108 protein-coding genes (1 of these 108 running past the window's edge) are annotated in these 115,343 nt (G+C 27.3%); 14 read left to right on the forward strand and 94 right to left on the reverse strand.

The window, feature by feature from the left end; genetic code table 11:
- Positions 1-114: 114 nt before the first annotated feature.
- The 8 genes from adhE to ABDZ60_RS07535 form a co-directional block, all read right to left on the reverse strand.
- Positions 115-2,739 (reverse strand): bifunctional acetaldehyde-CoA/alcohol dehydrogenase, encoded by a 2,625-nt coding sequence (adhE, locus tag ABDZ60_RS07500; RefSeq protein WP_016206469.1) that lies wholly within the window; start codon positions 2,737-2,739, stop codon positions 115-117.
- A gap of 440 nt (positions 2,740-3,179) precedes the next feature.
- A complete protein-coding gene (locus tag ABDZ60_RS07505; protein ID WP_016206470.1) occupies positions 3,180-3,974 on the reverse strand; it encodes an ABC transporter ATP-binding protein in 795 nt (264 codons plus the stop codon).
- Positions 3,937-4,866 carry an ABC transporter permease gene (locus tag ABDZ60_RS07510; protein WP_016206471.1) on the reverse strand — a complete coding sequence of 310 codons (930 nt, stop codon included), beginning with the start codon at positions 4,864-4,866 and terminating at the stop codon, positions 3,937-3,939. Before ABDZ60_RS07510 ends, ABDZ60_RS07505 begins: the two co-directional genes overlap by 38 nt.
- Positions 4,866-5,873, reverse strand: coding sequence for an ABC transporter substrate-binding protein (locus tag ABDZ60_RS07515; RefSeq protein ID WP_016206472.1), 1,008 nt, complete (start codon positions 5,871-5,873; stop codon positions 4,866-4,868). Before ABDZ60_RS07515 ends, ABDZ60_RS07510 begins: the two co-directional genes overlap by 1 nt.
- Positions 5,874-6,145: 272 nt before the next feature.
- On the reverse strand, positions 6,146-6,559 hold the full coding sequence (locus ABDZ60_RS07520; RefSeq protein WP_016206473.1) for a HutP family protein: 414 nt from the start codon (positions 6,557-6,559) through the stop codon (positions 6,146-6,148).
- A 98-nt stretch (positions 6,560-6,657) separates the two neighbouring features.
- On the reverse strand, positions 6,658-7,110 hold the full coding sequence (locus ABDZ60_RS07525) for a MarR family winged helix-turn-helix transcriptional regulator (RefSeq protein ID WP_016206474.1): 453 nt from the start codon (positions 7,108-7,110) through the stop codon (positions 6,658-6,660).
- Positions 7,111-7,239: 129 nt separating this feature from the next.
- Positions 7,240-7,947, reverse strand: a complete 708-nt coding sequence (locus tag ABDZ60_RS07530) for an MgtC/SapB family protein (protein ID WP_343777263.1) — start codon at positions 7,945-7,947, stop codon at positions 7,240-7,242.
- 97 nt (positions 7,948-8,044) lie between these two features.
- Positions 8,045-8,449, reverse strand: a complete 405-nt coding sequence (locus tag ABDZ60_RS07535; RefSeq protein ID WP_343777265.1) for a hypothetical protein — start codon at positions 8,447-8,449, stop codon at positions 8,045-8,047.
- Positions 8,450-8,737: 288 nt separating this feature from the next.
- Between ABDZ60_RS07535 and ABDZ60_RS07540 the strand changes: the two genes are divergently transcribed.
- Together ABDZ60_RS07540 and ABDZ60_RS07545 are read left to right on the forward strand one after the other, a co-directional pair.
- Positions 8,738-9,058, forward strand: coding sequence for a YqfO family protein (locus ABDZ60_RS07540; RefSeq protein WP_016206477.1), 321 nt, complete (start codon positions 8,738-8,740; stop codon positions 9,056-9,058).
- A gap of 127 nt (positions 9,059-9,185) precedes the next feature.
- Positions 9,186-10,454: an FAD-dependent oxidoreductase gene (locus ABDZ60_RS07545; protein WP_343777267.1), complete on the forward strand. Its 1,269-nt coding sequence runs from the start codon at positions 9,186-9,188 to the stop codon at positions 10,452-10,454.
- Positions 10,455-10,525: 71 nt separating this feature from the next.
- Here the strand turns inward: ABDZ60_RS07545 and ABDZ60_RS07550 are convergent, their stop codons facing one another.
- The 13 genes from ABDZ60_RS07550 to ABDZ60_RS07610 all read right to left on the reverse strand — a co-directional run bounded on the left by ABDZ60_RS07550 (position 10,526) and on the right by ABDZ60_RS07610 (position 23,926).
- Positions 10,526-11,956 carry a BclA C-terminal domain-containing protein gene (locus tag ABDZ60_RS07550; protein WP_343777269.1) on the reverse strand — a complete coding sequence of 477 codons (1,431 nt, stop codon included), beginning with the start codon at positions 11,954-11,956 and terminating at the stop codon, positions 10,526-10,528.
- Between the two features lie 30 nt (positions 11,957-11,986).
- Positions 11,987-13,603 carry a DNRLRE domain-containing protein gene (locus ABDZ60_RS07555; protein WP_343777271.1) on the reverse strand — a complete coding sequence of 539 codons (1,617 nt, stop codon included), beginning with the start codon at positions 13,601-13,603 and terminating at the stop codon, positions 11,987-11,989.
- 172 nt (positions 13,604-13,775) lie between these two features.
- Positions 13,776-14,570, reverse strand: a complete 795-nt coding sequence (locus tag ABDZ60_RS07560; RefSeq protein WP_047001537.1) for an RnfABCDGE type electron transport complex subunit B — start codon at positions 14,568-14,570, stop codon at positions 13,776-13,778.
- A gap of 12 nt (positions 14,571-14,582) precedes the next feature.
- Positions 14,583-15,161 carry an electron transport complex subunit RsxA gene (gene rsxA, locus ABDZ60_RS07565; protein WP_016206483.1) on the reverse strand — a complete coding sequence of 193 codons (579 nt, stop codon included), beginning with the start codon at positions 15,159-15,161 and terminating at the stop codon, positions 14,583-14,585.
- 14 nt (positions 15,162-15,175) lie between these two features.
- Entirely contained in the window at positions 15,176-15,895 is a 720-nt protein-coding gene (locus ABDZ60_RS07570; protein ID WP_016206484.1) for an RnfABCDGE type electron transport complex subunit E, read from the reverse strand.
- Positions 15,896-15,912: 17 nt separating this feature from the next.
- On the reverse strand, positions 15,913-16,578 hold the full coding sequence (locus tag ABDZ60_RS07575; protein WP_016206485.1) for an RnfABCDGE type electron transport complex subunit G: 666 nt from the start codon (positions 16,576-16,578) through the stop codon (positions 15,913-15,915).
- 8 nt (positions 16,579-16,586) lie between these two features.
- Positions 16,587-17,477, reverse strand: coding sequence for an RnfABCDGE type electron transport complex subunit D (locus ABDZ60_RS07580; RefSeq protein ID WP_016206486.1), 891 nt, complete (start codon positions 17,475-17,477; stop codon positions 16,587-16,589).
- A gap of 30 nt (positions 17,478-17,507) precedes the next feature.
- Positions 17,508-18,431, reverse strand: a complete 924-nt coding sequence (locus ABDZ60_RS07585) for a 4Fe-4S dicluster domain-containing protein (RefSeq protein WP_343777276.1) — start codon at positions 18,429-18,431, stop codon at positions 17,508-17,510.
- Positions 18,432-18,678: 247 nt separating this feature from the next.
- The gene (locus ABDZ60_RS07590; protein WP_343777278.1) at positions 18,679-19,602 is read right to left on the reverse strand and encodes a tetratricopeptide repeat protein; all 924 of its coding nucleotides are present in this window, start codon (positions 19,600-19,602) and stop codon (positions 18,679-18,681) included.
- Positions 19,603-19,617: 15 nt separating this feature from the next.
- On the reverse strand, positions 19,618-19,950 hold the full coding sequence (locus ABDZ60_RS07595) for a hypothetical protein (RefSeq protein ID WP_343777280.1): 333 nt from the start codon (positions 19,948-19,950) through the stop codon (positions 19,618-19,620).
- An 18-nt stretch (positions 19,951-19,968) separates the two neighbouring features.
- Complete coding sequence (locus ABDZ60_RS07600; RefSeq protein WP_052953963.1) at positions 19,969-21,102, reverse strand: Rho termination factor N-terminal domain-containing protein; 1,134 nt, start codon at positions 21,100-21,102, stop codon at positions 19,969-19,971.
- Positions 21,103-21,381: 279 nt separating this feature from the next.
- Positions 21,382-23,625 (reverse strand): AAA family ATPase, encoded by a 2,244-nt coding sequence (locus ABDZ60_RS07605; protein WP_016206492.1) that lies wholly within the window; start codon positions 23,623-23,625, stop codon positions 21,382-21,384.
- Between the two features lies 1 nt (position 23,626).
- Positions 23,627-23,926, reverse strand: a complete 300-nt coding sequence (locus tag ABDZ60_RS07610) for an ATP-dependent Clp protease adaptor ClpS (RefSeq protein ID WP_047001540.1) — start codon at positions 23,924-23,926, stop codon at positions 23,627-23,629.
- A gap of 429 nt (positions 23,927-24,355) precedes the next feature.
- Here ABDZ60_RS07610 and ABDZ60_RS07615 point away from each other — a divergent pair, with 429 nt between their 5' ends.
- On the forward strand, positions 24,356-24,763 hold the full coding sequence (locus ABDZ60_RS07615; protein ID WP_016206494.1) for a hypothetical protein: 408 nt from the start codon (positions 24,356-24,358) through the stop codon (positions 24,761-24,763).
- A 109-nt stretch (positions 24,764-24,872) separates the two neighbouring features.
- Here ABDZ60_RS07615 and ABDZ60_RS07620 read toward each other — a convergent pair whose 3' ends face one another.
- The 15 genes from ABDZ60_RS07620 to ABDZ60_RS07690 form a co-directional block, all read right to left on the reverse strand.
- Positions 24,873-25,031: a hypothetical protein gene (locus ABDZ60_RS07620; RefSeq protein WP_156174330.1), complete on the reverse strand. Its 159-nt coding sequence runs from the start codon at positions 25,029-25,031 to the stop codon at positions 24,873-24,875.
- Between the two features lie 99 nt (positions 25,032-25,130).
- Positions 25,131-26,483 carry a PTS sugar transporter subunit IIC gene (locus ABDZ60_RS07625; RefSeq protein WP_047001541.1) on the reverse strand — a complete coding sequence of 451 codons (1,353 nt, stop codon included), beginning with the start codon at positions 26,481-26,483 and terminating at the stop codon, positions 25,131-25,133.
- A 409-nt stretch (positions 26,484-26,892) separates the two neighbouring features.
- On the reverse strand, positions 26,893-27,984 hold the full coding sequence (locus ABDZ60_RS07630; protein WP_047001542.1) for a DUF871 domain-containing protein: 1,092 nt from the start codon (positions 27,982-27,984) through the stop codon (positions 26,893-26,895).
- The gene (locus tag ABDZ60_RS07635) at positions 27,977-28,297 is read right to left on the reverse strand and encodes a PTS lactose/cellobiose transporter subunit IIA (protein ID WP_016206497.1); all 321 of its coding nucleotides are present in this window, start codon (positions 28,295-28,297) and stop codon (positions 27,977-27,979) included. The genes ABDZ60_RS07630 and ABDZ60_RS07635 overlap by 8 nt, the downstream gene beginning before the upstream one ends.
- Positions 28,298-28,323: 26 nt before the next feature.
- Positions 28,324-28,632, reverse strand: coding sequence for a PTS sugar transporter subunit IIB (locus tag ABDZ60_RS07640; protein ID WP_016206498.1), 309 nt, complete (start codon positions 28,630-28,632; stop codon positions 28,324-28,326).
- A 198-nt stretch (positions 28,633-28,830) separates the two neighbouring features.
- Complete coding sequence (locus ABDZ60_RS07645; protein ID WP_047001543.1) at positions 28,831-31,563, reverse strand: sigma-54-dependent transcriptional regulator; 2,733 nt, start codon at positions 31,561-31,563, stop codon at positions 28,831-28,833.
- A 402-nt stretch (positions 31,564-31,965) separates the two neighbouring features.
- Positions 31,966-34,401 (reverse strand): heavy metal translocating P-type ATPase, encoded by a 2,436-nt coding sequence (locus tag ABDZ60_RS07650; protein ID WP_047001544.1) that lies wholly within the window; start codon positions 34,399-34,401, stop codon positions 31,966-31,968.
- A 214-nt stretch (positions 34,402-34,615) separates the two neighbouring features.
- On the reverse strand, positions 34,616-35,407 hold the full coding sequence (locus ABDZ60_RS07655) for an ABC transporter permease (protein ID WP_016206500.1): 792 nt from the start codon (positions 35,405-35,407) through the stop codon (positions 34,616-34,618).
- Position 35,408: 1 nt separating this feature from the next.
- Entirely contained in the window at positions 35,409-36,227 is an 819-nt protein-coding gene (locus ABDZ60_RS07660) for an ABC transporter permease (protein ID WP_047001545.1), read from the reverse strand.
- 3 nt (positions 36,228-36,230) lie between these two features.
- Positions 36,231-37,232 (reverse strand): ABC transporter ATP-binding protein, encoded by a 1,002-nt coding sequence (locus tag ABDZ60_RS07665; protein ID WP_047001557.1) that lies wholly within the window; start codon positions 37,230-37,232, stop codon positions 36,231-36,233.
- A gap of 209 nt (positions 37,233-37,441) precedes the next feature.
- Positions 37,442-38,317, reverse strand: coding sequence for a hypothetical protein (locus tag ABDZ60_RS07670; protein ID WP_016206504.1), 876 nt, complete (start codon positions 38,315-38,317; stop codon positions 37,442-37,444).
- Positions 38,318-38,674: 357 nt separating this feature from the next.
- Positions 38,675-39,358 (reverse strand): response regulator, encoded by a 684-nt coding sequence (locus ABDZ60_RS07675; protein WP_047001546.1) that lies wholly within the window; start codon positions 39,356-39,358, stop codon positions 38,675-38,677.
- Positions 39,351-40,520: a sensor histidine kinase gene (locus ABDZ60_RS07680; protein ID WP_016206506.1), complete on the reverse strand. Its 1,170-nt coding sequence runs from the start codon at positions 40,518-40,520 to the stop codon at positions 39,351-39,353. The genes ABDZ60_RS07675 and ABDZ60_RS07680 overlap by 8 nt, the downstream gene beginning before the upstream one ends.
- Before the next feature lie 196 nt (positions 40,521-40,716).
- Entirely contained in the window at positions 40,717-41,523 is an 807-nt protein-coding gene (locus tag ABDZ60_RS07685) for a cation diffusion facilitator family transporter (protein WP_016206507.1), read from the reverse strand.
- 272 nt (positions 41,524-41,795) lie between these two features.
- On the reverse strand, positions 41,796-43,577 hold the full coding sequence (locus tag ABDZ60_RS07690) for a methyl-accepting chemotaxis protein (protein ID WP_047001547.1): 1,782 nt from the start codon (positions 43,575-43,577) through the stop codon (positions 41,796-41,798).
- A gap of 342 nt (positions 43,578-43,919) precedes the next feature.
- Between ABDZ60_RS07690 and ABDZ60_RS07695 the strand changes: the two genes are divergently transcribed.
- Positions 43,920-45,233 (forward strand): VanW family protein, encoded by a 1,314-nt coding sequence (locus ABDZ60_RS07695; RefSeq protein ID WP_047001548.1) that lies wholly within the window; start codon positions 43,920-43,922, stop codon positions 45,231-45,233.
- Positions 45,234-45,305: 72 nt separating this feature from the next.
- Here the strand turns inward: ABDZ60_RS07695 and ABDZ60_RS07700 are convergent, their stop codons facing one another.
- The 5 genes from ABDZ60_RS07700 to ABDZ60_RS07720 form a co-directional block, all read right to left on the reverse strand.
- Positions 45,306-46,517: a BaiN/RdsA family NAD(P)/FAD-dependent oxidoreductase gene (locus ABDZ60_RS07700; RefSeq protein WP_047001549.1), complete on the reverse strand. Its 1,212-nt coding sequence runs from the start codon at positions 46,515-46,517 to the stop codon at positions 45,306-45,308.
- Between the two features lie 170 nt (positions 46,518-46,687).
- Positions 46,688-48,337 (reverse strand): hypothetical protein, encoded by a 1,650-nt coding sequence (locus ABDZ60_RS07705; protein WP_343777295.1) that lies wholly within the window; start codon positions 48,335-48,337, stop codon positions 46,688-46,690.
- 4 nt (positions 48,338-48,341) lie between these two features.
- Positions 48,342-49,124, reverse strand: a complete 783-nt coding sequence (locus ABDZ60_RS07710; protein WP_343777297.1) for an ABC transporter ATP-binding protein — start codon at positions 49,122-49,124, stop codon at positions 48,342-48,344.
- A 69-nt stretch (positions 49,125-49,193) separates the two neighbouring features.
- Complete coding sequence (locus tag ABDZ60_RS07715) at positions 49,194-50,168, reverse strand: aromatic acid exporter family protein (RefSeq protein ID WP_343777299.1); 975 nt, start codon at positions 50,166-50,168, stop codon at positions 49,194-49,196.
- A gap of 19 nt (positions 50,169-50,187) precedes the next feature.
- Positions 50,188-51,060, reverse strand: a complete 873-nt coding sequence (locus ABDZ60_RS07720) for a radical SAM/SPASM domain-containing protein (RefSeq protein WP_016206517.1) — start codon at positions 51,058-51,060, stop codon at positions 50,188-50,190.
- A 160-nt stretch (positions 51,061-51,220) separates the two neighbouring features.
- Here ABDZ60_RS07720 and ABDZ60_RS07725 point away from each other — a divergent pair, with 160 nt between their 5' ends.
- A complete protein-coding gene (locus ABDZ60_RS07725) occupies positions 51,221-51,742 on the forward strand; it encodes a J domain-containing protein (RefSeq protein WP_047001551.1) in 522 nt (173 codons plus the stop codon).
- A 67-nt stretch (positions 51,743-51,809) separates the two neighbouring features.
- Here ABDZ60_RS07725 and ABDZ60_RS07730 read toward each other — a convergent pair whose 3' ends face one another.
- The 4 genes from ABDZ60_RS07730 to ABDZ60_RS07745 form a co-directional block, all read right to left on the reverse strand.
- Entirely contained in the window at positions 51,810-53,141 is a 1,332-nt protein-coding gene (locus tag ABDZ60_RS07730) for a methyl-accepting chemotaxis protein (RefSeq protein WP_343777302.1), read from the reverse strand.
- A gap of 253 nt (positions 53,142-53,394) precedes the next feature.
- Entirely contained in the window at positions 53,395-53,808 is a 414-nt protein-coding gene (locus ABDZ60_RS07735; RefSeq protein WP_016206520.1) for a hypothetical protein, read from the reverse strand.
- Between the two features lie 43 nt (positions 53,809-53,851).
- Complete coding sequence (locus tag ABDZ60_RS07740; RefSeq protein ID WP_343777304.1) at positions 53,852-54,535, reverse strand: putative ABC transporter permease; 684 nt, start codon at positions 54,533-54,535, stop codon at positions 53,852-53,854.
- A gap of 79 nt (positions 54,536-54,614) precedes the next feature.
- A complete protein-coding gene (locus ABDZ60_RS07745) occupies positions 54,615-54,953 on the reverse strand; it encodes a hypothetical protein (RefSeq protein ID WP_047001554.1) in 339 nt (112 codons plus the stop codon).
- 162 nt (positions 54,954-55,115) lie between these two features.
- Between ABDZ60_RS07745 and ABDZ60_RS07750 the strand changes: the two genes are divergently transcribed.
- Positions 55,116-55,538, forward strand: coding sequence for a hypothetical protein (locus ABDZ60_RS07750; protein WP_343777306.1), 423 nt, complete (start codon positions 55,116-55,118; stop codon positions 55,536-55,538).
- 61 nt (positions 55,539-55,599) lie between these two features.
- Here ABDZ60_RS07750 and ABDZ60_RS07755 read toward each other — a convergent pair whose 3' ends face one another.
- Positions 55,600-56,502: an aldo/keto reductase gene (locus ABDZ60_RS07755; RefSeq protein WP_343777308.1), complete on the reverse strand. Its 903-nt coding sequence runs from the start codon at positions 56,500-56,502 to the stop codon at positions 55,600-55,602.
- A gap of 285 nt (positions 56,503-56,787) precedes the next feature.
- Positions 56,788-58,209 carry a hypothetical protein gene (locus ABDZ60_RS07760; protein ID WP_343777310.1) on the reverse strand — a complete coding sequence of 474 codons (1,422 nt, stop codon included), beginning with the start codon at positions 58,207-58,209 and terminating at the stop codon, positions 56,788-56,790.
- A 198-nt stretch (positions 58,210-58,407) separates the two neighbouring features.
- Between ABDZ60_RS07760 and ABDZ60_RS07765 the strand changes: the two genes are divergently transcribed.
- The gene (locus ABDZ60_RS07765; RefSeq protein ID WP_016206527.1) at positions 58,408-59,622 is read left to right on the forward strand and encodes a dicarboxylate/amino acid:cation symporter; all 1,215 of its coding nucleotides are present in this window, start codon (positions 58,408-58,410) and stop codon (positions 59,620-59,622) included.
- 60 nt (positions 59,623-59,682) lie between these two features.
- Here ABDZ60_RS07765 and ABDZ60_RS07770 read toward each other — a convergent pair whose 3' ends face one another.
- The 5 genes from ABDZ60_RS07770 to ABDZ60_RS07790 all read right to left on the reverse strand — a co-directional run bounded on the left by ABDZ60_RS07770 (position 59,683) and on the right by ABDZ60_RS07790 (position 65,216).
- Complete coding sequence (locus ABDZ60_RS07770) at positions 59,683-60,588, reverse strand: ComEC/Rec2 family competence protein (protein ID WP_343777313.1); 906 nt, start codon at positions 60,586-60,588, stop codon at positions 59,683-59,685.
- A gap of 154 nt (positions 60,589-60,742) precedes the next feature.
- Positions 60,743-61,213, reverse strand: a complete 471-nt coding sequence (locus ABDZ60_RS07775) for a threonine/serine exporter family protein (protein WP_343777315.1) — start codon at positions 61,211-61,213, stop codon at positions 60,743-60,745.
- Positions 61,214-61,215: 2 nt separating this feature from the next.
- Positions 61,216-61,980: a threonine/serine exporter family protein gene (locus ABDZ60_RS07780; protein WP_016206530.1), complete on the reverse strand. Its 765-nt coding sequence runs from the start codon at positions 61,978-61,980 to the stop codon at positions 61,216-61,218.
- Positions 61,981-62,093: 113 nt separating this feature from the next.
- Positions 62,094-62,516 (reverse strand): hypothetical protein, encoded by a 423-nt coding sequence (locus ABDZ60_RS07785; RefSeq protein ID WP_016206531.1) that lies wholly within the window; start codon positions 62,514-62,516, stop codon positions 62,094-62,096.
- Between the two features lie 96 nt (positions 62,517-62,612).
- Positions 62,613-65,216 carry a 3'-5' exonuclease gene (locus tag ABDZ60_RS07790; RefSeq protein WP_343777318.1) on the reverse strand — a complete coding sequence of 868 codons (2,604 nt, stop codon included), beginning with the start codon at positions 65,214-65,216 and terminating at the stop codon, positions 62,613-62,615.
- Positions 65,217-65,771: 555 nt separating this feature from the next.
- Between ABDZ60_RS07790 and ABDZ60_RS07795 the strand changes: the two genes are divergently transcribed.
- Positions 65,772-66,665: a metallophosphoesterase gene (locus ABDZ60_RS07795; RefSeq protein WP_343777320.1), complete on the forward strand. Its 894-nt coding sequence runs from the start codon at positions 65,772-65,774 to the stop codon at positions 66,663-66,665.
- A gap of 136 nt (positions 66,666-66,801) precedes the next feature.
- Here the strand turns inward: ABDZ60_RS07795 and ABDZ60_RS07800 are convergent, their stop codons facing one another.
- Together ABDZ60_RS07800 and ABDZ60_RS07805 are read right to left on the reverse strand one after the other, a co-directional pair.
- The gene (locus ABDZ60_RS07800; RefSeq protein WP_343777322.1) at positions 66,802-68,580 is read right to left on the reverse strand and encodes a M3 family oligoendopeptidase; all 1,779 of its coding nucleotides are present in this window, start codon (positions 68,578-68,580) and stop codon (positions 66,802-66,804) included.
- Positions 68,581-68,660: 80 nt separating this feature from the next.
- Positions 68,661-69,344, reverse strand: coding sequence for a helix-turn-helix domain-containing protein (locus ABDZ60_RS07805; RefSeq protein ID WP_343777324.1), 684 nt, complete (start codon positions 69,342-69,344; stop codon positions 68,661-68,663).
- A gap of 120 nt (positions 69,345-69,464) precedes the next feature.
- Between ABDZ60_RS07805 and ABDZ60_RS07810 the strand changes: the two genes are divergently transcribed.
- Positions 69,465-71,198 carry a glycoside hydrolase family 13 protein gene (locus ABDZ60_RS07810; protein ID WP_343777326.1) on the forward strand — a complete coding sequence of 578 codons (1,734 nt, stop codon included), beginning with the start codon at positions 69,465-69,467 and terminating at the stop codon, positions 71,196-71,198.
- Between the two features lie 69 nt (positions 71,199-71,267).
- On the opposite strand, the gene ABDZ60_RS07815 is transcribed toward ABDZ60_RS07810, so the two are convergent.
- The 11 genes from ABDZ60_RS07815 to ABDZ60_RS07865 form a co-directional block, all read right to left on the reverse strand.
- The gene (locus tag ABDZ60_RS07815) at positions 71,268-71,612 is read right to left on the reverse strand and encodes an FMN-binding protein (RefSeq protein WP_343777329.1); all 345 of its coding nucleotides are present in this window, start codon (positions 71,610-71,612) and stop codon (positions 71,268-71,270) included.
- Positions 71,613-71,636: 24 nt separating this feature from the next.
- A complete protein-coding gene (locus ABDZ60_RS07820; RefSeq protein WP_343777331.1) occupies positions 71,637-73,058 on the reverse strand; it encodes a flavocytochrome c in 1,422 nt (473 codons plus the stop codon).
- A 107-nt stretch (positions 73,059-73,165) separates the two neighbouring features.
- Positions 73,166-73,864: a response regulator gene (locus tag ABDZ60_RS07825; protein WP_343777333.1), complete on the reverse strand. Its 699-nt coding sequence runs from the start codon at positions 73,862-73,864 to the stop codon at positions 73,166-73,168.
- Positions 73,865-73,866: 2 nt separating this feature from the next.
- Positions 73,867-75,405, reverse strand: coding sequence for an ATP-binding protein (locus ABDZ60_RS07830; RefSeq protein WP_047001567.1), 1,539 nt, complete (start codon positions 75,403-75,405; stop codon positions 73,867-73,869).
- A 198-nt stretch (positions 75,406-75,603) separates the two neighbouring features.
- The gene (locus tag ABDZ60_RS07835) at positions 75,604-76,182 is read right to left on the reverse strand and encodes a hypothetical protein (protein ID WP_016206540.1); all 579 of its coding nucleotides are present in this window, start codon (positions 76,180-76,182) and stop codon (positions 75,604-75,606) included.
- Between the two features lie 105 nt (positions 76,183-76,287).
- Positions 76,288-77,439, reverse strand: a complete 1,152-nt coding sequence (locus tag ABDZ60_RS07840) for an AlbA family DNA-binding domain-containing protein (RefSeq protein WP_343777336.1) — start codon at positions 77,437-77,439, stop codon at positions 76,288-76,290.
- Positions 77,440-77,542: 103 nt separating this feature from the next.
- Positions 77,543-78,100, reverse strand: a complete 558-nt coding sequence (locus tag ABDZ60_RS07845; protein ID WP_343777338.1) for a TlpA family protein disulfide reductase — start codon at positions 78,098-78,100, stop codon at positions 77,543-77,545.
- A 12-nt stretch (positions 78,101-78,112) separates the two neighbouring features.
- Complete coding sequence (locus ABDZ60_RS07850; RefSeq protein ID WP_343777340.1) at positions 78,113-78,802, reverse strand: cytochrome c biogenesis CcdA family protein; 690 nt, start codon at positions 78,800-78,802, stop codon at positions 78,113-78,115.
- Positions 78,803-79,060: 258 nt separating this feature from the next.
- Positions 79,061-79,210, reverse strand: a complete 150-nt coding sequence (locus tag ABDZ60_RS07855) for a hypothetical protein (protein WP_156174332.1) — start codon at positions 79,208-79,210, stop codon at positions 79,061-79,063.
- Positions 79,211-79,700: 490 nt separating this feature from the next.
- Positions 79,701-80,129: a DUF3783 domain-containing protein gene (locus ABDZ60_RS07860; protein ID WP_016206544.1), complete on the reverse strand. Its 429-nt coding sequence runs from the start codon at positions 80,127-80,129 to the stop codon at positions 79,701-79,703.
- Between the two features lie 108 nt (positions 80,130-80,237).
- A complete protein-coding gene (locus tag ABDZ60_RS07865; RefSeq protein ID WP_016206545.1) occupies positions 80,238-80,759 on the reverse strand; it encodes a putative ABC transporter permease in 522 nt (173 codons plus the stop codon).
- Between the two features lie 185 nt (positions 80,760-80,944).
- Between ABDZ60_RS07865 and ABDZ60_RS07870 the strand changes: the two genes are divergently transcribed.
- Positions 80,945-81,823, forward strand: a complete 879-nt coding sequence (locus ABDZ60_RS07870) for a cation diffusion facilitator family transporter (protein WP_343777344.1) — start codon at positions 80,945-80,947, stop codon at positions 81,821-81,823.
- A gap of 65 nt (positions 81,824-81,888) precedes the next feature.
- Here the strand turns inward: ABDZ60_RS07870 and ABDZ60_RS07875 are convergent, their stop codons facing one another.
- The 9 genes from ABDZ60_RS07875 to ABDZ60_RS07915 form a co-directional block, all read right to left on the reverse strand.
- Complete coding sequence (locus ABDZ60_RS07875; RefSeq protein WP_047001572.1) at positions 81,889-82,542, reverse strand: TIGR03943 family putative permease subunit; 654 nt, start codon at positions 82,540-82,542, stop codon at positions 81,889-81,891.
- 9 nt (positions 82,543-82,551) lie between these two features.
- On the reverse strand, positions 82,552-83,460 hold the full coding sequence (locus ABDZ60_RS07880) for a permease (RefSeq protein ID WP_016206548.1): 909 nt from the start codon (positions 83,458-83,460) through the stop codon (positions 82,552-82,554).
- Positions 83,457-84,086, reverse strand: coding sequence for a GTP-binding protein (locus tag ABDZ60_RS07885; protein WP_052953964.1), 630 nt, complete (start codon positions 84,084-84,086; stop codon positions 83,457-83,459). The genes ABDZ60_RS07880 and ABDZ60_RS07885 overlap by 4 nt, the downstream gene beginning before the upstream one ends.
- Positions 84,087-84,096: 10 nt before the next feature.
- Entirely contained in the window at positions 84,097-85,053 is a 957-nt protein-coding gene (locus tag ABDZ60_RS07890; RefSeq protein ID WP_016206550.1) for a CobW family GTP-binding protein, read from the reverse strand.
- A gap of 156 nt (positions 85,054-85,209) precedes the next feature.
- Positions 85,210-86,832, reverse strand: a complete 1,623-nt coding sequence (locus tag ABDZ60_RS07895; RefSeq protein ID WP_047001575.1) for a hypothetical protein — start codon at positions 86,830-86,832, stop codon at positions 85,210-85,212.
- 560 nt (positions 86,833-87,392) lie between these two features.
- The gene (gene deoC, locus ABDZ60_RS07900) at positions 87,393-88,067 is read right to left on the reverse strand and encodes a deoxyribose-phosphate aldolase (RefSeq protein WP_016206552.1); all 675 of its coding nucleotides are present in this window, start codon (positions 88,065-88,067) and stop codon (positions 87,393-87,395) included.
- 110 nt (positions 88,068-88,177) lie between these two features.
- Positions 88,178-89,224 carry a DNA polymerase IV gene (locus ABDZ60_RS07905; RefSeq protein ID WP_016206553.1) on the reverse strand — a complete coding sequence of 349 codons (1,047 nt, stop codon included), beginning with the start codon at positions 89,222-89,224 and terminating at the stop codon, positions 88,178-88,180.
- Positions 89,225-89,236: 12 nt separating this feature from the next.
- On the reverse strand, positions 89,237-90,187 hold the full coding sequence (locus tag ABDZ60_RS07910) for a DUF4003 family protein (protein ID WP_016206554.1): 951 nt from the start codon (positions 90,185-90,187) through the stop codon (positions 89,237-89,239).
- A gap of 199 nt (positions 90,188-90,386) precedes the next feature.
- Positions 90,387-91,145, reverse strand: a complete 759-nt coding sequence (locus ABDZ60_RS07915) for a hypothetical protein (protein ID WP_343777350.1) — start codon at positions 91,143-91,145, stop codon at positions 90,387-90,389.
- A gap of 152 nt (positions 91,146-91,297) precedes the next feature.
- On the opposite strand from ABDZ60_RS07915, the gene ABDZ60_RS07920 reads away from it, so the two are divergent.
- Positions 91,298-91,999 carry a hypothetical protein gene (locus tag ABDZ60_RS07920; protein ID WP_343777352.1) on the forward strand — a complete coding sequence of 234 codons (702 nt, stop codon included), beginning with the start codon at positions 91,298-91,300 and terminating at the stop codon, positions 91,997-91,999.
- 171 nt (positions 92,000-92,170) lie between these two features.
- Here ABDZ60_RS07920 and ABDZ60_RS07925 read toward each other — a convergent pair whose 3' ends face one another.
- Positions 92,171-92,446 (reverse strand): hypothetical protein, encoded by a 276-nt coding sequence (locus ABDZ60_RS07925; protein ID WP_016206557.1) that lies wholly within the window; start codon positions 92,444-92,446, stop codon positions 92,171-92,173.
- A gap of 199 nt (positions 92,447-92,645) precedes the next feature.
- On the opposite strand from ABDZ60_RS07925, the gene ABDZ60_RS07930 reads away from it, so the two are divergent.
- Both ABDZ60_RS07930 and ABDZ60_RS07935 read left to right on the forward strand, forming a co-directional pair.
- Positions 92,646-93,167 (forward strand): ferritin-like domain-containing protein, encoded by a 522-nt coding sequence (locus tag ABDZ60_RS07930; protein ID WP_343777354.1) that lies wholly within the window; start codon positions 92,646-92,648, stop codon positions 93,165-93,167.
- A gap of 106 nt (positions 93,168-93,273) precedes the next feature.
- Complete coding sequence (locus ABDZ60_RS07935; RefSeq protein WP_016206559.1) at positions 93,274-93,690, forward strand: hypothetical protein; 417 nt, start codon at positions 93,274-93,276, stop codon at positions 93,688-93,690.
- 121 nt (positions 93,691-93,811) lie between these two features.
- Here the strand turns inward: ABDZ60_RS07935 and thiI are convergent, their stop codons facing one another.
- The 6 genes from thiI to ABDZ60_RS07965 form a co-directional block, all read right to left on the reverse strand.
- Positions 93,812-94,966 (reverse strand): tRNA uracil 4-sulfurtransferase ThiI, encoded by a 1,155-nt coding sequence (thiI, locus tag ABDZ60_RS07940; RefSeq protein ID WP_016206560.1) that lies wholly within the window; start codon positions 94,964-94,966, stop codon positions 93,812-93,814.
- Positions 94,963-96,108 carry a cysteine desulfurase family protein gene (locus tag ABDZ60_RS07945; protein ID WP_016206561.1) on the reverse strand — a complete coding sequence of 382 codons (1,146 nt, stop codon included), beginning with the start codon at positions 96,106-96,108 and terminating at the stop codon, positions 94,963-94,965. Before ABDZ60_RS07945 ends, thiI begins: the two co-directional genes overlap by 4 nt.
- Before the next feature lie 602 nt (positions 96,109-96,710).
- Positions 96,711-97,148: an ACT domain-containing protein gene (locus ABDZ60_RS07950; protein WP_016206562.1), complete on the reverse strand. Its 438-nt coding sequence runs from the start codon at positions 97,146-97,148 to the stop codon at positions 96,711-96,713.
- Complete coding sequence (gene thrB, locus ABDZ60_RS07955) at positions 97,138-98,043, reverse strand: homoserine kinase (protein ID WP_343777359.1); 906 nt, start codon at positions 98,041-98,043, stop codon at positions 97,138-97,140. Before thrB ends, ABDZ60_RS07950 begins: the two co-directional genes overlap by 11 nt.
- Complete coding sequence (gene thrC, locus ABDZ60_RS07960; RefSeq protein ID WP_343777361.1) at positions 98,030-99,502, reverse strand: threonine synthase; 1,473 nt, start codon at positions 99,500-99,502, stop codon at positions 98,030-98,032. The genes thrB and thrC overlap by 14 nt, the downstream gene beginning before the upstream one ends.
- 168 nt (positions 99,503-99,670) lie before the next feature.
- The gene (locus ABDZ60_RS07965) at positions 99,671-102,220 is read right to left on the reverse strand and encodes a calcium-translocating P-type ATPase, PMCA-type (RefSeq protein WP_343777363.1); all 2,550 of its coding nucleotides are present in this window, start codon (positions 102,218-102,220) and stop codon (positions 99,671-99,673) included.
- A 358-nt stretch (positions 102,221-102,578) separates the two neighbouring features.
- Between ABDZ60_RS07965 and ABDZ60_RS07970 the strand changes: the two genes are divergently transcribed.
- Entirely contained in the window at positions 102,579-104,219 is a 1,641-nt protein-coding gene (locus ABDZ60_RS07970; RefSeq protein WP_047001588.1) for a putative manganese-dependent inorganic diphosphatase, read from the forward strand.
- 173 nt (positions 104,220-104,392) lie between these two features.
- On the opposite strand, the gene ABDZ60_RS07975 is transcribed toward ABDZ60_RS07970, so the two are convergent.
- The 13 genes in view from ABDZ60_RS07975 to ABDZ60_RS08035 are tightly spaced (at most 53 nt apart) and all read right to left on the reverse strand, a layout consistent with a single transcriptional unit that may run on beyond the window.
- The gene (locus tag ABDZ60_RS07975) at positions 104,393-105,166 is read right to left on the reverse strand and encodes a flagellar hook-basal body complex protein (protein WP_047001589.1); all 774 of its coding nucleotides are present in this window, start codon (positions 105,164-105,166) and stop codon (positions 104,393-104,395) included.
- Positions 105,167-105,181: 15 nt separating this feature from the next.
- Complete coding sequence (locus ABDZ60_RS07980; RefSeq protein ID WP_047001590.1) at positions 105,182-105,964, reverse strand: flagellar hook-basal body complex protein; 783 nt, start codon at positions 105,962-105,964, stop codon at positions 105,182-105,184.
- Complete coding sequence (locus ABDZ60_RS07985; protein WP_156174334.1) at positions 105,957-106,121, reverse strand: hypothetical protein; 165 nt, start codon at positions 106,119-106,121, stop codon at positions 105,957-105,959. Before ABDZ60_RS07985 ends, ABDZ60_RS07980 begins: the two co-directional genes overlap by 8 nt.
- 38 nt (positions 106,122-106,159) lie before the next feature.
- Entirely contained in the window at positions 106,160-106,648 is a 489-nt protein-coding gene (locus ABDZ60_RS07990; RefSeq protein WP_343777367.1) for a hypothetical protein, read from the reverse strand.
- 34 nt (positions 106,649-106,682) lie between these two features.
- Positions 106,683-107,408 carry a FliA/WhiG family RNA polymerase sigma factor gene (locus ABDZ60_RS07995; RefSeq protein WP_016206571.1) on the reverse strand — a complete coding sequence of 242 codons (726 nt, stop codon included), beginning with the start codon at positions 107,406-107,408 and terminating at the stop codon, positions 106,683-106,685.
- Positions 107,409-107,422: 14 nt separating this feature from the next.
- Entirely contained in the window at positions 107,423-108,064 is a 642-nt protein-coding gene (locus tag ABDZ60_RS08000; protein WP_343777370.1) for a flagellar brake protein, read from the reverse strand.
- 14 nt (positions 108,065-108,078) lie between these two features.
- Positions 108,079-108,942 carry a MinD/ParA family protein gene (locus tag ABDZ60_RS08005; protein WP_343777372.1) on the reverse strand — a complete coding sequence of 288 codons (864 nt, stop codon included), beginning with the start codon at positions 108,940-108,942 and terminating at the stop codon, positions 108,079-108,081.
- Entirely contained in the window at positions 108,936-110,084 is a 1,149-nt protein-coding gene (gene flhF, locus ABDZ60_RS08010; RefSeq protein WP_343777374.1) for a flagellar biosynthesis GTPase FlhF, read from the reverse strand. The genes ABDZ60_RS08005 and flhF overlap by 7 nt, the downstream gene beginning before the upstream one ends.
- Positions 110,084-112,108 carry a flagellar biosynthesis protein FlhA gene (gene flhA / locus ABDZ60_RS08015; RefSeq protein ID WP_047001630.1) on the reverse strand — a complete coding sequence of 675 codons (2,025 nt, stop codon included), beginning with the start codon at positions 112,106-112,108 and terminating at the stop codon, positions 110,084-110,086. The genes flhF and flhA overlap by 1 nt, the downstream gene beginning before the upstream one ends.
- A 53-nt stretch (positions 112,109-112,161) precedes the next feature.
- Positions 112,162-114,006 (reverse strand): fused FliR family export protein/FlhB family type III secretion system protein, encoded by a 1,845-nt coding sequence (locus tag ABDZ60_RS08020; RefSeq protein WP_343777376.1) that lies wholly within the window; start codon positions 114,004-114,006, stop codon positions 112,162-112,164.
- Positions 114,007-114,020: 14 nt separating this feature from the next.
- Positions 114,021-114,290: a flagellar biosynthesis protein FliQ gene (fliQ, locus tag ABDZ60_RS08025; RefSeq protein ID WP_343777378.1), complete on the reverse strand. Its 270-nt coding sequence runs from the start codon at positions 114,288-114,290 to the stop codon at positions 114,021-114,023.
- 9 nt (positions 114,291-114,299) lie between these two features.
- Positions 114,300-115,073 (reverse strand): flagellar type III secretion system pore protein FliP, encoded by a 774-nt coding sequence (fliP, locus tag ABDZ60_RS08030; protein ID WP_343777380.1) that lies wholly within the window; start codon positions 115,071-115,073, stop codon positions 114,300-114,302.
- A gap of 13 nt (positions 115,074-115,086) precedes the next feature.
- Positions 115,087-115,343, reverse strand: the 3' portion of a protein-coding gene (locus ABDZ60_RS08035; protein WP_047001597.1) for a flagellar biosynthetic protein FliO. The gene runs 112 nt beyond the window's last position; 257 of the gene's 369 nt are visible here — the last part of the coding sequence; its start codon lies beyond the right edge, outside the window — the gene reads right to left on this strand; its stop codon occupies positions 115,087-115,089.

Below are 115,343 nucleotides of genomic sequence, written 5' to 3' on the forward strand. Positions count from 1 at the left end.
TTATTCACAATTAATATATAGAAAAACCCTCTGTTTTTAAACAGGGGGTTTTTCAACAAACTGAAATAAAAAATAGAGAATACCTATCATATTCTCTATTTTTTATTTGAAATATTATTTTTTCTTAGTTTCTTTTTTAACTTCCTTTGGTTTTACTCCTTCATAAGCATTTATATACATTTGCTTAATTTCACTCATTAATGGATATCTAGGATTAGCTCCTGTACATTGATCATCAAATGCTTGCTCAACCATTTCATCTATTGTAGCATAGAAGCTTTCCTTTAACACGCCTGCGTCTGAAATTGATTTTGGCATTCCAACCTTATTCTTTAAATCATCTATAGCTTTTGTTAATAATTCAACTTTTTCAGCTTCTGTATTTCCACCTAATTGTAGATAATCTGCTATTCTAGCATATCTCCATGCTGCATTAGGATACTTGTATTGGGCAAATGCTGCTTGTTTAGTTGGAGCATCTGCTGCATTAAATTTAATTGATTCATTTATTAGTAATGCATTAGCCATACCATGTGGTAAGTGATGGAACGCACCTAACTTATGAGCCATTGAGTGACAAATTCCAAGGAAAGCATTTGCAAAAGCTAATCCTGCTATTGAAGCCGCATGCGCCATTTTTTCTCTTGCTTTTACATTTGTACTTCCTTCATTATAAGCAACTGGTAAATACTTAAATACTAATCTTATTGCTTCTAAAGCTAATCCATTAGTATATTCTGAGGCTAATACTGAAACATATGCTTCAATTGCATGAACTAAAACATCAATACCTGAAGCTGCTGTTAATCCTCTTGGCATACTCATCATAAGCTCTGCATCAACTATTGCCATATCTGGAGTTAATTCATAATCTGCAAGTGGATATTTAACACCTGTTTTTTCATCAGTTATAACAGCAAATGGTGTAACTTCTGATCCAGTACCTGCTGATGTTGGAATAGCAACCATCATTGCTTTTTCACCCATAGTAGGGAATTTGTAAACCCTCTTTCTTATATCCATAAATCTCATTGCTAAATCTTCAAATCTAACTTCTGGATGTTCATACATTACCCACATAATCTTAGCTGCATCCATAGGTGAGCCTCCACCTAAAGAAATTATAACATCTGGATTAAATGCAAGCATTGCTTCTGCACCTTTTTTAGCTGCTGATAAAGTAGGATCTGGTTCAACCTCTGAAAATATTCTAAAGTCTATTCCGTATCTTTCTAAAACATCTGTTATTCTAGCTGTGTATCCAAGTTCAGCTAACATTTTATCTGTAACTATAAATACTTTCTTTTTACCCATTTCATGCAGTTCTTGCAACGCAATTGGTAAACATCCATATTTAAAATAAGTTTTTTCTGGAACTCTAAACCAAAGCATATTTTCTCTCCTTTCAGCAACACTTTTTACATTTATTAAATGCTTAGGTCCTACATTTTCTGAAACTGAGTTTCCACCCCAAGATCCACAACCTAGTGTTAATGAAGGTGCTAGTCTAAAGTTAAATATATCTCCTATAGCTCCTTGTGAAGCAGGCATATTTATTAATGTTCTTGCAGTTTTCATTGCCGCCCCAAATCTAGCAATTCTTTCTGTTGACTTTATTTGATCCGTATAGAATACTGACGTATGTCCCATACCTCCTAATTCTATTAATCGGCATGCCTTTGTTAAAGCTTCATCAAATGTTTTTACTCTATACATAGCTAGTACTGGTGATAATTTTTCATGTGAAAATGGTTCTTCTAATTCTACTGATTCAACTTCTCCAACTAAAACTTTTGCATCTTCTGGAACCTTTACTCCAGCCATTTCAGCTATTTTGTATGCTGGCTGCCCAACCATATTAGCATTTAAGCCACCCTTTTCATTTAATATTATCTTTCTTACTTTATCTATTTCTTCACCCTTTAAGATGTATGCTCCTCTTGCAGATAATTCTTTTCTAACTTCATCATAAATTTCATCCATTACTAAGATGCTTTGCTCTGATGCACAAATAACTCCATTATCAAAAGTTTTTGAAAGAAGTATTGAGTTTACAGCCATCTTTATATGTGCAGTTTCATCTATAATAGCTGGAGTATTTCCTGCTCCAACTCCTAAAGCCGGTCTTCCTGATGAATAAGCTGACTTAACCATTGCAGGACCACCTGTAGCTAAGATAATATCTGATTCCCTCATAACATTTTGTGATAATTCAACTGATGGTTCATCTATCCAAGCTATTATTCCTTCCGGAGCTCCAGCTTTAACAGCCGCATTTAATACTATTCTTGCTGCCTCAATTGTAGCTTTTTTAGCTCTTGGATGTGGTGATATAATTATTGCATTTCTTGTTTTTAACGCTATTAATGTTTTAAATATTGCTGTTGATGTTGGATTAGTAGTCGGAACTATAGCTGCTACAACACCTATCGGCTCTGCAATTTTAGTTATTCCAAAAGTATGATCTTCTTCTATAACTCCACATGTTTTCATGTCCTTGTATTGATTATATATATATTCAGCAGCAAAGTGATTTTTTATTACTTTATCTTCTACTATTCCCATTCCACTTTCTTCAACTGCCATTCTTGCTAATTTAATTCTGTTATCATTTGCTGCCATAGCTGCTTGTCTGAAAATCTCATCTACCTGCTCTTGTGTATAGGTAGCAAATATTTTTTGCGCTTCTCTTAATTCTTTAATTCTTTGAGTTAATTCTTGTGCATTTGTTACAGCCATTTTTTATTCCTCCTAATATTTATAAGATAAATTTTCTTTTTCACATTTTTAATTTACTTTAATTTTGATTACAAATTTATTTTATTGCATTGTTTATTTTTTGTCAATGTTTTTTTGTTAAAAAATTATCAAATTTATTTTTTTAACCATTAAATCTAATTTTTAATAAAAATTGTATCATTAATTAGCGTTTTTCTATATTAATACAATTTATCCATATAATTTAATTTAATTACATTGTTATATATATAACAATGTAATTCCTTCAAAATCTTTTTTATATTAAAGTATTTATTTTTTTATTTTAATTCTAAAATTCACTAACTAAAGTATATATTTTTACTATTACTTTTCCTAAAAATTAATTTAAATATTCATACTTAAATTAACCAAAAAAAATAAAAGGTTATAAATTAAAATTACAACCTTTTATTTTTTTATTATGATAATAATGTTCTATCACTTAAATCGTCATTTATATTAGCCTCTTTGAACAACTCCATTAACTTTGAAGAGGTTAGCTTTTCTTTCTCCTTATCTTTAACATCTATTAATATTTCTCCTCTATGCATCATAATTAATCTATTCCCACTTTTTATTGCTTGTTTTAAATTATGAGTTACCATTAAAGTAGTTATTCCCGTTTCTTTTACCAACTTCTCAGTTATTTTCATTATCATTAAAGAGGTTTTTGGATCTAACGCTGCAGTATGTTCATCTAAAAGTAACAGCTTTGGTCCTGATAAGATAGCCATTAAAAGTGTTAAAGCTTGTCTTTGTCCTCCTGATAATAAATTCACTTTATTATATAGTTTATCTTCTAGACCTAAATCTAATTCTTTAAGAATACTTTTATAATATTCAATTCGCTTTTTATTTATTCCAAAAGATAATCCATAAGTTTTTCCTTTATTATCTGCTAATGATAAGTTTTCTAATATTGTCATATTTGGTGCTACACCAAGAGATGGATCTTGAAAAACTCTTCCAATTTGCTTTGATCTCTTATATTCATCTTTACTCGAAACATCTTCTTTATCTAATAATATAACGCCTTCATCACACTCTATATTTCCTGATATTATATTTAATAGCGTTGATTTACCTGCTCCATTCGATCCTATTATACTTATAAAATCTCCCTTCTTAACATCTAAAGAAAATTTTGAAAAAACTTTATTTTCATTTATTGTATTTTCATTGAAAACTTTGTAAAGCTCCTGAATCCTTAGCATCTAAATCACCACCTTTTCTATCTGAAATCTCTTCTATCGAATAGCTTCTATTCTTCTTTTTTAACTTTATAACTTTAGAATTTAAGCTTAAAGCTATAATAACTATTATTGCAGTCATAAGCTTTAAATAATTAGGATTCAACCCAAAGTTTAATACAAGAGCAATAGCTAATTTATATATTACAGAACCTAAAATAGATAAAGTTGTTGCTTTTATAAAATTAATTTTTTTAAATATCGAACTTCCTATTATAACAGCAGCTAATCCCATAACTACTATTCCAGTCCCCATGCTCACTTCTGCAAAACCTTGATATTGAGCAGTTAGTGCTCCTGATAATGCCACAAGTCCATTACTTATCATAAGTCCAAGGGTTTTTATAGAATTTTTATTTACTCCAAGTGAAGTCACTACTTGTTCGTTATCGCCTACCGCAACTAGTAAACTTCCTAATTTTGTTTTTAGAAACAGATCAAATACCACCTTTATTATTAAAAGAATAATGGTAATTATAAATATCTTAGATATGTCATTACTAAAAACACTCTTAGTATTAAATAATGGTATATTGGATTTCCCCATTATCATAAGATTTATAGAGTATAATCCTATCATAACTAATATTCCAGACATTAAATTAGTAATTTTTAATTTTACATTTAAAAGGGCTGTTATAAATCCAGCCATTGCTCCACCTATAGTTGCTATTAAAACAGCTATCCAAGGGTTGAAGTCTTTAACCAAAAGTGCCGCACAAATAGCTGCACCCAAAGGATAAGTTCCATCTACAGAAAGATCTGGGAAATCTAATATTTTATAAGTTATATAAACACCAATAGCAACTATTCCAAATAAAAAACCTTGTTCTAGTACATTTAAAGCTAAGTTCACTAATTAACCCCTCCAGTAACCTTATTAGATTTTTCATCTAAATCACTCGGTATTTCTATATTTAATTTTGTTGCTACATCGGTATTTATTGTTATATTCATATCACTTAAAGTTGTTATTTCAATTTCATTTGGTTTTTTACCTTCCAATATTTCAACTGCCTTATAAGCTGTTTCTTTACCAAGCTTAAAATAATCTATCCCTATTGAACACAGTCCACCCTTTGATACAACCGCTTCCTCCGCACCTAAAATAGGAATATTATTTTTAATAGCTATTTGTCCAACTAAATCATAAGCTGAAGCTACAGTATTATCAGTTGGAGTGTACAATGCATCTATATCTTTTATTGCTGATGTCAAATTTTGATTTATTTCATTAACATTTGTTATACCAATTTCTTTAACTTTCAAATTTACCTTTTCAGCTTCTTTCTTTAATGCTTCTACTTGAACCTCTGAATTTGCTTCTGATGTATTATAGATAACTCCTATAGTTTTCACATCAGGTTTAAGCTTAAGCAGTAATTCTAATTGCTTGTCTACAGGTACCATATCAGACACTCCTGTCAAATTAGTTCCTGAACTCCTCCAATCTTTAGCTATCTCTGCTGCAATTGGATCTGTGACAGCAGTAAATACAGTTGGAATGTCTTTAGTTGCATTATAAACCGCTTGAGCTGCTGGTGTAGCTATTGCTAAAATCAAATCTTTTTTATCTGCTACAAACTTTTGAGCTATTGTTTGAGAGGTAGCAGTATCTCCTTGTGCATTTTGATAATCTATTGATATATTTTTATTATCTTCATATCCCTTTTCTTTAAGCCCTTCTATAAATCCTTCTCTTGCAGAATCTAATGCGGGGTGTTGCACTAATTGATTAACTCCTATTCTTATCTTTGTTTCCTCATTTACTGAAGCTGAATCTTTTGTTTTTTCACAACCTAATAAATTGCTTACTGTAAGTAAGCTAATCAAAATTAATGATATTTTCTTTTTCCCTACCATTTTATCTATCCTCCTAATTTTTATAAAATCTCGATTCCTACAATTCTACCTTTTAATTTTCCATTTTCTAATTATCTACTTTATACAGTATAATATTATTAAATTATATTATTTTGAAGTAAAATAATATAATTATTTTATTAATATCGAGATTTTATTAATAATTTAATATTTATCATATGATATCACATTTGCATTTTTTTGTAAATAATATTTTATAAAAAAAGGCTAAGATGCTACTTTTATTAACATCTTAACCTTGCTTATTTTATTTATTCAGGTACAGCTCTATGCCCTATTCCAATTACAACTTCATCTAAATGCAAAAGTCCAACACTTAGAAATATACATATACTTAAGTGCTGCCCCTTTCTTGCAATTCCTACTTTTCCCCCAACATTTTGTCCACTCGCTTTACTCCATACCTGCATAAGTGCATCCCTAGTTGCACCTATGACTCCACCTTCATGTAGATGTTCTTCTCTAATTACTCCATTTCTTTTTGCAGCAACTAAAGCTCTTTCTAATATTTTAGAAGTTGAATCATTTATATTTCCACCTATATTTACAGCTGTAACAAGTATTCCTTTTTTCTTAAACTCTATTTTTAATTCATCTTCTTCTTCTCTTGATGAAATGGCCATTCTTGTTGCATATTTAGCAACCTCTAAACTATTGTTTACCATGATATCCTCCCATACTTCAATTATTACATACTAATAATAACACAAATATTATTTTACATATAGTACAATTAACTTACGAAGTTATCTAAGTAAGAATATCATTTTATATTTTCACACTTATCTTTAAAATAAATGTTTAGCTTTTCTAAAGAATTTATTAAAACTTCTTTTTCATCTTCTGAAAGTCCATCCATCATAGTTTTTACCATTTCATTATGAAATCTGTCATGCAATCTATGAGCAACCTTCCCCTTTTTGGTTAATTCAACTAAAACTACTCTTCTATCTTCTTCTATTCTCTTTCTATCTACGTAACCTTTTTTTATCAATCTATTTATTGATGTAGTTAATGTTCCAACCGTTATACCTAAATCTTGTGCAACTTCACTCATCATTCTTTGATCTTTTCTTCCTATTGTTTCAATAGTATGCATCTCTCTTACTGATAAATCTGAAAAATGTCCACTTCGTAAGGTTTTTTCCTCGATTTGTAGTATTTCGTTAAATATCTTTACAAGTAATTCATTTACTACATTTCTATGTCTTTCCATAATGATTATATCCCATCCTTTTCTATAGTTCATTACTTAAATAATAATCTAATATAAACTAAAATTCAATTGTATAATTAATATTTATATATAAAATATTTTGATTAGCAAAACTTTATTAAAATATCATTATATTATATCAATTGATATTATCTTTTTATTATTTTGCAATTCTATTAAAACCTTCTCAAGATTAATATATCCTGGTTTTATTATTGTATATACTGCATAAACTTCTTTAACTATACCTTCTTCTTTTTCTAATAAATATTCTACAAGTTTAATTTTTAGATTCTTGTTTTCTAAGTATTTTTGTATTTCTAATTTTAAGTTTTCTTCATTGCAATATCTTATACCTAGTTTTTGTATTATATTTTTTGATATGAACTTATTTTCTATCCTCTTTAAAAATACTAATATTATCACAATTATTATTGCTCCAAAAATACTAATATAATACTCCCCCATACCTATACTCAGTCCTAGACAAGAAACTATCCACAAGGTTGCAGCTGTAGTTAATCCTTTTATATTTCCTTTATTATGCATTATAGTACCAGCACCTATAAACCCAACACCTGTTATTACTTGCGATCCAAGTCTTCCATAATCAATCTTTATTACTTCACTCAAATTTTGATTTTTCTCTATAATTTCTATAGCCTTATTTCCAATGTCTATCTGTAATAAAGAAACTATTGTCGCTCCAAGGCAAACCAATATATGTGTTCTAAAACCTGCTGCTCTATTTTTGACCTCTCTTTCATAGCCTATTACTCCTCCAATAATAACTGCTAAAATCAATCTTACTATTATTTCTTTAATATCAAGTATCATATAAAACTTCCTTAAATTTCTATATATATTATTTATATAATTTAATTGCAAATTTTGATTATTAAAAATAAAGGAGCTTATTTTTAGCTCCTTACACCTAAATAATTGTAATTGATAATAATGTTATTAATATTCCTATAAAAATTGTTAGATAATAAAAATTGTAAACATTCTCACTATCATACACTCTAAGTTTCTCTACCTTATCTCTTGGATAGACTACCTCAATTTCATCTCCTCTTTCTAAGTTAATCTTATCACTTATATATGAAAGTGTTACTCTTACCTTTCTATCTCCTTCTTGTATTTCTAATATTGGATATAAACTTGCATTATAAATTGTGTTATATTCAGCTCCTGGCATTAAATAGGTATAACTCTCAAAACCTATCACCTTAGCTTTCTTGATTATCGATTTTCTATTTAACAACATAACTCTAATTAAATTAATAACAGTAACTAAAGTTAATATTATTCCAATAATCGTTAATATTACTCCCATTCAAACCCCTCATTTCAAATATTTTATATCTTCACTAATATAGTATGCCATATCTTTTTAAAAGATATATGATATGTTATTTTTCATATTTTTCTAATATTTTCTTTAATTATCTACTATTTTTTAATACAACTTTTATTATTTATAATAATTTATTAGTTTTTTTAGGCATTTTATGAGACTTTTTAAATTTAACTTTTATTCCTAATAGACATTTATCTCGTTTACTATTTCTAATTAATAAGTTATTATTTAATTATAGCTATTATTAGGGGGTCTACTAATTATATGAATTATACTAAAGTTAAGTTTGAAATATATGTTCCTTTTGATTATGTAAATAAATTAAGAGAAGCTATAAACAGAACAGGAGCTTTAACTATTGGAAATTATGATAATTGCATGTCAGTAAGTGAAGTTTCTGGTTATTTTAAACCTTTAAATGGCGCTAATCCTTTTCTTGGTAAAGAAAATAACTTATCTATTGAAAAAGAAGCTAAAATAGAGTTTAGATGCGATAAAGATTTAGCTTTTGAAGTTATTAATGTTATAAAAAATCTTCATCCATATGAAGAACCTATTTATAACATACTTCCAGTAATAAATTAGTATTAAAAATACAAAGAGCTACTGTAAAGTAGCTCTTTGTATTTTTTAATATTAACTATATTTATAGTACCCATTTTTATATAGTTAGAATAGTTTATTATAAATACTAATATTTGAGGTATAAACAATGAAGATTATTATAATAGGTGGTGGTTTTGCTGGTTGTCAAGCCGCTATACAGGCAAGAAAAATGGGGGCTGAAGTTGATATTTTAGAAAGAACCGATATGCTTTTAGGAGTTGGAAATGTAGGCGGAATAATGAGAAATAACGGAAGATTTACAGCTGCTGAAGAATTATCTTTTCTAGGTGCTGGTGAATTAATTGATATAATGGATTCTCTAGCTCTCCATACAAATATAGATTTTTCTGGTCATAAACATGCTAACTTAACTGATATAGGTAAAGCTGAACCTGAAATTAGAAGATATATCTTATCTTCAGGGATTAATATTCACTTTAAAAGTAGAGCCATCAATGTTACTTTAGATAATAAATATGTAAAAAAAATAAAATTAGCTGATAATTCATTTATAGAAGCAGATGCATTTATAGAAACTACAGGTTCAACAGGCCCTATGTTGAATTGTAATAGATATGGAAATGGTTGTTCTATGTGTGTTCTTAGGTGCCCAACCTTTGGTGGTAGAGAAAGTTTAAGTGCTAAAGCTGGTGTAGAAGATATTATCGGTGAAAGATCTAACGGTACTCCTGGAGCAATGAGCGGTTCATGTGAACTGCCACGTGAATCTTTATCTGAAGATATTCTAAACCTTTTAGATAAATATGGAGTTGCTATCTTACCTGTTCCTAAAGAAGATATAAATTTAGATAAGCTTAGTCAAAAAGTATGTCAGCAATATGCATTAAAAGATTTTGCTGAAAATGTTATTTTATTAGATACAGGACATATTAAACTTATGACTTCTTATTATCCTTTGGATAAGCTTAGAAAAATACCTGGTCTTGAAAATGCAAGATATATAGACCCTTTATCTGGAGGAATTTCTAATTCAATTAGATATCTATCATCTAGTCCTAGAGATAATACTATGAGGATATTAGGATTAAATAATATGTTTTGTGCTGGTGAGAAATCCGGATTTTTTGTAGGGCATACTGAAGCTATCGTAACAGGAGCATTAGCAGGATATAATGCTGTAAAATATACTTTAAATGAACCACTATTAATTTTACCTAGAGAGCTATCAATAGGTGATATAATTGCTTTTGCAAATGAAACTTTAAATATGGAAAATGGTAAAAGTCTTAGACATACATTTTCTGGTGGAGAATATTTTGAAAGGATGAAAAAATTAAATTTATATACAACAGATAAAAAATTAATCCTAAAAAGAGTTAATTCCTTATCATTATTAAATATATTTAATAAATAGTATAATAAAGAGATATATGGATATTGAAAATATAACCACATATCTCTTTGATTTTTGTTATATTATTAATCTTAATTACTTAATTTAATAATATTAAATTGTGCACCTACTGCTGGTGTTAATACTAAAGTCAATGCAACCGATGAGTTATTACGCAATGTTAATACATCTCCTGCCGTTAAAGTTAATATAACTGTTCCACTTATCTCTCCAGTAGCTATTAGTGCTAAAATATTAGTTGCTGGCCTTATTGTTCCATTTACTGCAATTGCAATTGCTGCACCTACTCCCGCTGTAATAAACATATTATAAGTTATTTTATATCTTCCAGAGGTGGGAATTGCTATATCTGTTGAACCTGCTGCATGAGTTATTCCTAATAAAGGTCCATTATTACTAAAAGGAACATTTGAACCACCTAAAATAGTAGCTGCTCCGAGTGTTGCTAAATTATATACATATCCATAAGTTGATATTCCTGAACCAGTTTCTCCAGTAGCTCCGGTTATTCCTGTTGCCCCAGTTACGCCTGTCACTCCAGTTACTCCCGTTGCTCCGGTTATTCCTGTTGTTCCTGTTACCCCGGTTGCTCCCGTTATTCCTGTTGCTCCTGTTGCTCCCGTTATTCCTGTTGCTCCCGTTAATCCTGTTACTCCCGTTGCTCCGGTTATTCCTGTTGCTCCCGTTAATCCTGTTACTCCCGTTGCTCCGGTTATTCCTGTTGCCCCAGTTACGCCTGTCACTCCAGCTCCTCCCGTTGCTCCGGTTATTCCTGTTGTTCCTGTTACCCCGGTTGCTCCCGTTATTCCTGTTGCTCCTGTTGCTCCCGTTACTCCCGTTGATCCGGTTGGTCCTGTCGCTCCTGTTAATCCTGTTACCCCAGTCAATCCTGTTGCCCCAGTTACACCTGTCACTCCCGTTGCTCCTGTTGCTCCCGTTACTCCCGTTGATCCGGTTGGTCCTGTCGCTCCTGTTAATCCTGTTACCCCAGTCAATCCTGTTGCTCCCGTTATTCCTGTTGCCCCAGTTACACCTGTCACTCCCGTTGCTCCTGTTACCCCGGTTGCTCCTGTTGTTCCTGTTGCTCCAGTACTACTTATATTATCTTTTACGATTACCATTGTAGCTTTTACTGGAACTATTGTAGAATAAAATGCTGTCCCATTACTCAAATTTATTAGTGACATTGTTACAGGTTCTGATATAACATCTATTATACCTATTCCTACAACCTCTCCTGTTTTAATTGGAGAATTACCTTCTAAAAGATCTCCCTGTGATGATGATAGTGCAAAAATTGCTCCATTAGTAGAACTTACTGATTGAGTTGCTACCCACCAATTAACAACATATCTTCCAACTTCATTAAATGTTATTGCACCTGTTGCACTATTGTAAGATATATTACCTGATGAATATACAACCGATTCAAATAATACATTTTCTCCATCTATCACACTTCCGGTAGATAATCTTTCTATTTGTAAAATAATATTACCCATCTTAACCTCCTCTGCATAATATTAGATATTTTATAAAGCTACCTCTGTAATTACTATATTTGCTTGTATTGGAGTATTTCCATACATAACAGTAGCGCCAGTATTATTAATTAATCTTACTGTTGATGGAATTGATGAAATAGTTATTAGTGCACTTCCATTTAACTGCCCAGTTACTATTGGAGATACACTTGGTATTACACCACCACCATTGACTTGTAAATCAAATCTAACAAAGGTAGATGGTTCTGCTCCATCTGTAGCAATCCACCAAGTCACATAGTAGTTTCCTGTAGCATTAATAGTAAATTCACCAGTAGCTGAATTATAGCTAATATTAGAGCTTTGATCATTAAAATTATTAAACAATACAGTTGCTCCATTTAAAATTGTGCTTGCACTTCTACCTAGAAGTTGTGCACTTATTCCTCTTAGCTGCATTGCAGCTCCGGTTGCACCTGTTGCTCCTTGTGGGCCTTGTAATCCTTGTGGGCCTTGTAGCCCTTGTGGACCTTGTAGTCCCTGTACTCCCTGCGGTCCTTGTACTCCTTGTACTCCTTGTACTCCTTGTAATCCTTGTACTCCTTGTGGTCCCTGTGGCCCTTGTGCACCTGTTGCTCCCGTTGCTCCTGTTACTCCTTGTATTCCCTGTGGACCTTGTACCCCAGTTGCTCCTGTTAGCCCTTGAATTCCTTGTGGCCCTTGAATTCCTGTTGCTCCTGTTGGTCCTTGAATTCCTTGTGGCCCTTGCGCTCCTGTTGGTCCTTGAATTCCTTGTGGGCCCTGTAAACCTTGCACCCCTTGAATTCCTTGTACTCCTTGAGGTCCTTGAATCCCTTGTACTCCTTGTGGTCCTTGTGGACCTATTGGACCTTGAATTCCTTGTGGCCCTTGCGCTCCTGTTGCTCCCGTTGGTCCTTGAATTCCTTGTGGCCCTTGCGCTCCTGTTGCTCCTGTTGGTCCTTGAATTCCTTGTAGCCCTTGCGCTCCTGTTGCTCCTGTTGGTCCTTGAATTCCTTGTAGCCCTTGCGCTCCTGTTGCTCCCATTGGTCCTTGAATTCCTTGTGGCCCTTGCGCTCCTGTTGCTCCCGTTGGTCCTTGTGGGCCTGTTGGTCCTGATATTGGTGTGTAGCTTATACTTAAATATGGCCAATTATTACTCCTACTTGATGCAAAATATACATTCCCTTGTGAACAACTTATTGCTATGGTCAAACCATAGTTTGGGAATATTCCATTAATCCATCCTACTACTAACTCTCTTATATTAATACTAATATAATTTTTAATATCACTATTTCTAATTGTTCTGTTTATTCCAGTATATACAACTCTAGGTGCTGTAGCAGCTGTAACTATATTCACATTATAGTCTTGTAAATTTCTATATATTTTTAAATTTATACTGTTACAATTTATAAAACATGCAGACGTAATAAATAGATTCAAATTACTATCAACGATATAAATTGGTTCGTTAAATTCGTTAAAATTAAATTTTATTAAAGTTCTAAATTCTCCTGATAAATTCATGCATTTATCGCGGTGGTATCCTACTGCTAAAAAAGGTAAAGCAGAAAAATTTCTGTTTTTTAATCCACTAAAAATAAAAGTATCATCTGAGGTATATATATTTCTATAAAGCAATTATAGCACCTCCTAATCATTTGCTTATTACATAATATTCATAAGTCATAATATGTTTACAAATTGTGATACTTTTTAATCTTTATAATTTTATACTTTCATAAATCTTCATTCTTAAACAAAAAATGTCTTATTGATGATAAAGTTTTATACATCAATAAGACATTTTTTATTAATTAATTGATAATTTTATTGCTCCTGTCGGACATTTTTTAGTACATATTTGGCAGTTTATACATTTAGCATAATCTACTTTAGCTAAGTTATTTACTACATGAACCGCATCCTTTGGACAGTTTCTTTCACACAGCTTACATCCTATGCAAGCCGCTGAACAATTTTCTTTAACATGTCTTCCTATCTCAATATTATTACATTCCACTCTTACTTTTTTTGAAATAGGAACTGATTCAATAAGTCCTTTTGGACAAATATTTATACAAGCTCCACAGTTCGTACATTTATCCACATTAACCTTAGCAATACCATTAACTATTTCTAAGGCATCAAATTCACAGACATTAACACAACTACCAAGTCCTAAGCAACCATATGAACAAGATTTAGAACCTCCTCCTATCATAAGAGAAGCTGTTAAACAATCAGTAACCCCTTCTAAATCGTATCTAACCTTGGCGGAGTCACAATTACCATTACACTTTACAAAAGCAGTCATTTTTTCAGTTAAATCTACCTTTATACCTAAAACCTCACCTATATCTTCTGCTGTTTTAACACCACCTACAGAGCACAAATTTGGTTTTGCGCCTTCCATTACAACGGCCTCTGCATAAGCATCACATCCGGCAAAACCACATCCCCCACAGTTTGCGCCTGGAAGACATTCTCTTAATTTTGGTATTTTAGGATCAACCTTTACTTCAAAGGCTTTTGATGCAAAACCTAATAATATTCCAAAAACTAATCCCAGAATTCCTAAGCTTAAAGTTGCATTTAAAATATTCATACTAAATCCTCCCTAGTGAATTAATCCTTGGAATCCTAAAAAGGCAATTGACATTAAAGCTGCTGTGAATAATGTAATTGGCAAGCCTTTTAGAACTACTGGTATATTTTCATTATTATCTACTCGCTCTCTTATAAATGCTAGCAATACTATAGATAACATATATCCTGACGCAGCTCCTACTCCATTAACTATTGATTCTATAAAACTATATCCTTCTTGTATATTTAATGTTGCTACTCCTAACACTGCACAGTTTGTTGTTATAAGTGGCAAGTATATCCCAAGTGCCTTATGAAGAGCTGGAGATAGTTTTTTCATAGCCATTTCAACAAACTGAACTAATGCAGCAATAACTAGTACATTGGCTATTGTCTTAAGATATTCAAGGTCTAAATTTACTAATATAATATTATATACAAGCCATGACATTATAGATGCTAATGCCATAACAAACATTACCGCAAGTCCCATACCTATAGCCGCATCTTTTTTCTTTGAAACCCCAAGGAATGAACATATTCCTAGGAATTTTGAAAGGACAAAGTTATTTACCAGCATTGCTGATATAAAAATTATAAACAATTCCATTAGTTGCACCCCTCTTAGCTTTTAGATTTATTTTTATCTACTATTTCTATTTTGCTTTCATCTCCACATGATCCTGTTCCACATCCTGAACAGCTTCCGCAACTATGCTCTAGAACTTTTACCTTTTCGCCTGTCTTATACGCTTTTCTAATATTATAAGCATTTAAAACTACCATAAGGCCACCTAATGTAAAAAATGCTCCAGGAGCTAATATCATTATTGATGCTGGCTTAAAGCTTTCAGGTAATATTTGCATTCCAAGTATTTGACCTGCTCCCAACATTTCCCTAAAAGTTCCAATTAACAATAATGCGATTGTAAAACCAAGTCCCATTCCAATGGCATCAAAAATAGAAGGTAATATTGAGTTTTTTGATGCATACGCCTCTGCTCTTCCTAATATTATACAATTAACAACTATTAAAGGTATAAAAATTCCAAGAGAAGCATATAGACTAGGTACATATCCTTGCATTAACATGTCAATTATTGTAACAAATGATGCTATAACTACTATATATGCTGGTATTCTAATTTTATCTGGTACTAATTTTCTTATTGCCGAAATCATCATATTTGAAAATATCAATACCACGGTTGATGCTAATCCCATACCTAATGCATTTTTTGCATTTGTTGTAACTGCAAGAGTTGGACACATAGCCAAAACTTGGACAAAAATCGGATTTTCTGTAATTATCCCATTTTTTAATCTTTCAATTAACTTATTCATTGCTTTCCTCCTAATTATTATTGATTTTCACTAGCTGATGTATCTGCATCTGTATTTTTTTGAGGAGCTGTTTCTTCACTACTAGCTGATGTGTTTGCATCTGTATTTTCTTGTGGCGCTATTTCTTCTCCCTTTATATTTTTTAAATAGAAGGTGATAGCTTCATTTACTGCTGTTACTGATGCTCTACTAGAAACTGTAGCTCCAGATATAGCCTCTACTTCATTATCTTTATTAGGAGTTATTTTAACTAATTCTAAGTAACCATTTGCAGGCTTATCCTTAAATCTTGAGGTAAATTTTTCTTCTGAAATTTTAGCTCCAAGTCCAGGTGTTTCACTATGTGAAAGTACCTTAATACCTGAAATCTTACCATCATTTGATATACCTATTACAAAATCCACGGGACCATGAAACCCCTTTGTAGTAACTTTAATAACATGTCCAACAACATTATTTTCATTTAAGGCTTCATATATTTCTTTTACATTGCCCTCAGTATCTAAGTTATTAATATCCTGAATGCTACTAGCTTGTGGTAATATGTAATTTAAATCTTCTTTACTTACTTTTGAATTTTCTATAATAGCTTCTTTAGTTAAATTGTTAGCAACTCCAAGTAATAATCCTGCAATCATTGTTATAATTAGAAGGATTCCTCCTAGCTTAAAATTTTCTTTCATAATTATACTTAAGCCTCCTTCTTAATTTTTATTTTTTTAGTTGTAAGATATTCTATAAGAGGAGTAAATAAATTAGTTATTATAATTGCATAATAAGGTCCTTCCGGATTGTATCCTTTTACAGAAATAATAGATGCACAAATACCGGCTATTAACCCAAATACATATTGTCCTATTTTGGTCATTGGAGTTGTTCCATAATCTGTAGTCATAAATATAGCCGCTACAAAAAATGCTCCAGGAAGTAATATATCTTTTTCAAAGTAATTATACATAAGCATTGCTGACATTATGAATACTATAGGTCCTCTTAAGCTTATTCTGCCTCTTAATACTAAATAAAGTCCACCAATACATAAAGCTAATATTGAAACTTCTCCTATGCTCCCATTTGCTTGTCCAACAATCTTACTTATTAGTGATACCGATTCTTGAGAAACTTCTGATGCTGCAGATGTTGCATCAGCTACTGGCTTAGCCATTACTCCTGCCCAAGATGCAATTAAAAATGCCTTTGATGATGCTGCTGGATTCATAAAGTTCTGGCCAAGTCCTCCAAAAAACTGTTTAACAACTATTGTTGCAAATATCGATGCTATAATTGGTATCCATAATGGAACGTACGTTGGCATAATAAAGGATATAATCATACCTAAAACTATGGGGCTTAAATCTGTAATAAATCGTCTTTTCCTTACAAATTTATTCCAGAGTCCTTCTGATATAATACTAGTTATAATGGTTGCAGCTATTATTTTTAAAGCATCTATTTTATAAAAATAGATTCCTGCACATATTGCTGGGATTAAAGCAATAATAAAGTCAATCATTATTTTATTAATTTTGTTACCATTTTTAATATGTGGTGCTGGTGATATTTTCAATTTTCTGTTTTCCACACTTTTCACTCCTATTCAGATTTTCTATTGCTATTTAAATGTTTTTGCAGTTTTTATACTTTGCGCAATCTCTATTTTAGATGGACATACAAAACTACATAAACCACATTCAATACACTTTTCTCCTCCAAACTTTATAAACTCATCTTTTTCTTTCATTTTATAAAGTTCTACTAGTTTTATAGGATTTAACCCTTCTGGACATGCTCTTAGACATTTTCCACACCTTATACAACTATAAGCTTCCTCTGATGGTGAATCTTTTTCTGTTAGAAATAATATTCCATTTGAATTCTCCTTTATAGGTAAATCTAAATCATATATAGGCGTTCCATTTATACTTCCCCCATCAATGACTTTTTTAAGCAAACTATAATTCCCTTTTAAGTTTTCAAATACTTCTCTATATGTAGTCCCATTTTTTATAGAAATAACTTTTCCACCATCTACAGCATTACCATGAATAGTTGTTAGTATTTCTACTTCCTTTTTATTCAAAGCCTGTCCAAGTGTTACGATTTCCATTAAATCGTAAATAGCAACGTCATTTTTTGATTCCCCATATGCCTTAGATATTAATTTATTTTTATATAAATCAGTTACATAGGAGACTCTTATAACATCGCCATATGTTTTTAACTCTTCTTGGATATATTTATCTTTTCCATCTACTACAAACTTAATTTCTGATTTTAGCTTAATTTTTTCTATTCCTTTTTTTAAATCTTCTTTTCTCTCTTTAATTATTACACCATATCCATTTAAATTAGGTTGAAAACTAAAAGCTTTTATTATTACTTTCTTACTACTTTTCTCAAAAATTGAAAATACTTTTTTTTCACTTTCTTCTAAACTCAAATTTTCTTTATCAATTGATAATTTTAATATTTTAGTATCTGGTATCGTAAATAATTTATTGTAAATATTTACATTATTAAAAAGATTACTTAACACTACACAAACCTCCAATTTTGTCAAGGTATTATATACCATATTATCCGTATATTTTAACAGTTACGATTTTATATTACCATAAATACAGCTATCTCACAACTTTTGTAATTTATTTAACAAAGGTTTTAATGAAAATTTTAAAACTTCTATATAATATACTAAAAACTCTTGATAAATTTATTAAGTTAACTATTAAATATACCTATTGATAGTTACTTTTTTAACATAAAAATAAGAAAGTAAACTACTATAGCTTACTTTCTAAATATTCATTATATTCTTGTAGACTTCTTACTGCTTCTAATTCTTTATCTTCAATCATATATTCAAAAAACATATCATTAAGTTCTATGCTATTTACTAAATCATTAAAAGATTTATTTAGTTCTCCTATATTAGCATAAAAACAACTTCTATTATAATATAAAAAACTTGAATCTTTATTATTTTCTATTCCTTTTGTAATTATTTCTATAGCTTTATTAAACTCATTATTTTCTCTATATAATATAGATAAGTTTAGATAACTATACGGATAATATGGGTTTTCATCTATAGATTTTTCATAATATCTTTTGGATTCTTCTTGATTTATGTTTTTAAGTAATACTCCCATATTAAATAAAATTCTAAAGTTATTTGAATCTATGTCTAAAGCTTTAGTCATATAATTTAATGCCTTTTGATATTCTCCAAGTTCCTCATAAATACACCCTAAATTAGCATTTGCCCATAAATCATCTGGAACAAGCTCTAATGTTTTATTGTAATAGTTTATAGCATTTTGCTTATCACTTATTTCATCATAAGCATTGGCTAAATAGAAATATGCTCTATTGTATTTATTATCTAACTCAATAGCCTTTTTATAATAATCTATAGCATCTTCTAGGAATCCGTCTTCATCATATAAAACACCTAAACCATAATATGCTCTTGCATCATTTTTCTCTAATTTTATAACCTCATTATATTTTTCTTCTGAAAGCTCCTTGTATCCTAATTTATCAAATAAAATAGCCATATCTAAAATAAGTTCTATATCTCTTTTACCTTCTAAAAAACTATACGCTTTTTTATAAAACTTTAAAGCTTTTACATATTCTTTTTTTGTTACAAAATCTCTGCCTATATTTATATAGTTTTCGAAAAGATATCTATTATCTTTCATTTTAAACCTCATTTATTAAACAAAATTTTTTATACCATTTATTATTACATTAAAGAAAAATACTTCTATAATTATTATAAAGATTATAACAATTATTATACTCATATTAAAAAATATGGACGCAGAAGCTAAAAAAATGTATATAGATCCTTCTAAAGTTACAATTTCTCCAAACCACTTCGAAAACACCTTTATATTATTTATTTTATCCATTCCAAAATCACTATTTAATACTGATAAACTTTCAACAATAAATTTCAGTAATAGTAAATCCTTTTTTATCGCTACAGTTATTCCAAGTATGAACTCCAAAGCTCCCCACAATAATATCAAATATTTAAAAATCATATTATAAACTCCCCTTTTTTATTTACCACAACATTTTTTATACTTTTTATTACTTCCACAAGGGCATATATCATTTCTTCCTATACTATTTTCCTTTTTGATTGTTTTCTTCTTATTTTCTATTTCTCTTTCAGAATGTCCTTTTAATGTCCACCTTTTAACATTCATTGCTAACTTTTTTAACTCTTCTTTAAGTATCTCTTTTTCTTCTTCACTTTCTATTTCATATGCTTCTAAGAAAATTTCAATTGCTTCAAACAATGGTGCTTCATTTTTTATAGCTATAGAAAAACTTTCTATCTCTTCTTTTAATATCTTTTTATCTATTACAAAAAGCTCATTCAATACCTTTTCTAATTTATTTCCTTCTTTATTTTCTTCTATATAATCTGGCTTAGATGCTTTAAACAATGTTTTTTTATCAAAGCTCATGAAATTCACATCTGAATTCTTATTTCTTTCTTCAATTATAAACATAGGATCTTCAACATCTATATGATAAATTATATCTTCTTCAACTTGATAATCAAAGCCTAATTCTTCTCCATCTAAAAGTAATTTTTTAATTTTATCAATACTAATATCATATTTATATACATCTATTATAAATTTACATAAGTCTTGTATAGTTAATACTCCATAAAAATATATAATTCCTGCTGAAATTTCTATAACTTCTGAATTTATTTTTGAATTTAATTTTAGCTTATTATTAAATTTATTTTTTATTATATCACATAACTCTTTAGGGATTACAGCATACAGTTTTCCTTCACTTACTGATGTGAACATTATTCCTCTATTTCTAAAATAATTAGCATTTATAATTTCCGATGAGAAAAATTGTTTTTTACCAGATAATTTTATAACTTCTTCTAAATACACATATGCGTCTAAGTCTAATAAGTCTAGGGCATAATCAATATTTTCTACAATTACACTAACTATCTTCTCAACTAATTGCGACTTTTTTAATGAAGTAATTCCTTTAATTGAATAATTATTTGCAATTTTTATAAGTTCGTCTTTTGTCATTTTATCTAAATGATATTCTAAAGAGTCATTATTATCTATATCCTTCCATATCTTTTCTTCTTTCTTTATATCTTTCTTTATTATGTCTTCTTGCTTTTTAGTTATATCTTTGTCCATTTGTTCCACCTCTTTATTTCATTTAAAAACATATACAATTATATATGTTTTTATTATTTGTGTACATAATATTTTAGATTAATAAAAAATAGCATATGTAAGTTTTCTTATTCCGGCGTTCTACTTCAAGTCAACTTAAACTTACATATTACCTTTTGTCAACTAAAGAAAAAATTACAAATAACTTTTAATGATAAACTTTTTATAATTTCCAACGAATAAAAATAGATGATATGAATTCTATTATTAAATAATCCATACCATCTTATTATATAAATACTATTTAGTTAAATTCTCTATTTCAAATTTATCATTTCTTACTTTTATCTCGCATTGACCTCCATTAGATAATTTTCCAAATAATAGTTCATCCACTAACAATGGCTTTATTTCAGAGTTTATTACTCTTAATATTTCTCTTGCTCCAAATTCTCTTGATAGACCTTTTTCACTTATAAATTCTACACACTCTTTACTGAATTTTAAATTTACATTTTTACTCTCAAGCTTTTCTTTAAATTTATTTAATTCCTTTTTAGTTATTTCTATAGCTATATCTTTATTTATTTGGTTAAATATAACTACTTTATCTAATCTATTCCTGAATTCTGGAGTAAATACTCTTTTTACTTCATCGCTTACCGCTTCCATCTTTATTGTATTTCTTCCAAAACCAACAAGATTTTTACCAATATCTCTTGCTCCCGCATTTGAAGTCATTATTATTATAGCATTCTTAAAATCAGCTTTTCTTCCTTTATTATCTGTAAGGGTTGCATAATCCATAACTTGAAGCAATACCCCTAATATATCCGGATGAGCCTTTTCTATTTCATCTAAAAGCAATATAGAGTTAGGTTTCCTTCTTATTGTATCTGTAAGAAGGCCCCCTTCTTCATATCCTACATACCCTGGTGGAGAACCTATAAGTTTTGAAGCTGCATGCTTTTCTCCATATTCACTCATATCAAATCTTACTAGCTCTATTCCTAAAGTTCTAGATAACACTTTAGCTATTTCTGTTTTTCCTACACCTGTTGGGCCAACAAAAAGCATTGATGCCACTGGCTTGTTATCGTCATTAAGTCCTGCTCTAGACATTTTTATACATCTTGTCACTTCCTTTATAGCTAAATCTTGACCAAAAATATTGCTCTTAAGCTCATCTTCTAATATTTTAAGTGATTCTATCTCAGTATTTTCAACTGTCTTTTTAGGAATATGGCATATTTTTGATATTATTTCCTCAATTATATTTTCGCTTACTACTCCATCTTTATAAATTTCTCTACTTATATTAATATAAGCTCCTGCTTCATCTATAATGTCAATTGCTTTATCTGGTAAAAATCTATCATTAATATATTTTGAGCTTAATTCTACTGCTGCTTTAATAGCTTCCTTAGTATATTTAACATCATGATATTCCTCAAAATTTTCTTTAATTCCTTCTAATATTTTTATTGTTTCTTCTATGCTTGTTTCTTTAACCTCTACAACTTGAAATCTTCTTATAAGTGCTTTATCTTTCTCAAAATATTTCTTGTAATCATCAAATGTAGTTGCTCCTATAAACCTTATCTTTCCTTCTAATAAATATCCTTTTATTAAATTTCCTCCATCTAATGAACTACCATTTAATGCACCTGCTCCAACTATATTATGAATTTCATCTATATATACAATTGGATTTTCATAAGTCTTTATTTCGTCTAGTATTTGTTTTATTCTTTCTTCAAAATCTCCTCTATATTTGGTTCCTGCAAGTATTGAGCCAATATCTAAAGAAAAGATTTGTGAATTTCTAAGCTTTTCAGGAACATTTCCTTCTTTTATTAGCTTTGCAAGCCCTAAAGTTATTGCAGTTTTTCCAACTCCTGGTTCACCTATATGAACAGGATTATTCTTAGTTCTTCTACAAAGAATTTGGATTGTTCTATCTAGTATATCTTGTCTGCCTATTAATGGATCATTTTCCCCAATAGTTATAGCTTCAGTTAAATTTGTGCAATAACTATTTAAAATACTCTTATTGGGTTTATTTTCTAATTTATTTGTAGTTTTTATTATTCTAATAGCATCTTTAGATACATTTTCTTCTTCATTTTTATTATGAGAAAGTTCAAATAATAACTCCTGCTTACTAATTCCTTGTTTTTCCAAGAAGTATATGGCATAACTATCTTTTAACGCATAAGTTGCTGCTATTACATGTTCTAATGTCACAACACTTTTTTCGCTAAATGCCGCTTGCTGAGTCGCAACTATTAGTATATTTCTTATTCCAAAACTTTCTTCCGGATCTCCATCCTCTTGTTTTTCTACATACTCATTTATATAATTCATTAAATCATTTTCTAACTCTTCAACATTTCCATTTAATTTATTAATTATTTCTTTAAAATTTTCTTCTTCTAAGGCACTTAATAATAAATGTTCTGGTGTTACATATTCATCTTTATTTTCTTTTGCTTTATTATATGCTCTAAGCAATATATTTCTGACTATCTTACTAATATCCATTTCATTCCTCCTCTACAGTAAGTTTAAATGGAAATCCTTCTCCCTTTGCAATAGCCATAGCCTTACTAGCTTTTGATATAGCTATATCATAAGGATATATACCTGCTATACCCTTGCCATTTTTATGAACCTCCATCATTATTTTATTAGCTTCTTCTATATTTTTATTAAAAATATCATTTAAAATAGCAACAACAAATTCCATAGTTGTAAAATCATCATTATGCATGAAAACTATAAACTTTTTAGGTCTTTTTATGTTGATATGTATTTTTTCTATTATGTTAGCATTAGTTTCCAATAATTATTCCTCCATGACATAAATTCATTAATAAAATACTAATAGATTTTAAAATTTATTTATATTATTATATATACTTCAATTAATCCCCTACATCACCTTGTCTTACTAAGTTAATAATTTCTTTAAATAAAGTAGTAATATTGAAATAATTCACTATTTTATTTATATATAAATTGCTTAAATGCTACTAAGTCCTGAAATAATTAAATTAATTATAAAGTACTTATTGCAACTTATATACTATTATATATAAATTATATTATTTGTAACCATAAAATATCAATAATAATAACTTAATAGCTTTTTATAAAATTATATTTTTAATTATTATTTCAACTTTTCTATTTTAAGATACCTTTATTAAATACAGAATATTTATTGCAACTTATATATTTAAAATCATATATTATAATGAGGTGATGAATATTGGAAGAACAAAAAACTTTAAATTTAGGAAATACGACATCTCACGTTAAAGAACCTACAGATCTTACCTTACAAGAAACAAATGAAATGCTTAAACAATTGCCTAAAATTTTAAATCAAATGAAAAATATTATCTTAAGTAATAATCATAATTTGGCTTCCTTACAAATTGAAGTTCAGATTATGAAATCTGAGCAAATGAAATTTAAAAATGATATTACTCAGGTATTAAACATTATATCTGAAAAATTTACAACAATTGATAAACTTCAAGAAGATTTATCCATATTAGATCAAGTATTAGGTAAGAAAATTACTGAGCTTGAAGATGAAATAGTATTGACACAGCAAATGGCTACAAAAAGTTTAAATGAAGTTCTTAAATTTAAGGAGCATTGGAAAATCTAATAGGACTGTAGTTTATGGTACAGTCCTATTAGATTTTATAAGTAATAAATAATTCTTACTTTAATAAAAGGATAAATGAAATTACATTTACCCTTAAATTTATATATTATTAGTTTAATCCTGTAAGCAAATATATAAATAATAAAATACTTATTATTGCACAAATATTAGTTATTGCTTTAGATTTTCTTTTTTTAACATCTTCATCATTTTTATTTTCTGTTGAATAACTAAATAAATGTGTAAATTTATAAAGGAAATTTTTCATACTATCAACTCCTAAAATTTGTGCAAAAAGGACAGTTTTTACACTATCCTTTTTACTTTTCATTTTATTTTATTATTATTTATAGGGCGTTATTATAATTTATAATGAGCTTGCTTGTTCACAAGCAATTTCAGCTTGTTCTGTTTCTAAATTTTTCTTATCTGCATAAGCCACGAATGGTAAGTAAATTAATACTGAAACTGCGATATTTATTAATGCTACTGCACCTGCTTGCCATTGGCCAGTTGCTAAAATAGCTGATATAACTGGAGGACAAGTCCATGGAACTACTGCTGATGCTGGTGCAACAAAATTCATTGCACTTAATGTATATGCAATTATTGCTGATACCATTGGAGCTAATATAAATGGTATAATATATATTGGATTTAACACTATTGGTAATCCAAATATAACTGGTTCATTGATATTAAAGAATGCTGGTCCAGTTGCAATATTTCTAATTGATTTATTTATAGCACTCTTTGATTTAAATATCATCGCTATCATTAAAGCTGCTGTTATTCCTGAACCTCCAAGATTAACATAAGAATCTAAGAATTGGCTGTTTATTATATTAATCCCTTGAGTGTTTCCTGCTGCTATAGCTGCCATATTTTCAGCTGTTAATGCAAGGAATATTGCATTTATAACTGGAGCTAATATATTTGATCCATGTAATCCAAAGAACCATAATACTTGTTGTATAAAAATTAGTAATAATAATACTGGTAAAGAATTTGCAAGACCCATTAATGGTTTTTGTATTAATGTGTAAACATGCATATAAACTTCTTTGTATCCTAAAGCTTCTAATATAGCAAATACTACTCCTACTAAAGTTAAAGTAATCATTGTTGGTAATAAAGCTGAAAATGATCTTGATACTGCTGGTGGTACTCCATCAGGCAATTTAATAACTAATTTCTTATTTTGAGCTAATTTAGCAAAAATTGTACCTGTAATTAAAGTAACTATTAAAATAGTAATTAATCCTGAAGGTCCAAGCCACTTTGTAAATAAACCTGGTTCCCATCCAAGTGTTCCTGCATCAAATCCTCCCCAAGTAACTGGAGCTTTGTAATCAAACATATTTGTTAAAATTAAGCTTGATGCTAAAGTAACTAATCCTGTTGCAAAACCATCGACATCATAGGATTTACCTAATGCATATCCTATTGATATTGCAGCGAATAACCCCATTAAGAACATTGATCCACCATAAACATTTAATGCAATTACATCTAACCAATGTAAAGGCATACCTGCTGCAAATAAATCTTTAACTGATTGAATTGGAAAATTGTGAATTAAAAGACCAAAAGAACCAATAATCATAAGTGGCATTATTGTAGCAAAACCATCACGTATAGCTACTAAGTGTCTTTGAGCACCTATTTTAGATGCTATTGGAACAATATAACGTTCCATCCAGTTCATGAATTTTTCCATTTAAAATCCCCCTTAAATTTTGATTTATATTTACTGATTTCCTCTTAAATATTTTTTTACTGATAATTTCATTGTAAAGAGTAATCAGTTAATAGACATTTTAAAATCCTTTACATAAAAGCTTTTTATATTTATGTCTTTTCTTACTTATATATATAAAGCAATTTGCATGCCAACTTTTTTAAATTTGTCTTTTTCTCTAAACCATTGATATATCTAGCTTTGAGCCTATTATCTTTTACACACTTATTTTTTAACCTCTGTGTAATTGTATTACACAAATTTGTATTAAATTTTATTTGTGTAATAATATGTTAATAATTTTATGTTTTTTTTATTTTAATTTCAGTATTTACAAAAAAAATTCTGGCATAAGCCAGAATTTTTTAAACACTAGATTAAATACTATCTATTCTTTTAGTTTAAATGAGAATTTACTCCATGGCTTTATATAATCTAATAAGAATAATTCATCTTTACTTATCCTTGCAACAACATTTGTTTTTCCTATATTCTTCATATCCTTTAAAGCTATTTGTAACTCTCCTGCATATCTAGTGTATAAATCCGTATCGATTAAAATGTCCCCTCTTTTTATATCTACCAAATTGTATGGTGGGAAGCTTTCTCCTTTATACTTAACTCTACTCTGAGTGCTTCTTGCCATATATTCTGAAGAATCACCCCTATTAAAATGGAATTCTTCTAAAACTATTTTTCTATCTAAATCCCTTATATCTTCTATCAATTCAACCGTAAACTCTAACATATTCTTATTTAATTCACTTAATGCTTTAAGTTCTTCTTCACATGCAAATGCATTTGCTATTATTACATCATCAATTAAACCTGTTGCAAATAAGTGCTTAGCTTGAACTTCTATTGGCAAATCTCTATGCATCTCTAATGTGCATAACCCTTCTGAAACTGGCCAAGGTCCATACTTTGCTGAAGGTGAATTAACAAAAGCCGCCGTTCTTATCCCTAATTCTTTAAACTGTTTACTTGAATTTATAAAATTATCATATGATAAACCTGTATATATATGTGGATAAAAATTATGACATCCATATAGATTATTTAAATTTGCCTTATATGAAAGTATATTATCTACATATTTCGTTCCATTACTTATATTCAATTCTATTTTTAGTCCGTATTCATTAAAAGTCATAACCGATTCTTCGTACCCACTAAACCCCATATCAAGTCTTATACCTGATAATCCAATTTCCTTAAATACTTTTAAATCAAATATTGATGCTTTAAGCTTATTAAATACATTTGGATCTATATCTGCTATAACTTCCATATCATATTCATTAGCCACACTTAATATTTCCTTAAATTCTTCTAATACAATATCAAGATCTTTATCACTTGCAGATATTAAACATGTAAAAATTCTTTTAAAATTATATTTTGCAGCAAGTCTTATATAATCCTTTATTTCATTAACAGAAGAATTATTAGGATATACAGAAATTCCTAGCTTATTCATTTTTACACTCCACCTTACTTAACTTTTCATGAAGATCTATAATTTCTTCTGCTAAATCCTTCACTACTATAGAAGTCATTAAATGATCTTGTGCATGTACTAATAATAATGATACTTCGCTCCTATCTCCTGCCGCTTCCTTCTGAATTAAGCTAGTTTGTGTAGCATGGGCATCACCTAAAGTTTCCTTTGACTTTTCTAGTAATTCTCTTGCTTCATCAATTTGTCCAATTTTAGCTAATTGCATAGCTTCCATTGCATAGCTTCTAGCCTCACCACTAAAGATTATTAGATTCATTATAATTTTTTCCATTGGCTCCACCCCTTTTACGTTTATTACTACTTGCTACTCATTAAAAGAGCTTGTTTTAAAACCTTCTCACCATTCATTGTTCCATAATCTACTGTATTGATTACCTCTACCGGAACCCCTAGCGGTTCAAATTTTGCTTTCATCTTACTTAATAAAAATCTAACTTGAGGTCCTAGTAATAATACATCTATTTCATTTTCGTGCTTTTTTAGTTCTGCCTCTCCAACAGCATTTATTGTACAATCAATACCTTTAGCTTTAGCTGCTGTTTGCATCTTACTAACTAATAAGGATGTTGACATTCCAGCTGAACAAACAAGTAATATTCTCTTCATTTAAATTACCTCCCTATATATAATTCCTTACACTATTTTATAAAGCAATTTTAATGCCAAATTTAATTTTATAAAATTATCATTTATTAACATAGTCAAAGGCCCTTATTTAGTCATTTTCAGTTATAAAACAATAAACTTTCAGTGTGTAAATGTTTATTACACACTTTATAAAAAGTGTCTATGAGTTTTTTGATTTTACACAGATGTTTTGTTGTTAATTACCATCTTTACTATGTGAGCCAATTCATTTTCTCCAATATTGATTTTATAATTTTCCTCTAAAATTTTTAAACATTGTTTAATAAGTATAAACTCTTTATTATTTGAATGTCTAAATTCATTTAACATAACAAAAGGAGTTTCTTTACCACCTTTCATTAATTTTTCTATTAAGAAACATGTGTGAATCATTATTCCTATTTTTACTTCATGTATCAATTTAATATTTAAATGTTCTTCTATATTAAGTAATACTTTTCTTATATTTCTTACAAGTTTATAAGAATCTATATTATCTATTTGTTTTTCCATACTTTCAATTATTTTATAATATTCTTCTTCTTGAGATATAAGTTTTTCTAAATCATCTATCCCATCCCCAGATAATATTTCTGCTGCTGATATAAAAGGTATATTTGGTACATAAGTATTCATTACTCCAACTATTGCAAGTATATTATATTTTTCACCTAAAGACTCTATATTACTATAAAAATCATCTTTATCTAGTATATTAAGTGCATGAATTTTAATATTTAATTTATTATTCATATTATTTTCTATTATTTCTTTTAATCTTTGAGCAGAACCATCCCCAGTAAAGCAAGAAGTAATCACAATATTTTCTTTTCTATCAATTTTTGATGCCGCACCTTGAACCCCATATCTTTTTATCTCTAAACAAGATTCATATATTTCTTTTAATCCTCGTCCGTTCAAAGCCTTTCTTCCAGCTTCTATAACTAGTAAAGTTGTAACCATATCAATAGCTTTTACATTGATATCAGTTTCTTCCTTTATCATATCTGCAAAATTAGTTAAAGATCCCATATCTACTAAAAGAAAAACTCCTTTACCTACATGTATTTCTTTTATTTTTTTCATTGCAATTCTATACATATCTTCTGCTTTCATACTCAAAGGCATGTCTAATGCTTCAACATATTCTTCTCCAATTAAAGAATTAGCTACTTCTACCATTGATGATGCTGTAGAATGACCATGCATTATAACTAATACAGATACTTTTTCATCCTTGATTGTATCTTTTTCATAAGGATTAGTTGCTAAAAACATAGTTATATAACCAATTTCATCTAAAGGAACTTCAATTCCAAAGCGCTTATCTATAACACTTGCAACTTCCATGGATACAATAAACTCTTTAGCATACTCACCTCTTATAAAATTTAATTTAGGATGGAATATTTTTATCCCTTGTCTTATTCTCTCTAAACTCCCTTGAATATGAAGAGCTAATCCAAAATAAACCTTTTCATCATATTCTCTATTCAACTTATTAGATGCAAATAAAAGAATCTCCTCTACTAAATCCACAATTTCCAAATCTACTATCTTTGATATTTCTTCTCGTCTAAACTTTTCAGGTAAATCTCTTATATATTTTCTAAAATATTTTTCTATATCTATATTTAAGATTTCATCAATTTCCTTTTCTTCTATTCCATCATTTTTTAGTTCTTCTATCTTTTGTTCAATTCTATCATAAAACATGGTACCTTCCTTAAATTCTTCTAAAGTCTCTCCATCTTCAATTAGTATAATTTTATTCTTATATGAAAATTTAAGAACATCTCCCATATTATTTAAAATTTCTTCTACTTCTTCTCTATATTCTTGTAACTTCATAAGTCCCATTTTTACTCTTTGATGTAAATCTTCTTGCTCAACTAATATATAGTCTTTACTCTTTGCTTTATACTTTAAAAATGCCCTTGCGCAAGAAAGTTGAATATCACTTTTTAATTGACCTATATTATTCGGACAATCATATAGTAAAAACGATATCAAAGCATTCTTATTAAAATAAATACTTTTAGATACTCTTTTTGATTCATTCTCTATAAATTCTCTAAGTAAATAATACCTTTCCTTTATATTTTTCTCTTTTAAAGATGGTAATGTTATAACCATTGGTATCCTTCTTGTAAATGTCTTAAGCAAAAAAGATTGTGGATCTTCAGTTGTAGCTGCTATAATTTGCGCCTCTACATGAACTAACTTTTCAGTATCTCCTAAAACCCTAAAATGGCCTTTATCTATATATGTAAATAGCATCTCTTGCCCCTGCGGTGATAATCTATGAATTTCATCTAAAAATAATATCCCACCATTGGCTTTTTTTAATAATCCATCTCTATCTGTGTCAGCCCCTGTATATGCTCCTTTTTTTACACCAAATATCTGAGCCATAACTAACTGAGGATTATCAGCATAATCGGCACAATTAAATCTTACAAAAGGAGCTTCATTATTTATTACTTTAGATTCCATTGCAAAATTATACATAGCTTCAGCAAACATTGATTTTCCTACTCCGGTTTCTCCTAAAATTAAAGTATGTAACCCATTAGGAGGATATAATATCGCTGCTTTAGCTTGTTGAATTGGCATTTGTAAGCTTAACTTCGAACCTACTAAAGTATCCAAGGTATTTCTTTTAAGTTCTCTATTTCTTTTCTTGGGTTCAGTACTTCCTTTTTCCTCTTTATCAACAGCACAACTATATTTAACTGGATGTCCTTCAATTTTGTTAATAACACCGCTTTTATAAAGCTGATTTAAATATCTGCTTACATTAGCTCTATCTAAGTTCATAAAAGTGCTAAGTTCAGTTGCTGTTATACTATTACTCATTTTTACTTCTAATTCCTTTAAAGCATTATAAACTTCGTTTATTTTACTCATATTTTTTCATCATGCCTCCTAATGTAAACTTTTATATAAGTTACAATAAAATCCTACACTTAACTAAGTTATTCTTAAAATTTACAGAATTTAATTAAATATAGTACTTCATCAATTTATATAAAAAGATAAATAGTGCATATGTTTTCAACTTAACTCTTCCACTTAAATAAGCTTATTAATTATTAACTTTATAAATCAATAATGATGTTAAATATTAGTTGAAACATATATATGCTTTTAATTTTAACATATATTTAATTATTTTACATTATTAATAATATTAATAAAAAAGTTTACCTTCATATGAATTTAAGGTAAACTTTTTAATTATTTATATTATTATTCTTGTTTAATTATATATAGAAATGGTAACAGCAGTTTAATTAATTTTTTTATAAACTAAATATTAGATTTAAATTTTCTAAGTCTTAATGCATTTAATAATACTGATACTGAACTTAAGCTCATAGCTCCAGCAGCTATCATTGGATTTAATAGTGGGCCTCCAAAAATATGAAGAACTCCCATTGCTACTGGTATCCCTAATACGTTGTATGCAAATGCCCAGAAAAGATTTTGTTTTATATTATTTATAGTAGCTTTACTCAATTGTATTGCTTTTATAACATCTAATAAATCACTTTTCATTAATACAATATCTGCTGATTCTATGGCTACATCCGTTCCTGAACCTATTGCTATTCCTACATCTGCTTGAACCAATGCTGGAGCATCATTAATTCCATCTCCAACCATAGCAACCTTTTTATTTTCACTTTGTAATTTTTTAACCTCGTTTGATTTATCCTCTGGTAAAACTTCTGCTAATACAATATCAATGCCAACTTCTTTAGCTATTGCTTTTGCTGTTTTTTCATTATCACCAGTTATCATTGCTACTTTTATTCCCATATTATGAATAGCTTTTATAGCTTTTTTACTATTTTCTTTTACTGTATCTGCAACTGCTATAATTCCTTTTATTTCATTATCTATAGCCAGGAACATAGGTGTTTTTCCTTCTTCTGCTAACTCATTAGATTTAGCTTGCAACTCTCCTAACTCTATACCTCTTTCAAACATTAACTTTTTATTTCCTAATGCGATGCTACTGCCCTCAATTCTTACCTCTATTCCATGTCCAGGTATTGCTTTAAAATCTTCTATGTTTTTTAAGTTAATATTTTTTTCTTCTGCGGCTTTTACTATAGCCTCACCTAGTGGATGCTCTGATCCCTTTTCTGCACTAGCAGCTAATGTTAAAATTTCTACTTCACTTATTCCTTGAGTTATTATATTAGTTACTTTTGGCTTTCCTTCTGTTATAGTTCCTGTTTTATCAAAAACTATAGTTTGAATTTTATATGCAGTTTCTAGCGCTTCTCCACCTTTTATCAGAACTCCATTTTCCGCTCCTTTCCCGGTTCCTACCATGATGGCTGTAGGCGTTGCTAATCCCAATGCACATGGGCATGCTATAACTAAAACTGCTATAAAAATGGTTAATGAAAATATTGCTGATTCGCCTGATATATACCAAGCTAAAGCCGCTATAATTGATAATGCTATTACAGTTGGTACGAAATATGCTGATATTACATCTGCAAGCTTTGCAATTGGTGCCTTTGTTCCTTGGGCATCTTCAACGAGCTTTATTATTTGAGCAAGTGCTGTATCATCTCCAACTTTAGTAGCTCTATATTTTATAAATCCTGTTTTATTAATACTTGCTCCTATTACCTTACTTCCTATACTTTTTTCAACTGGAATGCTTTCTCCTGTAAGCATAGATTCATCTATTGATGTATTACCTTCAACAACTTCTCCATCTACAGGTAACTTTTCTCCAGGCTTTACAATTACTATATCTGAAACTTTCACTTCTTCAATAGGAATGGTAAGTTCATTTCCATCTCTAATAATATTAGCAGTTTTAGGTGCTAATCCCATAAGTTTTTTTATAGCTTCTGAAGTCTTTCCTTTTGATACTGCTTCTAAATATTTTCCTAAAGTTATTAATGCAAGTATTACCGCTGCTGATTCAAAATATAAATGCATTGCATAGTCATGATCTCCCATATTTATTTTATATATAGCAAATATTCCATAAACCACTGCTGCTGATGTTCCTATAGCTATTAAAGAATCCATATTAGGACTTAATTTAAATAAATTTTTAAAACCTATCATATAAAACTTATATCCTACTATTATCACAGGTACAGTTAATACAAGTTGTATTATTGCAAAATTCAAGGGATTCATCATAGGATCAATAATTTCCGGTAAACGCATTCCTGCCATATGTCCCATTGTTATTATTAGTAATGGAACTGTAAATATAATAGATAAAATAAATCTATACCAAAGCTTCTTATGCTCGGGAATCTTTTTTTCCAGACCATCTTTCTTTTCTTCCACTATTAATTTATATCCTGCTTTTTCTACTATATTTTTTAAATCATTAACAGATATTTTATTTTCATCAAAAGTTATATTTAGTTTTTCTGTAGCAAAATTTACTGATGAATTTACAACTCCATCAGCCTTTTTAGTGACTCTTTCAACTCTATTTGCACAAGCTGAACATGTCATTCCTTCAACTTTAAAGCTATAATTCTTAGTGTTCTTTTCTACTCCGTATCCTGCTTTTTCAATAGCCTTTTCAATATCAGAACTATTTACTTTATCATTATCATATTGAACACTCAATGTTTCTGTAGCAAAATTAACATTTGCTTTATCTACACCTTCAAGTTTATTTATTACTCTTTCAACTCTACTGGCACAAGCAGTACATGTCATACCTGATATTTTAACTTTTTCTACTTTCATTTTTACCCTCCTTCACCACCCCCCAGGGGTGTGGTATAATTTTATTATACTATTTATCTTTATAATGTCAATAACAATTCTCATTAATTAATATAATATTATTTTTACCAATAACCAAAAAAAAATTAATTTAGAAAACTTAAATAAGAGTTTCTAAATTAATTTTTTTTATAACTTATATATTCTTAAAGTTAATTTTTTTACCTTTAACACTTTAACTTCCTGCACTTTCATATACACTAATACCCTTTAACCATATTTTATATGATACTATTATTGATAACAAACTTACAACAAACGGCAAAAAAATCCCAGTTAAGATACTTCCCTTTCCAATAAAATATGAACCTGGATAATATCCAGTAAATGCAAAGGGGATAATAAATGTCAAAATAAACTTTATAGCACTTGGATAAATACTTACAGGATATTTTGCAAAAGTACTTATTTGATATGCCATAAACATATATGATTGTGAAAATTTCACCCAAAAGGCTATTGATGCTGTTGCAAGTTTTATTGATGTATATATTAAAGTTGCACAAATAATTACAAAAATAAATTCTAATATTTGTATTGATGTATAAGAAGTATTTAAATTTATTGATGATGTTATTAACAAAATAAAACCTATTATAACCTCTCCAAATCCATCTGGCTGAAAGCTTTCGGATATAACCTGAAATAATGGATTTATTGGTCTTAATAAATATTTATCAAATTCACCTTTAACTATGGTTTTCCAACTAAATATCCATAAATAATCAGTAAATATATGATCTATTCCCCTAGGAATTTGAGCAAACCCATAAATAAATAAAATTTCATAAAAGCTCCATCCATCTAATGTAGGTATAACATTGAAAATTAATTTTATAAATATAACTCCAGCTAATTGAACCAAAATAAATCCAATCAGTCCTAATACAAAATCAATTCTATATTCCATTAATGTTTTTATATATTGTTTAAGAAATTTTGAGTATAACTTTATATATTTAGCCATTTTATCCTCCTAATATACTTAATTCTTTTATTAAAGATTTCCACATTTGTCTACTAATAATTATAAGTATTATTATCCACAAAATTTGAATAGATATTGCTTTAATAATTTCAATATTAGTTAGTTTTCCCAGATATATCATACTTGGTGTATATATCATAGAACTAAAAGGCAGGAAATTGAAAATTCCTTGTATCCAACTTGGAAAGAATACCATTGGTATTAAAGCCCCAGATAATAACTGAGATATAGCATTCATAATTTGAGTTAATCCCCACATATTTGTTATTTTAAAAGATAATAACCCAAACATATAACTATAATAAAAATTAATAATAAACCCAGCCAAAATACTAATAATATATAAAATTGTATTTGCCACAGAAAATTTACCACTATAATTAATTTGTAATATAGTTATTAATATAAATCCTATAAAAAATACAACTATAAAGCTATACATTAAGTTTCCTAGGGATTCAAAAAACATTCTCTTTTCGTAATTTATTGGCCTAATTAGATTTATAGCTACAGAGCCGTCCTTCACTTCTCTACTTATTGAATATCCTATATCGGAATTTATAATTACAGATGTTATAAATGATATAAGAACATACACTATCATCTCATTTAAGCTAAACCCTTTAATAATCATGCTATCAGAACTTCTATATATAGCCTTCCATAAATAAAATGTTACAAATAATAGCATAAGTTCTCCTAAGAAAAAGATTATAGCATTTGCCCTATATGAAAGATTTTTTTGAAATGTATTTTTTGTAAAGGTTAAATATGATTTTATGTCAAAAATAGACTTCAATATTTACACCTCTTTTCTATATATCTTTTTTATAATATCTTCAATACTTGTCTCAAGTATTGAAAAATCTAAAACATTGAATTTAGATATTATTTTAGATATTATTTCTGCTTGGTTAGTAAAGTTTCTATTAAATCTAACAATAATCTTATTATCTAAAGCATTTATTTCCAAGTTTTCTTTACTAATTTTCATTTCATCATTAATATCAAAGTTTTCATATCCATTTAAACTTTTAACTAAAATCTCTATAGTTGTTATATATCCGTAGTTATCTTTAATATCTTTTAAGCTACCATCGTATATCTTAGTTCCATTGTCTATTATAATTATTCTATTACATAATTCTTCTATATCATTTAAATCATGAGTTGTTAGAATAACTGTAGTTCCATATTTCTTATTAATTTCTTTTATTGCGCTTCTAACTTTTTCTTTTACCACTACATCTAATCCTATTGTTGGCTCATCTAAATATACAATTTTAGGATTATGTAACAATGCAGCTGCTAAATCAGCCCTCATTCTTTGACCAAGCGATAATGTTCTTACTGGACTTAAGATAAATTCACTTATTTCTAAAACTTCATTTAAGAACCCCATTCTTTCTTTATAATCGTTATCATTAACGTCATAAATGTCTTTCAATAAAGAGAATGTTTCAGATAGTGGTAAGTCCCACCATAATTGCGTCCTTTGTCCAAATACAACTCCTATATACTTAGCATTTTTTTCTCTATCTTCATATGGAATTAATCCGTTTATTAAAACCTTCCCAGATGATGGAGTTAAAATCCCTGTCATCATTTTAATGGTAGTAGACTTGCCTGCACCATTTGCCCCTATATATCCTACTATTTCTCCATCTTCTATTTCAAAACTAATATCATCAACAGCTTTTTTAATAACATACTCCCTAGAAAAAAATGATTTTATAGCCCCCTTAAATCCCGGATACTTTTTACTACTTTTAAATTCCTTACTTAAATTTTCAACTTTTATCATATACTCACCTATCTTCATTATTAAAGGAAATATTTTCAACTTATTCTACTCTCTTCATACTATCCAGTCAATAAATACATTTATATATACATTTTTTTGTATTTTAGTACAATTTATATATTACCTATGTGTTTTATTATCTAAAATTATCAAATTTATTCTTCTCATAAAATAATAAAGCCACCTATAAATAGGTGGCTAAAATATTACTATTTTACTGAATCTAAAACGTCTTGTACAGCTTTTACATAAGTTCCAACTTTAATTGATACTCCTGATACTGCATCTGTATTTCCATCATCATTAGTTAATTTAACTTTTGAAAGGTCAAAGTTATTTTTAACTATAAACTCTTCTAATAATGCCATTTGTTCATGCCAATGTTTAGCTTCTCCTTCTTTCATTACATACTTACCTTCTTCAGAAGCCTTTTTCTTCATTGAACCGTCTTCTTGCTTAACATCAACATTAACTGCTACTGGTTTTCCATGGTTAAATACAACTTTTGTAACTACCATGTCTTTTTTTGCTCCACTTGGATCATATGGAGTTTCTGCTATTTTAGCTCCTGTAAATCCACTTTCTAATTCTTTACCTTCTTTAACTGCATCTAAAACTTCTTTAACTGTATTTACGTATGCTCCAACCTTAATTGATACTCCTGATACTGCATCTGTATTTCCTTCTGCATTAGTTAATTTAACCTTAGATACATCAACCTTATTTTCATTTAAGAAGGCTTCTAACAACTCCATTTGCTCTCCCCAGTTCTTAGCTTCTCCTTCTTTCATTACGTAATTACCTTTTTTAGCTTCTTCTTTTTTCATTGTTCCATTTTCTTGACGTACATCAATTGAAACCTTTACTGCTTCTCCATCCTTAAACTCAACTTCTGTAACTATAACATCACCTTTTTTACCTGTTGAATCATATAATGCCTCATAAGTTTTTGTTCCTGTGAATTTCTCACTTTGTTGGTTTGAAGTTGAACCGTTATTATTTGAATTTGAAGTTTCCTTACTTCCACAACCAACTAATAACGCCATTGATAATAAACATACAGCTATAATTTTTTTTGATTTCATAAAATTATCCCCCTTAAATGAAATTTACAAGATAATTTTATACTGACTTTGTAATTTTTTCAACAATATTGTTAAATTGTTGTCTTTATTAAATATAATAATTTCATTTATTTGTATATTATAAATTAATACTTTATTACTAATATATGTATTTTTTTGATTATTTTTTGCATATGCAATCGTTTTATTGATATATTACTATATTTCATTAATTTTAATCTTATATTTTATAATATATATTTCATATTATAAAATTAAGTGTAAACGTATTTCGAATTTAATTTTTTGTTGTTTTTTTAACAGTATACCTTTATTTTAGATAAATTGCGTATAAATAAATTAGAATTCTAGCAATTATTACAATTTATTTTCATAAAATTCTTCTATATTATTACGAATTGCATATATTGTAGCTTGAACTCTATCATCAACCTCTATTTTTTTAAATATACTTGTAATATAATTTTTTACTGTTTTTTCGGATAGAAACAATTTATCTGCTATTTCTTTATTCTTTAACCCCTTAGAAATTTCATATAATATACTCAATTCTCTATTGGTTAATGATTCTAAGTTTTCTGTTTCCTTGTTCTTTATCATATTATTATTACTCTTTTTTATATCTAAAAATATAGCTTTTATTAAGGAATTATCTATATATTTTTCTCCTATATACACACTTCTTATTGCTCTTACAATTTCAGTTCCTGCTGATTCCTTTAAAATATATGCGTCAGCCCCTATATCTATAGCTTCCATTATAGTTTTTCTATCATTTTCTACAGTAAGCATTACTACTTTTATATTTAAATATATTTTTTTTAATATCTTCAATGTATCTAATCCATTTTTTATTGGCATATTTATATCTAATAAAACTACATCAGGAATGTTTTCTTTTAAGGAATTCAACATTTCTTCCCCATTTTTAAATTGTCCAACTATTAAAAGATCCTCTTCAAAGCTTATTATTCTATTTAACCCTTCTCTTATTAAATCATGATCATCCACTACCATAACACTAATTTTATTATCAATCATTACTTTTTACCTTTCTACTTATTGGAAGTTTTATTTTATATATTGTTCCTTGTCCCTCAGAAGATTTCAATTCTATTTTACCTCTTAATTGTTTCACTCTCTCAAATATACCTATTAAACCATAGCGATTTCCTTTTTGTTTTGTACTCAGTAAGGTTTCTTTAACATCAAAACCTCTTCCATCATCTTGAATATAAATAAATATATACTCTTTTGTATAATTAATTCTTATTTCGGCATTCTTAGAATTAGAGTGTTTCTTAATATTATGCAATATTTCCTGAATAATTCTGTACACAGCAATTTGTATTATATTTTCTACTTTAAATTCAGATTCCTCAATAAAAAGATTTATTTTTATATCATTTTCTGATGAAATAATATTTTTCATTTCTTTTATAGAATTATTTAATCCATGCTCTTCAAGTGATAATGGTCTTAAATCGTATATTATTCCTCTGACTTCTTTTAAAGCCGTTCTTACATTTGATTTTAAGTCATCTAATTCCCTTATTCCTTTTTCTAAATCTTTTCTTAGAACTACTTTACAAAAATCTATTCTCATCATGGCATTTGCAATATATTGTGCTGGGCCATCATGTATCTCTCTTGCAATTCTTTTTCTTTCTAATTCCTGATTTTCTAATATTTTTATTCCAGTTATCATTTCATTTTTTTCATCTTCATCATTTATACTATCTAATACTTTTCCATCTAAATATCCTAAGGCAATATTTATCTGATTAACAGCACTTTGAGCTTCTTCTATACTTAAATTATAAACTTTTAAAGTTCTTTCTAGAGAATCCCTTTTAGATATAAGATCCTTTTCTTCATTTTGCTTAGTTATATATTTTACTCGTATATCTAAGGCTTCTTCGTATATCTGTTTAAACATATCTGAGTTTGTTTGATGTGTTTTTTTAGACTCTTCTACTAATTTATTCCTCATCAACTTGTCTATTTTTTCTAAATAATCTACATCCTCAATAACTTTTTCTAGTCTTTTTTTTATATCAATAAGTTCTCTTTTTTTCACATCCACTTCATCTCTCATGCGATCTGCAATATGGAATATCTTGCCCTTACCTGAGTTTATTTCTTCTATAACTTCATCTACTATTTCCCTTACAGTATAATTACAATACTTATCTTTTATCATAATACCTCCAGCTATATTTATTGGTTAAAACATCAAATATAACATTAAAATACCATAAAATTATTGATTAGTAAAATGTTTGAATAAAAGTTTAAACTCTATAAAAATATATTTAAAATATAAAACAAAAAAAATTAATAATTAAAAATAATATTATTTTTAATTATTAATTCTACTGTCTTAGCTATAGCAAATATTATATAGCCCATTTTCTATTTTCGGTAAAGGATACATTCATCCACTTTTTCAAATCAAAATGATTAGTGTTTTTATCTATTATTTCTCTTACCTTATCCATATCTTCTATTGATTTTATCTTTGAATCTTTTGATACAATAAAATCTATTTCTATTCTAAGTTCTCTCCCTACCTTAGCTACTCTTGCTATAGAATCTTCTAATTCATATTCTTTTTGTATCTCTTTTACTAAAGCATTTATATCATAATTAATTTGTTCATCAGCTGTAGAATTGCTTATTTCTCTAAAAGCATCAATTATGGAGGTTATAGGCATCCTTAAAAATATTGCAGAACTTAAAATAACCATTCCTGGATCTACATAACTTGATAATGTTGCTAGTCCAATACTCTTTAGAAGTATTGATAATAAAAATCCTACTAAAACTCCTACACTTAACATAGCATCCATAAACCACTGACTACTTTCAACTTTAACTATTTCAGAATTAAGATTTTTTGATGATTTTCTCATATATAAATATACTAAAGTACATCCAATAGATGAAATTAATGCATATCCTAATGCAAAACCTGCTTCTACATCATTACCTCCATTTAAAATTTCTTTTATAGAAGATATCATGTTTATAGAACAAGTTATTAGTAATACTAACGACTTAATTATTACTAATAGCGGTTCTAGTGTTGCCTTTCCAAAAGGGTAATTATTAAAATCATTTTTATTTATAAAATTAGTAGTAATAATTGCAAATAATGCTAATCCTAGACTTACTAATGAGTATAATCCATCAAAAGTTATCATTTCTGAATGTATAGCTCATCCCCATGCAATACCTAAGATAGCGAAGAACAATCCACCTATTGCTGAAAACTTAAGAATTTTGTTTTCCGCTTTCATAATATCACTCCTTCGACCTGAAATTCTTATGATATCATTTTACTCTTTTAAGGAGCTTTGTTCTATTCATATAGATGTTCTATATATTCTATTAATATGACTATTTATAATTTAATGATTTTAATGAGAAAGCATAAAAGTACATTATATATCTTGTATTTATACCTTAAAAGATATTATTTTATTCTAAATTTGTTTATTTCCATATTTTTTTCATTTGTACTTGCATTTAATTCTTCACCAACTTCAGCAACTCCTTGAGCCATAGAACTAAGTTCCTCTGAAAAACTTTTAATTTCTTCTGAAGAATGAGATATCTCTTCTAATAATACTATTGATTTTTCTATAGAATCTATTATCATATTTTTTTCTGATGATACCATATCCATTTTATTATTAACATCAGTCATTTTAGGAATTATCTCAATTATTTGATCTACTATCTCTTTAAATGATAGTATTGATTTATCTATAACACCATATTGGTTAGATAACTTTTCATTCATAATTTCCGATGTATTTTTCACATCATTTCCTTCTTTTATTACAGTAGTTAAAAGATTATCTATGTTAAGGGAAGAGTTTTTAACTTCTTCTGCTAGTTTTCTTATTTCATTAGCTACTACTGCAAACCCTCTTCCTGCTTCACCTACTCTAGCAGCTTCAATAGATGCATTTAATGCTAAAAGATTAGTTTGATCTGCTATAGAATCAATAAAAATAGCTATATCTTTTATCTTTTCTAATGAGTAATATAATTCTCCTAACTCATTATTCATATAAGATGAATAATTTTGTATATCGGTCTTTGAATCTTTAAGCATTACTAAATCTTCTTTATTAGTACTTAGTTGCCTATTTACATTATTTAAAAGATGATTTGTTTCATTAATCAATGACTTTACCTCTTGAATTGATATTTCAAATCCATTAAGTAAATTACTAATTTCCTTTGCTCCTTCATTTTGAATATATATATTCGAATCGACTTCTTGAATTGTTGCTGTTACTTCTTGTGATGATGCTGCCATTTCTTTACTTGATTGAGAAAGTTTTTCTATATCTGTTAATTCTTTGTTTGATAAATATAGAATTTTATCTATCATTGCTGAAATTTTCAATTGTAAATCATTAATATAGTTTCCGATTAACTTAATTTCATCATTACTTTTAACTTCTACAACTTTTGTTAAATCCCCATCAGAAATTGTAATAAGTCCATTTATAACTGTCCTTACATTTTTATTAATATTTGTTGATAAAATAAATGATACTATTCCATAAACAATAATTAAAATAATTGATAATACTCCAAGCTGAACTAGTATAACATCTCTAGCACTTATAATATTAGTGATATCTTCTGATATTTCCAATAAAGCAGTAATTTTGCCATTCATGTCTTTAATCGGATAATACGCTTTTATTAAGGTTTTATCTTTATCCTTAAACTGTGTAGATATTATTTCACCATTAAAAGAGTCTTTTATTGCAGTAGTTGACTCTACTTTTTTGCTGAAGTTTAATAAGTTATTTGCTGTATCTACTATTATTTCTACTTTTTCTTCATTTCCTTTTGTTAATATTGATGCATATATAATATTTTCATTACTTCTTGCATTTGATAAATCACTCTTTAATTTTTTATAATCATAACTTCCAGTTGCCCTGTCCTTTATCACTGTATCTATATCAGCTGTTGATATACTTCCTTTTATATTTTTCCCCTTAGATAGTACATCTTTTTCTATAGAGTTTAATAAGTTTCTAAATATAAGTACATTTATACTTAATAATATAAGCATAGCAATAATAGTAACACTGACTGTTATGCTAAATATTTTTTTCCCAATTGTATTCATTTTTTTACTTTTCTTTATTTTTTTCTCTTTTATCTTTGTGTTTTCTTTTGCTATCTTATGTTTTTTTCTTTTTTTATTTATCCTTATCTTTTTCATTTTACGCTGCCCCCTATTTGTAAATATTTATTACCAGTATGTTATAATTTTAATCATTTAGCAACTTTTTGTAAATATTTATACTTGTATAAATGATTAAAAAATAATTTAGTTATGTTAATAATATTCTTTTTTAATCGCCATATAAAAATTAAATTCCTTGCATTTAATTTTTTATTCGTATCTTATAATCAAATCTTTAATTTTTTTTCTTTTATACATAAAATAAAATATGTATATTTTTAGTAATTTTTCCCATAAATTCTTGAATTTATTGACTATCCGAGTTAAACTATATATGTACAATAAAGATACAAATTAATTTATAGAAAGTTGGTATTTATGAGCAATAATAATCTTAATACTGAAACACCAAAGGAAGTGGTACAATCTACCCCAAAAAGTATAATTTCATTTTTAAAATCTTGGAAAACTATACTTATAGTATTTTTAATACTAATTTCAATCTTAGGTTATTGGTTAATTAAAAATACTAATTTAATTAATAGTTATTCTAATAAGGTTTATCCAGGCGCTTATATACTAAATAAAGATTTAGGTGGATTAAATAATGATGATTTACACAAAGCACTAGTATCTTTAATTGAAAATATAAGTGATAAAAAAGTAGCTGTAGAAGCTAATAACCAAAACTTTGAAATTGCCTACAAGGATTTAGATGCCACCATTAACTATGAGGACCTTGAAAATGAAATTTTAAGTTTCGGCAAAAATGAAGGTTTCTTCCAAAAAATTAATTTATTAAAGAAACCGAAAAATAGGGAATATAATTTTGAAGTTCTTTTTAATGATGAGAAATTAACTTCATTTGTATCTAGTATATCTAATACTATAGATGTTTCCCCTACAAATGCCTCTATAGACATTTCTGGTGGGGCTATAAATATATCAAGTGACTCTACAGGCCTTAAATTAGATTCAGATGATTTATTGGAAAATATTAGGTCTAATATTAAAGATATGAATGCCCCAAACATTTTAAATGTGATTGGGAAAGTTGATGTTGTAAATGCTAGCATTACAGCTAGTGCATTAAATAATGTTACTAGTAGAATTTCTTCTTTTTCTACTAGCTATAAAGCTGGTCCTAGTGGTACAAACCTTCAAATCGCTGCAAGAAATATAGATAATTCAATAGTAATGCCTGGAGAAACTTTTTCTACTGAAAAGGCAATAGGCCCAACAACTATTGAAAATGGATTTGTATCTGCTAATACTTACGTCAATGGAGAAGTTGTTCCTGGTGTTGGTGGAGGAGTTTGTCAGGTTGCCTCTACTCTTTATAACACAATATTAAGAGCTGGAATTATACCTACTGAAAGACTTAATCATATGATGAAGGTTTCTTATGTTCCTATAGGACTTGATGCTACTTTAGCTGATAATCTTATTGATTTAAAGTTTGTAAATAACTTTGATGTTCCTATTGTAGTTAATAGTTATGCTGGGAATGGGAATTTAACCATTGAATTTTGGGCAAATGAAGCTGTAAAAGGCGGCATAACATATGAACCTGTTTCTGTTCCGTTAAGTTCATTAAGTGCCGATACTTATTTGTATGGATATAACTCTAATGGTGAATTAGTTGTTAATGAATATCTAAATAGGAGTACTTATCAACCACTTCCAAACTAAAAAGCTGAGTTTCCTCAGCTTTTTTTAGTGTTATTATTACTAATTAACAATATATATCTGCTAAATTTAAAATTACTTTCCCGAATTAATTCCTGCTAAATATCCTGTTGAAAATGCCATTTGAAGATTATATCCTCCAGTTTCAGCATCTATATCAATAACTTCACCTGCAAAAAATAATTTTTTTATTTTTTTAGATTCCATTGTAGATGAATTTATTTCTTTTACACTAACTCCGCCACTTGTTACCATAGCTGCTTTAATTGTAATTGTGTCTTCTACTGTTAATTTCATTTCTTTAATATATTCTATTAACTTAGCTTCATCTTCCTTTTTCAATTCTGAAATTTTAATTTCATTTAAGTTTAAAATATTTAATAGTTCTTTTATAAAATTTTGTGGTAAATACCCTTTTAAATTATTTACTAGACCTTTATTTGCATTAGTTCTTATTATTTTAGATAACTCATCTTTAGATATCTGCGGTAAAAAATCTAATTTTATCTCTACTTCTTTTTCCTTTAAAATTTTACTTATATATGACGAAATTTTCAAAACCCCAGGTCCAGATATTCCAAAATGTGTAAATATAATATCTCCTTGACGTTGTATTTTTTTCTTTTTAATAGTTGTGCTTACTATTACCTCTTTCATTGATATTCCTTGCATATTTTTAATAAATCCTTCTTTAATAACAAGAGGAATCAATGCTGGATATAAAGGATTTATAGTATGCCCATACTTTTGTATTATATCATACATACTTCCATCTGATCCTGTTGTAGGATAACTTTTTCCTCCTGTTGTAACTATAACACTATCAGCATATATCTCTCTGTTATCTTCAGTTACTATTCCCTTAATACATTCATTATCAACAATTAAATCATTCACCTTTGTATTATATAATATTTCAACTCCATTTTTTATCAAATTATTTTTAAATATATCTATCACTTCATCTGCTTTATCACTTTTGGTAAATACCTTTTCATCATATTCAATTTTGTATTCTAATCCGTTATTAGAAAGATACTCAAGTAAATTAATATTTGAAAAAGTATAAAATGCACTATATAAAAACTTTTTATTTGTTACTATTTTTTCAAAGAATTCTTCTATATCTCTATTATTAGTTATATTACATCGCCCTCCACCAGTAAGCTTTAACTTTTTCCCTATCTCATTATTTCTCTCAATTAAAGTAACTTTATTACTTTTAGACGCTGATAACGCTGCCATTATCCCAGCTGGTCCAGCTCCTATAACTATAACTTTTGCCATAATCAATCTCCTATAATTTTATTTAATATTTAAAATATATTATATACTAAATATTAAATAAAATCACTTAGCTATAACTTGTTCTCTTATTTAAAAAGTTTTATTATTTTAACTTTATAATAATAAAGAGAACTATCATAAACTAAGTGATTTTAATATTGTAAAACATATTACGTTAATTTATTCTTAGGAATATTAAAGGCTGTGTTCCATAATATGACGTCTATAATCAATAACACTAATCCATATATATATATTCCTATATTAAAGAAATTTGATAAAATATGAAGCATTAATGCTACTAATATAAATACTATAGATAATATAGCAATTCCAACGCTTGAACCATTATTAGTTCCTTCAAATTTCTCTGAAAATGGATATGACTTACTGCTGATTAAAAAATTTAATATTGTTATCAATATAATTGATAAAAATACTATTATAAGATGTTTTATAACTCCTTCTGAATATATAATTATAAATAATATTGATATAAGTATATATGGTGGTATTACAAGTTTAAAAAACATACCTTTTATAACACCTTTGTATATTGATGATATATTTTTAATTGGAGCTACCTCATAAATCCATGCGCCGCTATACTTTTCAGAGTATTTAAGCATTACTACTATATTAGGAATTATCAAAGTGAAAGCATAAATTGAAAGATATAAGCTTGAATTAACTAAATTATTTCTTATACTACTAATACTTCCTCCTCTAAATCCAACTAACATAAATATAAATGGTAAAATTATTCCCAAGGCAATATTAGGGTACACCTTAAGCTTAAATTCTCTCTCTGAGTTAATTATTTGCACTGAAAACTTAAAGAAAGCCCTTTCTATTTTATCTTTACAAACTAATTTGCTAATCTTAAGTATAAGCTTATTTTTTTCTTTTGACTTTTCGTTATTATTATTTAATTTTTGTAAATACTTTTCAAATGTAGGTGTTAATTTCAAATATACAATTAAAGAAATTATAGGGATTATCAGGGATAGAATACTCATTATTATTTTATATACCGTTATTCCTTCTCCATCTATAATAGATAATGGTGCTGCAAACCACATAGGCGGCACCAGTATATGCCAAGATTTATAAGTATAAACAATCTTATCTAAATCAATAAATTGAAATATTCTGGGTAAAATTTGATATATTATAACCATAAATATACTAAGTATAGTTTGTACATAATTTATCATATCTTTTAACTTTTCTCCATCAAAGAATTTAAGCACTAAAAGATATAGTAATGCTGTTATCATAATCATAAATATATCTATAAGTATTATTTCTATTAAAAATATTAAGAAGAATGCTATTCCATATTTAAATGATAATAAAAAGGAAAATCCTACTAATGATAATGTTAAATAAATTATATAAATACAAACATGCGTAATTTTAGCTGCATTTATAGTTTTACTATCTATACCCTTGGTATAGATAATGCTTTTGTCCTTCACATCCAATATAACATAAGAAAAATCTGATATAAATACAGTTAATATCATAAACATTATTGCTGCAAAATATATAGACATCTGATACATCATATTAATCCTAAATATAAGTGTTAATCCAAAAAATATTCCTATAAATGCATATAATATTAATGATTTATAAAATTCATTTGATTCGCCTTTTTTCTTTTTTCTTTCATTATTAAAAACTGTTGCTTTTCGTCTTCCATCCATAGTTAATTTAGTATTAATAATTAGTCTTAATATATCATAATCTACTCCTGATTTTTCATAAAAGAATCGTAACTTATCCAATATTTTTAAAACCTTAAAATCCTTCATAATCTTATACCTCTTTAATTACAGATATAAAATTTTCAGCAAGTTCTTTATATTGGTTAAATCCTGTAATTTCATTAAAAATATTTTCAAGAGAACTGCCTTTATGACTATTCTTTAATTCCTCGAAATTTCCATCTGCAACAATCTCTCCATTATTTATTAAAATTATTCTATCACTTATTTTTTCAACTACTTCCATTATATGAGATGAATAAAATATTGTTTTTCCTTCCTTTGCAAGGTGAGATAGAATTTCTTTTATAATAATTACACTATTTGCATCAAGTCCACTTAAAGGCTCATCTAAAAATAACATTTCTGGATCATGTATTAAACTTGAAATAAGTATAAGTTTTTGTTTCATTCCTTTCGAATATGATGAAATTCTTTTTTCATACACCTCTTCAATTCCCATTATATTCATTAACTTTCTTGCCTTACTATCTGCTTTTTCATAATCTATTCCATATAATTGAGCTATAAATGTAAGGTATTCTTTTCCTGTTAAACTATCATATATTTCTGGAACCTCAGGGACGTATCCTATTTTTCTTTTATAATTATCATCTATTTTTGAAATATCTTCACCAAAAATTTTAATTTCTCCAGTATATCCTGTAAGTAATCCCATAATCAACTTTACAGTAGTGCTTTTTCCTGCACCATTTGGCCCTATATATCCTATTATGCTACCTTTATTTATTTTAAGATTTATTTCTTTTAAAACATCTTTTTCTCCAAAACTCTTTTTTAAATTTATTAATTCTAATACTATATCATCATACATAAAATCATCCCCCTTAGATAATTTTACAATATATTTAATCTTTTGTAAATTTTTTCTAAAGATTGGTTTTTATTTTTGATTATTATATTTTCTATAATTTAATATAAAACTTCTCTTCATATTCAATAAGTCTTCCATATCATTTAAAAATTGTAAAAGTTGTGCTCTATTTTCAAACTCTTCCCTTGTTTTAGGTAGAGACATCTTTTTAAAGTCATTTTTTAATATTTCTAATTCATCAAGCAATTCTTCACAATCATTTGCCTCTTCTATTTGATTGGCTACTTTTTGTGTAAAACTAGATATCATATATGTTTGTTCAAATGACATATAAAACTTTTCAAAGTGAGTTCTAAGCTTTTTTATGATATTAAATTGGTTTTTTCTCATATTCATATAATCAGTATAATAAGATTCACTTTTAAAAAAGCTATTATTCACTATTTTATAAGCTCTTTCACAACTTTCATTTATCCTTTTTTCCAAAGCATTCATTATTATTTCTTCATCGATATCCACCGTATAAGTAACGAGGGATTTCGCCATCTTAGATAAAATAACTTTATAACTATCTTCTATATATTCCTTGTCTACATTAAACTTATGTTGAAGAGAAGGCATAAATAAATTAGCTATAGATGCTATACCAATTCCAATTATCATTAGTAAAGTTTCATTTATTATCCAATATAGGTTTATTGGATTTGCAATAAGTAAATGTGTGGATAATACAACTGCCGGTACCATTCCTTCTGATATATTTAATTTTGATGTTAATGGTATAAAAATTAGAAGGAATATTGCAAAAGTAATAGCATTTTGCCCAATAATCTTATATATTAAAAAAGATAATATAATAGCTAAAATACAAGCAGCCACTCTATTTTTACCTACTATTAATGCTTTTCTTCTAGTATCCTGAATACTCAAAATCGCTATAACTGCTGCTACTGTTGAAAACTGTAAATTTAACATATTCGCAAACATTAAAGTTACTGCTGCTGATATAGACATCTTCACTGCCAGATTATTTATATATTTCATTTTTACCTCCTACCTACATTTACTTAAAACTTCTTTTTGCATAACCACATCTTTTACATAAGTCTTCTACAGCACGTCTTCTTGAAAATCCATTATATATTTTTTGGGCTCTTTCTGAATTAATTATATCTTCTAAGTTATCTTTTAATATATTTCCTAAAGGTATATTTCCTTCACTATCTAAACAACAAGGAACTACAGTTCCATCAACTAATATACCGATTTGGTCTCTTAATCCATAGCAAAATACTTCTTCACTTATTAAAGATAAATTTGCATCTGGCCACATAAATTTTTCTGCCATATTTAAATACACTTTATCTTTTAATTTTAAATTTCTTTTTTCTTTTAATGCTGAAAATAAGTCGAAATTTAGATTAAGCTTATCTTCAATTAATCTTACTATCTGTAAGTTTAAATCATTATTTGCTTTTAGTTCTTCTGTATCTATATTCCAAAGCCTAAGTGAGCATATAGTATCACTTTCTACTGTAGATACATTAATAAAATCCAATATATCATTAATATATTTATAAAATTCTCCATTATTATTGGCTTCAAAACTATGTAATGAAAAATTTACTTGTCTTACTGCATTTGATGATATTAATATATCCTTAACTTTTCTTATTAATGTTCCATTTGTTGTTATATTTATATTTAAATTTTCTTCTTTTGCAATATTAAGAAATATTTCTAAATTATTATTTAGAAATGGCTCACCCATTAAATGAAAATAAATATGATTAGTATATCCCTTTATTTTATCTACTATTATTTTAAAATCTTCTATACTCATAAATCCTAATTTTCTACTTGTTTTTGGACAAAAATTGCAACTTAAATTACAAATGTTAGTTGTTTCTATATATATTTTCTTGAATCTTGTCATTTACTTTCCCCTTTTCTATATACTATAAAAATAATTTATCATATTATTGTCTTCTTTCCAAACATATTTAAATTTTATGACGAACTTAAATTGTAACATAATTAAATGATTTCCTATATATTTATAATAGGTATATAAATATGAAGGATGTGAAATTATTTTGGACCCATATAAAATTTTAGGAGTTACGCCTACTTCCTCCACTGAAGAAATTAAAAGAGCTTATAAGAACATATTAGATGAGTACAGTTCTAATAATTCAGATTTTGATTCTCGTCCCCTTGCTGAAGAAGTGCTTTTTGAAGCTAATATGGCCTATGATGTATTAGTTAATGGAGCTATATATCAAGAGATTCGTACACTTATAGATAATAATAATATTCCTATTGCTGAAAGCAAATTAAATGTTTTGGATCTAAAAAATTCTGCTGAATGGAATTATTTAAAGGGGTTTGTATATTTTAAAAAAGGATGGTTTGATATGGGGGTTCAGCACATAGTAACTGCAAATGAACTTGACCCTAGTAATGATGAATATGCTAAAACTTTAAATACATTAAAAACTCGTTCTCATGAGATAATAAATTATTATAAGCAAAATAATCCTCAAGGTGCTCCTCAAAATAATATGAATGCCTGTAGTGGTGGCAATATGGGTGGCGCTGGAGGCGGAATGTGCTAATATTATAAAAAACGGGATGATAATTTGAATTATTTACCATCCCTTGTTTTCATAAACTATTTTAAGACTATTCTTGATAAATATTAAATTTATCAAGAAGCTCATTCATATTAGCTGTCTTATTAGCTAAATTATTAGAACTCGAAGCTACTAATTTAGTATGCTTTTTAAGATCTTCAGAAGATGCTGATATTTCTTCTGCTGATGCTGCTATTTCTTCTGATAACGCTGAAACTTCTTGGACAGTTTCTAAAAGAATAGCTTTATCCTCTTCTATCTTAGTAAAAGAATTATTAATATCTTTTATTTTAGGACTAATACTCTTAACAGAATTAGATATATTATTAAAAGATGTAATTGTTGATTCAACAACATTTTTTTGGTTATCTAATCCCTTTCCCATCTCTTCTGTTTCAGCTGATATTATTTTTACACTATTAAATATATTATTTAATATATTATAGATATTATTTGATGCTTCCTTAGATGTTTCTGCTAATGATTTCACCTCTTCCGCCACAACTGCAAACCCTTTTCCTGCTTCTCCAACTCTTGCTGCTTCGATTGCTGCATTTAATGCTAAAAGATTGGTCTGGTCTGCTATTTCATCTATTAATACAGATATATTTCTAACTGTCTCTATGTCATTATTCATATTTTTTATACTTTCAATAAATGCTGTAAATTTCTTATCAAAAGAATTAATAGACTCAATTAAGTTTTTCATATCTGTGTTACTTTTTTCTGAATCTTTATCTATTCCTTTAGAAACAATTTTTATATTTTTAATATTACCTTCTGTTTCCTTAATACTCTCTCCAAGTTTATTAACAATGCTAACTATATGTAACAATTCGTTAGACTGCTTATTTGTTCCATTTGCCACCTCATTTATTGATAAATATATGTTTTCTGCTGATTGACTAAGCTCCTCTGAAACATAAGCTAAGGTAGCAGAATCTTCTAAAGTATCATTAGATAAATTTATTACACCACCTATCATATTATTTACTTCAGTTTTAGTATTTTCAATAGCTTTACATATATCTCCTATTTCATCATTTCTATTTAAATGCTTTTCATGAAAACTCATTTTCAAATTACCCTTTGAAAAATCATTCATGCTAGTTGTTATCAACTTAAGTATTTTGCTAATAGCTTTTGTAACTAGTAATATTATTATAATACTTACTATAAGTATTAACACTGAAGATATTGTCAAGGAAAAAGCTAATCCTTTTAATTCTTTTAATAAATCCTTATTTCCAACTGTTATACCTATTTTCGCTAATGATCTATTGACAAAATAATACACTGTTAACGATATCATAGTTAGTTGTAAAATGACTATTCCTATAAAATACATAACTAGTTTGCTAGTAAATTTTTTTACTCCCATAACCTCATCCCCTTATTTAATTAAATTTCTATATAGCGATTTAATTATACCATATTATGTTAATATTTTTTACTACTTTAATTAAAATTATAGTATATTTATTTAATTATACTAATATTATTAATCATATAATATTATGGGTAAGTAAAATAATAATAAAATTCTTCTGTTTTTTCAAAATCATAGCTTAAACTAAAAAGTCACCATAGTCTAAATATGGTGACTTACCTATAAGGTTAATATCATTTTTATTTTACTCTAATTGAGTTATTAGCCTTCTCATTACATCCTTTAGCTTTCCTTCTCCAATCTCTTCGTGAGTTATAGCAATTACAAGTTTTATATCATTATCTGATATATCCCATTTATATGCCTTTATATCCATTATTGATTCATCTGGCAGGATATCTTCCATGTCAGTAGCTAACTCTTCTGATAAACTTATATATTCATCAAAAAGTTCATCCTCACTTAAATTGTCTATACTATAATCATCTTCTATAATTCCATTTAAAATATCTATACCTATACTTAGATTAAATGCTAGCATATCTTCTCTTTTAGTTCCCTTACTCATGTCTTTAATAACTTTAAATTCTGTGTTATTTTCAATTTCATTTTTTACTTCTTCTGTATCAACTACTTTTCTTCCAAATGCAATATACATAATTACACCTCCATAGTATTAAATCTTTGCATGTTTTCGAAAATTATTCATGCTTATTTTTTTGTCTTAAATCTTTAAGTAACTCTTTAAATCTTTTAAGCTCAGCCATATATTTTTTATGCTCTAATTGAGGAAAGGCTTCAATAAATCTTCTCTGTTTATTTAACTTAAACTCCTTCTTAATATCCTTGAAAATATTCATATTTCTAAGGATATTATTTAAGTTAATTATGCCTTTAACTGATATAATTATATCCATTAATAAGATAACAATACATAAAATTGCTATGATTACTATAGTAATCATATTTAATCTATTTATAATATTTTTTACAATTGGATGTATTAATTTAATTAACATAACTGATAATGTTGCAAATAGTGTTGAATTAAATAAACAAACTCTTCCTTTTATATTAAATTTTCTATTAGAATAATTCCAGAGCCTTGTATGAAAAACATATTCTAACAATATATCTGCAATAAATTCAATGATTGAAGCAATTACACCTCCAAGAATAAATATTAAAATTGCTGAATTAACATTGCTCCAATTCATTATATATAATACAAATAATGCCCCAAAACCATAAACTGGACAAACTGGCCCTTTTAAAAAACCTCGATTTATAAATTTTTTAACTGGTACTGAACAATAAAAAACTTCACATATCCATCCTAAGAAACTGTATATACTAAAATATAGTGCAATATTTAAAAAACCCATAAAGATCCTCCTCGGAAATTATTACTATATTATACTACTATTTATAAATCTTTAGTTTCTTATATCTAAATATCCTTTGTTATTTTTTTATATTTATAGTTTCTATTACTTCATTAAATAATTTATTATAAAAATTATCAAAACCATCATCTTCTAATTGTATTTCTTCATTATCATTTATATAGAACTTGTCCATAGTAGCTACTATTAGATCAAACTTTTTTAAATCATTTTCCTCTAGTAAAACATTGTAAAGATATGATAAATGATTTTGCATATATTTTTGCATTTCCTTAACATCTGAATCTTTTAATTTTCCTTCTTCATAAAGTCTTTTAATTGGTCCATTTCTAAAAATGAAATAAGTTGATGCTTTAGTTATTCTTATAATATAATCTTTTGGTATTCTATTTTTCATTATTACTCACCTCATACTTTATTCATATGTATATATTACATTTATAGTATTAAAATACAACATAATTATCTGTTAATAATTTGTTACATTTAGTATATAGATTGATTATATCAATTCTTTATATTATAATATATTTTAAATATATTTAACAGAGGTGTTGAAATGAGATTTCTTCAAGGTACATATGGAATTGATTTATTATCATTACTACTACTATTTTTAAGTTCTTTATTTAACCTTTCTCGTTATACAAGAATAGTAGGGTTGGCAATATTTTTAATAGCTATATTTAGAGTGTTTTCAAGAAATATATATAAAAGACGAAGTGAACTTAATTCGTTTATTTCTTTTATAAATAAACCATTATCTAAGTTTGGGGTTTCAATTCCTATTAATCTTCCACCTTTTGATTTAAATAATCTATCTTATATTTTTAGAATATTTGAGAATAAAATTAAAGAAAAGAAGAATTTTAAAATAACAAAATGTCCAACCTGTGGGCAAAAATTAAGGCTTCCTAGGAAAAAAGGAAAGATAGTAGTAACTTGTAAAAGATGTTCAAACAAATTTGATTTTAAAACTTAAAATACTTAAAAATAGGATAGGGATTATAAAATTTTAATCCCTATCCTATTTTATTTTTATCTTATGGAATATCTATACCTCTTCCTGCAACATATATTTCAAACCATTGATCTTTTGTAAGTTTTAATTCTGTTGCTCTAACTGCACCTTTAATTCTTTCTATATTTCCAGATCCAACTATAGGCATTATTTTACTTGGATGCATTAGTATCCATGCATATACTACTTCATCAATATCTGTAGCTCCAACCTCTTCTTTTACATTATTTAAAGCTTTTCTAACTCTAAGTGAAGCTTCATCTTCTCCCTTAAATATCTTTCCTCCTGCCAAAGGTGACCATGCCATTGGTTTAACTCTTTTCTCAAGCATTAAATCTAAAGTTCCATTTTCAAAATGCTCTAAATTTAAAGGTGATACTTCTATTTGATTAGTTACTAATTCATTATCTAAATAAGAATTTAGCATATTAAATTGAGCTGGTAAGAAATTGGATACTCCAAAATTTCTTACTTTCCCTTGACTTTTTAACTTTTTAAAAGCCTCTGCTACTTCTTCTGGATTTAGTAATGGATCTACTCTATGAATTAATACAAGATCTAAATAATCTGTTTTAAAGTTTTTTAAAGATTTCTCTACTGATTTTATTATATGTTCTGAACTTGTATCATAGCAATGAGACTTATTTTCTGGCCTGTTTATTGAAGGAAACTTAATTCCACACTTTGTAACTATTTGCAGCTTTTCTCTTAATCCCTTTTTTAAGTTTAGTGATTCACCGAACTTTTCTTCACAACAGAAATTACCGTATATATCTGCATGATCTATTGTTGTTATCCCCAACTCATAAACTTCTTCTACTAACTTTAGTAATTCTTCATTACTTAACTTCCAATCCATTAATCTCCAATGTCCATGAATTATTCTAGACATTTCTAAGTTATTGCTTAATCTAATCTTTTCCATTTTCTTTCATCCTCCCAGTAAAATAATAATTTGTTAGTGCACAGATCACAGTTGTAAAATTTTGCGAATCATTTTTCAGTTCACAGTTCACAAGGCACAGTGCACAGTTGTTTTAATTTTTTCATTCTTTCATTTATAAATTGCTTTGCAATTTATATCATAACCTGTTCCCTGTTACTTTATTCCAAAAACTGTGAACTGTGAACTGTGCGCTGTGAACTATATAAATTGCTTCGTAATTTATAACTTAAGTTTTAAAAGACAAAAGTCCTTAACTATTACTTTTCACTTTTTCTGTGAACTTTTGATTTTCTCCAATTCATTTATAAACTCCTCAGAATTTAAATTACTTATATAAAAGACACACATTATGTAATCATGTATTTCTTCGATAATTGTAGTTACTCTTGTATGATTAGTTAAATTATCTACTTCAAACCGTTTATTTAAATTTATATATTTCTTTTTCCCATTTATTTTTATATATTTGTAATCACATGCAAACTCTATTTTAACATCTTCTTGAGTTTTGCTTGCTAAAATCATACCACTTTTAGTATATTTAAAACAATATCCATCTTGTTCGAATACTTGCATTTTATCAATACCTTCTAAAATTTCCTCGTAATTATCCCATTCTCTTTCAATATCTTCTTTATCATAATAATAGTATCTTATATAAATATCTATATTAAAAAGTTTATTATTGCTATTTTTTTCATCTAAATCTACATATTTGTCTATATGATAATTTTCCCTTAGTTTTATATTTACATTATTTAATCCTTCTTTTATATTTTCACAATTTCTTTTAACTTTGTCTACTGTTTTCTTTAAATCTTCTGGATTTATTGACTTATTAAGTTGAAAATCCATTAAAATTACTTTAGAATCATACCTTACTAAATCTATATTAAATTTATTTTCATTATTTTTATTTTCTATTAAGATTAAATCATCTATGATCTCATTTTTATTTTCTATAGAGTTATTATTTTTTAATACACTTATCAATATATCTATAAATTCTATTCTCTTATTAAGTTTTTTCAAAATTATATAAACATCTTCAATTTTTCTCTCTCCAACCATAGTTATTATTTCAGTTAAATCTAACAATAATCCATTATTACATTTATCTAATTTTTCTATTAAGGAATTAATACTATTGTCAACTTTAATGTTATATTCATTTCTTAAATTATTTTCTATTTTTTCTTGTAATTTTACTTCTCTATCAAATATATATTTATTTACCGAATCTTTATCTAATAAAAGAGTTTTTGCCTTATTCAAGTATTTCAGGCAATTATCATAGCCTTCCATTAATTTTTTCTTAGTTAATTTATCACAACATCTATATAACTCCTTATAATTTTCTATTAGTAAACTAGTTGCCGATAGAGCTTCTAAAATTGATATTTCCATCTCATTTTTTACTGTAGATAATTTATATTTATTTTCATAACATAATTCTTCATAATCATCATTTTTGCTTAATTTATTTCTAAGTAATGAATTTTCAAGTTCTAATCTTGCTAAATTTATATTATAAATATCCTTTCTTAAATGATGATAGCTTTCTAGTAAATCTTCATTTTCGCTATATTCTTGTATAGCTTTAAATATATCATTTAATATTCCTATAGCTTCATCTAATTTTTTTTCATATTTTGAAGATTTTTTTAGAATATTTAATAATCTCATACTACTCTCCTTCCGATATCTTCTTACTATTCAAATAAATATATTATATTTATTTATGTTATCCTATTTATATTTATTAATTCACTTAAATGCTTTAATAAATATTTTTCTTGACTTATTATTGTACAGGCTGTATTATGTACTTAATTTAAATACAGGTGTATTTTGTATAAATACACAAATTGAGGGGGCTTTATAATGAAAAATACATCTCTTATATTAAAAATCTTTATTTCCTTGATAGTTGGAATAAGCATCGGAATATTCTTTAAATATCTAAATATTGATACTCCAATAAGGCTACTTGGGACATTTAGTGAACTCTTTGGAAGCTTTTTATCTTTTGTAATTCCACTTATTATGATTGGGTTTATAGTACCTGGAATAGCTTCTCTTGGAAATAAATCTGGAAAGGCTTTATTGTTAACTACTATCCTTGCTTATATCTCTACTCTTGCTGCTGGGTTTTTAGCATTTTCAGTAGGTTCCTTTTTCTTACCTAAATTATTAAAAGTAAATACTTTAAATATAAGTTCAAGTAGTAATATATCTTCTTTTTTTACTATTGATATACCTCCTATAATGTCTGTAATGTCTGCCTTAGTATTTTCTTTTATTATGGGCGTAAGTTTATCAAAACTTAAAAATAGTATTATTTCTAGCATATTTGATGAGTTCAGTATTATAGTTTCTAAAATTATATCTAGTGTACTTATTCCAATAGTACCTATATATATTGGTGCTATTTTTGCAAAACTTAGCTTTAATGGTGAAATATTTACTACTTTAAAAAGCTTTGCATTAGTGTACATAATACTATTTTCTGTTCAAGGAATATATCTTTTAATTCAATATTTAGTTGCTGGTAGTGTAAAAAATGAAAATCCAATTAAATTGCTTAAAAATATGTTACCTGCATATTTAACAGCTGTTGGTACTCAATCATCTTCTGCTACTATTCCTGTTACAGTTCAGTGTGTTAATAATAATTCCGTTAGTGAAGAAGTAACTGATTTTGTAATTCCTCTTGCTGCAACTATACATTTAGCTGGAGACACAATAACCCTTGTACTAACATCTATGGCTGTTATGTATATGACAGGAAGAACTCCAACATTTTCATTAATACTTCCATTTATATTTATGCTTGGAATTACTATGGTTGCTGCTCCTGGCGTTCCTGGGGGAGGGGTTATGGCAGCTCTTGGAATATTGGAATCTATGCTTGGCTTTGGCTCACTAGAAAAACCTTTAATGATTGCTCTTCATGCCGCTCAAGATAGTTTCGGAACTGCTACTAATGTTACAGGAGATGGTGCTATAGCCATATTAATGGATAAAATATTAAATTCTAATAAAAATAAATCTGAAGCTTTAGATAAAGACTTAAATGATGTTAGTGTTGTAAAGTAAAAAGTAGAACTTTATCATATTAGATTTTACAATCATTATGATAAAGTTCTACTTTTTTTGTTACTTTTTATTTTTTATACTAATATTATTGCCATCAGATATAACTATTATTTCGCCGTTTATATCCGTTCTATAGGTTTCTATTCCATAAGTATCTATAGTTTGTAGAGTTTCCCTATGTGGATGTCCATATTTATTATCTACACCACAACTAATCACGCCATACTTTGGGGCAATCGCTTTTATAAATTCTTTACTAGAAGACGTACTTGAGCCATGATGTCCAAATTTTAACACATCAGCTTTTAAGTTATCTTTATATTTAGATATAACTTGTTTTTCTGAATAAGCTTCAGCATCTCCTGTAAACATGAATGTTGAGTTTCCAAAGGTTAATTTCATTATTGGGGAATAATCATTAAGTTCTTCATAACTCTCATTAATTGGAGAATAGACATCTATCCTTGCGCCTTTTCCTAAATCAAAACTTGTCCCCTCTTTTATAACATTAATTTTTAATCCTTCTTTCTTAACTGCATTTATCATATTTTCAAAAGTTTTTGTAGTACTAGTTACTTTTGGCATATAAAAGCTTTTAATATAATACTCTTCAAATATCTTTGTCATTCCTCCAATATGATCCTCATGTGGATGAGTAGCAATAACTATTTCAAAATCATCTATATTTTTTTCTTCAAGTTGCTTCATTAATTTATCTACATCACTTTTAGGTCCTGCATCTATTAATATATCAAAGTCATTTACTCTAATGTAAACAGCATCTCCTTGTCCAACATCCAGATAAGAGATTTCTATATTTCCATTTATTTTTTCTGTATTTAAGTCTAAAATATCCTTACCAAAATATGTTGATATTATTGTAAATATGGCTAAGATAACTATACTTATAAACTTCGATTTTTTATTTACTTTTTGCTTTGTCAAAATCTTACCTCCTGCAAACATACATTCTTATTTTAATACATATTATATGCTGAGATTTGAAAAATGTCAAAAGGCGTTACATTTTGTCCTGCAACGCCCCATAGTCATAGTCAAATTATAAATAAAACTTCTGACTATGATAATATTATTTGATTATTTTATAATTTTATTCCTTCTAGCTATTTAATGATTTAAGTTTATTTTGGTTTTTTAGATCTTTGTTAAGTTTATACTTTATTAAAGTTTTAGTTACTGTTGATACTAATATAATTCCAAGGGCTAAAGCACCTGCTGAAGCTAAAGTTTTTATTCCTGTTTCTAGTGACTTCATAACATTCCCTGTAATTGCTTCAACCATTGTATAATACATTCCTCCACCTGGAACTAATGGTATTAATGCTGCTATTACAAAAGTCGTTACTGGAGTTTTTAATATCCTTGCAAAAACTTCTGAATATATACTAAGACCAACAGCTGCAAGGAATAAAGATGTTGTATCAGAAACTCCCAGCCTTAAAGAAAATTTATATATAAACCACCCTAAAGCACCACATAAAGCTGAAAAAAATAAATTTTTACCTTTAATATTAAATACTATTCCAAAAGCAAATGATGCTATAAAAGCAGATAAGATTTCAATTATCATATTTATATCCCCCCAAACGTTCCAATCCAGAAACTTAAAACTACTCCAGTTCCAATAGCAACCGCTATAGCTGTTAAAAATGCTTCTGCTCCTCTTGCAAGTCCAGATACTAAATCACCAGCAACTGTATCTCTTATTGCATTGGTAATTGCCAGCCCTGGTACTAAAAGCATTATCGAACCTATTATTACCTTGTCTATATCAAATGCTAGTCCAACTTTTATAGATATAATTGCTAAGAAAGCTAAAATCCCAGCACAAATACTACTAATGAAAAATGAATTTAGCCCCATATTCTCACCTTTTATAGAGAAATATTTAACTACTATTCCTATAAAAAATGCTGCTATAGCATCTTTTATAGATCCTCCAAATAAAAAAACAAATCCAAATGCACCAATTGCTGAAAAAGTTATTGTCACTTTATTTGAATACCTTTTTTCTTTTTCTATTTCATTTAATTTATTCTTTAACTCTTTCACATTATATTTATCTTTTACTATATTCCTTGCTAAATCGTTAACCTTATGAATTTTTTGCAAATCCACTGATCTGTTAGAAATTCTGACTACTAATGATTTTATTTCGCCTTCATGAGATACCGATGCTACAATTACAGTTGGTGTCGCATAACTATCTGCTACTTCTATTCCAAAAGACTTGCATATTCTATTCATTGTTTCCTCAACTCTATATGCCTCTGCTCCACTTTCAAGCATTATCTTCCCTGCATAAGCTGAAACTTGAAGTATACTATTTATATCCATTATTTTTACCTCTTCTATATTCAACTTTATATATTATACAATTCTCACAATAGCATGTCTATATAGATTTTTTATTAAAAAGAGGAAAAACTAAATAGTTTTTCCTCAAAAATTTATATACTGTTTATTATATTTAATATATTTTCAACTGATGCTTTTCTTATTGTAAAAATCATATCTTCATCTATTCTAAGCTTACATTCATTTTCATTTATTTTTACTTTATTCAAATTAATTCCAGTTGATTTTATCTCTTTATATTTAGTTGCTGATATATCTATATCAAATTTATTCTCTTTTGCCCCTGTAATTTTTATTAGGCTTCCTTGACATCCGCTATCTTGTATTTTTAATGTTATTATATTATTTCCTTTTAAGACTAGTTTATTTGCAGGAACCGATACAATTGATACCTTTCCTGTCATAGTCATCCAGCCACCACTTAATTTTATTTTAGATAGTAATTCAAGATCGTAATTCTTTGCAATAACATCTAATAGTTGTCCTAACTGGTACACATTTAAATTGTATTTCATTTCTCATACCTCGCAATATTTAATACATATGTTTCTATATAATATTATTTATTATACTATATAGAAGTGAAAATTTCTATCTTTTAATAATTATTATCAAGATATATAGTCTATATCTATATATCCTAAGAATCTACTTACTTCATTTTTTCTATTATATTCATCATGTAAATTAGACAATAAATATAAATTTTCTCTTGCTCTAGTTAATGCAACATAAAAGGTTCTTTTTTCTTCTTCTAAGTTGTTAGATTTAATGGACATATAAGATGGAAATGTATTTTCTTGAAGTCCTACTATAAATACACTATCAAATTCAAGCCCTTTTGATTGATGTACTGTTATTATTGGAATTCTTTTTTTATTAGTTCTATTTATAATCAAATTCTCAAGATCTCCATTTGAAAGACCTGTCAATTTAATTATATCTAATAAAAAATCTTTATTGCTTTTTTTATTATCATCTAAATCTCTCACAAGGACATAAAAATCTCTAAGTCTTTCTATCTTTTCTCTTCCTTCCTTAGCACCTTCAATATCCCTTCCTGAATATAATGTTTTTATATTGAATTTATTTATAATATCAACTATTATATCTTGAGGTCTTTTAACTTCAGCTTCCTTAAATAATTCATTAACTTTATTGCTAATATATGAAAATGCTTTTATGTGCTTAGACATATAATTTATTCTCTGTATTGATGTGTGAATTAAATCCTTATTTATAGCTCTTACTAATAATTCACTAGTTGCTAGTATATCATCCATAGCATCATGACTTGGTTTGTTTTTTGTTTTAAATATTTTACTAAGTGTATCTAATTTATAATTAGGTAAATTAGTATAAAATCTTCTATATATATCTAGAGTATCATAAAAAGTTTTAAATTTATGACCTCCTAAGTTATTCCTATATAACTCACTACTTAAAATATTTATGTCATATTGAACATTATGCCCTACTATAACAGCATCCTTTGAGAACTCCATGAACTCTTTTAATACCTTTTTCTTATCTTCACCATTTTCTTTTAAAAATTCATCACTAAATCCATGTACTTTAAATGATGATTCTACAGTTTTTTTATTTTTTATAAACTTTTTAAAGCTGTCAATAACTTTACCATGTTTATTTATCTTTATAGCTGCTATTTGTACTATTTCATCTTCAGTTACATCTGTTCCTGTACTTTCAACATCAAATACTATTATATTATCTTGTGCAAATTCATTTATTAGTAATGAATATTTTTCTCCATAATTTCTTGCATTTAAATCTATAAAATCACATAATGAAATTCCAACTTCTTTATACTCCTTTGATTCAATAATTTGGAATGTCTTATCTCCTATTCCTGTAGGAAGTCTTTTTACTATTCTTTTTAAGCTTACATTATCATATCTGTTTGCAATAAGTTTTAGAAAAGCTATAATATCTTTTATTTCTTGTCTTCTAAAAAACTTAAATTGATCAACCAGAATAAATTCAAAATCAGAACCATCATATCCAATTATATTTCCAAGTTCTCTACTCAACTTAATATTATAATTATTATCTCTACTTAAAATACAAATCTTTGATATATCTTCGCCTTTTTCTTGTAATGATTTTACTTCCTCAAATATAAATCTAGCTTCTTCCCTCAAATTATTGCATATCTTTAATTTTATTTTCTCACCATTTTCTTTTGTTTCGGAGGATATTTCATTTTTGTATAAAGATTTATATTGTAATTCAAAAGCATTCTTTAAAAAGCTTAAAGTTCCATTAGTTATAAACTTAGTTGATCTGTAATTTTTAAAAAATACTATTTCAATAGGATTATATTCTTTCTTATAAAATTCTAATATCTTATTTGGTTCTGAGCCTCTCCACCCATAAATGGTTTGAAACATATCTCCACATAACAAAATATTATTTCCTTTAAATATCTTTTCAATTATAAAATATTCTAATGTACTTGTATCCTGAACTTCATCTATATTTATAAATTTATATGTATTTCTTAAACTTATAACTAATTTATCATCTTTTAATATCTCTTTTGCCTTACATGTTAAATCTGCAAAATCTAACCCATGATTGTTATAAAGCAATGAGTTATATAAATTAACCAAAAAATGGCCCTTTTCTAATAAAAAGTTCTTCATTTCATTATTTAAAATGCCTTTGTCATTACAAATTGAATTTATCTTAGCTTCATTGTATTTAAATATATTTCCTATAGTTTTACTATAATCATCTAAAACATTATCACTATATAAATCAAGTTTAGCTCTTTCTATTTTAATTATATCTATAAACTGTTGTAGTTTATAAACAGAAGTATTATAGTAATTACATTCTTTTATTATTTCTCTACAATCTTCCTCATCAAAGACAATAAAATCAGTAAATATATCACTTCTTTTCTTAGCATCACTTTTAATTAAATCATAACAAAAGCTATGAAAGGTTCTTATAGTAATGTCCTTAGCTTCTTCCCCTACAACTTTTTCAATTCTCTCTCTCATTTCTGCACAAGCTTTATTAGTAAAAGTTATACATAATATTTCACAAGCTTTTGCTTTATTACTTTTTATAATATTTGAAATTCTACTTGATAAAGTATTAGTTTTTCCAGTACCTGCCGAAGCAAGAAGTAGAATGTTTTTTTCTAATTCATTTACAACTAAAGCTTGTTCTTGATTTAAAGTCATACTTAATCCTCCAGGCTTTTTACTTTATTTTATCATATCTTATAATTTTCTCTACTAATCAAATCTATAAATTGTAAATATCTCTCTTTTTTAATATGTATAATTAATTTTTCTAACTTATATTTACTAAAATAATTATATTACTATTGTACTCATAATGAAAGTAAGTTAAAATTTCATTTTTTACTATTTTCTTAAGCAAAATAAATGTATATTATATAAAGTTTAAGAAATAATACTTATGTAATTTGGTTTAAAAATACTGTTATGTTATAATAATCTAAAAATTATATACTGGAGTTGATTGAATTGAAGGTTAAATATATCCTTATCTTGGTTTTATTTTCACTTCTATATTTTTTAATAAATTATTATATAGGTAGAAAAATACTTAATGGATTTAATTATATTTTCAAAATTTCTCCATTAGTCTTTTGGATTATTTTTTGGGTTTTAGCCTTATCATACATAATTTCAATGTTTCTTAATAAATTTATATCTCCCAATTTAACTAACTTTCTTTATTTAATTGGTTCATATTGGATGGGATTATTAATGTACACTTTATTAACTTTTCCTATTATAGGAATAATAAATATAATAATTAGTAAATCACACTTATCAAATAATTTAACTGATAAATACTATATTTATCAAACTATATTAATTGCTGTAGTTTTTATTATAATAACTACAATTGGAAGCTTTAATGCTAAAAACTCTTATGTGACCTCTTTTGATATAGATATAGATAAACCATCTTTTAAAGAACCAGTAAATGTAATTATGGTATCTGATATACATTTAGGAAATATAGTTAAAAATAAAAAACTTTCTAATATGGTAAAAGAAATTAATGACTTAAATCCTGATATAGTAATAATTGCTGGAGATATTATAGATAGTGATATAAAACCATTTCTAAATACTAATATGGGAAGAGAATTTTCAAAAATCAAGTCTACATATGGTACTTATGCCACCCTTGGAAATCATGATTTAATGACTAAGGCTGAAACCCAAATAGTCAAAATACTTGAAGAAAATTCTGTTAAAGTCTTAAGAGATGAATCTATTTTAATAAATGACAGTATCTACATAATAGGCAGAGATGATATTACAATAAATAGATTTTCTGAAAATGATAGAGCTTCATTATTAGATTTAACACATAATCTTGATAAATCTAAAGCTCTTATTGTAATAGATCATAATCCTAAATATATAAATGAAAGCTTAAATGCAAATATTGATTTACAACTTTCTGGTCATACTCATAAAGGTCAAATTGCTCCTGGAAATTTAGTTACAAATAAAATGTTTGAAATTGATTATGGTTATTTAAAGAAAGATAACTTGAATGTTGTAGTTTCTTCTGGGTATGGAACTTGGGGACCTCCTATAAGAATAGGCAGTAGAAGTGAAATAGTTCAAATGAACTTACATTAATATATGCCGAAAAAAACTAATTCTAATAAAATTACTATAGATTTATTAATCTTATACACTTATTAAATAGCTATTTAATATTAAATTAAAATCAAGGGATATTTAAAAACACTTTAAATATCCCTTTAGTTTTAATCTATTTTACTTCGTAACTTAAAGAAATGAATCTTTCTATATCTTCTTCAATAAGCCTTAAAGAATTTCTCCAGAAGTTAACATCATGAACGTCTATATTCATTATTTTTGTTACATCTGCAACCTTTTCTTTGCCTGTAACAGATAATAAATCCTCATATTCCTTACAGAAGCTTTCACCTCTCTTTAAATATTCAGCATATAACCCCTTTGCAAATAAATTTCCAAATGCATATGGGAAGTTATAGAAATTATCTGTTGCATAATAATAATGAGGTTTCCAAGTCCACATATATTTATGCAAGAAATCATTATCAAGACCATCTCCATAGGATTCTTTTTGAGCTTTTAACATTACATTATTGATTTCTTCCACTGAAAGAGAGCTTTCTTTTCTCTTTTCAAAAATTTCAGTTTCAAATAAGAATCTTGAATATATATCAACTATTACTTGATTACAGTCTGATATTTCTGCTTCTAAAATAGCAAAAGCCTCTTCTTTACTTGCACTTTTAACAGCTCCTCTTTTTACTAATATCTCACAGAAATTAGATGCTGTTTCAGCTAATGTCATTGGATATTCTGAATTTAAAGCAGTTTCATTTTTTAAGCAATGACTATGAAATCCATGTCCAAGTTCGTGAGCCATGGTTACAACATCACTAAAACTATTTCCATAATTCAGTAATATTCTGCTTTCATTTATAGTCTTTATGCTTTCACAAAAAGCACCACCAACTTTGCCTTCTTTAGGCATAACATCTATCCAACTATTATTAAATGCATTAATAGCAAAATCAGCTAAATTATCACTAAAGTTTCTAAAGTTCTTTTCAACAAAAGCCTTTCCTTCTTCATAAGAAAACTTCATTTCTTTGTTTATTACTGGTGCATATAAATCATAAAATGGCAATCCATTTTTATGACCTAACATTTCCGCTTTTCTTCTTAAATATTTTCTAAATGAAGGCAAGCTTTCTTTTATAGCTGTAAGCATTGAATTTAAAATATCTTCATCCATTCTAGATTCCTCTAAAGTCATATGAAGAGGTGATTTATACCCTTTAAGCTGAGTAGTAGTTAAAACTTCTCCCTTAATTCCATTTAATGCTGCTGCAACTCCTTCTTCAATTTTTTCATATGACTTAATTTCTGCTTCATATGCCTTTTTTCTTAAATCTGCATCTGGACTATATGCCATATTTAAAATAACAGTTAATGGTAATGTTTTATCTTCATTATCAATATTAATATCAACCTTATGTGTTGATATTAAATAATCCTTATAATTTAACCATGCCTCTGAGCCAGTATTTCTCATTTTAGCAATTATAGCTTCTTCTTTTTCACTTAGCATATAATTATTTTTTTCTATTATTTCATTTATAAAAAATTTATGTTTTCTTAATAAGTCTGATGATTTTATTAAACTATCTATATCTTTTATATTTGCTACCCATTTATATATCTTTGTTAATGGCTCTGCTAGAAGCCCATATTTAGAATTTATTACATCTAAATATTTTCTTCCTTCTGCATTCTTTGAATCAGTACTTAAAGTTAAATTAGCATAACACCCTACTCTATTTAAAAGTAAATTTATATTTTCTAACTTATTTATTAATTCTTCTAATTTTATTAAATCATTTGATTTTTCATCAGTAGATTTAGCGAACCTTTTAAGTTCTTCTATCCCATCATCTACTTTCTTTAAATCTGTAATAAATTCTTTTGAAGTAAATGATGGATATATATTTTTTAAACTCCATTCTAATGACATTTTTATGCCCCCTTTAATATTATTTTTAATACTTATTTTAAATTATATTATTAAATTAAATCGAATTCAATTAATTATACTTATATTGAATAATTTTTATTTCTAAATTCTGATGGCGATATACCTACAACTTTTTTAAATGTATTAGTGAAATGGCTTTGATCATGAAATCCTAATAATATGCTTATTTCTAGTATGCTCTTTTCACTACTTAAAAGTAAAGTTTTAGCTCTTTCAATTTTCATTTCTCTTAAATACTTCATTATAGATATTCCCTTATATCTCTTAAAACATGTTGACGCATATCCTACCGATATATTTAAATTATTACATATCATTTCTAATGAAGTATGATTTTCTATATTTAAATGTACCGCTTGCAAAAGTTTATTAGCTGTGAAGCTATCAGTGATTTCGATATCATTTATAAGTAAATCCATATACTCATTTATCATTTCCATTTCTATAGTTTGCAAATTACTGATGTTATTAGTTTCTTTAACTTTTCTATAAAATTTATTATAGATTGTATGAAGATATTTTTTTGAAATTCCACTTCTAATAATTTCCCTACTATAAATAGCATTCCAAATTATTAAATCATCTTTTTTATGTTCTTTATCTACATCATCTCTAATCTCTGACTTATGCTTTTCTTTAACTATCTTTATTATTTCTTCTTTATTTCTAGACTCCATTAGAAATGATATCTTATTACTAAAAATATTGAAATCTGATTCAAAACTTTCATATCCATCATTCATTAGTATCTCTCCATTCTATAACTTTATAATAATTATATACATATTATATTTTAAATTTACAAATTTAATCAATACACTTTGATATAATTTTATTAAAATATACAATAAAAGGAGTAATTTATGAATAAGTTAGCTGTTTATCATATATCAGATATTCCCTATGCTTATGCCAAAAATGTAAATACCTTAACTATAAGAATACGTACTGCTAAAAATGATTTGAATAATTGCTACATTTATTATAAAGATAGATTTGGAGATGAATCTTTTATAAAGAAAGAAATGTATCTAATATCTGAAGGAGAATTATATTCATACTATGAAGCTGACTTGTCAGTCGCTAAAAATAGGTACAAATATATATTTGAACTTATAGACAAAAATAATGTTAGCTATATTTTAGATGAACGAGGTTTTAGAAAATCTACTTATGAATATATTGATGCAAACTCATTTCACTTTCCTTATATATCTGCCGATGATGTCTATAATGAGAATAAAATTTTACAAGAAGCTATAGTATATCAAATTTTTCCTGATAGGTTTTTTAAAGGATTTAATAAAAGTAACCCTAAGACTATATCAGAATGGGGAGATGAAAATATAACTTTCAAATCTATTTTTGGAGGAAATCTACAAGGAATAATAGATAAATTAGATTATATCCAATCTCTAGGAGTAAACTTAATATATCTTACTCCGGTGTTTAAATCTACTTCTAATCATAAATATAATACATGTGATTATTATAAAATTGATGAAATATTTGGAGATAAAGAAACAGCCAAGTCTCTAATAGATAAATGTCATAAAAAAGGGATTAGAGTTATATTTGATGCTGTATTTAATCATTCAGGAGACGATTTTTTTGCATTTCAGGATATTATAAAAAATGGAGAAAAATCAAAATATAAAGATTGGTATCTTATAGATAGCTTTCCTATTAACCAAGAAGCCCTTAATTATTATACTTTTGCAAATAATATATCTAAAATGCCAAAATTGAATATTTTAAATGAAGAAGTAAGAAACTATCTTATCAATGTAGGTAAATACTGGATTAATGAGATTGGAATAGACGGTTGGAGATTAGATGTAAGTGATGAAGTTAGTCATAGCTTTTGGAAAGATTTTAGAAAAGAAATTAAATCAATAAATAAAGATGCAATTATAATAGGTGAAATATTTCATAATGGTTTTGCCTTTCTAAAAGGTGATGAATTTGATGGTATTATGAATTACACTTTCAAAAATGCATGTGTAGATTTCTTTGCTAAAAGAATAATAAATGCAAAAGAATTTTTAAGCATTTTATCCGAAAGTAGAATGTTATATATGAATAGCATATCAAATCAAATGTGGAATTTATTAGGTAGTCATGATACAAAAAGGTTTATTAACGAATGTAATTTAAATTTTTTATCTATGAAACTTGCTATAGTTTTTCAGTTTTCTTATATAGGGGTACCCTATATTTATTATGGTGATGAAATTGGTTTAACTGGCGAAGATGATCCTTTTAACAGAAAATGTATGATTTGGGATGATTCTAAACAAAATAAAGACTTATTAGACTTGTATAAATCCTTAATAAAACTTAGAAAAGAATATAAATCTTTAGTTTATGGTGCATTTACCCCCATCTATTATGAAGATAATCTTCTAATTTTTAAAAGAGATTTATGTGATGAATCAATTTTAATATGTTTAAATAGAAATGAACAAAAAGTTCACACTAAACTTAATTTTAATATAAATGGTTTTGATTTAATAAATAAGTCTTCTTTTAATGTAAGTAAGCTTGAAAATATAAACTTTAATCCTATGGAATATAAGATAATTAAACTTAAATAAAAAAATAGGTAGATTTTATTTAATAAAATCTACCTATTTTTCATATCTTAAAAGTCTAATATATAATTTTTATTTTGACGCTGATTCCAAGGCTTTATTAACAGCTTCTATTACGCCTTTTGATGAATTTGTTGCTCCTGAGATAGCCTCAACACCTTCTGTGCTTTGCTTTTCGATTATTTCTGGAACTAAATTTTCCTTAACACCATCAACTAAAGTTTTAGTTTCATTATGTTCAACTAAATTCACTTCTAATATCTTTCCCTTTTCAACCTTAACCTCTACTTTTATTTCCCCTGAAGCCCCTTGCCCTTCACCTGTGTAAGTTCCATCAGTATATTTCCCACTACCACAGCCAACTAAAATAGTTGCTGATAATACTAGTGTACTTAATATTGCAGTTATTTTTTTCATTTTTACTCCTCCTACAATTAAATCCTATTTAATGAATGCTGCTGCATTTTTTCCAGCAGTTCTACCAAAAGTAACTATATCAGCTAATGCATTTCCACCTAATCTGTTTCCACCATGAACTCCTCCAGTTACTTCTCCTGCTGCAAATAGTCCTGGAATTACTTTTTCATCTTTATTTAAAACTTCAGCATTTATATTTATCTTTAATCCACCCATTGTATGGTGTACCGCTGGAGTTACAGGTATTGCATATACCTTTCCTTCATTTAATTGTCTTGGAAGATCTTCTCTATTAAATTCTGAATCTTTTTTATCTAATGCTGCTTTATTGTATTTATTAATTGTTTCTACCATTGTATTCTTATCTATTGATAACTTTTCTGCTAATTCTTCTACAGAATCAGCTTCTGTAACTAATCCCATATTAAAATATTCTTCAGTTGCTTTTAAGCTCTTTCTTAACCCTTCATCAAAGAAGAGATACGCTATTCCATCCTTTTGTTCTAATATAGCCTTTGAAACTACATCTCTTGTAAATAATTCATTTGTGAATCTTTTAGCATCCTTATTAATAAGAATCGCTCCATTACCTCTTACAGCTTCAGTTACCATTACAGCCTTTTCTGGAACAACTGTTGGATGTGTTTGGATTTCTTCCATATCTACTAAATCAGCTCCAATACCTTTTCCAAGGACTATTCCATCTCCAGTAGCTCCATTGTGGTTAGTTGTTGCAAATCCTTTTAAATCCTCTTTATAGCTAACTACCATTTCTTGATTCGCTGAAAATCCGCCTGCTGCAATAATTACAGCTTTTGTATTTATAGTGTACTCTTTTCCTTCTTTATTAGTAACCTTTACTCCAGAAACATTACCCTCTTTATCTAAAACTATTTCCTTTACTTCATTCCATAATCTTAAATCAACTTTTTCTTTTTCAGCAGCTACCTTTAATGTATCTACTAAATGAGCTCCAACAGCGGCTCCCCCTGTTGGTCTGTGAGTTCTATAATTTGTAGCTCCTGCCATTCTACCAACATCTGATAAATCAGCACCTAAATCAGTTAACCATGCAACTGAATCCTTTGCCTCATTAGATAGCTTTTCTACTAATTCTGGATTATTTTTTTCATATCCACCCTTCATAGTATCTTCATACATAATTTCTATAGAATCTTCTATACCTTTTGCCTTTTGTTGTTCAGTTTCAGCTGCATTTAAGCCACCTGTAGCTCTATTTGTATTTCCACCAACCATTGGCATCTTCTCTAGAAGAACAACATTTTCTACTCCGTCTTGTTTAGCTTGTACAGCTGCAGATAATCCTGCACCACCAGCTCCTATTATAACTATATCAGCAGTTTCCTTTTTTCCACCACAACCAACTAGGATTGATGGAACTAAAATTAAAGCTGACATTACTAATGCTAAAGCTTTCTTTTTCATCTAATATTTCTCCCCTTAATCTTTAAGTTATTTACAGCATTAGTATATTAGTTAATTAATAGACAATCAATATTATGGTCTTATTGTTTATTTTGGTCTTTTTGTTCTTATTTTTTAAGCATATAATAATTAGTTGGTCTTCCTATTTTTCCATATTCCTGATTTATTTCAACTTTACCTTCTTCCGCCATCTTTTCTAAATACCTTCTAACAGTTACCCTAGCAAGGCCACTTCCTTTGGCAATTTCCTCTGCAGTTAAATCTTGTCCCTTTTTCTGATTCATATAACTTATTATTTTATCATATGTTTTTAGATTTAAACCCTTACTTAGTTCTTTATCTTGCATTTCATCACCTGTACAATTTGTACTAATATTTAATATATATTGATCTATATAATCTTGGTTTATATTATCTAAATTTGTTAATTCAATAAATCTATTTCTATAATTAGATAAGGCTTCTTTAAATCTTTCAAATTTAAATGGCTTTATTAAATAGTCAACAGCTCCATATTTAAAAGCTTCATCAACTGACGATTTACATTTATCCGCAGTAATTAAAATAGTATCTACCTGTATCTCTCTAGATCTTATCCATTTTAGTAAATCTATACCTTTTCCATCCGGCAAAAATATATCTAACAAAATTAAATCTATTTTTTCTTTATCAATTTTAATTTTTGCTTCTTCTATGCTACTTGCATCTCCTACAACTACAAAGCCTTCAAGTTTATTTAAAAATCTTCTATTTATATCTTTTACCATTGGATCATCTTCAACTATAAAAACTTTAATACTATTCATTTTTATATTTCTACCTCCCAAGTCGTAATTTTATCAGAAGTTAATTTTAAAGTCCCATTTAATGATTCTATTATATTTTTTATATTGTATAAACCAAAGCCTCTTAAATCTCCCTTTGTACTAAACCCTCTTTCAAATATTTCATCTTTAATATTATCATCAATTTTACTTCCATTATTTTTTACTATAATCTTTATCTTTTCATCTTGGAAAATTCCAATATATATGTATCCATTTTCTATAATTTTTGCTTCTTCAATAGAATTTTCTAAAAGATTTCCTATAATAGTTAATATATCTTGAACTCTTATATTATTAGGAATAAACTTTAAATGAGAATTTTCATCAACTTCAAACTTTATTTTCATTTCATCTGATTTATTATATTTGGAAAATATCAACCCTTGTATTGATGGTTCCTTTATTTTACTTAGATTATCTGTAACTATTCCTCTAATTCCTGTAGTGTGAAAAATATATTCTAAAGCCTTATCAGTCTCATCTAATTGTATTAAACCAGCTATTGTATGTAACTTATTCATAAATTCATGATTTTGTGCTCTTAAATTCCACGTTAATTCCTTTACTCCAGTTAACTCCTCTGCCATATTATGAACCTTTGTAAAATCTTGAAAGCTAGCAATTGCTCCTACAACCTTACCATATTCACCAATGATGCTATAGAAATTTCCCATTATTATTATATTATTTTCTAACCTTATTTCTTTATTAAATATTCTACTTCTTCTATACATAACTTCAAATAATAGATTTATTATTTTAGAATTTATTTTATTACTTGAATTTATATTCAGTATCTCTAAAGCTTTGTTATTTATTACCGTCACATAACCTTCGTCATTTATTGCTATTAATCCTTCTTCTATATTATTAATTATAGATTCTTTTTCTCTTAATTGATTAGCTATTTCTTCTGGCTCTAATCCATAAATATCTTCTTTTATATTATTAGCTAACTTTTTTGCTAAAAATATTATTATAATAAAAACACCTATAAATACTGGTATTAATCCTTTTATATACTCTTTAACCTCGCTTCTCAAGTCCCTTTTTAACATCCCTACAGCAACAGCCCCAACTTGCACACCATCTTTATGCACTGGTACAAATGCTCTTATAGATTTCCCTAAATGCCCCTCGCCTTCTGATACATATGTTTCTCCATCTTTTAAAACTAACTTTTCATCGCCACCTAAAAACCGTCTTCCGATATTATCTGGAATAGGATGTGAATATCTTACACCTTCGGTATTCATTACTGTTATAAATAATAGTCCTGTTTTTAGTCTTACTCTTTCAGCAAAGTTTTGAACTTTCAAATGTCTTGGATCTTCGCCATCTGCTAATTCCTTCTGAATCATGGGATTCGCTGCAACTACAAAAGCGGTATCAGTCAAACTCTTGCCTATTGCTTCAGATACTTTATTATTTATAATTGCTATTGAAAAAATGCTTATAATTAGTATTACTGCTATAAAAATACCAATTGTAAGCCTTGAAATTTTCTTTTCTAAAGTCATTCTTATACCTCTATACTATAGTTATTATTTTTGCCACAATAATTATACATTAATATATAAAATGTAACAAATAAAAAAGTGGACATATGTAAATTTGCTTATTCTATCCCTCTAATCTAGGTCACTGCAAACTTTCATATGTCCATTGAAAAACTGAAGAAATTAAGTTATAAAAAGGATGAGAAAATTCTCATCCTTTTACATTGGCTTTATTATACTTAAAACATAATTCTTAAATTCTTCAAAACTTCCAGTTAGTATAGAAGCTCCCTTATTTATTTTTTTACTATTAAAATTATATTCTGCGGAACCATAGTTAAAACTTGCACTTGAAACTATAATACTTGTATCTATAACTCTATAATTAATTTTTGACATTACTATATTTTTGCAAAATTCTATAAAATCATTTGCTTTATCTATATCTTCATTCCCTAATACGTTTAATGTAAATTTAAATAATTCATATCCTCCAATAAGAGGAACCATTTCTCCATTTAAAATATAAAATACTTTACTCATATTATAAAAATATTTCATATTTCCATAACTCATAGTTCTAAATTCATAATTAATATCTAAATTACTATTATTTAATGCTTGGAATTTTTCTGCTATTTCATCCCACGCCTTTGCTTCTGCACTTTTATTATTATTTATAATACTTTTAAATTGAGCAAAAGCATTTTCTAAATCTTTATCTTTATTTACAATTGATCCATTTACAGCTACACTATATTCATTATTTTCATATATTAATTCCACTTTACTATTCATAATTAAACTCCCCTACCTTCAAAAATCTTATTATTATTTAATAATTATTATTATATCATATTTTGTTTTAAAACTTCAAGGGTATAATTCTTTATATTATGATAGTTATACTTTTTTGTAAGTATTTATTCCAGGTAAGATTACTTTAAAATTATCATCTTTTATTGAATTTACTAACTTAACTTTTCCAACTCCATAAAAAGCCTTTTTCATTCTTAAAAATCCTCTTCCATTATTTAAAAATCTTTTGTTGTTATCTAATGTTATCAACTTTTCGTAAATCCACATATTTCTTTTGCTACTTCCAACTCCATTATCTAACCTTTCAATTAATGCTCCCGGACTAGTTATTGATATGGATTTATACCCTATGTTTACTTCTATAATCTTATTTATACTGGAGTACTCCCTATATAAAACTGCATTTTTTATGCCTTCTACTATTGCAGAAGTTGGATACTCCTTAGGTAAAATATTAAAAAGAACTTTTTCTGATTTATCTATCATATTTAATATACTACCTTGAATTACTGTAACCTCATCTTCACTTTTATTAATTCTATTTATTATCTTTATCATATTTTGAGGAATCCATAAGCTATTATAATTTGAAAAAACCAACAATCCACCTAAAGTACAATTCATATTTTCACTTTCTTTTTCTCTATAAGCTATTCTTGAACTTTCTAAAAGAAACTTTTTATTTTCATTGTTTAATTCTATACCTTTATTATAAAAATATTGTTTAAGCAAAATTTCATCTAAAAATGAAATATCACTTTTAACTATTGTAGAAGTTTCCATAAAGAAATCTAAATTTTCTTCAAAAGCTTCAATTAGTTCCTGCTTTCTCATAGTATCTGTGGTAGATCCTCTTCTTATATAAAAAGCTCCACTTTCTCTTATTTGATATGGTTTTTGTTCTCCTGAATAAATAGTTATTACACATATACTTTTATTTTCTATATTTATTGTATCAACAGATATTGGAATAGGTGGTTCACACCTTGATGAAACTATTTGTTGTACTTGTTCTTCTTTTATTATTTCATCATCTTTTAACCCAACAATTTTTTTACTTTTATCTTCTACTCCAATTATTATATAACCTCTTCCACCTCTAGAATTTGCAATAGCAGAAATATCTTTTGCTAATTCCTTTTTATTACTTTCATATTGTAAGGATAGCCTTAATTTAAAATCTAGCTTTACTCCTTCATCCTTTTTTATTAAGGAAAGTAACCTTTTGCTATCCACTAAAATATCCTCCCATCTATAAAACTATTATATACTGATATAGTACTATAAAAATAAAAGATCAGACACATAAATTTTGCCCAATCTTCTTTCTTTATTATATTTAATTAATAAGCTTTTTAATATTATTAATTAAAATAGATTCTTCTATCAAACCTATATTATCCTTTACTATATTTCCATCTATATCTATAAATATAGTTCTTGGTATCGATTGAACTACATATGCATTAGTAGCACTTAATTTTTCATCGAATAAAATTTTCATATCTAAATTATTTTCTTTCAAGTAATTTATTGCTTTTTCCTTAGTTTCTCTTTCACCATCTGTAAGGTTTACCATAAATATTTCTACATCTTCACCATATTTCTTCATAGCTTCTTGAAAATATGGCATTTCAGCTTTGCAAGGACCACACCAACTTGCCCATATATTTACTACAACTGGCTTTTTTCCTTTAAAATCTGATAGCTTTATAGCCTCCCCATTTTCATTATAGACTTCAAAGTCTGGTGCTTTTCTTTTTTCTGCACTACTGTTTTCTTTGTTATTTTCAATAGGCATATATCTTCCCGAAAGATATCCATATCCAAACTTTACAATAACAAATAATAAAATTAATGATACTACTATTAGTATTAATTTCTTTGTATTATTCAATTTCCTTTCCTCCTAATTAAAAGTAAGTAATGATAATAACTTATTTAAGTAACCTGTCATCATAAAAATTCCTATTATGATTAATAGTATTCCTGATATTGTATTTATAATTTTATAATTTTTCTTAATAAATTTGAAAGCTCCCTTTAGTGTCTCAATTAGTATAGCAGAAATTATAAATGGAATTCCAAGTCCTAAACTATAACTTAGTAACATAAAGGTTCCTCGAACAGAATCTTGACTATTTGCAGCTAACATTAAAGCTGATCCCAGAAAAGTACCTACACAAGGTGTCCATCCTACTGCAAATATCATTCCAAATAAGATAGATGCTGTTAAATTAAGATTGTTTAAATTATTTTTATTTTTTAATTTAAAGCTTCTTTGCAAGATATTTATTTTCAAAATCCCGATATAGTTCAATCCAAATATAATTAATAGCGCTCCTGCTATAACATTAAAAGTTTTAATATATTTTTGTATAAATACACCAAAACTTCCTGCTGCTGCTCCTAATAATGTAAAAATAATTGAAAATCCAATTACAAATCCTATAGAATTCATTAATGCTTTATTATTATTTCTTTCTTCATTCTCCTTATTATCTCCCATAAAATATGAAATATATATAGGCAACATTGGTAAAATGCATGGTGAGATAAAAGTTATTATACCTTCTAAAAATGAAATAAAATAGTCCACAACATCACCTCTTTTCTTTTGGATAGTATATCATAATATTAGGAATTATTGAATAAGTTATTTTTTTAACCTATAAAACATCAAATTCTCAATAAAGTTAAACTCATATCAAAATGTAGCTTTAGGAATTGAAGTTTCTTCTTATACAAGACTATTCGCCTTTAATTTTATTTGTGAAATATAAAAATAGATATTGTAAACTAATATAGCCTATAATATCTATTTTCTAAAAATTCTTCTGTTATTAAGTTTTTTATCTTATTTTTCTAAATTTAACTTTATAACTTCTAAATCCTCTTCATTTATTTCAAGTAATTTTATTATGGTTTCTTCATCTAACCCTAAATTTCTAAGATTTAAAAATCTAGTTGTTATTGTTTCTAATTCAACTTCTCTCTTGACTCCCACTTAAAATCCCCCTTTTTTGAATTAACAATTAAAAATGCACAATAGATTTAAATTGTGAATATAAAGGCTACGATAAATAGATATATTTCATAAGCTAAATAGCTACGCAAAGAAGTACTAGGCTCGGAGAACTACTATGCCAAGAGTTTTGGTTAAACTCGCTGCGCTCAGACAAACCAACAACACTAAGGCATAGTAGCTCTTCCTTCACCAAGCACCTCTAGTTTCTCGCTATATGCTTATTTCACCGTCTATTTACCTTCGCCAACTTATATTAAGAATTTAAATTAATAATAAATTAAGTTATTGGTAAAAAATAATTGGTGAGGGACATTAAAATTTAGTTAAGCGTAGCAGACTATAATTTAACTTGTTCCCTGTTACCTTTTACCTGACACCTGTTCCCTTATTCCCTGTTACCTAAAAAAATAAAACAACTGTGCACTGTGCCTTGTGAACTGTGAACTGAAAAATGCTTGTCATTTTTTTACTATTCTTCATCATGGTTGAAGTCTTTTCCTGATTTCATTGCTATTCTTTCCGCCACTAGATTTTTCAATAAAAAGTTAACGGTCCACTCCCTTGATGTTTCTGTAACTGTAGCTTTTAATACATTATTTATTCTAAACTTCTTAATATTTTCAATAAATGTTCCCATCTTTGCACCTGGAATATTATTAAATATTATTGCTTTATTTTTTACTCCATCTTCTGAATCAGATAATATATTATTTTCTAATATATCTTTTACAATTGAATTTCCATTTTTATAATTTAATATTATTTTATCTTTTATTCCAAACATTCCTGCAAGATTGCTAATTGTTTTTACTTCCTTTGCATTAAAGTTACATAAAATAATACAGCTTCTTCCATCTCTTACTTCTGTATCTTTCATATCTAATTTTTCAAATGACATATTCTTCTCCTTTTCATTAAGTATATTATATATTTATATAATATATAAATACTAAAAATTAAGCAATATTGAATTTTTTCTTATAATTTTATTATGTATATTTAAAGCTTAATTTTGAATAGCAAGACTTCTATATAAACTTTTTATTGTTATTATTAAATCAAATATTATTACAAAACTGAAGATAAGATTTGATATTCTAAAACCCTTTTCTAAACTTAAATATATACTATTTATTATAGGTTGAACTACATTTAAACCTATATAGCATAGTACAAACCAATAAAAAGAAAATCTTAGTGTTATTAATCCTTTATAGTTCATCTTAAGATTTGAATAATCCCAATATTGTTTGTTAAACATTTCCTTTAATAAATACCCACTTATAAACTCTACTGCTGTAGGAACTATAAAATATAGTATAAGCTTTAATACTATGTTAATATTAAGATATTTATCACATAATACTAAAATAGTAAAAGCAATTCCATACATTGGTTTATATGGCCCCTTCATAAATCTTTCTTTATTAAAACTTCCAGATACAACATAGCTATACAAGCCTTCAATTAACCATCCTATAATTGAATATAATATTAAGTTAAATATAATAAAATTTATTATAGTCATTATATACACCAACCTTTAGTAATTTTAACTTTAGTTTAACCAAAATATCTTTATTAATTCCCCCTTCCCCCTTTTTATTTTTCTAACAACTTCTTTTTTAAACTCCTATAATTACTATCTTTTTTATAGTGTAACTTTTATAATTTGTAAGAATAAAATGGAATTATATATTATTTGTAAAGGAAATGAGAAAAATAGAAAATAATAATTATAAAAAAGTTAAGCTTATATTGTTAGTATTACTAGGGGCTAACTTAATTGTTGCCGTTTCTAAAATATTAATTGGTTTAGTAATAAATAGTTCCAGTGTAATGGCTGATGGGTTTCATTCTATTTCTGATAGTGCTTCAAATATAATAGGTATAATAGGTATTGTTTTAGCATCTAGGCCTAAAGATAGCTCGCATCCATATGGTCATAAAAAATTTGAAACAATTGCAAGTATGTTCATTGGAACTATGCTCTTATTTATATCTTTTAGCGTTATTAAATCTTCAATTTACAAGTTGTTTAATCCATCTATACTAGAAATTAATGTAGAGAGCTTAGTTATTATATTATTAACATTATTTATTAATATATTTGTTGCAGTTTATGAAAACAAACAAGGAATTAAACTTAATAGTCAACTACTAATTGCAGATTCTCTTCATACTAAAAGTGATATATTTGTTTCTAGCGGAGTTTTAATAACATTATTATGTATAAAATTAGGATTTCCTCCTATAGTTGATACAATAACTTCTTTTATAGTTTCTCTTTTCATACTTCATGCTTCTTACGAAATATTTAAAGATAATATTTCTCCTTTAACTGATAAAGTAATATTAGATGAAGAAATAGTTATTGATATTTTAGAAGAATTTGATGATATTAAAGATGTTCACAATATACGCTCTAGAGGTTTTAAAGATTATGTGTTTTTAGATATGCATATTAAAGTTGATTCTAATTTAAATATTGATGAAGCACATAGTTTAGTTCATAAAATTGAAAATACTTTAATTAACAAGCTGGGCAAAAAAATAGATGTAATAATTCATGTAGAACCAAATAAAAAATAACTTTATTTTATCAAATTAAAATGACTAGTTATAAAATATAAAACATATAACTAGTCATTTTTAAGTTAAAAATATTGGTTATTCGGTGGGTTCACCTTAATATATTCTATTATGTTTAAGTAGTACTCTCCATCATATTCTATTTTTCCTAAGACTTTTATCCATTGTCCATCATTAAAGTTATCTTTACTAATTGACTTTAAACCTATAATTACAGAATCTGCCACACAACAATTCATTTCTTCTCTTGCTAAAAGAAACTTTTGTTCATTATTATGTCTATGAACAAATCCAGTAAATATTATATATTTTCCTAAAAATTCTTCTCCACCCTCATCTATTTCTTCTATTATATGATGATTTTCATACGATATTTCTAGAGCCTCATCTGCTATCTTATTTTTAAAACTATAAACATTTATATTCATACTCTCTTGTATTATAAAATCATTTAATAATATAAATACTCCTATTGTTAAAGTCAATATTATTGGTAGATAGCTAATAGAACTATCTTTTCTCGAATTGAAACTTATTACTTTATATATTTGTGCTAAAATAAGTATCGGTAATATTATTAAAGCTATCCATAAATTCTTTGCAGTTTTTGCGCTTAAAAACCTATATATATACCCTGAAAATAATAAATATCCAATAAATGTTGTAAGCAGTATTAATATTAATAACCATATAAACTCATCCACATTAAATTTCTTCATACTACCTCCTTATATGATTATTGATAAAGCTATTGAAAAACCTAGTACAATTAGGGGAATTAATATTATAAGCTTAAGTGCAAAGCCTTTCTTAAAATAAGATCCAATTATTATAGAATTTTTCAAATCCAGCATTGGTCCAAGTATTAAAAATGCTGAAGTAGCTGGTAATCCAAAATGGTTTAAAAATCCTCTTGCTATAAATGCATCTGCTTCTGAACATAAAGAAAGTAAAAATGATAATGTCATCATTATAATTATAGGTATATACTTTCCACCTGACATTATATTTAACATATCTTTATCAACCATTACTATAAATGAACTAGATAAAAAAGAGCCTAATATGTAATACTTCAATATATTAGAAAATTCCTTATTAGCGTGTTCTAAGCATAATCTTATTTTAGATTTATTATAAAAATAATTAGTTGCTACACATCCACAATCACACATGGTATCATAATTATTGTTATTTTTTATTATATCCTTATTCTTTGTAGATAATATATCCATTAAACTTCCTATTACTATAGCACATACTATTCCCCCTAAAACTCTTATTAAAGCCACTTTTATTCCACTAAATGCATAAAAAGTTGATAATATAACTACAGGATTTACAATAGGAACAGAAAGCATGAAGACTATTGCTACTCCAATGGGCACCCCTTTTTTTATTAAGCTTTTTGCAATGGTTACTATAGCACATTCACATATAGGTATAAAAACTCCTATTAATGCAGCAAATAACATAGATATAAATTTATTTTTAGGTAAGATTCTTTTTACTAACTCCTCTGAAATATACATTTGTATTATTGCTGAAACTAAAGCTCCAATTAATATAAATGGTAACGCTTCTAATATCATACTAATAAATGTATTGGCCCATTTTTCTAATATAGTTATATTCATTTTTTGTATTCCCCCTTATTAAAAAGAGTTTTAAACTTTCTAGTTAATTTGCTTTCTTTAAAGTAATTACTTGCATCCAAATCGTCTTTTAAATTATTTATACTAAAAGATTTTATTATAGGTGCTGTAAAATTTATATTTTCTATAGTTTTTACTATAGTTTCTTTCTTCTCTTCATTCATATAATTTATATTATTTAATATTATAAGCTTACTTGATTGAATAAATGGAATTATAAGTTCTCCTATATTCTTTATATATACATCCAAATTCCTACAGTCTCCCACATAATAGTTCCCATAGAAGCTTGTCTTTTCTTTTATTTTTTTATCCTTAAGTAAATCAGTTACTATGTTCAAATTATGTGTTCCATTAAATTCAATTATTATTCTATTATATTTCTCCTCTTGTATTTCCTTTAATAACAGTTCTTTTATATTATTAACTTTTTCTAGATATACGACTTTAACATAATTTAAATTTCTTACTATATTAGTAGTTCCTTTTTCTAAAAGAACTACTAATATTTTTTCATTCTTACATACTTCTGTTGTTAAATAAGAATTTATAAAAGATGTTTTTCCAGAGCTTAGGAATCCACTTACTATTTCTAATTTACTCTTCACTTTTTACTCCTTATTTAAAAAGACTTTTTAGTTGATCTTTATTTAATTTAATTCCTATAAAAGAAATCACACTTTTAGATTCATTTTTTATTTCTCTAATTTGAAATTCATCTTTTACAAAATCAAATTGTCCATTACTGCCATCCAATAGCGTTACTATCCCTTTTGCTCTTAATACATCACCATAAGTCTTTGATGATGATATAAACTTAAATTTAGATATTAACTCTAATTTTGATATTTTAGCTTTTGGATAAATAGCAAAAGTCTCAAAAATTTCATCTGCTTTTTTATGCTCTTCAATTCTTTTACTTAGTTTAGCTTTATTCAACTTGCTTCCTTTTATATTTATAGCTTCATATTTACTAGCTTCTAAATGATTATTTTCTAGTATAAATTTCCCTTCTAATTTACTCCATTCATCAGTTATTATAATTGCTTCTTTATTTAATCTCTTGATTCTTGAAATAATATCTCCAAGATCTTGGGAATTTAACTTTTGAGTTCTGCTTAACACTATTTTCTTTGCATTTATTATTTGATTTTCATAAAATTCTTTAAAGTTTTCAATATAACTATTAAATTTTTCTGGATCTATTACTGTTATTATATTGTCTATAACTACCTTTTCATTTAAACTTTCAGCATTAAAAACTTTAACTATATCAGTTAATTTTGCAACTCCTGAAGGTTCAACTATTATTCTATCTGGTTTGTATTCTTTAATAACCTCTAAAATTGCTGATTTAAAATCTCCTGTAACTTGACAACAAATACATCCTGAATTTATTTCCTTTACCTCTATATTAGACTCTCTTAAAATTGCTGCATCGATACTAACTTCTCCAAATTCATTTTCTATAATTGCTATATTATTTTCATAAGCTCCTTCTGTAATAAGTTTTTTCATAAGAAAAGTCTTGCCAGCGCCTAAAAAACCTGAATAAATATCTATTTTTATTTTCATTTCACACCTCTATATAAAACTTACTTATATAATGTTCTAAACATTTTATGTGATAAAATCAAATTATATTACTACTTTTATTAGTAAAATATGAAATTAATATAAATAAAGAAAAGCATGAATTGATTAATCAATTCATGCTTTTCTTTATTTGTATTAATTCCCGTTATTATTTAAAGTAATATTTTCAAATGAGTTTGTTAATATGAATTTTCCATCTCCAAATTTTATAAATTTAACCGATATCTTATCTCCAACAGAACTTAATGCAACTTCTCTTGATGTTTCTGTGGAAACTGAAAATATATTATTATTTCCCTTAATTTTTATATCATAAATACTAGTTCCATCCTTAACTACTACTCCAATTCTCTCAATCTCTCCTTCTAAAGTTTCTTCATTATTACTTCCTTCAAGTGAAATATTAGTATCAGTCAATCCTTCTAAATATTTATTAAGAGTTCCTTGTAACGAATCCGCAACTCCTACTATATTATAGTTTTCAACATTTACCATAGCATATTGCTTAACTAATCCATTAGAGTCCTTTAAAGTCATAAAATAAGTTGGTTCGTTTTGTATATTTATTAAATACGGAAAAGTAGCTGTATATCCATACTGTTGAACTTTCCCTTCTGCTGACTTCATACTTGCTATTTCTGTTGCTCCTGAAGTTTTATACATATTTGCTTCACCAGTTCTAGTATTAGTTAGCATAAATCCTACCAATCCTTCATCATTTCCTACTGATGTTATTCCTGTATAATAATAACATTCTTCATTATTAAATATTAAATTCATTCCTTCGGTAGCCTTTAATTTATCCTTATCACTAAAGTTAAATATTCCATGTATAAGTTCTCCCCATTTATTTATATAGTTTTCTATATATCTATCTGGTTGAATTCTGTCTATCCATTTTGGTGCATCTTCTATTGAATAAATATTAGAATCCCCATTTTGAGCGTCTAGTACCAATACTCCTATTGCTTTTGATTCAGATAATCCAATAGCATTATCATATCTTGTAATTACCCAGTACGGATTACCTTCATCATCTAATTCAAAGGTAAAATCAGTATGACCTGCTTTCATATCTCTTAAATAAGCTGCTCTTCGTAAATCACTAAAAAGATACGCTGAATCTAAATATTTTATTTTAATATCTTTTCCATTTACTTCAGTTACCAATTGAATATCACTTTGATTTGTTGCACTTATTTTTATATAGCCTGTGGTTCCTTCTTTATTGGTAAACCACTTAAATAATGATGAATGCTCTAATGGAGCAACATAGTAAAGTTGTCCAGAGATACTTTGTAATGTTAAATCTCCAATTTCTACTTGGCTACCTAGGCTAGGAATCTCCCCCAGCTTTTTATCTGCTAATTTATATGCTAAATCTTTATCTATTGTTGGTAATTGTTTTAGATCTATATGATCTATTTCATTAGTAAACTCAATACTTTTTACATCACCAATTAGCTTTCTATGAGCCTTGTAACTCACTATAGGACTAAATACTCCCATTAGAATAATATATACTCCTGCCACTATTAATGCAATATTCATATATTTTTTACTAAATGTGAAAGTAGAATAAATTAATGTTACTAAAACAAATGTTGCAACAATATAAAATGAGTTCAACGTAATATCAAATACTAACTTACCATTAAAAAATAAAAATATTGCTACTATTGAATAAGTTATTAATAGCCAAGTTACGTATTTTAAAAATGATCCTTCTTTTGGTGTAAAGTTCCTTATATTATCCATTTTAATCCCCCGATATTTTTTACTTTATTATATAGTATATATTACAATATAATGCGATGTTTGTAAGTATATTTCTTTAAAATATTTATACATATTTGAAGACTCAAGTATTATTCTGTGTACCTTTCTAAAAATTCAACATCCTTACTGAATTTTATTAAATATAATTTTAAAATATTGTATAATAAATTAAAACAATTTCACTGAAATTTAAAATAGAATATATAGTCTAGTAATATAAAAAAGTCTGTAATAAACATTTGCTTATTACAGACTTTTTTTAGTTACTATTTACCCCATTGATTATTTGTAGCTGTCTTTTTTGCTCCATGACTTCCACTTTCATCAATATGTTTTTTTTCTTCTGATTTTTTATTTTTATTGCAACCACATCCATTAGTCATATCAAACACCTCCTATAACTTACACTATTATTATTTGCCTATAGACTTATTTTAATGTTATAAAAAATGTTCAATATATGGATTAATAATTAATGAAAAACTTTATTTCCCAAATAAATTTACGCATTTATTTATATTTAATAAAAGTTTTAAATATTAATAATTGGAGTTAGATTCAGTTCCTTCACATATTGCTATTGAAGCTGATGCACCTATTCTTGTCGCACCATTTTCAATCATAGCTAAAGCATCTGCATTAGTTCTTACTCCACCTGAAGCCTTAACTCCAAGATCAGGTCCTACTGTTTCTCTCATTAACTTTATATCCCTTGCTGTAGCTCCGCCAGTGCTGAATCCTGTAGATGTCTTAACAAAATCTGCTCCTGCTTCCTTTGACAACTTGCAAGCAGTTATCTTTTCTTCATCAGTTAATAAACAAGTTTCTATTATAACTTTAGCTAAAGCTTTTCCTTTTGCCGCATTAACAACAGCTTCTATATCTTTCTTTACATATTCTAAATTTCCCTCTTTAAGTTTTCCAACATTTATAACCATATCAACTTCTGTTGCACCTTTTTTAATTGTGTCTTCTGTTTCGAAAGCCTTTACTTCTGTTGTTGTTGCTCCTAAAGGAAAACCTATTACTGTACAAACCTTTACTTCACTACCCTTTAATATTTCTGCAGCTTTTTCAACCATAGAAGGATTTACACATACTGATGCAAAATTATATTCCAAAGCTTCAGTGCAAAGTTTTTCTACCTCCACTTCAGTTGCTTCTGCTTTTAATATTGTATGGTCTATCATTCTTGCTAAATCTTTTTTATTCATTTAATATTATCCTCCTGTATCTCAAGTTTATCTTTCAGGAATTTATTATAAATGAAAAACAATAGTAAATAAAGCTAGTTTATAAATAAATATATCAATTTATATTTTGTTTAAAATAACTTTAATTGTTCTATAGTATTTTCTTTAAATGATGATATAGAAATTCCTATTAACCTAATTCCTTGAGTTATTTCTTCATTATCTAGTATTTCCCTACATGTATTATATATATCCTTAAAGTTATTTGTATAATAATTTAGTGTTTTGCTTCTAGTATGACTTTGGAAATCACTTGTTTTATATTTTACTGTAATTGTTTTTCCTTCAACATTATCTCTTAAAAGACTTTTACTTATTTCTCCAGAAAAATTTTCTAAATACATTAATAATTCTTCTTTTTCATTAGTATCACTCTTTAGTGTTCTCTCTCTCCCATAAGACTTTCTATCCCTTTCAATTTTAACCTCTCTATTATCAATACCTCTTATTCTATCGTAGATTTCCAATCCATATTTACCTAAGTATTCTATATAAAAATTTTTAGGCATTTCATATAAATCCTTAACTAGAAATATTCCTATATTATTTAGTTTTTCTACTGATTTTTTACCAAGTCCATGTATCTTTGAAATAGGCAATGGTAACAGTATTTCTGGAATCATATTTTTCGTTATAATTTTTATTCCATTTGGCTTATTCCAATCTGAAGCTAATTTTGCTAAAAATTTATTATATGATATGCCTACAGAAATAGTTAGTCCAATCTCTTTAAAAACTCTATTTTTTATATATTTTGCAGCTTCCATTCCATTATCAAAATTACTATTAGTTATGTCTAAATAAGCTTCATCAATTGAAAGTGGTTCTATAATTTCTGTAACATCTCTTAAAATATTAAAAATCTGCCCCGAAACTTCTTTATATCTAAACATTCTTGTTCTTAAATATATACCATTTGGACATAATTTTTGTGCTATAAATATCGGCATTGCAGAATGCACTCCATATTTTCTAGCTTCATATGAACATGTTGATACAACTCCTCTTTCACTTACTCCACCAACGATTACTGGCTTACCCCTAAGTTTTTTATTATCAAGTTGTTCAACTGATGCAAAAAAGGCATCCATATCTACATGTAAAATTACCTTTTCCATATTTTCTCCTTTTTACGCTAGAGCTTCTGCAAACATTCCTTTATTTTTAGATTTTATAAAACAATATACCCCTAAGGCTAATAACTCATCTATATAATTTCTATTTTCAGATATCGTTGAAAATGATATTATTGTTATTGCTATAATATTCCTAAACCCTTTATCCATATAATATTCATATTCACTTTCTTCTTCACAAAGCATATCTACTACGTCTTCAATTAAATCAGAACTTTTTCTTATATCGTTATTAGTTAGCATTCCAAGTAAAGGTAAAAATTGTTGTGCTAATTTTATATCTCTTTTTTCTAGCTGTAATATAAATTCTATAGTCTTGTACATGTGCCCTGAAGATCCATTTAACATTATAGCATTTGTTAACCCCTGAATACCATTCTTAGATTTTATATTTAATTCTGCCATATGAGTATAAATACTTTCTATAAATTCATCAATTGTACTTACATCAATATCATTTAATGCCCATAATGCACAAACTAAATAATCATCTTCTCCAGTAATATTATAATATTTTTCTTTTAATAAAATATATACATCCTTCATTTTATTAACTATTTCATATTTATCCTTATTATATCCATATTTAGCTATAACAAAAGCTGCTAATATTAAATAATCACATTCATTAAATCCTTTAAATTTTAGTGTTTCCATCGTTTCATATATATCTTCTATTAGCTTGTACTCATTTGTTTCTTCCAATGCTATTAATAAAGATAAAATATAAAGCATTTCCCCTCTAAATGGTGAAACTCTTGATGAAGTAGATTTTATATATTTTCTAATTTCTTTTACTTTTTCAAACGGAATTTCTTTTTCATAATGAGTAAAAACTAAAGATGCAAAATGATTAATTAAATCTCCATCATTTCTTAAATCCTCTTTTGCAGCTCTATAATTCTCAATCGTTAAATTAACTTTGTCTATGAGAAGTTTTTCCATATTAATACTCCCTCACTTTACTTTAAGCATATTAATTCCCCAAGACTATTATACTATAAAAATTGTGTCAGTTTCATAACAAAATTATAACATTTTCTGAAATTTAACTTAAAGAAGCCAAGGTAAGGTTTTAATCTTACCTTGGCACTTAAACTTATCTTTTGTTCATTTAGATTCAAATTTAATTATCTAACTTTAACTAACAGCAACAGAATAATAATGCAAGAGCTGTTAATCCAAATAAACCTCCACAGCCACAACCGAATCCACATCCACATCCACCAAATCCACATGAACAACAATTGGAGGAGTTAGAAATATTCTCATATGGTGGTACACTTCCATTTCTATCAAATATAAAAATTAATTTTATAGTATTATCACAGTCTGTTACATAAGTTTGTGGATACTTACATAAGAATCTTGAAAGTGCAGGATTAAAAGATCTTACTATTATAGCAAATTCTTCTGGCATAGAATTTCTACTCAATCCGCAACCTCCACTAATATTTCCTGATGATAAATCACAATTACCGCTATTTAAGTCATTATTACCACAACTAGTACAACTTAATTCATCAAAATTAAAATTTTCTACTCCGAAGGACTCACTTTCATTAATAATGCTATTATCAAATGTATCAGTATCAAAATCAGAAATATTAAAATTATCCATATCCCAATTATCAAAACCAATATTATTACAACATGGATTTCTTCTTATTACTCTTATAGGACTAGAAATTGATAATAAATTATTACATGGAAGAGCCGGGGCCGGTAAAACACCATCACAATTCCTTACTATAATATTTATTTTTATTCCTTTTCCGCATATACATCCAGGTAAATTTCTTCTTAACGCTCTTCCAAAGGCTCCATCTGCACAAATTGATAAATTACATTCTGTTCCTGTAGATAAAGTATTACGTCTTACTCTTGTTAAACATATTCTCATTTGTATTCTCTCCTTTTATCTTGAAGTTTAGATAATACATAATATGTGTAACTTCCTTTATTGTTTACCCTATGTAAATTTATTATTTTAGTTATATATATGAATTTTTATTAGTACAATTATACGTAGAAATAATTTTGAAAGGAATACCAATGGCTAATAAAAAATTCTCTTTATTAAAATCTTCTAATAGTTCGTTAGTAGAAGAAGATACTATAATAAAAAAAAAGGAAGACTATCCAATAATAGATACAGAGGTAATAGAATTTATAACTAAAGAATTTCCTAAAGCTTCTATAGAAATAGCAAATTCTTTAACAAATTTAAAAAATACTTTAGAAAAATCTATAGATTTTATTGAAGATACATCTAGTTCAATAATAAAAAATGAAAGAAACTTTAATTTAAGTGGCAAATATAGAGAAATATCTGTAAGGCTTTATGATATTAGTATTAGTATTGAAAGATATATTGATTGGATGGATAGTATTAGAAATAAAAATGAAAAATTTGACTCTACCACAAAAAAAGAAGAAGAGGAAGATCTCCCCTTAGATGAGTCTATTCTTAATAATTATTTAGAAATATATAATGATTTTACTGATAAAACACCATTATCATTTAAATTAGATAACTTTAAAGTCCAGAGTGATGACTGGAATGATATAGTTATAAAAACTGCTGATATTCTTAATAAAAATTATAAATTTTCAAGGGATATAATGTATTCTAACATAACTTTACCAGAGATTATTTCTAGAAAGTCTCCTGAAAATGAATTCAGAGATACAATAATTGAAATGTTAATAGAATATAAGATAGATTTATCAAAATATTTAATTTTAGTTAAATAAACTTTGAATAATAATTATATTTAAGTAAATAATATAAATGGATGCAATATAAATAGTATCCTCTTAGTATTATGAAAAAGATGAATGAATTATAAAATCATTCATCTTTTTTGTTTTTAATAAGTCATAAAAATTGATACACAAATAACTTTTTATATATTCATTAAAATCTTATAAACTTCTTATATAGAAATCTTTATTATAAATTTCCTTATCATATTTTATTTCAATATCATTGCATAACTTCTCATCTTGCTTAGCTATTACAAACCTTACTTCATTAATAGTAACCTCAAAGTCCTCATCTGAAATAAAATCTGCATATAAATCGTAAGCAGGTTTTCCGCATCCAACAGCCACTACCTTTACTCTTATATGATTATGCTCACTTTTTTCAATTTCTTTTAACAAAGCTTTTTGTGTTATTTCATTAAATACTATATTCATTACTTTCTCCCTTTCTATATTTTGATAATATCAAATAATTTAAAATGAAACTTTTTTCAAATTAAATATTTTCAACTACTAATTTTAAATGAAAAAGATAAAATAGTGAAGGTAATAATAATATTTTGCTTTACAAAATCCTGTCACTATAAAAAACTTAATCATATATTATAATGATAAATAATTTAAAGGAGTTATTATGAAAGGTGATTATAAAGATCTTCAAGATAGTTATTCATTAGGTTTTCCTTATCCTAAAATTAAAGTACATGATAAAAATTCTATTTATGCTGATTTAATAAAAAAAAGCTATGCTGGAGAGGTTTCTGAGTTAACTGCTATTACCCAGTATACTTATCATCAATTAATAACTAGTGATTATATCAAAAATACTTTAAAGGGAATTGCAATCGTTGAAATGCATCACTTAGAAATTTTAGGAGAATTACTGATAGCTTTGGGCGAAAACCCAACTTTCTTACTAAGAAAAAAAAATAAAGACCTTTATTGGAGTTCGAAATTTATAGCCAAAGATATTTGTTTAAAAGAAATTTTATTATCTGATATTAAGAGTGAAAAGGAAGCAATTGAACAATATAGAAAGACTGCTAATATAATTGATGACGAAAATATCATTGCAATTATTAATAGAATAATCTTAGATGAAGAACTTCATATAAAAATTTTAAGTAATTTATATGAAAAAGAAATAGGTAAATAATAAATTTATTTTTTTATTTAACAAATTATATAATTATGTTATAATGACCTTGTTATTATAATTATTTTATTATGAAATATTTCTTAGATATAAAGGAGTTTTAATTATGGGTTTCAAAGATAAAATGAGTAAATACTTTACAGATGCATATATGGATAAATATGGAGATAGAATGACTAGTTCTGCTGGTACTGTTTTATCTGTAAAAATTGAAGAAAAGAACATATTAGGAATTTTAAGAATTTTAACTGCTCATATTTTAGTTAAACCAGATATGGGTAAAGGTGTAGTTAAAACTCAATACAAGGCTAGAAAGTGGTTTAAAAAGCCAACTTTTATTGATGTTAAACAAGGTCATAAAGTAATCATCATGGGAATTGAAGGTGAAAAAGGAAAATCTGATTCTGAAGTTATCACTATTTCCAATATAGCTAACTTAACTACAAAGAAAGATTTACATCCATTTGATCACAGTCAGATAAAAAAAGCTAGACAACAAGCAACTCGAATGAGAGCGAGATAAATCAATTTACAATGTACAATTTGGGAAGATTTTTAGTAAACTTAAAATCAAAATTTTAAATTAAGGCTGATAAAAACTTTGTTTTTTATCAGCCTTAATTGTTAACAGTTAATTGCTTCCTTTATTGAAAAATAACTACTTCTGTTTCTTCTATTGCTTTATTTACTAGTTCATCTATATTTAATACACTTTCTGATTCTCTTATTGATTCTACTCTTGGCTTTGTTTTTGGATGCTTTGGAACAAATATAGTACAACAATCTTCGTATGGTAATATTGAAGTTTCATATGTTCCTATTCCTCTTGCTATATCCATTATATCTGTTTTATCCATAGCTATTAGTGGTCTAAATACGGGTCTATCAGCACAATCATTACTTACCATTAAGCCTTCCATAGTTTGGCTAGCAACTTGCCCTATACTCTCTCCTGTTGCTACTGATTGGATGCCATATTTTTCTGCTAAACCACAAGCAACTCTCATCATAAATCTTCTCATTATTATTGTTAATTCATCTTCTCTACATCCATTTATTATTGCCATTTGTATTTCTGTAAATGGTACTATATGCAATTTAACCTTTTCTGTATAAGTAGAAAGTATTTTAGCTAAATCTTTAACCTTATCCTTTGCTCTTTCAGAAGTATAAGGGTGGCTATGATAATAAACACAATGTAATTCTACACCTCTTCTAGCCATTAAATATCCCGCAACAGGTGAATCTATCCCACCAGATAACATAAGCATAGTGCTTCCATTTATTCCATATGGTAAACCACCAGCACCTTTAATTTTATCTTTTGTTGTATATATGTATGCATTTTCTCTAATTTCTATATTTACTAGACATTCTGGATTTTTAACTTTAACTTCTAATCCATCCATATGATAAACTACATATGCTCCAACTTCCTTAGAAGTCTCTAATGAATTTTTAGGGAATACCTTATTTGCCCTATTCGTTTCTATCTTAAAGTTTTTAGGATTAGCATCCTTAACTTTTTTTAACGCTTCTTCTTTTATTGCTTGCATATCTCTTGGTACTTCTGTTACTATACAAACTTCAGCAACACCAAAAACTTTTCTTACTCTTTCAGTAGCTTCTTCTATATCATCTGCTTTAATAAAATATCTGCCTTGATCAGAAATTAATTCATAATTAATTCCCTTCAATTTTTTCTTTATATTATCTCTTAATTTTTTTTCAAACTTATTTCTATTTAAGCCCTTTAAAAAAATCTCTGATGCATATTTTACTAATATTAATTTATTCATTTTTTTACTCTCCTTAAAAAATTTAATGAACCCTTTAAAACTTCTACAACTTCATCAACTTCTTCTTTAGTATTAAACCTTGAAAATGAAAATCTTATAGCACTTTCTATTTCTTTTTTTTCTAATCCTAAAGCTCTTATTACATAACTTCCAGATGATGCACTAGTTTTTGAAGTACATGCAGATCCAGTAGCCACAAATATATCTTTATCTTCTAATAAATGAAGTAAAACTTCTGCTCTTACACCTATAAATGAAACATTTAATATGTAAGGTGTAAAATCTTCTCTTAAAGGACTGTTTATTCTTAAATCATCTATTTCTTGTAACTTTTCTATCATATATTGTTTTAAATTTTTTACATAGTTAAAGTTTTCTTCTTGATTAATAAAAGTTATTTCTGCTGCCTTATGTAAACCAATTATAGCTGGAACATTTTGAGTTCCACCTCTAAATCCACCTTCTTGACTTCCGCCATTTATTAATGAATTTAAAACTATACCCTTTTTTATATAACAAAACCCTATTCCCTTTGGTCCGTGAATTTTATGTCCAGAAATTGATAGCATATCTATATTCATCTTCTTTACATTTATATTTAGTTTTCCATAAGATTGAACTGCATCAACATGAAACTTTGCTCTAGAACTTTTTTCTTTTATAATACTACCTATTTCTTCTATATGCTGTATTGTTCCTATTTCATTATTTACATGCATTATAGAAACTAATACAGTATCTTTACATATAACTTCCTTCAATTCATCTAAAGATATTTTCCCATCTCTATTAACATCTAAATATGTGACTTTAACACCAATTTTTTCAAGCTCCTTATATGTCATCAAAACTGAATGATGCTCAAATACAGTTGTTATAACATGATGTCCTGGCTTTACTAATCCTTTTATTATTAAATTATTTGCTTCACTACCACCTGATGTAAAATATATTTCTTCTTTTGATGCATTTATGCTTTTACCTAAGAAATCTCTTGCTTCTGTAAGCTTCCTTTCAGCTTTCATTCCTATCTTATGGAGAGATGATGGATTTCCGAAATATTCCTCCATTGCAGTTGCTACTTCTTCTATAACTTTTCTATATGGTTTTGTTGTTGAGCTATTGTCAAAATAAATATCCAAACTTTATCCCTCCCTATGTATAAAATATCATTATATATGTATTAATCTTTGCTATATTTCTTAAATAAATCTACCAATTTTTAATAATATAAAATAATAATTCTATAAACTATTAATTCACCATATATTATTATCTCTTTTTATGTCCAAAACTACTATATCAAATTTCAAAAAATAAATAAAGGCTTAATTTCTAATATATTCATATAAAATGACTCTTGCTTTATAATGAGAATATATTTAGAAATAGCCCTTTTTTCATTTATTTTTCTTTTTCATATTTTTGTATTCTATTATAAGTATTATAGTTGTAGTTAAAAGTACCATTGATATTGATAATAATATTTCTAACAAAAGCTATTCTCCTATAAATCACTATATTATATTTTATATATTTTATTAATAAATAATTACATTTTATATTAAAATAAAACTTTAACTAAATTTATTTATTAAATCTAAAGTGTAAAATAAGATTTAATTTTTATTTATGATTTTTTATAAATAAAAATAAGGTTGCTATATATGTAATCTATACACACTTCAACAACCTATTTGCAAGATATCAAAACTTCTAAGAAGAAGCTTTAAACTTATTAAATTTATTCCATAGCTACAAATTCTACTTTCTCCACATCTTTTACTTTAGATAAATCTTCAAGCAAAGTTTTTAAATCTCCCTTAAGTGAAGAGGTATCAATTGTCAAACTTAAATTTGCTTTTTTATTCATGGGGATTCCTTGATTAATTGTTATTATACTTCCACCTTCTTCTGAAATATAGTTCAATATTCCTGAAAGTACACCTTTATTATCATTTATCATCATATTAATAGTTACCTTCTGCCCCTGCTCAGTTTCTGATAAAGCAAAAACTGAATCCTTGTATTTATAATAGACACTCCTGCTTATACTAACAGTTTTAGCCGCTTCCGTAACATCTTTAACCTTACCTTCCTTTAGCAGCCTTTTAGCGTCTACTACTTTCTCATAAACTTCTGGTAAAACTCTTTTATCTACAACTAAAAAATTACCTTTCATTAGTATCTCCTTCAAAAGTCATAGCCCCATGATTATTAATACAAAGCTTTTTTATATCCCAAGGAATACTTTTGCTTTCTAAAAATTTTTTTATATTAGAAAATATATTTTTATCATCTTTATTTACAATTGCCATAATCGTAGGTCCTGCTCCACTTAAAAAACATCCTAAAGCTCCTAGTTCCATGCACTTATTATAAACTAAATCATAATCTTTTATTAATGGGCTTCTATATTTCTCATGAATTGAATCTTTACAACAATATTTCAGCAAATCATAGCTTCCATTTGAAAAACTGGAAATCATTAAGGCTACCCTACTTATATTATATACAGCATCTTTTAATTCTACCTTAGATGGTAGAGCACTTCTAGATAATGCTGTAGAGAGTTCAAAGTTTGGAATTAAAGCAATAAAGTTAATTCCATTTTTTACGTCTATCTTATTATAAATAACATTATCTTCTTCCATAACTGATACTACCATACCACCAAATAAAGCTGGTGCTATATTATCTGGATGACCTTCAATTTCAACTCCAATTCTAAAAAGTTCCTCTAAGCTCAACAAGTTATTCATAATATAGTTAGCACCTAAAAGCCCTGCAATTATACAACTTGAACTCGATCCTAATCCTCTTGATATAGGTATATCTTCTTTTATCAGCTTTATATTTAGCCCTTTAGGTTTAAAATTGTATTTTTCAAAACATATCTTCATGGATTTATAAACTATATTTTTTTCATTACAAAATTCTTCTTTAAATCCGTAAAATTTAATACCATTTTCACCTTCTGAAAATTCATACTCATTAGACAAATCAAAAGCTATCCCTAGAGAATCAAAACCAGGACCCATATTAGCTGATGTTGCCGGCACTTTAACTTTTATCATGTTTTCCTCCCAAAAAGTCTTTAAGAGCTTGTCTCATATCGTCAAAATCACACGCAAAATTATGAAGAACATCTTTATTATCTAGTCCAATTAAATTGTTAGGAACTTTTATTTTACAAAACTTATTTAACTTTTCTATTGCTTCAAAATCTCCATTTTCTTCATTATCTATTTCTAAAGCTTTTGTTATACTTCTTGGAAACTTATATGGACTTGCTGTTGAAGCAATCAAACATTTAGTAGTGTCATTTGTATCTTTAATATACTTACCTAACACTACATATCCTACAGCAGTATGAGTATCCATTAAATAGCCCTCTTTATTATATAAATCTTTTATTGCCTTATAAACTTCTTCTGTATTAGCATTTTCTCCATAAAAGTCTTTTAAAAAACTTTTATATTTCCCATTAATACTATACACCCCATTAAGGTTCAATTCCTTCATTAAAGATTTTATTTCATCAGAATTTCTACCACTTGCTTCAAACAAAAGTCTTTCCAAATTTGATGAGACTAATATATCCATAGATGGAGATTCTGTTACTACGAGTTCTCTTCTTCTATCATATATTCCTTTTTGGAAGAAATCAGTTAAAACCTTATTTTCATTAGATGCACATATAAATTTTGCAATAGGAAGCCCCATTTCCTTTGCATAATACGCAGCTAATATATTCCCAAAATTTCCAGTGGGAACTACAACATTTATTTTATTGCCCAATTTTATTTTTTGCTTATTTACTAATTGAAAGTATCCATAAAAATAATATATTATTTGTGGAATTAATCTTCCAATATTAATTGAGTTTGCAGAAGATAATCTAAATCCTTTAGATAATAATTCTTCTTTAAACTTATCATCCCCAAATATTTCTTTTACGCCCCTTTGTGCTTCATCGAAATTACCCCTAATTCCAACTACATTTACATTTTCACCTTCTTGTGTTATCATTTGCCTTTCTTGTACTGCACTTACCTTATCCTTTGGATAGTACACCATAACTTTAAATCCTTCTACTCCACTAAAACCTTCTAAGGCAGCTTTTCCAGTATCCCCAGAAGTAGCTGCTAAAATCACTATTTCTTCTTTGATATTTTGTTTTGTTTTTGCAATTTTCATTATTTGTGGAAGAAATAATAGAGCTGCATCTTTAAAGGCTGATGTAGGTCCATGATACAATTCTAAAAATCCATTTTTCTCTATTACTTTAAATCGATTTTTATATGCTTTATTAATGGCAATTTTGATTTCATTTTCAGTGAAATCTGTAAAAAATGCTTTAACAATTTCAAAAGAAATTTCTTCATAGCTAAGATTTTCTTTATCTTTTATTTTTTCATATAATCTTGGAAATTCTTCTGGAACATATAACCCGCCGCTCTTAGAAATTCCTCTTATAATAGCTTGCGAGGAAGATACATAAGACTCCTCTCCTCTAGTACTAATAAACCTCATAAAATCACCCCAAATCAAAGGTTATTATCCTTTAGGATTATATTACCATGTTCTCTGTCTAAACACAAGTGTTTTTATTTTGAAAACACTTGTTTCTTTATATAAAATAAAAATATAGGAGTTAAAATTTAACTCCTATATTTTTATTTTATATCTATTATATATTTACTATTTTTTAGATTTTATAAATAGATATAAACTATTTATCATAAAAATTATCCCTGAATAGAATAAAACTATTCCCCATTGAAAAAGCCTTAATGGAACAGTATTAAATACTCCTGATAAAAATGGGATATATAGTATTGAACATACCATAATCATAGAAACTAGTACTGCTAAAACTAAATATGGATTAGTAAATACTTTAATTTCGAAAATAGAATGTCTTTCTGATCTACACTCGAAAACATGTAATAACTGAGACATAACTAGTGTTGTTAAAGCAAGAGTTCTACATGTAGCTAAATCCATACCATATAATCTACCAGTCATAAATGAAAGTAAAGTACAAATTCCAATTAAACATCCTCTTACAACAATCTTTGACCATAGTCCTCTTGCAAAAATACCTTCTCCCTTTTCTCTTGGTTGTTGCATCATTATATCTTTATCTGCTGGATCTACTCCAAGAGCAATTGCCGGTAATCCATCAGTTGCTAAGTTTACAAATAATATTTGTATTGGTGTAAGTGGATTAGGTAAATAAAATAATGATGCTAGAAACATAGTTAATACTTCGCCTAAGTTACAAGATAATAAATATCTTATAAATTTTCTTATATTATCATATATAACTCTACCTTCTTCTACTGCTGATACAATTGTTGCAAAATTATCATCCATTAATACCATGGAAGCTGCTTCCTTAGTTACATCTGTTCCTGATATTCCCATTGCAATTCCTATATCTGCTTCCTTTATTGCTGGAGCATCATTAACTCCATCTCCAGTCATTGCAACTATATTATTTTGTTTTTTAAAAGCTTTAACTATTCTAAGCTTATGATGTGGGGATACTCTTGCAAATACTCTGACGTTTTTAACTTTCTTCATAAGCTCTTCATCGCTAATTGTTTCAATTTCTTCTCCTGTCATAGCTTGATCATCTGTATTACAAATATTAATTGATTTAGCTATTGCAAGTGCTGTATTTTTATGATCCCCAGTTATCATTACAGGTTGAATTCCTGCAAGTTTACATTTTAATACTGCGTCTCTAACTTCAACTCTTGGAGGATCAATACTTCCTGCAACTCCTAAAAAGATTAAATTATTTTCTAAAGATTCACTCTTTACTAAATTGCTTTCCTTATAAGCTGCTGCTATACACCTTAAAGCTCTATTAGACATTGCTTCTATATATGATGCAACCTGCTTTTTCTTTTGAGTAGTTAAAGGCTTTATAGTTCCATTTTCAAGTATATGACTACACTTATCTATAACTCTTTCTGGAGCACCTTTCATATAACAAACTTCTTTTGTTCCTTCTCTAACTATAACACTCATCATTTTTCTAGAAGAATCAAAAGGAATATCATATATTCTTTTTGCATTGGATACAAAGGATTTTAATAAGTTAACATCTTTAAAAAATGCTTTTATCAATGCAGTTTCAGTTGGATCTCCATGTAAAGCCTTATCTATGTTCTTAATATTAAAATCATAATTACAATCATTACAATAAACTAAAGCCTTCATAATTGTTGAATGATTGGTTAATTGATCTTTATCTAAATCATGTATTTTGCCATTAATATAAATTTCTTTTACAGTCATTTTATTTTGTGTTAATGTACCCGTCTTATCTGAACATATTACTGATGTACACCCTAAAGTTTCTACTGCTGGTAATTTTCTTACTAAAGCATTTTTCTTTAACATTCTTGAAACACCTAATGCTAACGCTACTGTTACTATAGCTGCTAAACCTTCTGGTATTGCTGCAACTGCTAATGAAACCCCTAATAAAAACATTTCTGTAATTTCATTCCCTCTTAATATTCCTAGTACTGTTACAACTGCACATATTGTTAAACATAATGCTACTAGTATCTTACCTAGTGAATCTAGTCTCTCTCTTAATGGAGATTTATCTTCTTCAATGTTATCTAAAAGATTTGCTATTTTCCCCATTTCCGTATTCATTCCAATACTATCAATAAGTAAAATACCTCTACCTTTCAATACTGTAGTACCCATAAATCCTTGGTTTTTTCCTTTTTTTGAATCCTTAGAAACTCCTACTGATTCTCCAGTTAAAAGTGACTCATCAATCATTATCCCTGAGCTTTCTATAAACGTGCCATCTGCTGGTATTCTATCTCCTGCTTCTAATATTATTAGATCCCCTATAGTAACTTCTATTGAGTTTATTACTTTCAAAACGCCATCTCTAATAACCTTACAAGTTGGTGCTGCTAATTCCTTTAATGCTTCTAAGGATTTTTCAGTTCTATATTCTTGTACAAACCCCATTATTGCATTTACAACCACTATTATAAGTATTGTTATTGCATCTGCAGTATCTCCCATTAAGCCTGAAATTACAGTTGCAGCTATTAATACCCAAACAATAAAGTCATTAAATTGAGCTAAAAATATTAATATAGGTGATGATTTCTTTTTGTGGGATAACTCATTTAATCCATAAGTACTTTGTCTTTTTTCTGCTTCCTTTGTAGATAGACCCCTTGATATTTCTCTTTCTTGTATCACCGGTTGTCCTCCTTAAAATAGTTTCTATATATTATATTTAGTAAATTCTAAGATATGATTTTTTTTAATAATTGATATGTTAATTTTCTATTTAAATAAATCCATTAACTCCGTAACACATTGATAATGTAGATGAATTGAACACTTAATGAAATTGAATGTAAGAATAACTGATTTTATTAAGAAAGCTCATTTAGAGAAGTATGATGTATATGCTGCATTTATTAATTAAAACATGTACATGTAAATAAGAGTAATTCAACATATTTCTACATATACTTTATATAGATAGCTTTACAAATTAACAATATAAATATAGAATATGTATATATAAAATTTAACTAAGGAGGGTCTTAATTTGAAAGACATAATTTACGTAACAGGACATAAGAATCCAGATTCTGATTCGATATGTGCAGCTTTTTCGTATGCTGAATTTAAAAATAAGACAGGCAATATACCTGCAGTACCTGTAAGACTTGGAAATGTAAATCAAGAAACTCAATATATTCTTGATTATTTTGGAGTTGAAGCTCCTCAATTGCTAAAGACTGTGAAATTAAAGGTAGAAGATTTAGAGTTTGATAGAATAACTCCTGTATCTCCTGATATATCTTTAAAAACAGCTTGGAATATAATGAGAAATAAAAACATTAAAACTTTACCAGTAGCTGACGAAAATGATCATTTATTGGGAGTTTTAGCTATCTCAAACTTAACTTCATGTTATATGGATATTTGGGATAATAGAATTCTAGCAAAAAGTAATACTTCAATCGAAAATATTATAGATACACTATCTGCAAAGGAAATTTATGTAGATTCTAAAAGAAAAACTTTTCCTGGTAAAATAGCAGTAACTGCAATGAAGCCTGAAAGTATGAAAGATTACATAGAAGCTGGGGATATAGCTATAGTTGGAGATAGAGAAGAAGTTCAAAACGCCTTACTTGATCTTAATATATCTCTTATGATAATTACTGGATCACATACTCCAAGTAGCAAAATAACAGAAAAAGCTAAAAAGGCTAATATAAGTGTTATAACTACTCCACATGATTCATTTACTACATCACGACTTATAGTTCAAAGTATTCCTGTCGGTTATGTTATGATTAAAGATAAGTTAGTTACATTCTCAACTAATGATTTAGTTGAAGATGTAAAAAAAGTTATGATAGAAACTAGATATAGAAGTTATCCGGTTATTGCAGAAAATGGCAAAGTAATTGGAGCTGTATCAAGATATCATTTAATTTCTAATTATAAGAAGAAAATCATCCAAGTTGACCATAATGAAAGAAGTCAATCAGTTGATGGACTTGAAGATGCTGAAATATTAGAAATAATAGATCATCACAGAGTTGCTGATATTCAAACTAGTGGACCTTTATATTTTAGAAGTGAGCCTATTGGAAGTACTTCTACTATAGTAGGTAAATGCTTCTTTGAAAATGGAATACGCCCTTCAAAGCAAGCTGCTGGACTTCTATGTGGAGCTATAATTTCTGATACATTACTATTTAGAAGCCCAACTTGTACACCACAAGATAAAAATATTTGTCTAAGATTAGCTGAAATAGCTGGAATAGATGTTGAAAAATTTGCTAAAGAGATGTTTAAAGCTGGAACTTCATTAAAAGGAAAAACAGTAGAACAAATCTTTAATCAAGATTTCAAGCCATTTACTATGGAAGATACAAGGGTTGGTATAGCACAAGTAAATACTATGGATATTGAAGGATTTATGCCACTTAAAGAAGAAATGTTGACTTATATGAATACTAAAGCAAAAGAAGCAAAACTAGATACTGTACTTTTATTGCTTACAGATATTCTTAATGAAGGATCTCAAATATTAGTTGCTGGTGATAGACCAGAAATAATTGAGAAAGCTTTCAATATTACATTAAAAGATAATACGGCGTTCTTAGATAAAGTGCTTTCAAGAAAGAAACAAGTGGTACCACCAATTACAGCGGCAGTAACTGCTAAATAATTTAGTAAACTAAATTATAGTGAAAAAATGAACAGTTATTTATAAAATTCCAATGGAATTTCAAAATAATAAATTAAAAAGGCTGAGATTTTAGTATTTTCTCAGCCTTTATTTTATAATTCAGCTATGCTGAATTATTTCCTCAACTCTTTCACTTTTCATTCTTCCCACTCTTATCTAGATCTCATATTATTAACCATTCCCCACATTTCATCTGCAGTTGTAATTCCTCTTGAACTAAGTTCAAAAGCCCTTTGAGTTAATATCATTTCTGAGAATTCAGTTGCAATATCTACATTTGATCCTTCTAATGATCCTTGGTATATGTCAAAGTTAGTAGTTCTTTGCACCTCTACTCCTTGGGCTGGAGTAAATAAGTTCTCTCCAATTGATAAAAATGCTCTATCTCCTACTGCTGTATATAATGGAATTTCTGCAACTTGTATAAAGTTACCTCTATCTTTAATATAAACTTGTCCTTTTTTATCTACAAGAAAATTATCTTTATTAAATACCACATTATTCTCAGAATACCCATTTAAATAATTAAGTTCTAATTTATTTCCTCTATTATCTACAATTTTACCATTAGCATCAATTGCAAAAGCACCATCTCTTGTATAGGCTTCTCCTCCATCTGATGAAATTATTTTAAAATAACCTGAGCCATCAATTGATAAGTCTGTACCTCTTAAAGTTTCTTGTAACATACCTTGAGAGTTGTCTCTATACCATTCTGAAGTTCTTGTACCTGTTCCAATTACGGCATCTTTATCATTAATTGGAGTTCCCATCCTATCTAAAGATTCTGTTAATAAGTCTTTAAACCCAACCTCTATTTTCTTATATCCCATAGTAGTTGAGTTCGCTAAATTATTAGAAATTGCATCTAACTTATCTTGATTTGCATTCATTCCACTTCTTGCAGTCCATAATGTTCTTAGCATAAATTCATCCTCCTACTATTTAACTGCGCCTATTTCATTTGCAGCCTTTCCTAATGTTTCATCAATAGTTTGAACTATTTTTTGATTAGTTTCAAAACTTCTCATTGTAGTAATCATATTTACCATCTCATTTGAAACACTTACATTTGAACCTTCTAATGAGCCTTGAGTAACTGAAACTTGTGCATTATATATAGGATTTTCTCCTCTATAATAATTATTCCCTATTTTTTCCAATGTGTTATAATCTTGAAAATCTGCTGTTGCTAAAGTATGTGTTGCTCTATCTCCTATGTACAAGTTGTTATTTCTATCTAATATAAAGTCATCTCCACCTACAAAGATTGGTTCAAGAGTTCCTGTGCTTTTATTCATTCCTAGAACCCTATCCCCATCAGTATTCATAAGATATCCATCATTTCCAACTTTAAAGCTTCCATCTCTTGTATATACTACTTCATTACCTGCATTAGTTTGCTTTTGTATAGCAAAAAATCCTCTTCCCTCTATAGCAAAATCTGTTTTTTTATCTGTGCTTTTTATAAGTCCTTGCGTAAATGTTGTATCTACACTATCTATTTTAGCACCTAAACTTATTGATCCCAGCTTTTGAGTTATATTTTTACCATTAACTACTTTATCTCTATTTTGAATCATAACTTCATCAAAGCTTTTTATTGATAAGTTATCACCTTTAAATCCAGTTGTATTTGCATTTGTTATATTATTTGTTATATTAGATTGCTTATTCTCTAATGATATTAATCCTGATACAGCAGTATATAAACTCCTAATCATTATCCTCAACTCCTTTAAATAATACTTTACATTCATCCTCATAGTGCATTCCAAGGCCTCTAGCCTTTTCTTCTATTTTATCATTAGAAAGTTCTTTATTATAACTATATCCAAACATAAATATTGAAGTCAATACCATTCCAATGCCTATTCCCATAAGTATTTTTCTGTCAGTTAAAAAATCAATTACTATACTTATTTTCTTAATAAACTTTTTATTAATAGTACTTCCCCCTTACCTATGGATAGTTTCTCACATATTTCATCATCAGTTAATCCATTTTCTAAAAACGACTTCACACTTTCCATTTTATCATTTTGAAGTTTTTCTTTATTAATGAAATTTATTTCTGATATTATATCATTTTCTATTATATCTTCTTTTAATATGTTTTCTGAATCTTCTTTTTTATAATTATCTATATTATATTTATTATCGTCTACTTCTTTCTTATTCTTTATATGATTCAATGATTTTTTTAATTCTTCAATTTCCTTTTGTAAATCTAAAACAGTTTCAGCTAAATCTTTTCTTATTGAAATAATTTCTACATCATAATCCCTATTATTATTCATTTCTTCTCTATTTAGTATATTTTCAAAGGATTTATCTTCTTTTTTTATAGCTTTAACATTTAAAATTATAAGTATAATTCCTATTAACATTATTAATACAGGAAGCATATAATCCTCCCTTTCTTATTTATCTAAGTATAATTTATATGTAATTTATCTTTTGCATTACACCCCTTAAATTCCTTATGGCTCTACTATGTAACTGACAAACTCTAGATTCTGATACTTCTAAAATTTGTCCTATTTCTTTTAAAGTTAACTTTTCATAATAATATAACTTTAATATAAGCTTATCCTTTTCCTTCAAATCTTCTATTGCTTTTGCAAGAACTTCTAATTTTTCTTTATCTTCTAAAGATTCTTCTGGTGAAACAGAGTTTTTATCTTCTAATGTCTCCATAATAGTAACATCATCATCATCTGAATATATTATAGACTCCAAAGACATCACTGACATATAATTTATATAATTTTCAATTTGAGAAACTTCTTCCTCTGATATTTTTAGTTCATTTGCAATTTCTTTTAGATTTGGTTCTCTCATGTATATATTTTGGAGTTTTTCTACGCATTCATTATATCTAGCCAACTTATCCATAGCACCTTTAGAAATAGGTCTATTTTTTCTTATTTCATCAATCATTGACCCTTTTATTCTTAAAGTAGCATAAGATGAAAACTTCATACCTTTTGTTGAATCGTACCTATTAATTGCATCTAAAAGCCCAACAATTCCATAGCTTACTAAATCCTCATATTCTATATATTTGGTTTTACCAATCATAACTCTAGAAGCTAAATATTTAACTAGTGGTATATATTTTTCTACAATTTGTTCTTTATGAATTATAGGGCTTTGACATTCCATATTGTTAACCTCCTCTAGATAAGTTCTCGTTGTTTTCTCATTATCCTAAATACTGTTCTTATTATTTTCTCTCTTGTTACATTGTCCATATCATCAAAATCTATTCCACATACATACTTCTTATCTTCTGCTTTTTCTATCCTTACGATTTTTCCCCTTACAGTTATCTTTTCATTATCATGAATTAAATTTGCAACTATAATATCATTATACGATAACTCTTCTTTTATTTTAATTCTCATGCCACCACCACTTAAGTCCAGTAAAAGTGCATGTTCATATTTTTCTTCTTCTTTTATTTCTTTTTCAAGTTCTTCTTCTTTTATATAGTTAATCACTTGTAGTATATTAACTCTTACATAATTTCTTCTTTGTATTCTAGTTATCTCAAAAGGCTTTCCAATCCTATAAAATGGAATATTATTTTCTGTAATTCTCCCTAAAACCTCACTCTTATAACCAAAAACATTTCCTTTATTATCATAGAATATTTGTTCTAATTTTTCTCCGTCTTCTAAAGTTAAATAAACTCCATTAGATACTGGAACTGTTATTAAAATTTCTTCATCCTTTATATCTTGAATCGTTGATTTATAAATATCTTCTCCCCATAAAACGTCAATTTTACAATTTATACCAAGTTCTAATTTTGTCATTACCTATAATCCCCCTAAGAAAAAATATTAAATAATTTTCTAAACAACCCTTGAGCACCAACACCTATGGCTTCTTTTTTCTTTCCTATAATTTTATCTGCTATCTCAATTATAGATTTAGCAGCATCACAATTAGGATAACTAATTACAAAGGGTATTTGTTCCCTTACTGCCATAACAAGTTTTCTATCTTCATAAATACTTCCTAAATAATCAACTTCTAGTGTTAAAAATTTATTTACAGCAGCCTTAAATTTTATGAAAGTTTGGCTTCCTTCTTTTTTGTCTAATGCTTTATTAACAACTATATTAGCTTTGTTTTTTATTTTAAAATGATTTACTGCTTTTAATAGGCTATATCCATCCGTTAATGAAGTAGGTTCTGGAGTAGTTACTAATATTAATTCATCACTACAGGCTATAAAGGCTAATACACTTCTGCTTATTCCCGCACCTGTATCTATGAATATATAATCAAATCCTTCTAACATTTCTATTTTTTTCAAGAAAATATCTCTTTGATTTTGTTGTAAATCCTCTATATTATTTAATCCGCTTCCGCCTGGTAATAATTTTACCCCTTCTGGTCCATCAACAATTATATCTTCTATAGCTAATTTACCATTAATTAAATCTAAAACACTATGCCTAGGGTATATTCCCATTAAAACATCATCATTTCCCATTCCTATATCTGCATCAAATATTAATACTCTCTTGCCTTTTTTAACTAATGTAATTGCCAAATTAACTACAAAATTACTTTTTCCAACGCCACCTTTACCTGATGTTATAGTTATTATTCTAGCATCTCTTTTAAAGCTTTCTTGTATTTCACCTCTTGCTAACCTTCTTAAACTTTCTGCTTGGTCTAACATATAGTTTCCTCCCCTAGAATAAGTTTTTCTATTTCATTCTTTGAAGGTACTTTTATATCATCTGGAACATCTTGCCCCGTGGTTATATAAGCTATAGGTTTATTTGACCTTTTTACTATGTTGTACACACAGCCATAAGTACTGGTTTCATCTAATTTAGTTATAATTAATTCTTCATAAGCAAGTTCATTATACCCCTCTAAAATTGTTTGAATATCTCTATTTTTTGTGGTTCCACTCATCACAAGCATTATATGATCAGCATTAACCTTTTGAATAAATGCTCTAAGTTCTGATATTTGCATTGTATTTTTACTGCTTCTTCCTGTTGTGTCTACTAAAATTACATCACAAGCTTCCAGTTCCTTAACAGCACCTTCCATCTCTTTTAAGGTTATAACTACTTTAAATGGTATATTCATAATTTCAGCATAAGTCTTTAGTTGCTCAACAGCTCCTATTCTATAGGTATCTATAGTAATTAACCCAACTTTCTTTTTTTCTATTAAGGCTAATCTTCCCGCAAGTTTAGCTATAGTAGTGGTTTTTCCTACTCCTGTTGGACCCACCAAAACCACTTTTCCTCTTAAGTTGTTAGTGCTGATATCAATTTCTTTTTCTAATAAATTCATGAAATCTTTTTTAAACTCATCTATATTATCATAATTTTTCGTCAATAAATCAATTAAAAGTTTTTCATCAATATCCATATCTCTTAGATACTCTGATATTAAATCCTTTTCTTCTTCTTTATTTGTATTTTTTATAACTTTATTTAATAACTCCTTAATTTCTTTGACTTCATTTTTTATATTCTCATTATTATTTAAATTATTTTTATCTTCTTTAACTTCTTCTTTAATTATTTTCTTATCTTTTTCTGAAATAATTTTTTTTATACTATCTAGAGAATTTCTAAAATCCATATCATCTTCTTTTTCTCTAGCAAATTTGTTTTTTTTATCTATTTTATTATTTTCAAGTGCTGCAGTAACTTCAATTAACTTAGGTTTAAAATATCCTTTAATTCCTGACTCTCTTATTTTTCTTTGACTTATTATAATAGCATCTTTACCTAGTTCGTATCTTATTCTAGTAAGAGCTTCATTCATATTTTTTACTAAGTATTTTTTTATTACCATTATAATGAGACAACTCCTTCTGTTCTTATTTCAACATCATTTGGAATTTCATTTAGTGATATAACCATTATATGTGGAAATACCATTTCTATAAGTTTCCTAAATACTGGTCTTATGTTTGGCGATACTAGTATAACTGGTTGATTGTTATAGAAATAAACTCTATCTACTTCATCTCTTATAGAATTAAGTATCTTAGTAGTTGTATCTGGATCAACCGCTGGGAAAGATCCCTGCATAGATTTTTGAGTATTAGCTGCTATTATTTCTTCTATTTGAGGAGATAATGTAACAACTGTTATACTTCTATTTTCATCTATTACTGTATTACAAATTGTTCTCGCTAGTGCAAATCTAACATATTCTGTTAATAGTTCTAAATCTTTAGTAAGCCTAGAATTATCTGCTAAAGATTCCATAATTGTTACCATATCTTTTATTGGAACTTTTTCTCTTAATAAGTTTTGTAATACTTTTTGAAGTTCTCCTATAGTCATAAGATCAGGTATAAGTTCTTCTACCACAGTACTATATTTCTCTTTAGTATTATCTACTATTAACTGAACTTCTTGTCTTCCAAGTAATTCATAAGAGTGTGCTTTTATAGTTTCTGTTAAATGAGTAACCATAACAGTAGTTGGATCTACCACAGTTAATCCTTTTATTTCAGCTTCTTCTCTTTGATCTTTATTTATCCATACTGCTGGTAAATTAAATGTAGGCTCTATAGTTCTTATTCCAGCTATTTGAGAGTTATCTCCAGATGGATCCATACAAAGAAGCATATTTGCCATAAGCTCTGCTGAAGCTATAACTGTTCCTCTTATTTTTATTACATATTCATTAGTTTTTAGTTGAAGATTGTCTCTTATTCTTATAGGTTGAACTACAACTCCCATTTCTATTGCACATTGTCTTCTAACAGATGCAATTCTTTGCAGTAAATCTCCACCTGTTGATTCATCTGCCAAAGGAATTAACCCATAACCTATTTCTACTTCCATTGGCTCAACAGAAATTAAAGTCATAACATTTTCTGGTTCTTTTCTTTCCATTTCTGTATATTCTTCCTCAACTTTTGCAAGTTCTGCTTCTTGATTCTTTTGATCTTCTTTAAATAAAAGATATGCTGCAACCCCACTTGTCACTGCTGCTAATAAAAATGGAAGTTTTGGCATTGCTGGAATTAAAGCTAAGAAAAACATTACTGCTGAAACTATTGCTAATGCAACAGGGAATGCAGTAAGTTGCTTACTAAAAGTTTTACCAAAGTTATCTGAGCTTCCTGATCTTGTTACTAATATACCTGATGCAGTGGATATTAGTAAAGCTGGAATTTGACTAACTAAACCATCTCCTACTGTAAGCCTTGTATATAATTGTGCTGCCTTTGCAATATCCATGCCACTCATTACACCTATAACAATACCTGCAACAATATTTATTATAGTTATTATTATACCTGCTATAGCATCTCCTTTTACAAACTTAGATGCCCCATCCATTGATCCATAAAAATCTGCTTCTGCTTGTAAATCTGCTCTTCTTTTTCTTGCAGTTGCCTCATCTATAGTTCCTGCATTTAAGTCTGCATCTATACTCATTTGTTTACCTGGCATTGCATCTAATGTAAATCTTGCTGATACTTCTGAAACTCTTCCTGCTCCATTAGTTATTACTACAAATTGTATAATTATTATAATTAAGAATATTATTATACCAACAATATAATTCCCACCTATAACAAATTCACCAAAGGCTTCTATTATACTTCCTGCATCTCCTTCGCTTAATATAAGTCTTGTTGATGATATATTAAGACCTAATCTAAAAAGAGTTGTTACAAGTAATAACGTTGGAAATACTGATAATTGAAGTACATTTGTGGTAAACATAGTAATCATTATAACTACTGCTGACAGTGTTATATTAAATGCTAATAAAATGTCTAATAACAACGGTGGAAGAGGTATTATTATCATAAGTACAATACCAAGTACACCAAAGGCTACTAATACATCCATATTTTTATTTAAACTAAATTTTTCATTTGCAAGCAACCTTATCCCATCCTTTATTATCTAGTGCGTCTTTTTTTCTTATCTAACTTAAATACCATAGCTAAAATTTCTGCTACAGCTTGATACATATCCTGTGGAATATCCTTATCTATTTCTACTGTGCTATATAGCATTCTTGCTAAAGGTTTATTTTCTATTATAGGAACCTTTGACTCAATAGCTTTTTCTTTAATTTTTATTGCTATTGCATCAGCTCCTTTAGCTACAACTTTTGGAGCTTCCATCTTACCTTCTTCATATTTAATTGCCACAGCTAAATGCGTAGGATTTGTTATTACTACAGTAGCATCTCCTACAGATTGCATCATTCTTCTTTGTGACATTTCTCTTTGTCTTTGTTTCATTTTGGATTTTATTTGAGGGTCTCCCTCCATTTGTTTATATTCTTCTTTTATTTCTTGCTTTGTCATTCTTATATCCTTTTGAAAAAGTATATATTGAACAATATAATCTATAACTGCTATTACAACTAACAGTATAGTTATTTTTATAAATATATTAACTATTAGAGATTTAACTTCTATGCCTAGAGTAGGTAAATATAAATTTCCTATTTGTATTATTTTATCAAAGTTATCTCGTATATAAGAATAAGCTATAAAAATAACTATTGATATAAGTATTAAATTCTTTACTAATTCTACTAAGGCCTTTTTAGAAAACATATTTTTAAATCCATTAATTGGATTTAATTTGCCAAATGAAGGCTTTATAGCATCTTTAACTACTAAAAATCCTGTTTGAAGCAAACTAGCAACAACTCCTGCTATCATTATAGGCAAAATAACTGGCATTATTACTATTGCTATTTTACTTATAATAAGAACATTTATCCCCTTCAAGCTACTTTCTGTAACCTCCATAGTACCCATATCATTAAGAAAGTATATTACATTATTCTTTAATGAAGATACTATAAATCCACTTAATGCAACAATTACTAGAACTGTTGCCACCATGGTAATTGCAAGACCAATATCCTTACTTCTTGGGACTTGACCTTTTTTCCTAGAATCACTTTTTTTCTTAGGAGTAGCTTCTTCAGTTTTTTCGTCTGCCCATATTAGAAGAATCAGAGGAGCAGATGTGATTATCTTTCTAAAAATATCAGGAATGTAACTTATGCTGCTAACAAAAAGCTTTATTATAATTGGTAATGATATTGATATAGCTAATATACCAACTAACATTTTAACTGGCATTCCAAGTATCATCACATTTATTTGTGGAACTGCTCTTGAAATAAGTCCCATGCAAAGGTCTGTTAATATTATTATCAATACTATAGGTATTGCAATTTTCAATCCTATTACAAAATACTTCCCTACAACCTCTATAAGTGTCATCATTGTATCTGGATAAAGTAGTCCCTTACCCATTGGCAATATTATGAAACTTTCAATAAGTGATTTTATAAGCATATGATGCCCATCTACTACAAAAAAAATCATTAAAGCTACATAGTGAAGTAAATTTCCAGTTATTGTTGTACTTATTTTACTATTCGGATCTATAGTATTAACCATACTTAATCCTATATGTACATCTATTAGGCTTCCTGCCATTAATACCACTTCAAAAGCTATATTAGATATTAATCCCAGTATTAACCCATTGGTCACTTCTAAAATCATATAAATAATTAAATAATAATTGCTTGTAATTAAATTTATATTTGAATAATCTATTCCTCCAAGTAATGCAAAGGAAAATATTAATGAAAACATAGCTTTTAATGCTTTCGGTGTCCCATTTGGAAAAAATATATTGGTTATAGCAAAAAAAGCTGTAACTCTTAAAAATATAAGAAATAGTGCTAAAAAGTAGGCTGTATCTATCATGCCTCACCTACCTCCTACGTAGATATCTTAATAATAAGTTCAAATATTCTTTCTGTAAAGGCTACTAATGTATGCAACATAAAGCTTGACAATACAAGCCCAACAACTGCTATTCCTATAAGCTTAGGAACAAATGTCAATGTTTGTTCTTGTATTTGAGTAGTTGCTTGAAATATACTTATTATTAAACCAATCAATATTGATACTATTAATATTGGTCCAGCTATTTTTAATGCTGTATATAATGCATCTCTTACTATTCCTATAATTAAATTTTCACTCACATTTATCACCTACCCTCCAAAACTCATTATTAAAGACTTAACCATTAGATACCAACCATCTACCATTACAAATAATAGTAATTTAAATGGTAATGCTACCATTACAGGTGGAAGCATGAACATTCCCATAGACATAAGAACACTTGCTACTACCATATCTATTATTATGAAAGGTAAGAACAATAAAAATCCTATTTGAAATGCTGTTTTAAGTTCACTTATAGCAAAAGCTGGGATAACAACTGTTAATGGAATATTATCTTTTGTTATTTCCTCTTTATTTAGTTTTGATGCTTCAATAAATAATTCTAGATCTTTTTGTCTTGTTTGTTTTAGCATGAAGTTCCTTAAAGGCTTACTTCCAGCCTCCATGGCTTCTTCTTGGGTTATTTTATTTTCCATAAAAGGTTTAAATGCATTTTCGTTTAATTCTGTATATACTGGTCGCATTATAAATATGGTTAAAAATATTGCTAATCCAATAAGTATTTGATTTGGAATTGATTGCTGAGCTCCTAATGCATTCTTTAAAAAAGAAAATACAACTATTATTCTTGTAAAAGATGTCATCATAATTATTATTGAAGGTAATAATGTTAAAATAGTTAGTACTATCAATAATTTTATATTATCTACATAATTTTGAGGAGAAGTAGATTCGCCGCCTACTGAAATATTTAAATCTGGTATACTTATTGGTTCAGCATTTACAGCTTTATTAAAAGTAAATATCAGAAATACTGTCATTATCAGCATAAATATATATTTCTTCTTTTTATTCATATAAATCTTCCTTTTAATTATATTTATTTCTAAATTTATCTATTTTATCTCTTAAGCTTTTTACAGCTGTTTCATATTGGTCATTTATTTTTTCTTTTTCTCTTCTTTTCTCCTCTTCTAAAAGAAATATATCTTCTTCAGATATCTCATCCAATTTTTCAGTAGTATTATTAGATGAACTCAGTACATAGCCTTTTTTTCCTATTTTTACCACTACTATTGAAGTTTCTTTAGATATTTGAGTTCTTTCTAAAACCTTAATGTATTTTC

This window comes from Clostridium sartagoforme (assembly GCF_039521405.1).
In the GTDB taxonomy this organism is placed as follows: domain Bacteria; phylum Bacillota; class Clostridia; order Clostridiales; family Clostridiaceae; genus Clostridium; species Clostridium sartagoforme.

Bases quoted from the DNA above. Each gene is read 5' to 3' on its own strand.
- adhE (WP_016206469.1), bottom strand. From the start codon at position 2,739: ATGGCTGTAACAAATGCACAAGAATTAACTCAAAGAATTAAAGAATTA.
- ABDZ60_RS07505 (WP_016206470.1), bottom strand. From the start codon at position 3,974: ATGCTAAGGATTCAGGAGCTTTACAAAGTTTTCAATGAAAATACAATA.
- ABDZ60_RS07515 (WP_016206472.1), bottom strand. From the start codon at position 5,873: ATGGTAGGGAAAAAGAAAATATCATTAATTTTGATTAGCTTACTTACA.
- ABDZ60_RS07520 (WP_016206473.1), bottom strand. From the start codon at position 6,559: ATGGTAAACAATAGTTTAGAGGTTGCTAAATATGCAACAAGAATGGCC.
- ABDZ60_RS07525 (WP_016206474.1), bottom strand. From the start codon at position 7,110: ATGGAAAGACATAGAAATGTAGTAAATGAATTACTTGTAAAGATATTT.
- ABDZ60_RS07530 (WP_343777263.1), bottom strand. From the start codon at position 7,947: ATGATACTTGATATTAAAGAAATAATAGTAAGATTGATTTTAGCAGTT.
- ABDZ60_RS07535 (WP_343777265.1), bottom strand. From the start codon at position 8,449: ATGGGAGTAATATTAACGATTATTGGAATAATATTAACTTTAGTTACT.
- ABDZ60_RS07540 (WP_016206477.1), top strand. From the start codon at position 8,738: ATGAATTATACTAAAGTTAAGTTTGAAATATATGTTCCTTTTGATTAT.
- ABDZ60_RS07545 (WP_343777267.1), top strand. From the start codon at position 9,186: ATGAAGATTATTATAATAGGTGGTGGTTTTGCTGGTTGTCAAGCCGCT.
- ABDZ60_RS07550 (WP_343777269.1), bottom strand. From the start codon at position 11,956: ATGGGTAATATTATTTTACAAATAGAAAGATTATCTACCGGAAGTGTG.
- ABDZ60_RS07560 (WP_047001537.1), bottom strand. From the start codon at position 14,570: ATGAATATTTTAAATGCAACTTTAAGCTTAGGAATTCTGGGATTAGTT.
- rsxA (WP_016206483.1), bottom strand. From the start codon at position 15,161: ATGGAATTGTTTATAATTTTTATATCAGCAATGCTGGTAAATAACTTT.
- ABDZ60_RS07570 (WP_016206484.1), bottom strand. From the start codon at position 15,895: ATGAATAAGTTAATTGAAAGATTAAAAAATGGGATAATTACAGAAAAT.
- ABDZ60_RS07575 (WP_016206485.1), bottom strand. From the start codon at position 16,578: ATGAAAGAAAATTTTAAGCTAGGAGGAATCCTTCTAATTATAACAATG.
- ABDZ60_RS07590 (WP_343777278.1), bottom strand. From the start codon at position 19,602: ATGAAAGATAATAGATATCTTTTCGAAAACTATATAAATATAGGCAGA.
- ABDZ60_RS07595 (WP_343777280.1), bottom strand. From the start codon at position 19,950: ATGATTTTTAAATATTTGATATTATTGTGGGGAGCTTTGGAGTTCATA.
- ABDZ60_RS07600 (WP_052953963.1), bottom strand. From the start codon at position 21,102: ATGGACAAAGATATAACTAAAAAGCAAGAAGACATAATAAAGAAAGAT.
- ABDZ60_RS07605 (WP_016206492.1), bottom strand. From the start codon at position 23,625: ATGGATATTAGTAAGATAGTCAGAAATATATTGCTTAGAGCATATAAT.
- ABDZ60_RS07620 (WP_156174330.1), bottom strand. From the start codon at position 25,031: ATGAAAAATTTCCTTTATAAATTTACACATTTATTTAGTTATTCAACA.
- ABDZ60_RS07625 (WP_047001541.1), bottom strand. From the start codon at position 26,483: ATGGAAAAATTCATGAACTGGATGGAACGTTATATTGTTCCAATAGCA.
- ABDZ60_RS07630 (WP_047001542.1), bottom strand. From the start codon at position 27,984: ATGAATAAGCTAGGAATTTCTGTATATCCTAATAATTCTTCTGTTAAT.
- ABDZ60_RS07635 (WP_016206497.1), bottom strand. From the start codon at position 28,297: ATGGAAAAAATTATAATGAATCTAATAATCTTTAGTGGTGAGGCTAGA.
- ABDZ60_RS07640 (WP_016206498.1), bottom strand. From the start codon at position 28,632: ATGAAGAGAATATTACTTGTTTGTTCAGCTGGAATGTCAACATCCTTA.
- ABDZ60_RS07645 (WP_047001543.1), bottom strand. From the start codon at position 31,563: ATGAGTAAAATAAACGAAGTTTATAATGCTTTAAAGGAATTAGAAGTA.
- ABDZ60_RS07650 (WP_047001544.1), bottom strand. From the start codon at position 34,401: ATGAAAGTAGAAAAAGTTAAAATATCAGGTATGACATGTACTGCTTGT.
- ABDZ60_RS07655 (WP_016206500.1), bottom strand. From the start codon at position 35,407: ATGGCTAAATATATAAAGTTATACTCAAAATTTCTTAAACAATATATA.
- ABDZ60_RS07665 (WP_047001557.1), bottom strand. From the start codon at position 37,232: ATGATAAAAGTTGAAAATTTAAGTAAGGAATTTAAAAGTAGTAAAAAG.
- ABDZ60_RS07670 (WP_016206504.1), bottom strand. From the start codon at position 38,317: ATGAAATCAAAAAAAATTATAGCTGTATGTTTATTATCAATGGCGTTA.
- ABDZ60_RS07675 (WP_047001546.1), bottom strand. From the start codon at position 39,358: ATGATTGATAATAAAATTAGTGTTATGGTAGTGGATGATCATGATTTA.
- ABDZ60_RS07680 (WP_016206506.1), bottom strand. From the start codon at position 40,520: ATGATAAAAGATAAGTATTGTAATTATACTGTAAGGGAAATAGTAGAT.
- ABDZ60_RS07685 (WP_016206507.1), bottom strand. From the start codon at position 41,523: ATGATAACTTTTGATGGATTATACTCATTAGTAAGTCTAGGATTAGCA.
- ABDZ60_RS07690 (WP_047001547.1), bottom strand. From the start codon at position 43,577: ATGAAAAAGATAAGGATAAATAAAAAAAGAAAAAAACATAAGATAGCA.
- ABDZ60_RS07695 (WP_047001548.1), top strand. From the start codon at position 43,920: ATGAGCAATAATAATCTTAATACTGAAACACCAAAGGAAGTGGTACAA.
- ABDZ60_RS07700 (WP_047001549.1), bottom strand. From the start codon at position 46,517: ATGGCAAAAGTTATAGTTATAGGAGCTGGACCAGCTGGGATAATGGCA.
- ABDZ60_RS07705 (WP_343777295.1), bottom strand. From the start codon at position 48,337: ATGAAGGATTTTAAGGTTTTAAAAATATTGGATAAGTTACGATTCTTT.
- ABDZ60_RS07710 (WP_343777297.1), bottom strand. From the start codon at position 49,124: ATGTATGATGATATAGTATTAGAATTAATAAATTTAAAAAAGAGTTTT.
- ABDZ60_RS07715 (WP_343777299.1), bottom strand. From the start codon at position 50,168: ATGAAATATATAAATAATCTGGCAGTGAAGATGTCTATATCAGCAGCA.
- ABDZ60_RS07720 (WP_016206517.1), bottom strand. From the start codon at position 51,060: ATGACAAGATTCAAGAAAATATATATAGAAACAACTAACATTTGTAAT.
- ABDZ60_RS07730 (WP_343777302.1), bottom strand. From the start codon at position 53,141: ATGGGAGTAAAAAAATTTACTAGCAAACTAGTTATGTATTTTATAGGA.
- ABDZ60_RS07735 (WP_016206520.1), bottom strand. From the start codon at position 53,808: ATGTATATTGCATTTGGAAGAAAAGTAGTTGATACAGAAGAAGTAAAA.
- ABDZ60_RS07740 (WP_343777304.1), bottom strand. From the start codon at position 54,535: ATGGGTTTTTTAAATATTGCACTATATTTTAGTATATACAGTTTCTTA.
- ABDZ60_RS07745 (WP_047001554.1), bottom strand. From the start codon at position 54,953: ATGAAAAATAGAATACCAAAAGATTATATTATAAGAATAACTAAAGCA.
- ABDZ60_RS07750 (WP_343777306.1), top strand. From the start codon at position 55,116: ATGAGATTTCTTCAAGGTACATATGGAATTGATTTATTATCATTACTA.
- ABDZ60_RS07755 (WP_343777308.1), bottom strand. From the start codon at position 56,502: ATGGAAAAGATTAGATTAAGCAATAACTTAGAAATGTCTAGAATAATT.
- ABDZ60_RS07760 (WP_343777310.1), bottom strand. From the start codon at position 58,209: ATGAGATTATTAAATATTCTAAAAAAATCTTCAAAATATGAAAAAAAA.
- ABDZ60_RS07765 (WP_016206527.1), top strand. From the start codon at position 58,408: ATGAAAAATACATCTCTTATATTAAAAATCTTTATTTCCTTGATAGTT.
- ABDZ60_RS07770 (WP_343777313.1), bottom strand. From the start codon at position 60,588: ATGTTTGCAGGAGGTAAGATTTTGACAAAGCAAAAAGTAAATAAAAAA.
- ABDZ60_RS07775 (WP_343777315.1), bottom strand. From the start codon at position 61,213: ATGATAATTGAAATCTTATCTGCTTTTATAGCATCATTTGCTTTTGGA.
- ABDZ60_RS07780 (WP_016206530.1), bottom strand. From the start codon at position 61,980: ATGGATATAAATAGTATACTTCAAGTTTCAGCTTATGCAGGGAAGATA.
- ABDZ60_RS07785 (WP_016206531.1), bottom strand. From the start codon at position 62,516: ATGAAATACAATTTAAATGTGTACCAGTTAGGACAACTATTAGATGTT.
- ABDZ60_RS07790 (WP_343777318.1), bottom strand. From the start codon at position 65,216: ATGACTTTAAATCAAGAACAAGCTTTAGTTGTAAATGAATTAGAAAAA.
- ABDZ60_RS07795 (WP_343777320.1), top strand. From the start codon at position 65,772: ATGTACACTTTATTAACTTTTCCTATTATAGGAATAATAAATATAATA.
- ABDZ60_RS07800 (WP_343777322.1), bottom strand. From the start codon at position 68,580: ATGTCATTAGAATGGAGTTTAAAAAATATATATCCATCATTTACTTCA.
- ABDZ60_RS07805 (WP_343777324.1), bottom strand. From the start codon at position 69,344: ATGAATGATGGATATGAAAGTTTTGAATCAGATTTCAATATTTTTAGT.
- ABDZ60_RS07810 (WP_343777326.1), top strand. From the start codon at position 69,465: ATGAATAAGTTAGCTGTTTATCATATATCAGATATTCCCTATGCTTAT.
- ABDZ60_RS07815 (WP_343777329.1), bottom strand. From the start codon at position 71,612: ATGAAAAAAATAACTGCAATATTAAGTACACTAGTATTATCAGCAACT.
- ABDZ60_RS07820 (WP_343777331.1), bottom strand. From the start codon at position 73,058: ATGAAAAAGAAAGCTTTAGCATTAGTAATGTCAGCTTTAATTTTAGTT.
- ABDZ60_RS07825 (WP_343777333.1), bottom strand. From the start codon at position 73,864: ATGAATAGTATTAAAGTTTTTATAGTTGAAGATGATCCAATGGTAAAA.
- ABDZ60_RS07830 (WP_047001567.1), bottom strand. From the start codon at position 75,405: ATGACTTTAGAAAAGAAAATTTCAAGGCTTACAATTGGTATTTTTATA.
- ABDZ60_RS07835 (WP_016206540.1), bottom strand. From the start codon at position 76,182: ATGAATAGTAAAGTGGAATTAATATATGAAAATAATGAATATAGTGTA.
- ABDZ60_RS07860 (WP_016206544.1), bottom strand. From the start codon at position 80,129: ATGTCATTTGAAAAATTAGATATGAAAGATACAGAAGTAAGAGATGGA.
- ABDZ60_RS07865 (WP_016206545.1), bottom strand. From the start codon at position 80,759: ATGACTATAATAAATTTTATTATATTTAACTTAATATTATATTCAATT.
- ABDZ60_RS07870 (WP_343777344.1), top strand. From the start codon at position 80,945: ATGAGAAAAATAGAAAATAATAATTATAAAAAAGTTAAGCTTATATTG.
- ABDZ60_RS07875 (WP_047001572.1), bottom strand. From the start codon at position 82,542: ATGAAGAAATTTAATGTGGATGAGTTTATATGGTTATTAATATTAATA.
- ABDZ60_RS07880 (WP_016206548.1), bottom strand. From the start codon at position 83,460: ATGAATATAACTATATTAGAAAAATGGGCCAATACATTTATTAGTATG.
- ABDZ60_RS07890 (WP_016206550.1), bottom strand. From the start codon at position 85,053: ATGAAAATAAAAATAGATATTTATTCAGGTTTTTTAGGCGCTGGCAAG.
- ABDZ60_RS07895 (WP_047001575.1), bottom strand. From the start codon at position 86,832: ATGGATAATATAAGGAACTTTACACCAAAAGAAGGATCATTTTTAAAA.
- deoC (WP_016206552.1), bottom strand. From the start codon at position 88,067: ATGAATAAAAAAGATTTAGCAAGAATGATAGACCATACAATATTAAAA.
- ABDZ60_RS07905 (WP_016206553.1), bottom strand. From the start codon at position 89,224: ATGGAAAAGGTAATTTTACATGTAGATATGGATGCCTTTTTTGCATCA.
- ABDZ60_RS07910 (WP_016206554.1), bottom strand. From the start codon at position 90,187: ATGGAAAAACTTCTCATAGACAAAGTTAATTTAACGATTGAGAATTAT.
- ABDZ60_RS07915 (WP_343777350.1), bottom strand. From the start codon at position 91,145: ATGAGAATATGTTTAACAAGAGTAAGACGTAATACTTTATCTACAGGA.
- ABDZ60_RS07920 (WP_343777352.1), top strand. From the start codon at position 91,298: ATGGCTAATAAAAAATTCTCTTTATTAAAATCTTCTAATAGTTCGTTA.
- ABDZ60_RS07925 (WP_016206557.1), bottom strand. From the start codon at position 92,446: ATGAATATAGTATTTAATGAAATAACACAAAAAGCTTTGTTAAAAGAA.
- ABDZ60_RS07930 (WP_343777354.1), top strand. From the start codon at position 92,646: ATGAAAGGTGATTATAAAGATCTTCAAGATAGTTATTCATTAGGTTTT.
- ABDZ60_RS07935 (WP_016206559.1), top strand. From the start codon at position 93,274: ATGGGTTTCAAAGATAAAATGAGTAAATACTTTACAGATGCATATATG.
- thiI (WP_016206560.1), bottom strand. From the start codon at position 94,966: ATGAATAAATTAATATTAGTAAAATATGCATCAGAGATTTTTTTAAAG.
- ABDZ60_RS07950 (WP_016206562.1), bottom strand. From the start codon at position 97,148: ATGAAAGGTAATTTTTTAGTTGTAGATAAAAGAGTTTTACCAGAAGTT.
- thrB (WP_343777359.1), bottom strand. From the start codon at position 98,043: ATGATAAAAGTTAAAGTGCCGGCAACATCAGCTAATATGGGTCCTGGT.
- thrC (WP_343777361.1), bottom strand. From the start codon at position 99,502: ATGAGGTTTATTAGTACTAGAGGAGAGGAGTCTTATGTATCTTCCTCG.
- ABDZ60_RS07975 (WP_047001589.1), bottom strand. From the start codon at position 105,166: ATGCTAAGAACATTATGGACTGCAAGAAGTGGAATGAATGCAAATCAA.
- ABDZ60_RS07980 (WP_047001590.1), bottom strand. From the start codon at position 105,964: ATGATTAGGAGTTTATATACTGCTGTATCAGGATTAATATCATTAGAG.
- ABDZ60_RS07985 (WP_156174334.1), bottom strand. From the start codon at position 106,121: ATGGGAATAGGCATTGGAATGGTATTGACTTCAATATTTATGTTTGGA.
- ABDZ60_RS07990 (WP_343777367.1), bottom strand. From the start codon at position 106,648: ATGCTTCCTGTATTAATAATGTTAATAGGAATTATACTTATAATTTTA.
- ABDZ60_RS07995 (WP_016206571.1), bottom strand. From the start codon at position 107,408: ATGGAATGTCAAAGCCCTATAATTCATAAAGAACAAATTGTAGAAAAA.
- ABDZ60_RS08000 (WP_343777370.1), bottom strand. From the start codon at position 108,064: ATGACAAAATTAGAACTTGGTATAAATTGTAAAATTGACGTTTTATGG.
- ABDZ60_RS08005 (WP_343777372.1), bottom strand. From the start codon at position 108,942: ATGTTAGACCAAGCAGAAAGTTTAAGAAGGTTAGCAAGAGGTGAAATA.
- flhF (WP_343777374.1), bottom strand. From the start codon at position 110,084: ATGGTAATAAAAAAATACTTAGTAAAAAATATGAATGAAGCTCTTACT.
- flhA (WP_047001630.1), bottom strand. From the start codon at position 112,108: ATGGATGTATTAGTAGCCTTTGGTGTACTTGGTATTGTACTTATGATA.
- ABDZ60_RS08020 (WP_343777376.1), bottom strand. From the start codon at position 114,006: ATGATAGATACAGCCTACTTTTTAGCACTATTTCTTATATTTTTAAGA.
- fliP (WP_343777380.1), bottom strand. From the start codon at position 115,073: ATGAATAAAAAGAAGAAATATATATTTATGCTGATAATGACAGTATTT.